This is a genomic window from Gammaproteobacteria bacterium (assembly GCA_019748175.1).
Classification (GTDB): domain Bacteria; phylum Pseudomonadota; class Gammaproteobacteria; order JAIEPX01; family JAIEPX01; genus JAIEPX01.
This window is the reverse complement of the sequence record JAIEPX010000004.1, coordinates 1-115,343: the sequence shown is the minus strand read 5'-3', so window position 1 is coordinate 115,343 and position 115,343 is coordinate 1. Positions and strand designations below refer to the sequence as shown.

100 protein-coding genes and 1 rRNA gene (1 of these 101 running past the window's edge) are annotated in these 115,343 nt (G+C 38.5%); 54 read left to right on the top strand and 47 right to left on the bottom strand.

The genetic code is table 11. The features are described from left to right. The 3 genes from K2X50_02535 to K2X50_02525 all read right to left on the bottom strand — a co-directional run. Positions 1-883 carry the start of a tetratricopeptide repeat protein gene (locus tag K2X50_02535; protein MBX9586113.1) on the bottom strand. The gene continues 1,706 nt to the left of window position 1, outside the view, so the window shows 883 of its 2,589 coding nt (coding positions 1-883); the start codon lies at positions 881-883; the stop codon falls past the left edge of the window. 97 nt (positions 884-980) lie between these two features. Beyond that, positions 981-2,186, bottom strand: a complete 1,206-nt coding sequence (locus K2X50_02530; GenBank protein MBX9586112.1) for a hypothetical protein — start codon at positions 2,184-2,186, stop codon at positions 981-983. A 221-nt stretch (positions 2,187-2,407) separates the two neighbouring features. After that, complete coding sequence (locus K2X50_02525) at positions 2,408-2,968, bottom strand: XRE family transcriptional regulator (protein MBX9586111.1); 561 nt, start codon at positions 2,966-2,968, stop codon at positions 2,408-2,410. Positions 2,969-3,104: 136 nt separating this feature from the next. Here K2X50_02525 and K2X50_02520 point away from each other — a divergent pair, with 136 nt between their 5' ends. Continuing rightward, entirely contained in the window at positions 3,105-3,743 is a 639-nt protein-coding gene (locus K2X50_02520) for an alanyl-tRNA editing protein (protein ID MBX9586110.1), read from the top strand. 83 nt (positions 3,744-3,826) lie between these two features. Here the strand turns inward: K2X50_02520 and K2X50_02515 are convergent, their stop codons facing one another. The 9 genes from K2X50_02515 to K2X50_02475 form a co-directional block, all read right to left on the bottom strand. Beyond that, entirely contained in the window at positions 3,827-4,126 is a 300-nt protein-coding gene (locus K2X50_02515) for a GIY-YIG nuclease family protein (protein MBX9586109.1), read from the bottom strand. 420 nt (positions 4,127-4,546) lie between these two features. Then, on the bottom strand, positions 4,547-5,932 hold the full coding sequence (locus K2X50_02510; GenBank protein MBX9586108.1) for an ATP-binding protein: 1,386 nt from the start codon (positions 5,930-5,932) through the stop codon (positions 4,547-4,549). 298 nt (positions 5,933-6,230) lie between these two features. Beyond that, positions 6,231-7,781 (bottom strand): hypothetical protein, encoded by a 1,551-nt coding sequence (locus K2X50_02505; GenBank protein ID MBX9586107.1) that lies wholly within the window; start codon positions 7,779-7,781, stop codon positions 6,231-6,233. Positions 7,782-7,854: 73 nt separating this feature from the next. Next, positions 7,855-8,889, bottom strand: coding sequence for a hypothetical protein (locus tag K2X50_02500; GenBank protein ID MBX9586106.1), 1,035 nt, complete (start codon positions 8,887-8,889; stop codon positions 7,855-7,857). A gap of 27 nt (positions 8,890-8,916) precedes the next feature. Continuing rightward, positions 8,917-9,585, bottom strand: a complete 669-nt coding sequence (locus K2X50_02495) for an SCO family protein (GenBank protein ID MBX9586105.1) — start codon at positions 9,583-9,585, stop codon at positions 8,917-8,919. Positions 9,586-9,595: 10 nt separating this feature from the next. Beyond that, on the bottom strand, positions 9,596-10,459 hold the full coding sequence (cyoE, locus tag K2X50_02490; GenBank protein ID MBX9586104.1) for a heme o synthase: 864 nt from the start codon (positions 10,457-10,459) through the stop codon (positions 9,596-9,598). Further along, positions 10,437-11,435: a COX15/CtaA family protein gene (locus K2X50_02485; protein ID MBX9586103.1), complete on the bottom strand. Its 999-nt coding sequence runs from the start codon at positions 11,433-11,435 to the stop codon at positions 10,437-10,439. Before K2X50_02485 ends, cyoE begins: the two co-directional genes overlap by 23 nt. A 46-nt stretch (positions 11,436-11,481) precedes the next feature. Next, the gene (locus K2X50_02480) at positions 11,482-12,060 is read right to left on the bottom strand and encodes an SCO family protein (GenBank protein MBX9586102.1); all 579 of its coding nucleotides are present in this window, start codon (positions 12,058-12,060) and stop codon (positions 11,482-11,484) included. Positions 12,061-12,068: 8 nt separating this feature from the next. Further along, positions 12,069-12,899: an SURF1 family protein gene (locus tag K2X50_02475; protein ID MBX9586101.1), complete on the bottom strand. Its 831-nt coding sequence runs from the start codon at positions 12,897-12,899 to the stop codon at positions 12,069-12,071. Between the two features lie 112 nt (positions 12,900-13,011). On the opposite strand from K2X50_02475, the gene K2X50_02470 reads away from it, so the two are divergent. Beyond that, the gene (locus K2X50_02470; GenBank protein MBX9586100.1) at positions 13,012-13,212 is read left to right on the top strand and encodes a DUF2909 domain-containing protein; all 201 of its coding nucleotides are present in this window, start codon (positions 13,012-13,014) and stop codon (positions 13,210-13,212) included. Between the two features lie 380 nt (positions 13,213-13,592). Continuing rightward, entirely contained in the window at positions 13,593-14,285 is a 693-nt protein-coding gene (locus tag K2X50_02465; protein ID MBX9586099.1) for a hypothetical protein, read from the top strand. 78 nt (positions 14,286-14,363) lie between these two features. Here K2X50_02465 and K2X50_02460 read toward each other — a convergent pair whose 3' ends face one another. Further along, the gene (locus tag K2X50_02460) at positions 14,364-15,509 is read right to left on the bottom strand and encodes a multifunctional CCA tRNA nucleotidyl transferase/2'3'-cyclic phosphodiesterase/2'nucleotidase/phosphatase (protein MBX9586098.1); all 1,146 of its coding nucleotides are present in this window, start codon (positions 15,507-15,509) and stop codon (positions 14,364-14,366) included. Between the two features lie 126 nt (positions 15,510-15,635). Between K2X50_02460 and asd the strand changes: the two genes are divergently transcribed. The 3 genes from asd to K2X50_02445 all read left to right on the top strand — a co-directional run bounded on the left by asd (position 15,636) and on the right by K2X50_02445 (position 19,342). Next, entirely contained in the window at positions 15,636-16,490 is an 855-nt protein-coding gene (asd, locus tag K2X50_02455) for an archaetidylserine decarboxylase (GenBank protein ID MBX9586097.1), read from the top strand. A gap of 47 nt (positions 16,491-16,537) precedes the next feature. Then, on the top strand, positions 16,538-17,962 hold the full coding sequence (locus tag K2X50_02450) for an amino acid permease (protein ID MBX9586096.1): 1,425 nt from the start codon (positions 16,538-16,540) through the stop codon (positions 17,960-17,962). A 66-nt stretch (positions 17,963-18,028) separates the two neighbouring features. Beyond that, a complete protein-coding gene (locus K2X50_02445) occupies positions 18,029-19,342 on the top strand; it encodes an MFS transporter (protein MBX9586095.1) in 1,314 nt (437 codons plus the stop codon). Positions 19,343-19,480: 138 nt separating this feature from the next. Here K2X50_02445 and K2X50_02440 read toward each other — a convergent pair whose 3' ends face one another. Next, positions 19,481-20,344, bottom strand: a complete 864-nt coding sequence (locus K2X50_02440) for a LysR family transcriptional regulator (GenBank protein ID MBX9586094.1) — start codon at positions 20,342-20,344, stop codon at positions 19,481-19,483. A 91-nt stretch (positions 20,345-20,435) separates the two neighbouring features. Between K2X50_02440 and K2X50_02435 the strand changes: the two genes are divergently transcribed. Beyond that, the gene (locus K2X50_02435; GenBank protein ID MBX9586093.1) at positions 20,436-21,320 is read left to right on the top strand and encodes an arginase family protein; all 885 of its coding nucleotides are present in this window, start codon (positions 20,436-20,438) and stop codon (positions 21,318-21,320) included. A 79-nt stretch (positions 21,321-21,399) separates the two neighbouring features. On the opposite strand, the gene thpR is transcribed toward K2X50_02435, so the two are convergent. Genes thpR through efp form a run of 3 tightly spaced genes read right to left on the bottom strand, consistent with a single transcriptional unit; the run spans position 21,400 to position 23,542 of the window. Continuing rightward, complete coding sequence (gene thpR / locus K2X50_02430) at positions 21,400-21,957, bottom strand: RNA 2',3'-cyclic phosphodiesterase (GenBank protein MBX9586092.1); 558 nt, start codon at positions 21,955-21,957, stop codon at positions 21,400-21,402. A 16-nt stretch (positions 21,958-21,973) separates the two neighbouring features. Continuing rightward, positions 21,974-22,960, bottom strand: a complete 987-nt coding sequence (epmA, locus tag K2X50_02425) for an elongation factor P--(R)-beta-lysine ligase (protein ID MBX9586091.1) — start codon at positions 22,958-22,960, stop codon at positions 21,974-21,976. A gap of 12 nt (positions 22,961-22,972) precedes the next feature. Further along, positions 22,973-23,542 (bottom strand): elongation factor P, encoded by a 570-nt coding sequence (efp, locus tag K2X50_02420; protein MBX9586090.1) that lies wholly within the window; start codon positions 23,540-23,542, stop codon positions 22,973-22,975. Positions 23,543-23,784: 242 nt separating this feature from the next. Here efp and epmB point away from each other — a divergent pair, with 242 nt between their 5' ends. Next, positions 23,785-24,807: an EF-P beta-lysylation protein EpmB gene (gene epmB / locus K2X50_02415; GenBank protein MBX9586089.1), complete on the top strand. Its 1,023-nt coding sequence runs from the start codon at positions 23,785-23,787 to the stop codon at positions 24,805-24,807. Between the two features lie 70 nt (positions 24,808-24,877). Here the strand turns inward: epmB and K2X50_02410 are convergent, their stop codons facing one another. Together K2X50_02410 and K2X50_02405 are read right to left on the bottom strand one after the other, a co-directional pair. Continuing rightward, positions 24,878-25,861, bottom strand: coding sequence for a LuxR C-terminal-related transcriptional regulator (locus K2X50_02410; GenBank protein ID MBX9586088.1), 984 nt, complete (start codon positions 25,859-25,861; stop codon positions 24,878-24,880). A gap of 126 nt (positions 25,862-25,987) precedes the next feature. Next, on the bottom strand, positions 25,988-26,809 hold the full coding sequence (locus K2X50_02405) for a helix-turn-helix transcriptional regulator (GenBank protein MBX9586087.1): 822 nt from the start codon (positions 26,807-26,809) through the stop codon (positions 25,988-25,990). A gap of 176 nt (positions 26,810-26,985) precedes the next feature. Between K2X50_02405 and K2X50_02400 the strand changes: the two genes are divergently transcribed. Continuing rightward, positions 26,986-27,183, top strand: a complete 198-nt coding sequence (locus tag K2X50_02400) for a helix-turn-helix transcriptional regulator (GenBank protein ID MBX9586086.1) — start codon at positions 26,986-26,988, stop codon at positions 27,181-27,183. 220 nt (positions 27,184-27,403) lie between these two features. On the opposite strand, the gene K2X50_02395 is transcribed toward K2X50_02400, so the two are convergent. Further along, positions 27,404-28,240 carry an iron-containing redox enzyme family protein gene (locus K2X50_02395; GenBank protein ID MBX9586085.1) on the bottom strand — a complete coding sequence of 279 codons (837 nt, stop codon included), beginning with the start codon at positions 28,238-28,240 and terminating at the stop codon, positions 27,404-27,406. A 198-nt stretch (positions 28,241-28,438) separates the two neighbouring features. Between K2X50_02395 and K2X50_02390 the strand changes: the two genes are divergently transcribed. Next, positions 28,439-29,407, top strand: a complete 969-nt coding sequence (locus K2X50_02390; protein ID MBX9586084.1) for a hypothetical protein — start codon at positions 28,439-28,441, stop codon at positions 29,405-29,407. Between the two features lie 105 nt (positions 29,408-29,512). On the opposite strand, the gene K2X50_02385 is transcribed toward K2X50_02390, so the two are convergent. Then, complete coding sequence (locus K2X50_02385; GenBank protein ID MBX9586083.1) at positions 29,513-30,430, bottom strand: DMT family transporter; 918 nt, start codon at positions 30,428-30,430, stop codon at positions 29,513-29,515. Between the two features lie 279 nt (positions 30,431-30,709). On the opposite strand from K2X50_02385, the gene K2X50_02380 reads away from it, so the two are divergent. The 4 genes from K2X50_02380 (at position 30,710) to K2X50_02365 (ending at position 41,216) form a co-directional block, all read left to right on the top strand. Further along, positions 30,710-31,429 carry a helix-turn-helix transcriptional regulator gene (locus K2X50_02380; GenBank protein MBX9586082.1) on the top strand — a complete coding sequence of 240 codons (720 nt, stop codon included), beginning with the start codon at positions 30,710-30,712 and terminating at the stop codon, positions 31,427-31,429. 30 nt (positions 31,430-31,459) lie between these two features. Then, a complete protein-coding gene (locus K2X50_02375) occupies positions 31,460-36,973 on the top strand; it encodes a pentapeptide repeat-containing protein (protein MBX9586081.1) in 5,514 nt (1,837 codons plus the stop codon). A gap of 183 nt (positions 36,974-37,156) precedes the next feature. Continuing rightward, a complete protein-coding gene (locus K2X50_02370; GenBank protein ID MBX9586080.1) occupies positions 37,157-40,996 on the top strand; it encodes a DEAD/DEAH box helicase family protein in 3,840 nt (1,279 codons plus the stop codon). Between the two features lie 61 nt (positions 40,997-41,057). After that, on the top strand, positions 41,058-41,216 hold the full coding sequence (locus K2X50_02365) for a hypothetical protein (GenBank protein ID MBX9586079.1): 159 nt from the start codon (positions 41,058-41,060) through the stop codon (positions 41,214-41,216). Positions 41,217-41,492: 276 nt separating this feature from the next. Here K2X50_02365 and K2X50_02360 read toward each other — a convergent pair whose 3' ends face one another. The 4 genes from K2X50_02360 to K2X50_02345 all read right to left on the bottom strand — a co-directional run bounded on the left by K2X50_02360 (position 41,493) and on the right by K2X50_02345 (position 45,679). Beyond that, positions 41,493-42,437: an SPFH/Band 7/PHB domain protein gene (locus tag K2X50_02360; GenBank protein ID MBX9586078.1), complete on the bottom strand. Its 945-nt coding sequence runs from the start codon at positions 42,435-42,437 to the stop codon at positions 41,493-41,495. Positions 42,438-42,447: 10 nt separating this feature from the next. Then, positions 42,448-42,900 carry an NfeD family protein gene (locus K2X50_02355; GenBank protein ID MBX9586077.1) on the bottom strand — a complete coding sequence of 151 codons (453 nt, stop codon included), beginning with the start codon at positions 42,898-42,900 and terminating at the stop codon, positions 42,448-42,450. A gap of 314 nt (positions 42,901-43,214) precedes the next feature. Next, positions 43,215-44,816: a hypothetical protein gene (locus K2X50_02350; GenBank protein MBX9586076.1), complete on the bottom strand. Its 1,602-nt coding sequence runs from the start codon at positions 44,814-44,816 to the stop codon at positions 43,215-43,217. 215 nt (positions 44,817-45,031) lie between these two features. After that, a complete protein-coding gene (locus K2X50_02345) occupies positions 45,032-45,679 on the bottom strand; it encodes an OmpA family protein (protein ID MBX9586075.1) in 648 nt (215 codons plus the stop codon). 174 nt (positions 45,680-45,853) lie between these two features. Here K2X50_02345 and K2X50_02340 point away from each other — a divergent pair, with 174 nt between their 5' ends. Next, positions 45,854-46,573, top strand: a complete 720-nt coding sequence (locus K2X50_02340) for a L,D-transpeptidase family protein (GenBank protein ID MBX9586074.1) — start codon at positions 45,854-45,856, stop codon at positions 46,571-46,573. Between the two features lie 28 nt (positions 46,574-46,601). On the opposite strand, the gene K2X50_02335 is transcribed toward K2X50_02340, so the two are convergent. Genes K2X50_02335 through parC form a run of 3 tightly spaced genes read right to left on the bottom strand, consistent with a single transcriptional unit; the run spans position 46,602 to position 50,592 of the window. Beyond that, the gene (locus K2X50_02335) at positions 46,602-47,816 is read right to left on the bottom strand and encodes a tyrosine transporter (protein MBX9586073.1); all 1,215 of its coding nucleotides are present in this window, start codon (positions 47,814-47,816) and stop codon (positions 46,602-46,604) included. Further along, positions 47,803-48,327, bottom strand: coding sequence for a PH domain-containing protein (locus K2X50_02330; GenBank protein MBX9586072.1), 525 nt, complete (start codon positions 48,325-48,327; stop codon positions 47,803-47,805). Before K2X50_02330 ends, K2X50_02335 begins: the two co-directional genes overlap by 14 nt. A 9-nt stretch (positions 48,328-48,336) precedes the next feature. Then, positions 48,337-50,592: a DNA topoisomerase IV subunit A gene (parC, locus tag K2X50_02325; GenBank protein ID MBX9586071.1), complete on the bottom strand. Its 2,256-nt coding sequence runs from the start codon at positions 50,590-50,592 to the stop codon at positions 48,337-48,339. A 156-nt stretch (positions 50,593-50,748) separates the two neighbouring features. Here parC and K2X50_02320 point away from each other — a divergent pair, with 156 nt between their 5' ends. Both K2X50_02320 and coq7 read left to right on the top strand, forming a co-directional pair. Beyond that, the gene (locus K2X50_02320; protein ID MBX9586070.1) at positions 50,749-51,861 is read left to right on the top strand and encodes a patatin-like phospholipase family protein; all 1,113 of its coding nucleotides are present in this window, start codon (positions 50,749-50,751) and stop codon (positions 51,859-51,861) included. Between the two features lie 49 nt (positions 51,862-51,910). Continuing rightward, a complete protein-coding gene (coq7, locus tag K2X50_02315; GenBank protein ID MBX9586069.1) occupies positions 51,911-52,558 on the top strand; it encodes a 2-polyprenyl-3-methyl-6-methoxy-1,4-benzoquinone monooxygenase in 648 nt (215 codons plus the stop codon). Here the strand turns inward: coq7 and rpe are convergent, their stop codons facing one another. Then, the gene (gene rpe / locus K2X50_02310) at positions 52,559-53,233 is read right to left on the bottom strand and encodes a ribulose-phosphate 3-epimerase (protein ID MBX9586068.1); all 675 of its coding nucleotides are present in this window, start codon (positions 53,231-53,233) and stop codon (positions 52,559-52,561) included. Next, positions 53,233-54,078: a co-chaperone DjlA gene (gene djlA, locus K2X50_02305; protein ID MBX9586067.1), complete on the bottom strand. Its 846-nt coding sequence runs from the start codon at positions 54,076-54,078 to the stop codon at positions 53,233-53,235. Before djlA ends, rpe begins: the two co-directional genes overlap by 1 nt. Before the next feature lie 183 nt (positions 54,079-54,261). Between djlA and gshA the strand changes: the two genes are divergently transcribed. Continuing rightward, positions 54,262-55,542 (top strand): glutamate--cysteine ligase, encoded by a 1,281-nt coding sequence (gene gshA / locus K2X50_02300; GenBank protein MBX9586066.1) that lies wholly within the window; start codon positions 54,262-54,264, stop codon positions 55,540-55,542. After that, positions 55,532-56,479: a glutathione synthase gene (gene gshB, locus K2X50_02295; protein MBX9586065.1), complete on the top strand. Its 948-nt coding sequence runs from the start codon at positions 55,532-55,534 to the stop codon at positions 56,477-56,479. Before gshA ends, gshB begins: the two co-directional genes overlap by 11 nt. Here the strand turns inward: gshB and K2X50_02290 are convergent. Together K2X50_02290 and K2X50_02285 are read right to left on the bottom strand one after the other, a co-directional pair. After that, the gene (locus K2X50_02290) at positions 56,430-57,068 is read right to left on the bottom strand and encodes a DUF3298 and DUF4163 domain-containing protein (protein MBX9586064.1); all 639 of its coding nucleotides are present in this window, start codon (positions 57,066-57,068) and stop codon (positions 56,430-56,432) included. The two genes, gshB and K2X50_02290, sit on opposite strands and share 50 nt — an antisense overlap. Before the next feature lie 118 nt (positions 57,069-57,186). After that, a complete protein-coding gene (locus tag K2X50_02285) occupies positions 57,187-58,575 on the bottom strand; it encodes an aldehyde dehydrogenase family protein (protein MBX9586063.1) in 1,389 nt (462 codons plus the stop codon). A 129-nt stretch (positions 58,576-58,704) separates the two neighbouring features. On the opposite strand from K2X50_02285, the gene K2X50_02280 reads away from it, so the two are divergent. The 4 genes from K2X50_02280 (at position 58,705) to K2X50_02265 (ending at position 60,817) form a co-directional block, all read left to right on the top strand. Then, positions 58,705-59,163 (top strand): EVE domain-containing protein, encoded by a 459-nt coding sequence (locus K2X50_02280; protein ID MBX9586062.1) that lies wholly within the window; start codon positions 58,705-58,707, stop codon positions 59,161-59,163. A gap of 196 nt (positions 59,164-59,359) precedes the next feature. Then, positions 59,360-59,599: a helix-turn-helix domain-containing protein gene (locus K2X50_02275; protein MBX9586061.1), complete on the top strand. Its 240-nt coding sequence runs from the start codon at positions 59,360-59,362 to the stop codon at positions 59,597-59,599. After that, positions 59,586-59,894 carry a HipA N-terminal domain-containing protein gene (locus K2X50_02270; protein MBX9586060.1) on the top strand — a complete coding sequence of 103 codons (309 nt, stop codon included), beginning with the start codon at positions 59,586-59,588 and terminating at the stop codon, positions 59,892-59,894. The genes K2X50_02275 and K2X50_02270 overlap by 14 nt, the downstream gene beginning before the upstream one ends. Continuing rightward, positions 59,891-60,817, top strand: a complete 927-nt coding sequence (locus K2X50_02265) for a HipA domain-containing protein (GenBank protein ID MBX9586059.1) — start codon at positions 59,891-59,893, stop codon at positions 60,815-60,817. Before K2X50_02270 ends, K2X50_02265 begins: the two co-directional genes overlap by 4 nt. Positions 60,818-60,846: 29 nt before the next feature. On the opposite strand, the gene K2X50_02260 is transcribed toward K2X50_02265, so the two are convergent. After that, positions 60,847-62,142, bottom strand: a complete 1,296-nt coding sequence (locus tag K2X50_02260) for an MFS transporter (protein MBX9586058.1) — start codon at positions 62,140-62,142, stop codon at positions 60,847-60,849. A 156-nt stretch (positions 62,143-62,298) separates the two neighbouring features. Here K2X50_02260 and K2X50_02255 point away from each other — a divergent pair, with 156 nt between their 5' ends. After that, positions 62,299-63,201 (top strand): hypothetical protein, encoded by a 903-nt coding sequence (locus K2X50_02255; GenBank protein ID MBX9586057.1) that lies wholly within the window; start codon positions 62,299-62,301, stop codon positions 63,199-63,201. 45 nt (positions 63,202-63,246) lie between these two features. Then, on the top strand, positions 63,247-63,699 hold the full coding sequence (locus K2X50_02250) for a hypothetical protein (protein MBX9586056.1): 453 nt from the start codon (positions 63,247-63,249) through the stop codon (positions 63,697-63,699). Positions 63,700-63,815: 116 nt separating this feature from the next. Here K2X50_02250 and K2X50_02245 read toward each other — a convergent pair whose 3' ends face one another. Further along, positions 63,816-64,577, bottom strand: a complete 762-nt coding sequence (locus K2X50_02245) for a class I SAM-dependent methyltransferase (protein ID MBX9586055.1) — start codon at positions 64,575-64,577, stop codon at positions 63,816-63,818. A gap of 206 nt (positions 64,578-64,783) precedes the next feature. On the opposite strand from K2X50_02245, the gene parE reads away from it, so the two are divergent. The 13 genes from parE (at position 64,784) to K2X50_02180 (ending at position 77,860) form a co-directional block, all read left to right on the top strand. Continuing rightward, entirely contained in the window at positions 64,784-66,673 is a 1,890-nt protein-coding gene (gene parE / locus K2X50_02240) for a DNA topoisomerase IV subunit B (GenBank protein MBX9586054.1), read from the top strand. Between the two features lie 66 nt (positions 66,674-66,739). Next, a complete protein-coding gene (locus tag K2X50_02235; GenBank protein ID MBX9586053.1) occupies positions 66,740-67,156 on the top strand; it encodes a hypothetical protein in 417 nt (138 codons plus the stop codon). Next, entirely contained in the window at positions 67,156-69,768 is a 2,613-nt protein-coding gene (gspD, locus tag K2X50_02230; protein MBX9586052.1) for a type II secretion system secretin GspD, read from the top strand. The genes K2X50_02235 and gspD overlap by 1 nt, the downstream gene beginning before the upstream one ends. 214 nt (positions 69,769-69,982) lie before the next feature. Beyond that, positions 69,983-70,750, top strand: coding sequence for a hypothetical protein (locus K2X50_02225; GenBank protein MBX9586051.1), 768 nt, complete (start codon positions 69,983-69,985; stop codon positions 70,748-70,750). Beyond that, positions 70,750-72,252 carry a type II secretion system ATPase GspE gene (gspE, locus tag K2X50_02220; protein ID MBX9586050.1) on the top strand — a complete coding sequence of 501 codons (1,503 nt, stop codon included), beginning with the start codon at positions 70,750-70,752 and terminating at the stop codon, positions 72,250-72,252. Before K2X50_02225 ends, gspE begins: the two co-directional genes overlap by 1 nt. Positions 72,253-72,283: 31 nt before the next feature. Continuing rightward, the gene (gene gspF / locus K2X50_02215) at positions 72,284-73,501 is read left to right on the top strand and encodes a type II secretion system inner membrane protein GspF (protein ID MBX9586049.1); all 1,218 of its coding nucleotides are present in this window, start codon (positions 72,284-72,286) and stop codon (positions 73,499-73,501) included. 16 nt (positions 73,502-73,517) lie between these two features. Continuing rightward, entirely contained in the window at positions 73,518-73,952 is a 435-nt protein-coding gene (gene gspG, locus K2X50_02210) for a type II secretion system major pseudopilin GspG (GenBank protein MBX9586048.1), read from the top strand. A 1-nt stretch (position 73,953) separates the two neighbouring features. Then, a complete protein-coding gene (locus K2X50_02205; GenBank protein ID MBX9586047.1) occupies positions 73,954-74,457 on the top strand; it encodes a GspH/FimT family pseudopilin in 504 nt (167 codons plus the stop codon). Beyond that, positions 74,454-74,822, top strand: coding sequence for a type II secretion system minor pseudopilin GspI (gspI, locus tag K2X50_02200; protein ID MBX9586046.1), 369 nt, complete (start codon positions 74,454-74,456; stop codon positions 74,820-74,822). Before K2X50_02205 ends, gspI begins: the two co-directional genes overlap by 4 nt. Continuing rightward, complete coding sequence (gspJ, locus tag K2X50_02195; GenBank protein ID MBX9586045.1) at positions 74,812-75,414, top strand: type II secretion system minor pseudopilin GspJ; 603 nt, start codon at positions 74,812-74,814, stop codon at positions 75,412-75,414. Before gspI ends, gspJ begins: the two co-directional genes overlap by 11 nt. After that, positions 75,401-76,174, top strand: a complete 774-nt coding sequence (locus tag K2X50_02190; GenBank protein MBX9586044.1) for a general secretion pathway protein GspK — start codon at positions 75,401-75,403, stop codon at positions 76,172-76,174. Before gspJ ends, K2X50_02190 begins: the two co-directional genes overlap by 14 nt. A 12-nt stretch (positions 76,175-76,186) precedes the next feature. After that, positions 76,187-77,392, top strand: coding sequence for a hypothetical protein (locus K2X50_02185; protein MBX9586043.1), 1,206 nt, complete (start codon positions 76,187-76,189; stop codon positions 77,390-77,392). Positions 77,393-77,395: 3 nt separating this feature from the next. Next, complete coding sequence (locus K2X50_02180; protein ID MBX9586042.1) at positions 77,396-77,860, top strand: type II secretion system protein M; 465 nt, start codon at positions 77,396-77,398, stop codon at positions 77,858-77,860. Positions 77,861-77,868: 8 nt separating this feature from the next. On the opposite strand, the gene K2X50_02175 is transcribed toward K2X50_02180, so the two are convergent. Next, positions 77,869-80,241, bottom strand: a complete 2,373-nt coding sequence (locus tag K2X50_02175; protein MBX9586041.1) for an ankyrin repeat domain-containing protein — start codon at positions 80,239-80,241, stop codon at positions 77,869-77,871. Between the two features lie 205 nt (positions 80,242-80,446). On the opposite strand from K2X50_02175, the gene hemL reads away from it, so the two are divergent. Then, the gene (gene hemL / locus K2X50_02170) at positions 80,447-81,742 is read left to right on the top strand and encodes a glutamate-1-semialdehyde 2,1-aminomutase (GenBank protein ID MBX9586040.1); all 1,296 of its coding nucleotides are present in this window, start codon (positions 80,447-80,449) and stop codon (positions 81,740-81,742) included. Here the strand turns inward: hemL and K2X50_02165 are convergent, their stop codons facing one another. Then, the gene (locus tag K2X50_02165) at positions 81,743-81,994 is read right to left on the bottom strand and encodes a hypothetical protein (GenBank protein ID MBX9586039.1); all 252 of its coding nucleotides are present in this window, start codon (positions 81,992-81,994) and stop codon (positions 81,743-81,745) included. A 29-nt stretch (positions 81,995-82,023) separates the two neighbouring features. On the opposite strand from K2X50_02165, the gene waaA reads away from it, so the two are divergent. The 3 genes from waaA to K2X50_02150 all read left to right on the top strand — a co-directional run bounded on the left by waaA (position 82,024) and on the right by K2X50_02150 (position 85,629). Next, a complete protein-coding gene (gene waaA, locus K2X50_02160) occupies positions 82,024-83,331 on the top strand; it encodes a lipid IV(A) 3-deoxy-D-manno-octulosonic acid transferase (protein MBX9586038.1) in 1,308 nt (435 codons plus the stop codon). Between the two features lie 180 nt (positions 83,332-83,511). Continuing rightward, positions 83,512-84,837: an AAA family ATPase gene (locus tag K2X50_02155; GenBank protein ID MBX9586037.1), complete on the top strand. Its 1,326-nt coding sequence runs from the start codon at positions 83,512-83,514 to the stop codon at positions 84,835-84,837. 279 nt (positions 84,838-85,116) lie between these two features. Further along, complete coding sequence (locus K2X50_02150; protein MBX9586036.1) at positions 85,117-85,629, top strand: F-box protein; 513 nt, start codon at positions 85,117-85,119, stop codon at positions 85,627-85,629. Positions 85,630-85,792: 163 nt separating this feature from the next. Here the strand turns inward: K2X50_02150 and K2X50_02145 are convergent, their stop codons facing one another. Both K2X50_02145 and K2X50_02140 read right to left on the bottom strand, forming a co-directional pair. Further along, positions 85,793-87,322: a TolC family outer membrane protein gene (locus K2X50_02145; GenBank protein ID MBX9586035.1), complete on the bottom strand. Its 1,530-nt coding sequence runs from the start codon at positions 87,320-87,322 to the stop codon at positions 85,793-85,795. Between the two features lie 32 nt (positions 87,323-87,354). Next, positions 87,355-88,026 (bottom strand): protein-L-isoaspartate O-methyltransferase, encoded by a 672-nt coding sequence (locus K2X50_02140; GenBank protein MBX9586034.1) that lies wholly within the window; start codon positions 88,024-88,026, stop codon positions 87,355-87,357. Between the two features lie 173 nt (positions 88,027-88,199). Here K2X50_02140 and K2X50_02135 point away from each other — a divergent pair, with 173 nt between their 5' ends. Continuing rightward, positions 88,200-88,823, top strand: a complete 624-nt coding sequence (locus tag K2X50_02135; protein ID MBX9586033.1) for an NUDIX domain-containing protein — start codon at positions 88,200-88,202, stop codon at positions 88,821-88,823. Further along, on the top strand, positions 88,820-88,987 hold the full coding sequence (locus K2X50_02130) for a rubredoxin (GenBank protein ID MBX9586032.1): 168 nt from the start codon (positions 88,820-88,822) through the stop codon (positions 88,985-88,987). Before K2X50_02135 ends, K2X50_02130 begins: the two co-directional genes overlap by 4 nt. A 5-nt stretch (positions 88,988-88,992) precedes the next feature. Here K2X50_02130 and hemJ read toward each other — a convergent pair whose 3' ends face one another. After that, positions 88,993-89,415: a protoporphyrinogen oxidase HemJ gene (gene hemJ, locus K2X50_02125; protein ID MBX9586031.1), complete on the bottom strand. Its 423-nt coding sequence runs from the start codon at positions 89,413-89,415 to the stop codon at positions 88,993-88,995. Positions 89,416-89,443: 28 nt separating this feature from the next. After that, the gene (gene phrB / locus K2X50_02120) at positions 89,444-90,874 is read right to left on the bottom strand and encodes a deoxyribodipyrimidine photo-lyase (protein ID MBX9586030.1); all 1,431 of its coding nucleotides are present in this window, start codon (positions 90,872-90,874) and stop codon (positions 89,444-89,446) included. A gap of 172 nt (positions 90,875-91,046) precedes the next feature. Here phrB and erpA point away from each other — a divergent pair, with 172 nt between their 5' ends. Together erpA and K2X50_02110 are read left to right on the top strand one after the other, a co-directional pair. After that, on the top strand, positions 91,047-91,472 hold the full coding sequence (gene erpA / locus K2X50_02115) for an iron-sulfur cluster insertion protein ErpA (GenBank protein MBX9586029.1): 426 nt from the start codon (positions 91,047-91,049) through the stop codon (positions 91,470-91,472). Positions 91,473-91,567: 95 nt separating this feature from the next. Continuing rightward, positions 91,568-95,806 (top strand): hypothetical protein, encoded by a 4,239-nt coding sequence (locus tag K2X50_02110; GenBank protein ID MBX9586028.1) that lies wholly within the window; start codon positions 91,568-91,570, stop codon positions 95,804-95,806. Between the two features lie 30 nt (positions 95,807-95,836). Here the strand turns inward: K2X50_02110 and K2X50_02105 are convergent, their stop codons facing one another. Both K2X50_02105 and K2X50_02100 read right to left on the bottom strand, forming a co-directional pair. Beyond that, complete coding sequence (locus tag K2X50_02105) at positions 95,837-96,007, bottom strand: hypothetical protein (protein ID MBX9586027.1); 171 nt, start codon at positions 96,005-96,007, stop codon at positions 95,837-95,839. Positions 96,008-96,189: 182 nt separating this feature from the next. Continuing rightward, entirely contained in the window at positions 96,190-97,551 is a 1,362-nt protein-coding gene (locus K2X50_02100; GenBank protein MBX9586026.1) for a peptidoglycan DD-metalloendopeptidase family protein, read from the bottom strand. A 295-nt stretch (positions 97,552-97,846) separates the two neighbouring features. Here K2X50_02100 and tyrS point away from each other — a divergent pair, with 295 nt between their 5' ends. After that, positions 97,847-99,034, top strand: coding sequence for a tyrosine--tRNA ligase (gene tyrS / locus K2X50_02095; GenBank protein MBX9586025.1), 1,188 nt, complete (start codon positions 97,847-97,849; stop codon positions 99,032-99,034). 82 nt (positions 99,035-99,116) lie between these two features. Here the strand turns inward: tyrS and K2X50_02090 are convergent, their stop codons facing one another. Beyond that, positions 99,117-100,466, bottom strand: a complete 1,350-nt coding sequence (locus tag K2X50_02090; protein ID MBX9586024.1) for a putative DNA binding domain-containing protein — start codon at positions 100,464-100,466, stop codon at positions 99,117-99,119. A 252-nt stretch (positions 100,467-100,718) separates the two neighbouring features. Here K2X50_02090 and K2X50_02085 point away from each other — a divergent pair, with 252 nt between their 5' ends. Then, positions 100,719-100,862: a hypothetical protein gene (locus tag K2X50_02085; GenBank protein MBX9586023.1), complete on the top strand. Its 144-nt coding sequence runs from the start codon at positions 100,719-100,721 to the stop codon at positions 100,860-100,862. Between the two features lie 3 nt (positions 100,863-100,865). Then, entirely contained in the window at positions 100,866-101,180 is a 315-nt protein-coding gene (locus tag K2X50_02080; protein MBX9586022.1) for a putative addiction module antidote protein, read from the top strand. A gap of 159 nt (positions 101,181-101,339) precedes the next feature. Here K2X50_02080 and K2X50_02075 read toward each other — a convergent pair whose 3' ends face one another. Further along, the gene (locus tag K2X50_02075) at positions 101,340-104,942 is read right to left on the bottom strand and encodes a DEAD/DEAH box helicase (protein MBX9586021.1); all 3,603 of its coding nucleotides are present in this window, start codon (positions 104,940-104,942) and stop codon (positions 101,340-101,342) included. A gap of 435 nt (positions 104,943-105,377) precedes the next feature. Further along, complete coding sequence (locus tag K2X50_02070; GenBank protein MBX9586020.1) at positions 105,378-106,583, bottom strand: DUF2974 domain-containing protein; 1,206 nt, start codon at positions 106,581-106,583, stop codon at positions 105,378-105,380. Between the two features lie 140 nt (positions 106,584-106,723). Here K2X50_02070 and K2X50_02065 point away from each other — a divergent pair, with 140 nt between their 5' ends. The 3 genes from K2X50_02065 to K2X50_02055 are packed head-to-tail and all read left to right on the top strand — an operon-like array spanning position 106,724 to position 108,019. Beyond that, a complete protein-coding gene (locus K2X50_02065; protein ID MBX9586019.1) occupies positions 106,724-107,179 on the top strand; it encodes a winged helix DNA-binding protein in 456 nt (151 codons plus the stop codon). Further along, entirely contained in the window at positions 107,172-107,660 is a 489-nt protein-coding gene (locus K2X50_02060) for a GNAT family N-acetyltransferase (GenBank protein MBX9586018.1), read from the top strand. Before K2X50_02065 ends, K2X50_02060 begins: the two co-directional genes overlap by 8 nt. After that, positions 107,660-108,019: a cupin domain-containing protein gene (locus K2X50_02055; protein MBX9586017.1), complete on the top strand. Its 360-nt coding sequence runs from the start codon at positions 107,660-107,662 to the stop codon at positions 108,017-108,019. Before K2X50_02060 ends, K2X50_02055 begins: the two co-directional genes overlap by 1 nt. Before the next feature lie 12 nt (positions 108,020-108,031). On the opposite strand, the gene K2X50_02050 is transcribed toward K2X50_02055, so the two are convergent. Continuing rightward, a complete protein-coding gene (locus K2X50_02050) occupies positions 108,032-109,177 on the bottom strand; it encodes a hypothetical protein (GenBank protein ID MBX9586016.1) in 1,146 nt (381 codons plus the stop codon). A gap of 411 nt (positions 109,178-109,588) precedes the next feature. On the opposite strand from K2X50_02050, the gene K2X50_02045 reads away from it, so the two are divergent. Beyond that, positions 109,589-113,773, top strand: coding sequence for a hypothetical protein (locus K2X50_02045; GenBank protein ID MBX9586015.1), 4,185 nt, complete (start codon positions 109,589-109,591; stop codon positions 113,771-113,773). A 35-nt stretch (positions 113,774-113,808) separates the two neighbouring features. Here K2X50_02045 and K2X50_02040 read toward each other — a convergent pair whose 3' ends face one another. Beyond that, a complete protein-coding gene (locus K2X50_02040; protein MBX9586014.1) occupies positions 113,809-114,501 on the bottom strand; it encodes a hypothetical protein in 693 nt (230 codons plus the stop codon). Between the two features lie 480 nt (positions 114,502-114,981). Here K2X50_02040 and K2X50_02035 point away from each other — a divergent pair. After that, a 16S ribosomal RNA gene (locus K2X50_02035) occupies positions 114,982-115,343 on the top strand; the annotation flags it as partial.

The window sequence follows — 115,343 nt, the reverse complement described above, 5'->3', positions numbered from 1 at the left end:
GCCAATCTACGATAGATTTTAATTTTTCAGCTATTTGATCTGCAGCTTGCTGCTGTTCGTGATGTTCATCTTGTAAAATAGCATCTGTATCAACCCATTCGCCGTCAAAATGTTTTAATGCTAATCGCAACTTACGTATATCTCTCTGTAAGGTGCTAAGTTCTTGCAAGTGTTCTGCGTTATCGAGCATTTGTTTTAGGATTTCTAATGTGCTTAGTGGACGCTCCAGTTTTGCATCCAGCTTAACCTGATTAAACAGAACACGCATTTTATTATAATATGCATCTACCCATGAAGCATTTTTCTCACCTAGTGAATTGGGTAAATTCATAACTTGGTCACATGTTTCCGCGGCTCTTTGATATAGAGCATATGCACCTGCAAGGTCAGTGTTTTTAACCTCATGAGCTTTGCCATTGTATGCTGCACTTAGGTTTTGATAGATTTGCCATTTTTCTAAGTTATCGATTGAAATAACCGCAATGTTATGTTCTTTCTCATAGGCTCTTTTTGCATCTTCGTCGCTGGCACATGCCTTTAATGCTCTTTCGTAGAATAAAATCGCTTCATCATAATTATTTTGAAAATAGCTTATATATCCGATATTAAATAAACAAATTGGATTGGGGTGCGTACTATTCTTAGCGGAAGTTATGAACAGTTGTTTAGCTAGATCATAATTCCCAAATTTGAGTTGTATTACGCCGCACTCAAAATTAAAGCGTGGATGGTGAGGATTATAATTCAAGATAGATTGGCAAAAGCTTAATGCGCTTGTGAAATCTCCAGCGCTGAGCATCTGCTGTAGTAATTCAATATAGCGTTGTTCTAATTCTTTTTCTGTTGGTTCCTGCTCTTGATCATTATATGGTGGACGTTTCATAAAATTTTCCTTCTATGACTAGTGATGTTTACTTATATTTGACGCTTATATGTTACTGGTCATTCGATATGGTAGAGGGCACAGGGGTTAGCGATAATTACATCCTGAGCTCACCCTCACCATCATTATGTTCTAGAGGCTGGTTGTCTGCTTGCTGAGCTATTAATTGCTGTAGCTTTTCTGGGTGAAGAAATCCAAATAATGTCGGCACTTTGTGATCCAGGTAAAATTTGTTTAAGAACTGCTCAATAAATCGAGAGAACCCACGATCTGGTCTTAAAGTCGACTCTGTTAAGATTCTCGAAATTGAAGCAGCTAGTCTTCCGCCATCTGTTTGCTGGGCTTCTACGATATTTAGAAATCTATTTTCAGCAAGTGGCCATACGTCAGCTGTTACAGGATGAGTATCAAAATAATTTCGATCACCTAAAATTCCACGCAATCTATCTTGGTCATGTGTTCTCAACGTTCCTAATAGCAACACAGCTGCATTTGAGAGTGTATCACGATTAACACAGCCAATTGGCACACCCTGAAAAGAAATCATCAGCGATACTTCTGGCTTGTAGGTATAGCGATTAATGTCACGATAGTGTGTAATTTGCAAAACTTGTCCGAAATGTGGATTAGTAACATTTACGATATTCGGAGAAGTCAGTAGTAAGAAAATATTATTTTGAATATTGGGTGAAAAATCTTGTCTGCCATGAAAATACCTTGCAACATCATTCCCTGCGCCCGGTGAGTCATAACAAACCGCATAATGTTGATTACCAAATTCAACCGATGAAACGCCAGCACAATAGCTTGATATATATCCTCCTAAAGAGAAACCTGCATGGATGATACGTGCTGGCGCTCCACCAAATTTGCGAGTGAATTCTTCGATGGCACGTCTGGTAAATTGTCTGGCTTGCTCAAATAATGGGGTTGGAGTACTTTGCAAAGCCATAAGCAAAGCAGCAGTAAGATTGCCATTTTCATTAAATTGAAGACCGCGATGAGAAATGATTAATTGCCCAATATTCCTATTGAAAAAAGCACAGCCGCCGTACCCTGTATCCGCATCATATGCGAGAGGGAAGATATCATCTGGCTGAGTTGATCTTCGAAATGCTTGCCAGCCACTGTCAGTTAACTTTCTGATGATATCATTAGTGATTTTTCTTTCTTTCCCATCTAGAATATCAACATTCAAATCAAGTTCGCGGGTCATATAATGTATACAATTTAAAAAGGTTAGATCAGTAATGCCGAGCTGTCTGCGAGATTCTTCAATATTAGCTTCTTGTTGCTGTTGCATCATCAATACTCCATTAAAGACTATTCAGCATTGTATGTTCTCATATAACATTATGTCAACTAATGACGACTCTTTTTCGGCTACTTCATTATCGAATAACTTTTTGATCATCCTTTCTATTTGAAATTAAAAAATAAACTAAACTAATCTAATCTAAATAAATCACTAGAATTAATAAAACTTTCATAGCTCAATATACGACCCCTTTGCGGCCTTATTTGTTATAGCGTATAATGAATAATATTATGAAAACGAGCTGTTGAATTAGTGTTATTCTTATAGCCATGAGTTTTATGTGCATCGAAGCGAAGACCGTCGCCTTCACGCAATACTTTCCAGGTTCGGTTCAACAAGACTTGCATGGTTCCCTCTACAACAATCACATGTTCTATAACACCGGGTTTATGAGGGGATGACAGTAATTCAGCATGAGGTTGTAATTCGATTACAAAGATTTCGCATCGCAGCTGCTCATCAAATGGGAAGAGCGGCGTGATGCGAATTTTTTTATCAGCGGGTTCGAGAGGCTGAATTTTATCAGAACGCCGTATGGGATAATTTGTTTTTTTCGACAGATCGTCAATGAACGGTGAGAAAGATGTTTGAAAGCCACTCGCAATTTTCCAAAGCGTCGCAATAGTAGGGCTGGATTCTTCCCGCTCGATTTGACCCAGCATGGCTTTGCTGACGCCTGTTTCTTGAGCGGTTTTATCTAAACTCCAGCCGTGTTCACGGCGTAAAGCCTTTAAAGTCATCGCGATGCGCTTATTTATGCTCTTCAATTGATCCACCTTAAAAAAAGCTTGTGCGTTTTAGCGCACAGTGGTACTGTCTTGATTATGCGCTATAACGCACGAAATGTGAAGTCTTATTTTCAGAGTACGGCGGTATAGTTATTTCGATACGAGGTGCAACAATATGACAAAAAAAATATTTTGGGAAGATCCTTACCAGACAGAATTAGTCACAACTGTGCGAACGATTGCTGGTAATCAAATTAGTGTCGCAGAGACCATTTTCTATGCATTTTCAGGCGGGCAAGAAAGTGACCACGGTACCATTGGTGGTTATGCTGTGCTAGAAGCCAAAAAAGTGGGCAAAGAAATTTTTTATAGAATCTCCGAAAATCACAGTTTAAAAGTGCGCGATGCGGTGACGATTCAGATTGACTGGCCTCGTCGCTATAAGTTAATGCGCCTGCATTTCGCTGCTGAAATAGTCCTTGAATTAGTTTGTCAGCAATTCCCCGATGTTGTAAAAGTAGGCGCGCATATCGCCGAAGAAAAATCGCGCATCGATTTTGAGTGGAGCGAAAATATGACCCCTTTCATTGCTAAATTACAACAAGAGGCGCAATTAATCATCGATGCTAACCAAGAAATAATAAGCGCATTCAGCGACGAAGCCAATGAAATGAGATATTGGAAAATCAAGGAATTTTCCGAAGTGCCGTGTGGAGGAACACATATTAAGCGCACTGGTGAAATGGGAGCTATTCGATTAAAACGAGTGAACCCAGGTAAAGGTCGTGAGCGAATTGAGATATATGTTTCATAATGTGGTTAGATTATATACAAAGAACAGAGATCTAGTGATGTTTACATCAACATAGTGTCTGTCGTAGGTTCGGGCTTAGATTTTCACCTGACTATTTCCACCCGCGGATCAGGCGAGAGGCTTTCTGGATTAGCAATGTACTTTTCTTTTTCAGCGCGCGGCAACTTTTTAATCATTCTTTCTATTTTCATTGAGAATGATTTATCACCATTGATTTTCCAGCATTGAGCAATCTTCAGAGGTTTGAAGCTGCGTGTGTATTTACATCTGCCAGTTCCGTCAAGGTGCGATTGATAGCGTTTGTTGATATCGTTTGTGTAACCTGTGTAGTAGGTGTCGTTTTCGCAATGTAAAATATATACCCAGTAGCATTGACCGGTCATTCACTTTCTCCCTGTATTGAAAGGATACATATATAAGCGAGTATCCTCTCATTTCATACTCATTTGCAAGTAGACGGTATGCGTTTTAAACCCGTCGAATTCGAAGAGTTTAGAATATTGACCAGGTTCCTTTCCTGGGGTATTTTTACGTAAGCATTTTTATCAGCAGAAATGGAATCGCTACTGGAATGAAAAATATCATAAATATGATGCCTATAAAAAAATCGATATCAAGTACCGATGCTAAAGAGCATAGCAGTATTAATTTGTAGTACTTGATTCCGCTAATTTTTAAAAAATATCCGCTGTAATATGGCTGCTCATTATTATGGCCTTGCCCAGACTTATGTATTGCATAAGAAGATTGAGGATTCGAAAAATATCAATAAAGAACTAATATAATATGGGTTCATACATTACCTATGCCTTCAATATTTTATAAGCCAGCTTTGCCAAGTACCACGGCAAGGGGTATGAGGTTAAGTGATTGATTTTGAGGGTTTCACGCTGTTTAGCAAGGATGATGCCATTGGGATATTTTTGTACTTGTTTTAGGTCTTTTGCGCGAAGTTGTTGAGTCCACTTTACTTCGATTGGCCAGAATTTGTTGTCTTTAATATAAGCGATATCAACTTCGCCTTCGGCTTTGATATAGTAGGTTGGATACCAGCGACGTATTTGGCTGGTGACACAAGCTTCGACGAGGTAGGAAACAATTATTGGGTCTTGAATGGCTGGAATTATTTGTTGTTTAAAAGGATTTGCGGTTGGTGTTAACCACGCTCGGATCGCGTGAAAAATAAAGGGGTCAGTAAAAATTAATTTTTTTGCTTTTTTAGGTGCTGGCAGAAGTTTGTCTTCTATAAGAGCTTGTTGAATGTAAATAGCATCCATAGACATGAGTAAATGAGCGTATGCAGCAACAGTGGAGTGATGTTCTATCGCGAAATCTTTTGCGAGCGCTGCCCAAGAAACTTGACTATTGAGTCTATTTCTCATGGCAGTAAAAAATTCGCGACAATATTGATCACTTTTTCCACGTTTGATGATGTCACCACGGATCCAATCGGAATAAACATCCAGAAGGGCTTTGTCGATGTGCTCAGATTCAGCATAATTATTTATTGCTGTTAAATATCCACCGTGGATGAGATAATTATTGAAGGCTTTATATATTTTTTCCATTACAATTTCGTTGGGCGTATCGGTATTTAAAACTTCATCAAGATTTTCGACGACTTTTGTTAAATCTAGGACTTCATAAAAAGAAAGTGGGTAGAGTTGATAATCAACTTGATCTGATCGGCCCCGCCTGCCTGGAAATCTCATTCTGGCTTCTTGAATAATGACGGTATCAGAGCCAGTGAGAATCAGCATGACATTTTCGAGTAGTCCCGCATCCGCGAGAAATTTAATACCCATGTCCCAATTAATGATGTAAGTCACTTCATCTATGATGATGTATTTTATTTGATCGGAGGGCATTTTGCTCAGGTAATCCTGAAGTTGTTGAATCAATGAGAGATGATCAACAATGACTTCACCAGTGAAGTATGCAATTGATTTAGGATTTATCCCCTCTACCAGCAATTTATGCATCCATTGCTTAGCAAGAGTCGTTTTACCTATTTGTCGTCCACCTGTGATTGTATAGATGCCGGGAGTATTTTTGGGTAATTCATCTAATAGTTTGGGTTGGTATGCATAGATCTGTTTTTCAAGCATCCGCCAATGTGGATCTCGCTGCTCGAAGGCTTTGAGACCGTCTAAATGACTATTGTGTACTAAGAATTGAGGATTATTCATGTTGATAGATTAGCACTCAAACTAAATTTAGTCAATGGCATTATCCAAATTTGGAAAATATGATTATCTAAATTTGGATAATGCCATTGACTAAATTCTGAAAAACGGCTGTGTTGCTTTTCCTGTAAGGGTTTCAGGATGTTAGAGTTGGAGGAAATAAGGTGGTGCATAGGTTGAATTGAATGGCTAGGATTCGCAGAAATGACTGATGTCATTCCTGCGAAGGCAGCTAGGAAGAGGCGGGGAAAGACAAAAACAAAAGGGCTTAAAAGCCGGGTTAGGCCATAGGCTACATAGATTAGATAGAAATTGTGGGAGTTAGATACCTTAAGTTTTCTTCGCAGAACTGTTGGATGAGGTTTTTGAAACGATTTCGATCGCGATTGGGTGTGGAATCAGCAGTTTCGATGTAGTGAAGGATTTCTTTGAGGTGAGGTTCGGAGAATTGGCCGTGGTAGATTTTTGTCATCACGAAATCGGCGAGTTCGGCATTGGGTCGTTCGTTGTAGCAAGAGAGGACGGAAAATTTGAGTTGTTGGATCAGAAAGGAATGCCAGATAGCTTGACTGATATTATTGTTGTGGACGAGGCGTTCCAGGTTTTTGAGGTTGGCAGTTGTGAGTTCGTAAATTGGATAGTGCCCTAGGCTTGTGAGGGAATATTCTTTGCTTTCATTGGGTGTGGGTGATTGTAAAATGCCTTCGAGCATAGAACAAAGTGGTGTCGTCAAAATCTCTGTCATCAATGGCGTGGCTTTTGTAAGAAAAGATTTCGCGATGTGTTGTTGAACAGATTCATGTATGAGTGTGGAGATTTTTTTTGCTTTGGCGCGAGCTTCTCTTTGGTAATACACATCAGAGATACAACCTGTTGTGGAACAACTTATATACGGGCTCCTTGGAAGTTTGAAATAGATACTGTTGGGTATCACCTCAACCACAACACGGTTGTCATCAAATTGCTTTACGGTAAATAGTAGTCTACCAGTGGGACAAAACTCTTCATTTTCCACTGTTATCAAATCTGCTGGAGCATATTCTTGCACTACAAGTAGATTGCTTATGCGTTTAATGAGGTAGTCAAATCCTGCAATGAATTTTTGATCCGTTAATAGAGCTTCAGGAATCTCATTATGATTTTTATGTTTGATTGCAGATAATAAAGCAATCAAGTGAATACCTCTGACAACGAGGACGCCATCACCACCACTCGCATCAGTAGGTTTGATGACATAAAATTTTTCAAGATTAATATTCAACGTTGCAGGGTTATGATTTCCAAGGTCGATAATAAAATCTTGAGGTAATGCTTTTGTTGAAACTTGTTTTTGGAATTGAGATAACCAAAATTTATCACCCTTGCATGCAATAAAACTATCAGAGGCTTGTAATATAATGGATGGATTATTTTCTGGTTTTCCCCGTAGCCTTTCTATAGTTTCTTGATCAGAATATTCGTGTTTTGCAAATCTACATGACTCTAATTTAACGACATTAAGAGCAATTGTAGAGGCATTCCATGAAGAAAATTCGAATGCGCTGTAGTGTTTATTGGGGCCTAGGCTTGGACCTAAAATATCGTCGTCTACCATATTGGATCGCTTCAGGCCTCGACGTTCTGTGAGTGTTTGGGGCATGGCAGAAACATATACGCGAGGACAATCATAGGATTGCAAATCATTATCAACATATTGATAAATTAAGTCGCGAAGAGAAAATTTGTTATCGCTGTAATCGCCGTAAAATTCAGAATAAAAGCCATCGCCGATTTCTAACAGAGTGAGTTCGCCATGATGCCAACGAAAATCCGCGCAATATACACCATATTTGATCAGTCTATCTTTTTTCATAATAAGCTCACGCCAGTAATTCTTTCGACATTATCTCAGAAATGGCGTTTTTTTTCAATAGTGTACGAAATGATTATTTAAGAATAGTTGTGATGCCTGCTGCTAATTCTTTTGCGGGTGATTCTAATTCGGGTCGGAGTTTCCCATTTAAATATAATGAAGAATCGCAGGTATAGAGTTTTTTATATTCGTTGATGATGTCCATGGATTTTTTAGGATCGATTTTTGAGTCTAGAATTAAATGACGTCTTGCAATACAGAACATATAGCGTGAAAAAGCATCGCAGAAGTTCCATCCATTGTAATCTTCGCTTGCAGCTTCGCCAATAGTTTCAAGTGGGGTCGGATGAAATGGAATGCGGAAACTTTCGTGTTGAAATTGGCAGAAAGGTTGGTCACTGATGAGCAAAACAGTATCTTTCTGTTGGTACATTTTTGCGGTTTGTGCAGAAGCATCGTCAACATCGGCACGCACAGCATCAGGTTTTTTCTGTGCATTGTGAAAATCGATTGTGATTTTATCAAAACAGTCAGGATATTCTTGTTTCATCTGAGCAAGAACAATTTTCGCCATTTCGAATTCGGTGTTTGCGCTTTGTTGTTTTGCTGGCTCGAAATCAGCGAGTACACGTTCACCTACGGATATCAATAAATGTTCAACGCCAACAATTATTTTTGATCGAATTAATCGAACAAGAAATAGTAATCGTTTTTCGAGTCGAAATTGAAATCCGCCTTGAACAATGACTCTAGGGTAATGTTGAAGTTTTGGAAGTATTTCATCTAGCATTCCTAGTGTGCGAGCACATTCTTTTAGTGCAACAAGATCGAGTGAATCAGGATCTTTAACATCGGTTCTTTCTAATTTTACGGGGCGTATAAATGTGCTCTGTAGATAGGCTGTGAGAATAAGAAACTGATGTGTATGTTCAGTAATTTCAGGAAATAAGGGTTGTTTTGTTTTATCTAAAACGCCCCCGACTATGACTTCTCGGCATTGATAAAGCGCCAATAACTGTAACGCTTTTTCAACGTGTAAAGGTGAAAAGTCTAATCCTACGCCTTTGAAAATCAGCGCAAACGATTCATTAGTTCTGTCCGCCCACATTTTAAACCTTTTTAATGCATCAATATTTTAAATCTGTTTGGAAAAACGCGCTTCTATAGTTTCAATGTTATTTGCAAGACCTTCAGCAGTGTGTGGTGAAGAGAAAAGTGCGAGCAGTTTTCCTTCGGGATTCACTAAAAGAAGTGTGCCACTGTGATCTATTTGATAGGCCATAGGGTCGTTAGCATTTGGTTTTTGGACTTTCATATACAGAATATTGAGCGCTGCTGTGAGTTTTTTGATTTCATCTTGAGAGCCAGTTGCGCCAACGAAATTTTTATTGAAGCTAGCAATATATTTTTGAATAACAGGAGGAGTATCGCGTTCTGGATCAACAGAAATAAATACAATTTGTGGAAGCAGTACATTTTTCTTTTTTTCTAATTGTTGGTAGGTATCGTTGAGAACGGCAAGTGTGGTGGGGCAAAGTTGTGGGCATTGTGTAAATCCGAAAAATAATAAACTCCAATGTCCTCTTAAATCACTGTTGGTGAATGGTTTTTCTTGAGCGCTAACAAGATGAAAAGGTGAGATGTCATGAGGAACAGGAAAAATAGTGCCATTTTCGATATCAAATGGAGATTGGTGAATACCGCTTTGGTTGTTTCGCACCCACATTCCCAATAATAGTGAGATGACGGCAAAAGCGATGGCAGCGAGGATGATATTGCGGTTTCGGATCACTTGAGTTGTCATGGTCACACTCCTATAAATAATGGTCTATTAATAGCACAATAAACAGTAACATTAAATAGAATATTGAATAATAAAAGGTTTTCATTGCAATCACGCGATCGTGGGTTCGGTATAATAGGACCACCCAATACAGAAAAACGGCATTTAATAAGATGCTGGTGATTAAGTAGAATATTCCGCTCATGCCAATGGCGTAGGGCAGTAATGAGCATGCGATCATTAAAAAGGTGTAGAGTAGTGTACATAATAAGGTGAAAGGAATTCCGTGTGTGACGGGCAACATGGGAATTTCTGCTTTTTTATATTCGTCATAACGTGCGACGGCAAGCGCCCAAAAATGCGGAGGTGTCCACGTAAAAATAATTAATACCAGAAGCAGACTGGCATAATCTACATGCCCAGTGACGGCAGTCCAGCCGAGCAACGGAGGCGTGGCGCCTGCTAATCCACCGATCACAATATTTTGTGGGGTCGCGCGTTTTAAAAATACCGTATAAATAAGAGCGTATCCAATCAGTGTGGCAAATGTTAGCCATGCCGTGAGCGCGTTTACAAATATAAATAGCACGGACATTCCGAGTAATCCGAGAATCGTTGCAAAAATAATGGCTCGAGTGGGTGTGGTTTTCCCGCTGGGTAATGGACGATTTTGAGTGCGGCCCATTTTTGCATCAATATGACGATCGATAAGTTGGTTGATCACGGCTGCGGAACTTGCTGTTAATCCAATACCTAATGTGCCATAAAATAAAGGTTGCCATGGTATCCAGGGTGCAGCAAGCAGCATTCCAACGACAGCTGTTAATAAAATTAATGAGACAACGCGAGGCTTCGTAAGTTCTATATAGGAATTAATTGACGCTAAGCGTGTCACGTTGTTGCCCTCGAAAAAGTAAATGAGCCAGTGTCACCAGCGATAAAAGTAAAATTAAAGCAACGCCATTATGTGCAACTGCAACAGGTAATAATAGTTTTGTGTCGATATTGGCTACGCCTAATAAAAATTGCACTGTAAGAATAATTAATATTCCCCAACCTGCAGTTCGTAATTCTGGACGTTGTCGTGAGCGTAACAAAATGATGGCTAATAATGTGATATATGTTGCTGTGATAATCGCGCCGTATCGATGCATCATTTGTAATGTGACGCGCGCTGTGGTGCCCAAAATTCCACCTTGATAATTCGCGCCAATCGGACTAGTGAAATTAAATGCAGTGGCGAAATCCATTTTCGGAAAAAAACTGCCTTGGCAGAATGGAAAATCGGGGCAAATAATGGAAGCATAATTTGCGCTCGTCCATGCGCCGAGAAAAATTTGTGTTGCGACAATAATAATTCCAATAATTGCAGCAGGTTTTAACCACGAGTTCGGTGTTTTGTGTCGTCGTTTAGTTTTCAAGCTCAGCGTCAACCACCATAAAAAAGTCGCGATGGTCATTCCACCTAATAAGTGTCCCATCACAACTTGTGGCAATAATTGCCATGTGACAGTCCACATACCGAGCATCGCTTGAAAAATCACCATGCCAACTAAAAAAAGAGGAACTGCGATGGGAACATCTCGATCACGACGTTTACGAATTAAGGAGCTCACTGCTAGTGTAAAAATCAACAATCCTAATGTACCTGCGAAATAGCGATGGATCATTTCTGGCCAGGCTTTTTCCGGCTCTACTTTGAGTTTTGGAAATGCTTGTTCAGCTTTTGCAACGTCTTGCGTTGTTTGTGGAACTGTCAATTGCCCGTAACAGCCCGGCCAATCTGGGCAGCCGAGTCCGGCATCTTTTAATCGAGTATAAGCTCCTAGCATCACAACATTCACTGCAAACACAGTAGCGATCAGGGCCATAAACCAAAATCGATGTGCAGGTTGAGATTTATTCATGATTACCCCCTTATCCAATTTGCGAAACTTTCAATAATTTTGTCAAATCCTTAAAAATGTACGAAGGATTTGCGGAAGGTTTATAGCGCATCATAATATTACCAAGAGGATCACTAAAATAAATGGCGCCTTCTTCTGAACTAAGACGTTGTGCTTGAGATTTTTCAATTACCCATTGTTTGGTCAGAGAGTAATCGTGCTGTAATAATGTCTCTAAATGTGCATCGGTTTTATTGCCATTTACTGTAATGACGACCTGACGAAGTCGCGTATGGTCTTTTCCCGTTGCTTTGGCAATTTGTCGTATGTTGTAAAGACTGGTTTCGCAGGCTTTATTACAAGAGTTTGGGTTGAGTGTCAGTAAAATCCATTTTCCCAAAATATCTTTGTCGGCAAGTTCGTGATTTGAAATATCTTTTAGCGACAATTGTTTAATGGGTATGGTGGGTTGTATTAATTGCCCGTAATTGGTGGTTTTACCTTCGAGGGGTGCGCCATACCAATATAATAGCCCAGCAAGAATCAACGGGATTGTGAAAGTTAATATTAAGCTAACGATGACAAAATTATTGCGTTTTTCGGCGATCATACTTTTCCTCACTTCTGGAGTTTCCCGCCTTCGCGGTTAATGTTCAATACGAGGAAAATTACCATTAAAAGGGTAGCAAATGCAAACCATTGCAGGGCGTAAGCCCTATGTTTTTCGGGCGGAAGGCCCTGCGGCTGCCAATCTCGAACGAACCCATCGGCTTGATCGGGGTCTAATAAGAGTATAATGGGTTGCAGTGGCTGCCCCAACGCGTTCGATAATTCGTCAATCTTGATGACTTGCATCACTTTGGGCCAAGTGGTTTTACCGATGAAATTGTCGCCTAAATGAAATGTACGTACTGGAGCGGCACTTATCCGTCCGCCTAATGTCACCGGTTTTGTTGATAATTGTAATTGAGTGTGTGGAAGTTGTTTGGTGACCCAGCCGCGATTCACCAATAGAATTTGTTGTGAGTCGGTAATAAAAGGCGTGAGTACATAATAGCCCACCTGATGTTCATGGAATTGATTATCTTGTAAAAATTGCTTATCAACAATGTAATGGCCGTGAATGCTTAATGGGAAATAGCGAAAGCCCTCCAGGTCTTTTACAGCTTGATCCAGGGCAAGTGGCGGTTGCCCTTGTTGATTGGTGTAATGGTCTAGCAGTTGCTGTTTATACTCTGCGCGGTGCCATTGCCAAAAACCCAGCAAAATCAGTATAGGTAGCAAAATCAGCGTGGCTAGCGTTGGCCAAAGCGTTGGTTTGAAGGTCAATTTTTGTCTAGCGCTGACAGCTTTCATGGGGTTCCAGAAGGGTGATTCAATTAAGGCATTTAAGCACTCAAAAACAAGGTTTTCAATGGAAATTTGTGGCTTACATCCTGAATATTGCATAAACCCAGATTTTGCTATTGAAATCTACTACCAGGCTCTAATGCACTTCATAAATTCGTATGATACACTTCAAACTCACTGACAATCTGCTCTTCTAAGGAAAAAAATTATCATGAAATATCTAATATTAGCTTTAATGTTAATGGTGCTTTATTTCTTAGGAAGTGCAAGTTTCTATATGTTAAGAAGACGTGATTCTGAAAAAATGGCTAGAGCATTAACATGGCGTATCGGGCTTTCAGTCTTAATTTTCGCTTTATTGCTTATTGCGGCAATGGTGGGTTGGTGGGAGCCTCATTCGATTTTACAGTGATATTAACTTAAAATTACCTTAGGGCCTTATAGGAATGTTGAAATAGAGGGGCTTTTGGCATGTTTTCCTAGCAAATTCTGCTTTATCACCCCTTATCAAACGAGTTCCTAATGAATCCAGAGCAAGAACTCTAGTTAAATCGTGATATTATCCTTCCATTTTATATAAAATCTGATACAATATGGGCACTGAAGATTAAGACCTACCATGTTTTAGTAGATGTTAAGTCTTTCTTCATGCGGTGTTCGGGGGATAGGCAGGGTGGGCCTATAGAAGTAGACAGAAGAATGTGTCAGAATTCCCTTAAATGCTTTATTTTTTTGTGAAAACATGCTAAAATGCCGGCATGTTAATTGAACTTAATCAGGACAGGTGGATATATGCCAAAATTAATTGATAGAATTCAAGACCTCAAAGACTCAAAGTCCGGCCCAGAAATGCGGGGGCAGCGGCTTAAAAGCTTACGTATGATGACGGGTTTATCGCGTAAGGCTTTTGAAGAGCAGTATCATATCAGTGCAAGTACTATCCAATCTTGGGAAGACGCTAAAGCTGGTGGTCTGACCGAAAAAGGCGCTCGACGAGTTATTGCCGTATTCAAAGAAGAAGGTATTCGTTGTGGCGTTGATTGGTTGCTCTACGGTATTGGTACTCCTCCTCAATTATCAAACAAATTATTTGATACAGGCAATGAACGGCTTGAGCCGATCGAAGTTCCGACTGAAGATCGCGCGATTGTTAATGAATTGCTCGTTTTCCGTCAAAACAACCCAGACGCGGTCGAATACATCATTATTGATGATGGTATGGCGCCTGCGTTCGCAGTAGGCGACTACGTTGCTGGTAAACGTCGTTCGTCTCTCCATCTGGATTCAGTGATCGGTAAAAACTGTATCGTTGAGACTCGTGATAACGAAATTCTTTTCCGTCGAGTCAAAGCAGGCAGCAAGCCTGGTACTTATACACTGACTTGTGTTAACCCAGATACATCTGTACGTGAAATTACACTGTACGATCGTGAATTGGTTAGTGCAGCTCCAGTAATTTGGCATCGTAAGAAAGACTTTTCTTAATTCTAGATATTGCTAATTAAAGACGGCTGGTAGCGAAAGTTACCGGCCGTTTTTTTGTGTGAGAGCAATCTAATATTACTATCTTGTACCTATTCCAGCAGATCCAGTTGCTGTTCCCTGTTGAAGTTTTTCGACGCGAGCCCCGTGGATTGCTTTTCCAATTTCTTCGCCTTTAAGGCCTTTGTCGATGAATTGTTTTGAATCAATAACATTGGTTAGTTCAAAAGCGTCTTGGATAATTTGTGTGGAATTTATTGGCGAAATCTCTGCGGGTAAAAATTTCAAGATCTGACAAAAATCAGAAAATCGTTCCGGTCGTCGATAGGCGTCGATTTTTTCAAGGAAATTAATGACAGATTCTGCGTTTTGGAAATCTAAACTAATGTAATTGCTAAGATTGGAAGAAACAAGAATGGCTAATTCGCTAAAACGACTGGGTGGCTTTAATCGTTGACAAAAAGAAGTAATTTCGTATTTATCAAGTCCCAAAGCAAGAGAACCAAAGCGTATGAGATCATTTGGGTTTCTATCAGTTAATGCGCGGCGCAGATAATCGAGACTCTTTGATGTTGCAAGTGATCCTTTTGAAATAATTTCAGGAAATAGTTTTTTGAGTGCTCCGCAATCGTTTAATACTTCAAAAAATCGAAGGGGGTTTTCTTCAGATAATGCACGTGAGAATTCTTTCCAAACTCTTTCAGCGACAAGTGCGTCAACTTCACCTGTTTCGACCATTTTTTTCATCAAATCATTGGTTTCGGGAAAAACGGTGTAATCAGGAAATCGCGAAGCAAATCGCGCAACACGTAAAATGCGAACTGGATCTTCTGAAAAAGCGGAGGAAATATGTCGCAGAATTTTCTTTTTAAGATCGAGTTGTCCGTGATAAGGGTCGATGATGGCATTTGAAGAATCACCCACTTCTTGAGCCATTGCATTTATGGTTAAATCACGTCTTATTAAATCTTCTTCGAGTGTCACGGAAGGATCGGCATTGCATTCAAATCCCGTATAGCCCTTGCCTGTTTTTCGTTCTGTGCGGGCGAGAGCATATTCTTCGTTGGTTTCAGGGTGTAAAAAGACTGGGAAATCTTTGCCGACTTGTCGAAATCCGAGATCTAACATTTCTTTTGGAGTAGCGCTTACAGCAACGTAATCACGTTCAGTGACTTCGCGTCCTAAAAGTTTGTCACGTACTGCACCACCGACTAGATAGATTTTCACAGGACCCTCATATGTTGCGATAATGTTGTCATTAAAAGTGAGGTGGGGTCAAGTCTAGCTTTGATATTGCACTGGTTCTCTATATCTAGCATCATATAGTAAGATATTCTTAAAAAAGGTCGGTTCATGTTCATCCAGTTTAAAACATTAGCTTATTATATGTTGCCCCATCATGCGCTTTCGCGTTTGGCGGGAGTGATCAGCCGTTCAGAAGTGGGCTGGTTTAAACGTCTATTGGTGAATTGGTTTATTAAAAAGTACGGGGTTGATATGAGCTTGGCGGTTGAGCCCAATCCCGATGTTTATCGCTCCTTTAATCAGTTTTTTACTCGAGCCATTCATTCAGAACGACGGCCGATCTGTCACGATCGCAACGCGATTGCAAGTCCTGCTGATGGTGTGATCAGCCAAATGGGCGCCCTTCGCGAGGGCCAATTGTTGCAGGCTAAGGGCATAGAGTATTCTCTGTCAGAATTGCTAGGGGGTGATGATTCTCAAGCGCAATCACTGTTGGGCGGGGAATTTATGACCGTTTATTTGTCGCCGAAGGATTATCATCGAGTCCATATTCCTTTTGAAGGCCAGTTAGAAAAAATGGTTTATGTTCCCGGTCGTTTGTTTTCAGTGAATGCTTTTTCCTCAGAGAATATTCCTAATTTATTTACGCGCAATGAGCGTGTGGTGTGTTGGTTTAAGACAGAGTGTGGTCCGATGGTTGTGGTGTTGGTGGGGGCGATGCTGGTAGCGAGTATTCATACAGTATGGGCGGGAAAAGTGGCTCCGGCTACGGTATCGGGTGTTGTGACAAAACAATTTTTAGAGAAAAAGATTCAATTGAATAAAGGTGATGAGCTGGGGCATTTTGAGTTAGGTTCCACGGTGATTGTTGTATTTCCTCGGGGAGTTGCGCAGTGGAATGATGAGTTAAAGGCAGGTAGTGCAGTGCAGATGGGGCAGCAGATTGGACTTGCTTCATTTTAAGCGTTTTTCATGTTAGTGTCTGAGTATCACTTGTTTAAAGGATTTTTATGTCCGGATTAAAGTCAAAATCGGGTAAAACGCTCGGCATTTTTTCACTGATGATGATTAATATTATCGCTGTGGATAGTTTAAGGTCGTTGCCATTCAGTGCCGCCTATGGTTTTTCGTTGGTGTTTTATTACATGCTCGCAACAGTCGTTTTTTTTGTTCCAGTCAGTTTAGTGTCTGCAGAACTAGCCACAGCAATGCCAAATAAAGGCGGAATTTATGTGTGGGTACGAGAAGCATTTGGTGAGCTGTGGGGATTTGTAGTGATCTGGTTACAGTGGGTTTACAATGTGGTTTGGTATCCCACCATTTTGTCGTTTATCGCTGCCACTGTCGCTTATTTAATCGATCCATCCTTAGCTGAAAGTAAAGTTTTTATGCTGCTTTGTGTGCTCGGTATTTTTTGGGGTGCAACATTACTGAATTGTTTTGGTATGCAACTTTCCAGTTTTATTAGTACTGTGGGTGCGTTGCTTGGTACGTTGTTACCGATGTTATTCATTATAGGTTTAGGGATTATGTGGATTGTGCAGGGAAAACCTATGCAAGTGCAATTTTCGATGGTAAATTTTTGGCCTTCGTTCCATGATCCAAATACGCTCTCATTTTTGTTGGCATTAATTTTTGGTCTCGTTGGCATGGAAATGTCAGCAGTTCATGCGGATGAAGTTGAAAGACCTGGTCATGCTTATCCTCGAGCCATTTTATATTCAACAATTATTATAATATTGAGTTTAGTGTTTTCTTCATTGGCGATTTCAGCTGTAGTGCCTAATCATGACTTATCGGTAGTGACAGGTTTATTGCAAGCCTATCATATTTTTTTAGTGGCCTTTCATATGGAATGGGCTGAATCGATTGTTGCGATTTTAATTATTATTGGTGGCATAGGTGGAGTTGCAACGTGGATTATTGGACCCACTAAAGGTTTATTAGTCGCTGCTCAAGATGGAAGTGCGCCTGCATTTTTAGCGCGAACAACGCGTAAAGGTGTTCCGATAAATATTTTAATGGTGCAAGCGATAATTTTTACTGCGTTGTGTTCGGTATTTTTGTTAATGCCAACAGTGAGTAGTTCTTATTGGGTTTTGACTGCGATGACAGCGCAGTTAGCTATGATTGTTTATATTGCTCTTTTTGCAGCGGCAATTTGGTTGCGCTATAAAAAACCTCACATAGCTCGTCCATACAAAATCCCATTGGGCATGTTTGGAATTTGGATAACGTCTTCTTTAGGGCTCATTTCGTGTCTTGTCGCCATTGGTTTAGGGTTTCTTCCTCCTACCCAGTTGATGGTAGGTAACGTGGTAATTTATGAATCGATTTTAGTGGTTGGAATTTCTATCTTAACGCTTCCCCCATTGATTATTTATCTTTGGGCACGTATCAAAAAGAAGAGAAAACATCGCATTGAGTTGGGTTGAGATTCATGATATTATCCCATAATAGTATGAATTTTTCAGACAACTAAAGTATCGGGCGGTATTAATATGTCAAACTATGCAAATCAACAATCTTCTTCGCGTTTACCACGTCGACTATTACCTTGGATGATTTGGGGAATTGGAACAGCGTTTGTGCTTTTTCAATTTTTGCTCCAACTTTCTTCTGGTGTTCTTGTTGAGCGATTAATGCACGATTTTTCGATGACGGCTTTAAGTGCCGGAATTATGTCAGGCGCCTACTATTATATTTATGTTTTATTACAAACTCCCGCTGGAATGCTGATCGATCGTTTTGGCGCTAGAATTTTGTTAACGGTTGGCGGATTTGTCAGTGCTGCTGGGTGCGCATTATTTGCTATGAGTGATCAGATTTGGATGGCTGATGTGGCGCGTATAATGATGGGCGGAGGTTCGTCTTTTGCTTATGTAGGTACCTTGTATTTAATTAGTAATTGGTTCCCGTCTCGTTATTTTAGCTTGATGTTAGGGTTGAGTGATTTTGTTGCAACTATCGCTACAATTATTGCGAATGTTTATGTTGCAAAATTAATCGAGCAAATGAGTTGGCGAGTGAGCATGGTGGGCGCTGCCATCATCGCAGGATCGATTGCTGTATTTTCGTGGATAATTATTCGAAATCGTCCACAAGAAGATCTAGCTCCTCCAAAACAATCAGCGAAACAATTTTGGCATCACGCTGTGAGTGTTTTCACAAATCCATATTTATGGCTCAATGGAATTTTCATTGGTGTGGTATTTGCAATTGTTTCTGTTTTTAGTGGGATGTGGGGAATTCCTTTTATTAGTCTTGTGCGAAATATTCAAACTTCACAAGCCACTCTCGTTGTTTCGATGATTTTTGTTGGGTTAGCATTCGGCTGTCCTGTGATTGGGATGATTTATCCACTAGTACGCGATTATTTGCGCGCGGTGTATGTGTCAGCCGCATTAGTATTAGGCATATTATTGACATGGTTAATTTATTGGCCACCCACTTCTTTAGTGTTGTATGGCGGAATTATGGCTGTAATGGGGGTTTTTAGTTGTGTTTATGTATTGAGTTTTACTTATGTAAAAGAATCTGTCGCTCCCGATGTTCAGACCACAGCGATTGGTTTTACCAACGCTTTGTGTGTGGGTACGGTGCCTCTTTTCCAACCTTTAGTCGGGTATCTTTTACATGTTTCTGCAAACTGGCGTCATAGTGGTGCAGCTTTAGAAGTATATGATGCAGTTGATTATCAATGGGCACTTTCAGTATTACCTTTGTCATTATTAATTGCCGCTGTGTTAGGGTGGTTTATTTTTTCTAAGAAAGCATCTGAAGAAGAGAGCACTGCTACGTTGACTGCAAACTAAGAAACGAAGGGAGAAGGCTGGTAAACTGGTTTTAATTCCAGACTTGCCCTTATAGTTTTTGTTTTCGATTCAAGGCATTAAACTTTGCAGAAAGATTGGGGTCAATTCCTTGCTAAATGCAATCCAGGGTTAGGTCTATTAATCAATAGCATTAATTAATGCAGCGAAGTATTTCGGAGGCTCTGGTCGTGAATACCACGCTAAAGTGAGGTCATGCTTGAAAGTTTTTTTCTTGTTCAGCAATATTAACTGTCTCGACATGACATAAGGTCGTGCAAATTCTTCGGTAAGGATTCCGTAGCCTAATCCAGCAATAAATAATTCTGCAATGCTCTCTGTATTATTGACAAAATGCCTATCTGGTTGAATGTTATCGAGCAATGAAAATTCTTTTAAATAAGCAAAGGTCATTGGATCATCGGCATCAAAATCAATTATTCTTTCATTCTCAATAATGTCTTTCAAAGTTCTCCCGCCCCATTGAGAGCTACATAGTAATACATAACTTTCTGGCAATAGTGTTTTGTGCTCCATCTCAGAGGTCACTAATTCTGGTCTCAATATTACTAAATCAATTTCGCCTGATTTTAGGCGCTTACTGATATCATTCGAATCATCAATAATGAAGGAGAGCAGTAAATGAGGGAATGCTTTCATGACTGATTCGCACCTAGGAATTATACGCGAACGCATTATGCTGGTTGGGCCAGCTATCTTAACTCTTATGGTCGACTCTTTTCCCGCACCTTGAATCGTAGCAAGGGCAGCTCCACCCATTTCAACAACTCGTTGGCAATACCTATGAAGTACTTCTCCCTCAGGAGTTAGAAGCATGCCACGTCGACTGCGGACAAAAAGCGTTGTTTTCATCTTTTGCTCTAACAGCCTTATTCGCTGGGTTATCGCTGTTTGTGTTAAGTGCAATAATGCAGCTGCACCATGGACTGTGCCTTCGCTAACAACGGCTTCAAAGGCCCGCAATTGAGGTTCAAGTAAAACCATAAAAATTGATCACTTAATGAAAATAATGAATTATACTGATGTTTCTGCGTATCTTACAATACCACTGTCATTTAACAAAAAGGACATGGAAATGAAAACCCTGTTTAGCTATGCTACCTGTAAAAAACGAGCTCATGCGCGATGTGAAATCTTTGGGGCAAACACCCAATGCGCAGGAACAGCGCCAACATTCTCCTTAGCACAAGATCGTGAGATATTTTCTGCCGATTTTATTCGTGAGGTTGATAATCGGCTTTATTCTTTTCCTGAAAATTTTAAATCAGGTGAGCACTTGTGGGACTCTGGAAATTTAAACTTTAACGAGCGCAGCATTGTAGCCGAGACAGAATTAGTATCCTCTCGGTTTGAGGCCTTATTTCAAGAAGAAAAAGTGCCTATTTGTTTAGGTGGTGATCATGTCATCAAATATTCCGCTCTTAAGGCATTAGATACTACTATTCCGGGAGAATATGGCGTAGTGTATCTTGATGCACATCCCGATTGCGAAGCTCAAAAAATACTGACTTACAGCTCGATATTGCATCATGGTTTTTTGATGCCAAATTTAAAGCCGCGTCAGATCATGCTTACAGGTATTAGGCAATTTACAGAAAATGAAGCCAAGGCATTGAAAGTCTATCAATCTGAGATCGGCGTAATAATGGGAAGTGAATTTGCCTCTACGTCTATGGATAATGTTCTCGATAAAATTATCAAACAATTCTCTGGGTTAAAATATCTTTATTTTTCAATTGACCTGGATGGATTAAACCCATCTTGCGCTCCGGCTGTTGAAAGCCCTTACCCCGGTGGTCCCAGCCTAAATCAAATTATTTATTTAATTCAACATTTGAAAAAAAATTTCACTTATATTGGGATGGATATCAGTGAGTTTATTCCGGAATTAGACAAGAATAATATTACTGCTTTATCTGCTGCTCGCATTATGAAGGAGTTTTATAGTGTGGTTGTTTGAAGAGAATCGGAGTGGAAGTGATCAATATGCAAACTCAGAACGAAAGGATTACGTCTACTATTTACATCTAGTCGCAATGTTAGAGCTGAATCACATTATTTAATTGAAATGTTTTTAATGTGGTATAATCGCTTCCCGATTCGGTCGGTTCGCTTTTAAAAAGGACAACACGATTCGCGATATCGTCAATTGTCTTGATGTGATTGAAAGTAAAATCTTCGGTATGAGTAGTTTCCCTAAATCGACCTAATGTAATGTGAGCTACAAAAGGACGTTTCTCTAATTTAATTCCTTCTGAAGAGAGAGTTTGGTTTAGCGTTCTCACAAGATTGGCAAGTTCTAAATTTAGATGAACAGCAAGTGCTATTATATGAGGCCTTTTTGCTGGGAATAAGATCAATTTGCGAGTGGAAATTGTGATGGCTTGGCAGGTTTTTAATTGTTCTTGAAGTAATGAATTTATTGTATTGAGTTGCACTTCATCGATGTTTTCTAGAAATCGTATTGTGATATGTAAATGATCAGGCGATGTCCAGCGAATATCTTTAAATTGGTATTCATTTTTTAGATTTTTAATAGTATTCAGGCAGTGCTCTTGAATTAATGGTGGTAATGTAAGAGCATAAAAAACACGCATGGTTAATCCTTCAAAATTATACTCTATCAAAAGAAAAAGAAATTACTTCATTAATGTGGTTGGCATTTGTGGCTAACATAATCAGGCGATCGACGCCTAATGCAACGCCCGCACATTCAGGCATGCCATGAGCTAAAGCAGCGAGTAAATTTTCATCGATGGGTAATTCCGGTAGGTGCATTTTTTTTCGTTGGCTATTGTCGGCATTGATTCTATGACGTTGTTCTTTGTCGTCTGTTAATTCATGATACCCATTAGCCATTTCTATGCCCTGAATATACACTTCAAAACGTTCTCCAACGGGATGTCCGTCTTCATTTCGAATTTTTGCCAGTGCTGCTTGTGAGCCGGGAAAATTATAAATGAAATGGGGTTGTGTCATGCCAAGTTGAGGTTCGATCAGGTGGCTCATTAATAATTGCAACCAAGTATCGTGATCGTCTCCAAGATTGGGTACGTTGATGTTGTTGTTTTGTGCCGCATTTTGTAATTCAGAAAGAGATGCTGTGAAAGGATCGATGTTTAAAAATTGACGAAATAGATCGCGATAGGTTACTCGTATTGCTTTTTCGCTATTCAAAATTCGTAGAAATAATTCATCCATTTCATCCATCAATTGATGGTGATTAAATCCGATTCTATACCATTCAAGCATGGTGAATTCTAAATTATGATAACGCCCACTTTCATCGCCACGAAATACTTTAGCAAGAGAATAAATAGAACCGATTCCACTGGCCAACAGTCTTTTCATCGGAAATTCAGGAGATGTTTGTAAAAAACCGATTTCATGATTATCGAGAGGGACTCGTATGCTCGATAGATGAGGATCGGTAGCGGTGACTCGGCAAAGCATAGGAGTGTCCACTTCTAAAACATTACGTTCAGAAAAAAATGCACGTAGTTCTGCAATAATTTTTGCTCTTGCACGTAATTGTGAAATAGACGCAGTGGGGCGCCAGGTTTGTTGATAATCAACCGGTGGGTTTATTGTTGAGTGCATATACTTATTAAATTATTCTTTCGCACGAGAAACGTAAGTTCCGGTGCGAGTGTCAATTTTTAAAACATCACCAATATTAATGAATAATGGAACTCGGATAACCGCGCCGGTTTCTAGTGTTGCGGCCTTATTTCCACCGCTCACGGTATCACCTCGAACACCAGGATCTGTGTCGGTGACAGCGAGATTCACAAAATTGGGTGGCGCCACGTTTAAAGGAACGCCGTTCCACATGGTGATAATGCAAGAATCTTGTTCTTTGAGCCATTGTGCTGCATCGCCTACTGCTGACACAGGGATTTCATGTTGTTCGTAGGTTGCTGGCGACATAAAATGAAGGCGATCTCCATCAGAATATAGGAACTGCATATCCATTTCGACAACATCTGCTGTTTCAAGGGTGTCCCCCGATTTGAAGGTTTTTTCGAGGACACGGCCCGTTTTTAAATTACGCATTCTGACTCGGTTGAAGGCTTGCCCTTTACCGGGTTTTACAAATTCATTTTCAATGATGCTGTACGGATCGCTCTCGAGGATTACCTTGAGGCCCGACTTAAAATCATTTGTGCTGACCATTCCCATGTTGATTCGCCTTATTAAACAGACTATATTTGACCTGGATATTGTATAAACAATCTACTGCGAAGCACAATAATCCTGAGTCTCCAGAAGATTTCAGAAAATTTGTTTGGTCACATAGTGTCAACTATGCTATCGGCACAAATTTTCTAAAATCTTCCGGATCTTCAGTGCTCTTGAGCTTCTCGCTACGATTGATTTATACAATATCCAGGTAACCTTGCTAAAATAACAGAGCAGTAAGTATGAATCAACAGCGATTAGTGAAAAAGCCAACGCCAGACTGGCAGCAAAGTTTGGTTGATGTCATTACAAATCCCAAAATTTTACTGGAATTACTTCATCTTAAGCCCGAGCAAGTGGGTTTGTGTTCGTCCAATAGTTTGTCATTTCCTCTGCGTGTCCCTCGCGAATATGTGGCACGAATGCGAATGGGTGATCCTCGAGATCCATTATTACTCCAAATTTTGCCTACAAAACAAGAATTATTAGCCATGCCAGGCTATAGTCATGATCCGTTACAAGAGCAACAAGCTAATAAACTACCAGGATTGATTCATAAATATCGCGGACGAGTTTTATTGACGGTTACAGGTGCTTGCGCAATCAACTGTCGCTATTGTTTTAGGCAAAATTTTTCATATGAAGAAAATAATCCGGGACGTGCAGGTTGGCAAAAAATTGTTGATTATGTTGCTGCTGATCCTAGCATCAATGAAATAATTTTTAGTGGTGGTGATCCGTTAATCGCGAAAGATAATTTGCTTGCTCAAATTATTCAGCAATTTTCAGTTTTGCCACAAATTAAACGTTTAAGACTTCATACGCGTTTACCCATTGTAATCCCTCATCGAGTCTCGCAAGAATTTACGGCTATGTTATTAGAATCCGGATTGCAAATAATTGTTGTGGTTCATGCGAATCATCCGAATGAAATTGATAATTCGGTTGAAGAGTCGCTGCAAATGATGCGTAAAGCAGGGATCACTGTCCTTAATCAAGCGGTGCTTTTGAAAAATATCAATGATGATGCGCAGGTATTGGCAGAGCTGAGCGAAAAACTATTTTCTAGTGGCTGCCTACCATACTATTTACATACACTTGATAAAGTCGTGGGTAGTGCGCATTTTGATGTAGAGATTTCTCGCGCTCGTGAAATTCACTGGCAGCTTTCACAGCTATTGCCAGGTTATTTAGTGCCAAAATTAGTTAAAGAGGTGCCTGGCGTTTTAAGTAAAGTACCCGTCGATTTATTGGTTGAAAACTAAAATTTGATCAATAGTGAAATATTAGACGATTCCTACAGCCAGGCTTAATAGGCATATTATGCCAGCTGTATTAGGGTGCTGTATTATCTGTAGCTGTAACTAAATAATAGTTCAAAACATTTTGAGGGAATCCGTCAGCTATTAGTAATTTTAAAGCATCTCTTTTGGATAGGCAATTTAATTTATCCTTTATAACCTCAAAATATTTTTCAATCGTTCGAAAAGAAAGTCCTAGTAACTTAGCAGATTCTTTTGCAGTGTATCCAGAATGGAATAAGGCTAAACACTCAATCTCTCTTCTAGATATTTTTATTTTTCGCCCCTTAATAATATATTGCTGTGTTTTCATCTCTGCTATGGCTAAGTTTTTTAAATCATAGTGTGATGGATATTCTTGATGAATAGTCTTTTCAAGGTGCTTATTATTTGATGAAAATTTGATTTGCTTTTTAGCGTAGAAACTTAAAATTGTCTCCGCTCGCTCTTCGAAATAGAGAATGAATGCGTCGAATAATTCCATATTATTTATATAAAAAGACTTCAAGTGTTCATTAGAAGAATCGCCAGAGAATGTGAATATCTCACGGTAATTTGTGAGGTATCTTATCATGCTTAAGCGATTCTTCTCATCGATTTGTTTGTATGTGGAGGACGTTCTATTATTTTTGAGATACTGAATTTCTGAATTTGATACGTTATTTTCCTCATATGAATGATGAACTTGAAAATATTCGTCATACCAGGATGGGTTATTTGTCAAGAGAATTTCTCTTCCGGTATCATAATATCGAGAATATGTGAGAGTCTCGATACCAAAATTTTTGAGTGGCTGTATAATTACACTAATTTCACCTCTCATGTTATAGGGTATTTCTAACTGATTCAGCGCCGCAGATTTAGTTGAATCATCCCTCAATTGCCTATGTCGGAAACGAAAAAAAGTCATGGTCAGCATCTTGTCATTAAGAAGTATTGCTGATTCATTATATGCTGAAAAATCCTTATCGTGATAAGCGGAATATTCATCATCAGTGAATTTTTGACTCTCAAACATGTTAAATGTCACCTATTCAGTATTCAATGGTCAGTACGGTAACTCGTAAAAAGAAAACCGTATATACTGTATAAATACTGTATAATAGAAATGACAGGTTTTTAAGAGATAGTTTTTTTAGTAAAGTCACGCCTTTTCGTAATAAATAAAAGAGGCTTTAGATATCAGCTCTTTTTTGTTTGAACATTTGAATTTATTTTTTAAATTTTCCAGATGAAACTCAACAGTGCGATGTGAAATTTTTAATATTTTAGCGCATTCTTTGGAGCTCATAGATTGTAAGCTTAGCTTTAAGCAATCCCATTCTCTGGGTGTAATGGTATTTATTTCGGTGAGATTGTGTTTTTGAAGAAAGATATTCTGTTGCTTTTGTGTGATGTCTTTTGGTTCAAAGTTTGATTTGCTGAGAAATTCATTAGGGAGATTGTAAAGATTAATAGGAGTGGATTCGATGCTTTTATTTATTATATGTATAGCTTCATTTTGGAAATAGGAAGTAAAAATCTTCAGTGCCTCTAAGTGATTGAGATAATAATTTATGATGCAACCCTTATTTTTATTGGTCGCGAATAAATAATGATGAGCACCTAATTTATTTGTTTCTTGAAGAAGTAAAATATTGTCGTGATTTAGTTCATTCATAAATGGTGCAGCAAGAAATCTAATTGGAGAATCAATCATGCTTGAATGACAGTAAGATATTCGATTCTGAGTATTTTTGGGCTCAATCAAAACTGGATCAGCGCGGTAAAGCATCTTATTGAAATAAAACTCAAGGTATTTAACTTCTGTGCCAGTTGCGAATATCTGTCCATTGTGACCTACTAAGGTGTAAAGAAAGTATTCTAGATCAAATAGGCGTTTAATAGATGCTGTAATCTTTTTAATCTTGCTTTCATAATATCCATATTGAGAAATAAACTCATCAACATTTGTGTCTGTAAGCATCCTGGCTACTCCAGTAGTCCTTTTGGTTCGATCGGTAATTGTACCCCCATCAAGAGCGAGTGTCTAGATAACAACGATATCTAAGGTGCGTATCTTATCCTAGTAGTACTACCAGTTTCATTGGTTAGTACAGATGCTACATTAAATTCAACTCAATATTAGCACATAAGGGAATTATGAATATTAAACTTTCAAAACGTGAGCGGGAATGTATCGCTTATATGATGTTAGGGATGAGTGCAAAGCAAATTGGTAAATGCTTGCGGTTATCCCCAAGAACTGTGGAGTATTATATATATAATATTAAAGTAAAATATAAGTGTCGAACTAAAACTGAGGTGATTGTTAAAACATTTAATTCGCAATTTTGTTAAGTGCATGAATTATATCTTAGAAAAGCAGCACTATAATTCTGGTTAGATGTAATTTAGAAATCAAGATTCGCTGAGAGTGATAATTGTAATTATTTCTCTAAAAGTAGACTGAATATTTTTGTATGATATGCACTAAAACGGATACGCCGCATGTCATCCAAGGTACCGATAGACTTAACTTTGATATATCAGATATCTCTTAATTAAACGATAACAGTTATTATTCTTTATAGAAAAAACGAGTTTCATCATGAATATTACAGTTTGATGAAATTTGCAGTTCTAGTCCTTTCCACATTTCTCCCTGGTAAGTGTGAAAAAGACCAACACCTTTGATAACATCCATGAAATCTGTTTCATTTTTACAAACATTCGCAGCGCATTTTAACATATCTGAACCATGTTTATGCTCAATCCCATCTAGGTGACAGTTGAAATAATTAAAACACATAATTTGATGTTCTTCATTTAATGTAGTGATAAATGGGGCGAGGATTTCTTTGAGCGCGTACAACATTGTTGGAGCTGTGTTTTCATGAGCCAAAACCACGCCTAGCTTTGTTCTGTACCCAGTATCGGATTGATACATCGAAGTCATTTTATTAGCATATAACAGTGTGGATTGTGTGATGTATTGTGATTTTCGAAGTGAGCCGATTTCGAGTGTATCTACGTTAAAAAATTCCGATGATAGAGTGTTAAATAAATTTAACATATATATTACGTGTGACTTTTCACTATTACCCTCGCCGGTTTCTTCAAATAGATTTTGACCTAATAAGGATGCGGTTAGGAAGTCATGTTCTTTTAAAGCTTGATTTAACATTAAAGCGAGATTAGCAGCAGTATGTATTGTTCTAAAGCAGTAGTTGTCCCTTAATATGATGAATTCTTCTTTCGATTTTTTATCGGGTATATGATTCCTTAAACTGCTAAGATTTTTGAGATTGCTATTATGATGCAGATAGAAGGTTATCGTTGCTTCTAGGCGCTCGTGATATGGAATGAAGGTCGTCTTATCGAAAAGAGACCATTTAGTGAATAGCGATTTTTTCATGCATTCTCCATAAGTAAAAGTTTAAAGTAATATTTTGTCCAGTCAATAATGTAAATTCAAAGATAGCTTCATATTATTGCGCTAGTTATTTTAGATTGTACTGAAAATAAATCTATCGTATTCAATACGTAAGACTTATTTGGAGTAACTATTATATGATGTAAGGACTAGTTGGTGAATTACAAACGGAGATAATTTATGAAAAGATCCATGTTAGATTCATATGGGAAATATTTTGAGACAGGTATATATTCTGAAAGATATAATGATGATGTATCAATGAGGGCTTATCACGCCGTGAGAAGGCTCATTTATAACACATTAGGTACTGTCCAATCATTAACTGGTACGCTAGTCACAACTAATAATTTAGTGTTAAAAATCGTAGATTATGGTTGCGGTAATGGCAGATATTTTCACATGCTAAAATCAATTGCAAATTCTCTGAAAAACATGTCAATTACTTTAGAGGTAACAGGGGTGGATCCCATAATTGAAGGTCTATCCGCTTATAAACGAAAATTGTTGAGATGCGGATTTCTTGAGTCAGGGGATGTTTTGTTGCATTCAGAAGTGGGCTCTGTTCAAGAGTTATCTGTGATGGAAAATCAAAATCTTAATATGCGGGTGAGATTAATAAAAAACAGTATTAGCAGTGATCTTAAGGTTGAAGCTAGAATTATAGGCAAACAACATTGTGGCTTGTGTATGTTTGGAGTGTTGTCACATATTGAGGCGCGAAAACGAAGGCAAGATGCCATGTGTATGCTTTGTACGATTGTTGAGGGCAGTACTCTTTATTCTCTTCCTAATGCTGCAAGATGCTTTATAGAAGAACAAAAATTCTTTGGTTCAAGAGATATTGTATACTCGAGAAATGAAGAAATATCATTGCCATACCATCTATATACGAAGGATGAAATTGAGGCTGATATACGATCTTTTCATGGATTTAGCGCCAGTGGCATTTGTTCTGCTAGTGTATTTGATGAAACTATGATCATGAGTAATACATTGGTTAACATGTTAGATTTTTTTATTTCTGAGCATATGCCATTTTTCTGTGTGGAATACTTTAGTAAGTACTTCTTATTTGAAGTTGCTCGGATAGCGGAAGATAATGTTATGCTAGAGTGTGAAGAGACTAGCTGTGATTATTCAAAATGAATCTATTTCGCTATAGCTACCACAACCACTATGGCAATAGAGATAGCCTTATAAATTCTATCTTTTATGGAGTGAAATAATTTCACAGGTGGAGATATTTACTTATCACTGAAAATCGACTTTATTAACAGTAAACTTTGGCTCAACAGAAATAATCACCAGTCCTAAGAGAATAAATATACTGGCGAAAATGAAACTTTGTGTTAGGCTACCATGAAAAACAATAGTCGATAAAGCGATTCCAATTACAGGAACTCCTAAAAAACCGATGGAAGTTGATACCACTGGTAATCGTCTTGTCACTGTAATAGAAGCGAAATATCCAAAAGCACATGCAAATATAGCATTATATAACAATGAACTGATTAAAGCTGTATTCCAAATAACAGAAGGATGCGGCTCTATAATTAATGCAAATATAAGCGTTATGAAGCTTCCTAGGAGAAGTTGCCACGGCAATAATTCTAAAGGTTGACTAATCCATTTGCCAAATCGTGTATGAAGAATGACAATTGTCCATAGTATTGCAGCAGATATTATGCATCCATTTCCTATCAATACATTCTTATCTGTCCAATTGAAACTAGCGGGCTTAAATAGTAAAACGAACCCGAAGAGGCCAAAAATTAAGCCGATCAGCTTAATAGAACTGATTTTTTCTTTAAATAGAAAATACGCGATTGGTGTTGCCCAAAAAGGTGATGTATAGAGCAATAATGCAGATCTGGCTGTATCAACGTAGCTTAATCCGAGTGCTATTAGTGGAAGGGCTATGCCAAGCTCAAGTATCCCAATGCTTAAAATAATAGGTAAATCTTGCCTCTTAGGTAAACACAATTTTTTTTTGCAATAGAGTACTGTAAAGACAATGATACAGCCAAGAAGCGTTCGGGCCAATGTGTACCAAAAAGAAGGCATGTAAGCCAAACCAATTTTAGATATGGGCCAAGATAAGGCCCACACTAATATGAGTGCAGCAAATAATAAATAAGTAGTTACAAAATATCTATCTGGCTTTTCCACACAATTCTGCCTGTGAAATCTAACACGAATAGTATATGATATTCTGTGTCGAAACAAATAATATAGCTTAGATTTGGTTGTAAATATAATATAAATTAAACTATGTTGTTGGAGATCGATGTATATAGATGCTAAATAAGCATTATTCTGTCAGCCATAATACTCCATTTAATTGATTTCATGCCTTTGATCTTACGTATTTTCTACACCTTTAAGATCTATTCTTATGAGTGTACACTTCACAGTTTTATAAAGGTAAACAGCATGTCGGAGGAGAATATGGATTATTTTGAGAGACCAAGGATAGTGTCTGCCCTACAAGCATTTGATAGTATGCCACATGCAGTATGGTGGAAAGATGATGATTTAGTCTTTAGGCTAATGAATCACCAAACGGCAAATACTTTAGGGTATAAAGGGTCTCAAGCGTCTTTCGAGGGAATTACTGATGATAAATTGCCATGCAGAGCATCTGAATTAGCCCATGAGTTTGAGGTGCAAGATACTTATGTGATAAGAACAGGGAAACAGCTTTCAGATGTTTGTTTCTGTGAATATGCGAATAATAGTTGGAAAGTGTTATTGGGCAATAAACATCCCCTCTTTGATGAAAATAATAAGATAGTTGGTATGAGTGGTATTTCCATCGATATTACATCATGTAAAGTAATGCGATCAGCATTATTGCTATTATCTGATGATGACAAGCTGATTGGACGAAAACTTAATAGTTTGAACCAGTTCACGTATATGCTGAAAGAAACATATGATGATTTCGGGTTAAATTTACGCGAGTCTGAGATCTTGTTTTTATTAATCAGAGGAAAATCTGCGAAAGAGATCGGGCGAAAAGTTGATTTAAGCTTTAGAACTGTTGAGAAATACTTGGAACAAATAAAGGTTAAGTTAAATTGCTCCAGTAAATCTGAGTTGGTAGAGAAAGCTATTAGCCTTGGCGCAGGTAGCATCATTCCAAAATCTATAATAGGTGAATCCTAGACTCTTTACAAATAAACACAGGAAGTTTTGATGAATAAAAAAGAATTTGCAGAATCCTTAATTGAGGCAGTACCTAGATCAAATAGCCAACAAAAAGAACTAATAGACAGAAAATATGCCACTTTTTCAGATTCGAAGAGTGTTGCTATTATATTAAACGAAAATGTTAGAAATATTACTTTTTTTATTAGTATGGGTAAAATCGTTAATGAAGATGGTAATATACGCTTTGAAGGATCCTATTATCATGGAGGAGTCTATCTAGAATCCCATATTAATATTTTTACACAGATGATAGAAGATGATCTGGATTTGCTTGAAAAGCTTTCAGATGAAAATGTTGATTGTAGTCAGATATGCAGGGAATGGAATTTTGAAGTAGTAATAACCGATGCATTGCAAGAATATAATTATTGGAAGGAGCAGTGGGAAATAAAGCATGGGTGCAAGGAAAAGTGGTCAGATTTTGATGATATATTGCTTGCTGAGGATAGCACAAATAAACTTGGTTCTCTGAAAGAACGGCAGGACCTCAGAAAAAAAATTGTAGAATCTGCGAAAAAGACATGGGGAGAAGATGGGATAAATCATGAGAAATTCAAGAAACTTAGCATGCTCAATGACACTGCCAAGGGGAAAATAAAAGTCAATCTAAAGTACACATTTTGGTCTGATGATATAATTGAAAAATTAAAGAAATCTGAAGATTTCAATGATAAATTAAAATATCTACGAGAATGTTTTATTCGAGGTGCTCATGAAGTGCACGTTGAATTAGAAAATAAAAGAAAAGAGTTGCCTGATTTAATTGAAGAGCTAAAGTTAGCAGAAGAAGAGCTTGTTGGAATCGAAGATATGGTAAAGTTTTCGAAATCAGAAAAAAAAACAGAAGAAAGTAAAAAATTATCTAAAAAAGTGAAGGCCTCAAAGAAAAATGTAGAAAATGCAAAAAGAATATTGGAAGGGTGTAAAAAAAGAACTCGTATAATTGAAGACACAATAAACCAAAAGGAAAAACTTACAATTTTTGATATGAGATATATTTTTGAAGAAGCGATTATATTTTATCTAAATTTTAACGATCCAAAGAAAAAGATATTGCACAGTTATCCAGGTATAATAAAAAAAGCATTTGGTGAAGCGCTAGTGTTGTTAGCAAGTAATGATGAAAATGTATTGAGAGCTTGTGCAATTGATGTTGAACATATCAGCGCTGTTCGTTTGGAAGAATTGAGGGTGGGTCGGTATAAAAATGGGCACATACTCGGCTTTATGTATGCAAGTGTCTTAGAGGGAAAATCTGATCTGCGAATTGAAAAAAGAAAAGAATTGTTACAGAAATATTACATTGGTAAAGGCATAATTACGTATAAAAAAACCGATACAAATACAATGACACTATATAAGGCATTTTGTCAGCATGAGCTATCACAGTTCTATGGCAAACGAAAGTTTCAATGTGATTATCGTATACCATTGAGGGGTAAGCAATCATCTACTGGTGATACCGTATTACTGCTTGATAATATCATTATCCCATTTCTCGAAGCAGATAAACAAAATGGAGCCTGCCTCATGGTGCTTGGGAAATCAGGTACTGGTAAATCGTCATTTGCAGAGACCTTAGGTGCAAAAGTCTGGTCAAGAAATTGGAACCATCAAGCAAATAAAACATGGATTCCTCTGAAAATTGATTTGAAGTCTTTGCCTATACAGTTAAAAAAGAAAGAAGTTCAGATTTCAGATCACAATAGTGATCATTTTGAAGATATCATCAAAGAATATCTTCGCAATAATTTAAAGATAGAAGAATCTGAAATATCAGATCAATTGGTGTTAAAGTTGCCACTATTGCTCATTTTAGATGGATATGATGACGTGAAGGAATTAATACCTAATTTCTATGAGAAATTTGGAATAAATCGATACAAAAATGTGCGTATAATTGCAACATGTGTTGATGAGTTCTACTTGCAAAATATAGAAATTAACTTATCTGCGAAGTATTTCTGTAATTTTCCGTCAGTTGAAGATGTTGACCTGGCTGAAATATCACTAGATGCAGAGTTAGATGGATATTTTGACGCCTTAAAAAAATTTGATGATGAGATGAAGGAGCTAAATTCAGAGTATAAAGAAGTAATAAAGAAAACGAAAGGAGAATTTAGAGCGGTTATAAAACCTCATTCTCCAATCTATGGCTTAGCTTCGAATCTCCTAATTTTAGAGATTTTGGTAGAAAATATTTCATTTTTTAAATATGATGATAATACTGGGGAATTTACGATAGTTGATTTTTTTAATACTTTATTCCAAAATACCGGTGAAAAATATCATCTAATTAACCTCAAGAAGTTCTTAGAAGCTTTAGTGCAAGTAATGGTGACTTCAGAATCTAACTTTCGATTAAACGAAAAGCAGATAAAAAAAATACAAGATGATTTCAGTGATGAATATTTATATAAAAATTCATTTATTAAATATCTTGGTTCAGGTGTTGGAAAATATTTAGAATTTCATCATGGTTTAGTCAGAGACTATATTTTGTCGGTAAAGGTTTTAGATGATGTTCGTAGGTTAAAAATTCCTCCAAATGAATATGGAGTATCTATAGATAAGTCGATAATTTCGCAGATGAAAATCAAAGACTATTTTAGCATACTCCAGATGCTAGGTGAGCAGATCAATGATTCGCATAAAGAAAAATTAATAGAAATCGTGAATTATGTTAGAAGGCTAGAGAAACCAAGGTCTAAGACTTGGTGCGTTGCTTCGTCAAATGCGATGAGTATCTTAGTATGTTCTCATTATAATTTCAGTGGTATGGATTTGTCTAAAGTTGAAGCTGAAGATTCAGTGCTGAATGGGATGGCGGCTAATTCTGCTGTATTGGCTTATGCAAATTTCACAGGAGCAAGCTTGGTTGGTGCTTATTGCGATGGTACAAATTTTGAACGTTCGGATTTTACTAATGCAAATTTATCAAGAATATGGTTGAGAGGGGCAAGCTTAAAGAGATGTAAAATATCCAATCCACGTTATGATAAAAACATATTTAAGCATTATCGGGCTAGTATTCAAGATATTAATTTTGGTCAATTACCCTTCATATATTGCTCCGATATTGTTGAAACCGTGGCTCTAGAATCTTCTTCATCTGTGCACCCCCAAATTGTGGACTACATAATTAATTATAAACACGATATTGTAGCTATGATTACTGAAAATACGGTTATTATTTGGCGCTTATTTACGGGTGAATGTGATAGAATTTTAAGTGCTGATAGAACGACATTTACCAGTATAGCTTACAGTGAAGGTTCTAGAAAGATAGTGCTTGGGACTACGAACAAAGGTATTTGTTGGGTAGATCCATTAGAACCAGTGCTTAAGTATTATTCTTCCCAACAAGGCAGTGTTGAAGATGTAAGTATTAGCGAGGAAGGAAGTTCAATCGCTGCCGCTTACTCGAATGGCTCTATTTTGTTAATTGATCCAAATGCGGAAGAAATAAAACTTTTGTATTTATTCAAGCCTGGGATTAAGCACAGGATAGCTATCAATTCCAGTGGCCGTAAAGTGGTTGCCAGTGATAGGAATGTCTTGTGGGTGTTTGATATAGAGAATGGGATTATCCTCAACATTGTACTAAGTCTAGGTAATATCAATGATTTGAGCATTGCCAAAGATGCAAATATAATTCTTGTAAGTAGTGACACTGGTGTTTACATATGTGATTTAGTAAAGCGTGAGTTTTTTTCTATCAGTACAGCGCCAGTTTTATCTGCCAGTATCAGCTCAGATGGTTCAACAGTAGCGTGGTCAGACGGGAACGAAATAAGTGTTATTAACACTTCCACTGGTGAAGCAATTGCAGTCATAAAAAATCCGACAACTGTCTCAAATATTCAATTAAGTGGGAATGGAGACGTTATATCTGCACAATCAACTAAATTAGGTGATCCCTTGTTATTTTGGCATCCCGCTAGACACCGATATCATCCTAAACAGGAAAGTGAATCTTTATTAAAGTACTGTGCACTTACACTTGATATGAACACCTTGGTCAGTCTTTATGGTAATGGTAAGATAAAGCTCATGAATCTAAAAAATCGAAAAGGGTTGATAATGCAAGGGCCCCATACAGTAGTAGATTCTGCTTTTTTCTTGTATGGTAAAAACTATATTTCAATTTTAGTAGGTGGATATTCAGAGAAGCAAGGCTATTCTGTATTCTTCTATGATCTACTTGAATACAATACTAAACTTTTAGACGTCTTTGAGACAAAAGTTATTTCAATTAGTTCCGGTATTGACGTTATTGCTATCGGTTGTGCGGATAAGAAAATTTATATCTATCGTGGTGACTCAAAGATAATATTGGAAGACTGCGATATATACCATCCACAAGCTCTAGCTCTTAAGTCAAATGGGACAGAACTTGCATATGCTGCGTCACCGCATGACACCGTTAGATCTACATTCAGTTGTGATGTTTCTGTTATGAGTTTTGATGATAAATCGGTTAAGGAACTAATACACCACTCGGGTTATACAGAACAAGTTGTATACAGTTTAGACGGCTCTGTAATGGCAGCGATGGATAATATGGGGGGTGTTGAGATTTTAATATTTCAGAATAAAAAAGTTGTAAAAACGGTGATACATAAAGATAGTGGTTTTTTAAATGATCGTAGAATTGATCTTAGCGAAAAAGGTGATTTACTTTTAATCTCTAATAATCAATTCAAATATGTTATAGTATATTTCGTGAAACTAGAAGAATTAACGTTTTGTGAATTTTTACAATTTGATGACTATATAAAATATATAAAATTCACTCCCATCGGTTTTAATTTTATCATTGGGTTTAGCTCCGGTGAGATTCAATTATGGGGGGTCATTAATTCTCGTTGGACTTTGCAATATTCTTCTAAAAAGTACAATTCCGTCTTAATGTTGGATAATGCTGATATATCTTATGCGAAAATTTCTTCTTTAAATCGTAGAATATTATGCCAACAGGGGGCATATGATATCAATGAAGTTGTGGTAAGTAGGTTTGTTTTCTATCAAGAAGGTGAAGATGAGCTGCGTAATATGCGCAGGTTAGCAATTGACGAGGCGAGAAAAGCAAGGCAGGTAAGCGATTGTAAAATGAGCCGAGTAAGGCGCGATGTTCAGGGGAGGTACAGCCCTATTGAGCTAATTCAGAATTGTATAGAAAATACTTCTTTATCGAAATATCCTTTCAGCAAGGATATTAGAATTGCAAATCAAACATCTGGATGTAGTACAAATACTTTACGAGAATATCACCGCCAGTGTGATCATCGTGCAATAAAATTATTAGCTGCATCTCGTGGTAGTCAGCAGTTGGGGATACTGAAAAAAATGAGTTACGAAAATTCATCGAGATTAAATAGTTTAATATCTGAAGAATCGTTGAATGATTCATCAGAAAAAAATTCAGAGGAAGAACCACTTATCTCTCCTAGTCCCCACAAAGAGGAGTTGGCAAAATTAAATTATCTTTTTCATTAGCGCCGGAAAGAGTAATATTTAAAATATAATCATTAGGTCTAGCATAAAACAACCCGAAATAACCAGCTTTTTACTAAAACAACTGGCATTAAATTTTTCCAAGAATATAGTATTCTCTACCATTATTCCAATTAAATAAAAACACTACCTTCTGATCTCCTTTAACAAACTTGGAGATCAGAAATGGAAGAGAGAATAGATTTAATTAGTGTTTCAACATTAGAAACGATGCCTGCTCGTCAAGAAATCGAACTGATTTTGGATAAGATTACTCGATCAAATCGTGAATATAATCACTGCATACATCCTGATAACAGCGAGACGACTTTGTCAGTAGTGTCAATAACTAAAAAAATATTGGAAGAAGATATTGATTATTCTTTGGTTTTAAAATCAGAAACTAAAAAAGTTGACTTTTTGAATAACTTAAGAACTTTGTCAGATGATATTATGTTGGGTAAAAAGGAGAATAAATCTTCGGATCGGTTGTCATGTAATCCATTTAAATTTTACCCAGGAATAAATAGCATATTTGACTTGAAAAGATTATTAATTAATATTTTAGAGAAGTGCTCAGATAAAAATGAAATGATTCAAAATGAAGATAAGTTTAATAAAGAGCTCAGGGTTATTGTGCGATCTTCATTAAGTAGCATCGAGGTTTATTACAATGCCATTAGTAGTGTAGGTTCATATATCTTATTGTTAAAGACCAAAATTGAAAAGTTTTCAAGTTCATTTTGTAGTAATGGTGATATAGAGTCACTTTCAGAATATTTTATTTTTGGTTTTTCTAAAATAATTACTAAAGAAAATAATAATGTTGTTTCTATTTTAAATTTTATTAAACTATGGTGCGATAATTTAAGCTTGTTTAACGCGGAGCAGGTATCTTGCCAGTCAAAATTGTTTGTCAATAAAATATTTGATTATAAACAACAAAATAAGATATTAGGTAATACTATATTGGAACTAGTTTTAAAGGATTTAATTGTTAAATCATCAACGCAAAGTAATTCATTAATCGCTCTAAGGAATATAGTTTCTCATAATGACACTAAGCATTATATTGGAAATACAAAATTCTTGGACCCATTATTAATTGAATCTATTAATAAATGGTTGCGAGTGTCTGATGGTCATCAGCATTATATGCTTTTTGCTGCATTATTGCGTGATGCAGTTCTGTATGATGGGCAAAGATTAACGAATATATTGAGTGATATTTCTTTCGGATCCTTTAAGTCGACTAATTTTGCAAGAGCTTTATTTAAAGTTTTTGTTATGAATGATGATTATGTTGATGGTTGTCAAGTGATGACCAGTATGACTAATCCGTGGGCTCAAGAGCTCGAGCAGCATCGTATAAAAATATTTCTACACGCAATAATAGATAGTTTTCAAGCAAGTGAATTTCAATCTGAAGTGGTAGTGCAAGGGTATGAGGATTCAACAGCTAAAGCTTTAGATGGTTTTTTAGTGCAGTATTATTCTGAGAATTCAAAGAAGAGCACAGGTATTGTATCAAAAATTATTGAAAAAGAAGGCGCGCCATTTTATGAAAACTCTCCTGCTGTATGTCAGTTTCTGTCGCTCCCTTTTTTAACCTTATTACGCTGTCCGTATAGCAATACAGATAAAATATCCTTGGCTCGCTTTTTTATGTATTTTGGAAAAGATAGCCGAGAAGATGCTCAAAAAGTATTTTGCAGAAATATAATTGATAGCCTGAAGAAAGGATTATTTAGGCAGTCAAAACTCTATAAATTCACTACAAAACTTGAACAACTATATTTATATTTTTATGATAATGAATTATATAAAAATGAATACCGCGCTATATATGATATTTTTATTAATCAATTAATAGTCGCTACTCGTTTTTCCAGAGATCGGAACATAGAAAATATGATTGATATGGTAGAAACAATGGTAGGCCATATCATTGGTGTAGATAAGGATTGGTTTAGCACAATATTTTCATTCCAAAACAAAAGACTAGGTGAATATGAGTCAGGGCTTTCTGCTGTTTCTGTGACGATAAAAGAAATTACCAGTGATCGTAATCCTTTAAAATGGGATACTAAAGATTTTGTCGATAGAATGTTTTTTCTTTATAGTTATGCAAAGCATCCCCTCGAAGAATATCAGAAGTGGTTGCAAGACAATAATCCTCATTTGCCGACTTCATTGAAAGATTATAATCGCGAAGAACTTTTTTATCGAGCATTTGAACATCAACGAAAACTTTTTGGTTATGATTATCTATCACGCATGGGGTATAAATGTCTACAAAATAGTCAATTGGCCGCTATTTTCGCCGCTACCGCTGATATAAATGCCAATAAACACTTTTTTGCCAAGGTAGGCACTGGCCAAGGTAAATCACTTATTATAGCCTTGATTGCATTACACTACGCAAAGAAATATAACCGTAAGGTTCATATCCTCACGGTCTATGATCATCTTGCGAAGCGTGATTTTGAACGATTTAAACCATTGTATGAATATTGTGGTGTCAAAGCAGAATGTATAGATAATGATGACGCTGTTTTGTCTGATCAAGCTCAAATTGTGTATGGAAATTTACATACATTCTTCGGTGCTCTTTATAATAAGGTAAATAGACGAGTCAATAATGAACAGCAGGAGAATGACTCGTTTGATTATTTTGATCAAGATATTGTTATTCTCGATGAATTTGATTCAATTTTATTCGATGCCGATAAAATAGGAAACTCAGTCTATGATTTTAGTCAGATTCTTGAATTACCAAAACTATCGGAGGTCGTGTTAAGGGATACACATGAATTGAGAGGTCAGCTCTCTTCTGAATCACAGGCTTTTAGAGCGATGATGGTGAATCTAACTAAGTACAAGCTTGATTCGCTGTATACAAACTGGCACTCGAATAGTGGGTGGCATCCCGGAAGTGAGGGATATGATAAATGGGGAGTTCTTCAACGATGGATTGGAAGCCCGCTCTATGAAATGAGTCAAGGTCATTTTTATACTCGGAGCATGTTTTTGAATACTCTAACCTATCTTCTGGGTTACTTCAGAATCATAGGATTTTCAGGCAGCATTGATTTACAAAGTATGACTCGACTAGAAAAGAATTTGAATTGTGGAAAAGGAGTTGTGTACTACGATATGCCTTCATTTTTCGGCCCGTATATGCTCAGAAATAAATGCATTTCTAAAAATGGATCATTACCAGCAAGGGTATGGCTTGATAAGGTTGCGCAAGATGTCATTAATGCTCTAGATGCTAATCAACCGGTATTAGTGTTTGCCGATATCAATCAAAAAGACACGGAATGGAAGGAAATGCACACTCTTTTATCCAGTATAGCACAGAGAAATGGTTGTGAATTCCAAGTCATTGACTCAGAATCTAAAGTTAATAGTGCTACATTGTCACGTGCAGGTTTGCAGAGGACGATAACGTTGGCATCCCACGTGGCAGGTAGAGGCGCAGATTTTGTTGTACAGCCGGAGGTCATTAGGCAGTGTCAAGATGGCAGGCGTGGATTACACGTTTGTATTACCTACGCACCAATGAATGATGATCATTTAGATGAGCTAACATTCGTGCAAATGATAGGGCGGACAGCTCGTATGAATAACCCGGGCACGCATTCTATCATTACAACACATTCTTTAGATATTGATCATACTCATGAGCTTATCAAAGTGACAGAAGCACAAAGTAAGTATACCAAGTTAATGGAAGCTATTTACAAAAAACTTAGCACAGCACGCTATCAAAAAGCACATTTTCAGAAGTGGATATTTTTAAATACTTTTATTAGTTCTTCCAAAATTTGGCCGCAAGTTTTTAGAGATAGAAACTTACAAACACCGGAAGAACAGGCAGACTTTATTCTTGCTAAAGTCATGCAAGTTAAAGTGAAAAAACAGGCAAAGACTAATGGTGGGCCTGGATATTTTGATAAAAAAGCTTCTAAAAAAGACAAACAAGAGTGTTATACCTCTAATTCGAATGTTTTTAGAAAGTAGCAATTAAGCACCGAGCGAGGTGCGAAAGTTCTTCGCTCGGATTAACGAATTTAGGATGTATGTGATATTTAATAAGGATTTTAATCGATATAATCAAGCAGTGCTTTTGAGAAATATCAATGATGATGCGCAGCTATTGCCAGGTTATTTAGTGCCAAAATTAGTTAAAGAGGTGCCTGGCGTTTTAAGTAAAGTACCAATTGATTTAGAAATGGCATAAACAACAACCATTAAGTTGGGACATTGTGTGAGCAAAGCGTACATATCTCTTACCCGATAGATGCTGCAAAAAATGACCTGAACCATTGGTGGTTCCTTCTATTGCTGGGTCAGGATATGTCCTTGACCCCATGATTATTTCTCGCAGAGCAAAGTTCTGAATACAGGATTCTGTAAATAGTCAGTTAGAAGGCTGACAATCTGATCGTAGTCTTCTCACTAACTGGGTATCTCATCGAATGTTTTTTCCAGAGCCCGAGACTCTAAAAACTGTCCGTTAGTTTTCAGGGTGCTTATTTGTATTCATTGTAGTAAAAATTTTCCCTATGGAAGACACAACGCCTGCCACATCGGACAAATTAGCCGGGATGATCATAGCATTGTTTTGTTGCGCGAGCTTGCCAAATTCGTTTAAATAACTTTCAGCAATACGTAAGTTTACAGCGTCGGAACCTCCCTTATCATTAATTGCATTTGCAATTTCACGTATACCCTTCGCTGTTGCCATCGCCACTCGCTCGATTTCTTGAGCACGACCTTCAGCTTCATTGATACGTTTCATACGTTCGCCTTCTGAGCGAGCGATAGCTTCTTGTTTATCGCCTTCAGCGCGATTAATTTTTGCTTGCTTTTCGCCCTCTGATTCTGCGATAAGCGCACGTTTTTCGCGCTCAGCTCGCATTTGCTTTTCCATTGCATCTTTAATGCTTGAGGGTGGTAAAATATTTTTAATCTCATGTCGTGTGACTTTCAGTCCCCATGGCTCTGATGCTTTATCAACGGCAGTGACTATTTCAAAATTAATTTTTTCTCGCTCTTCAAATGTGCGATCTAATTCGATCTTACCTATTTTACTGCGCATAGTAGTTTGTGCAAGTTGTGTTGAAGCAAATACATAATCCATGATGCCGTATGTGGCTTTGACTGGGTCTTGAATTTGCATATATAAAATACCATCAACCTCAACGGTAATATTATCTTTAGTTATACAAGATTGTGGTGGTACTTCGATTACCATTTCCTTCAAAGAATGAACATGAGCAACGCGATCAAAAAATGGAATAATAATATGAAAACCTGGCTCCAGCGTTGCATGATACTTTCCTAGTCTCTCAATAATCAGCACTGTTTTTTGTGGAACAATTCGCGCAGAGCGCATAACCACAATAAATACAAAAAAAGTAATGCCTAATAAAATAATTGTGCTTATATTAAAATCCATGCTTTTCTCCTCAAGGTAATTTAACTTTAAGCGTCAGATTGTTGTGTGAAATAACTTTGACAATAGACCCTTTTTTGATTGTGTCAGATGCTGTGGCTTTCCATGCAGTTCCAAATAATTCAACTTTGCCAAATGCATGTGCTTCGATATCCTCAAGAACAACCGCATTGCTACCAATAACAGTATCAATCTCATGCGTATCATCTTCGCGTAACAAAACACGAGGGTGACAAATGCGCTTAGCTGTCTTGCGAAAAAGCACTAGAGAGAGTATGGAGACACTGATAAAAATGGCAAGCTGCGCATCTAAATTGGGAACAAAACCCATTAATCCTAATAAAGAAACCACCCAAGCTCCAATACCAAAAAATACCATAATAAAATTAGGTGTTACTAGCTCAGTTAGAAGTAATAATAAACCTAGCAAAAACCAGACTAAAATGGGAGATATATTTTCAAACATACGATATCCTTGCATAATTTTAGCGTGATCAGGATACATGAATGCTGAGTAATTGTAAATAGCATACTCTTATGCATATTTGTCACCCTTCTTGTTTTACCACTATTACAAATATATACGGATTTCAAATGCACTTTTTTCAATATCAGAGACTTTTTCTTCCATTATCTTTACCGACCTAAATACCTCACCCCTGAATCCATACAAATCCTCATTTTCTGAATCAATTTTTATTTAGAAATTTTATAAACAACAACCATTAAAATAGGGAATGAGTAATCAAAAAATACATAATTCTTAACAGGGAGATGTTGCTAAAAACCACCTGAGCCATTGGTGGTTCTTGCTATAACAGGCTCAGAATCGCTACTTGATTCGCTATCTTCTCGAATAACACCTAATACTTCGAGCATTTTAAGTTGTTGTTGAGAATCTAATCTTTTATTAAGAGGGAGACTATCGAGTTGCACAGACTCTTCGCTAGTAGCTTTTTGTTTGGCGCTGGCTGAAATTGTATCCATATGGGGTTGCGCATCACTGAATGAACGTAGTCTGACGACTCGGGTAGGTGGTTCTTTCTCTTTAGATTTTCCGGAAGCAAATAGTGGAATATTTCCGCTTGATCTTAAACTGGGTAATTTAGGTATTTGAGCAGTGCTGGAATGTAATGAGCTGGTAGAAAGATTTTTTTTATCTTGAGGACCAGAAGATAATAGACGCTCCAAAATTTTTTGATAATGTTCATCTTTTGTTCTCGAAGATGTGTGTCCCATGAAAATTACACGTTGTATTCCTATTTTTTTGCAGATTATTTCATCTTCGCTAATAAGTTGTAGTAAATGTTTGTCCAAAGCAGAAGGTTGATAGTTTCCAAAAAAATTTTTCGATATTTTTTGAAAGTGAGCAATATATTGGCTCCAAATGGCTTGAAATGAATCTTCAGTCACTTTAATTTGAGTCAGCAGATTTAAAGCCTGTTCAGATTCTGTCTTGTAAAAAATATTACCTAATGTTTTCACCTTTTTTAAGCTTTCCATAGCAGCTAAAGTATCCACTGCAATATAGGTCAACCGTGCTTCTACAGAGACTTCTTCAGCATTTATTGTGGTGTTGTCTGGAAATGTATGAGTTTTTTGAGAAAATTCACCATCGACTGTGTAGACTGGCAATTTCGCAGAATTGCATTGATTTACAGCTTGGTTATTTTCTTTCATGTCATCGAAAACGTAAATTGCAGACATCCATGTTAGCAGGTGAGAAATAAATTGCATAAACATGATCCCTTTGCAGGTAGGGATTTCTTTTAATAGTGACATTGCATCAATGGCGTGTTTGCAGGCATTGCCACGGAGTTGAAGCTCTCTTATTTTGTCTGGGTTTGAAAGATTGCAAGGTAGAGTAGCTTCTTTAAAAGCAATGCCTATATTGGGGTATTCATTGCTATCCATATGTTCCATAATTTCTGGAAAATTTTTGATTATTCCTTGTAATAAATCAATATTTTTTTGACGCCCTGCTGTCAATACGACGCCTGCTCTATATGTGGCTTCTTCAAATTCTCGTAGAATCTTGGAATCAAAATTCCAAAAGAAATCAAGAGGAGTGATGACGCCATGAACAGTAAACCCCATTTCTTCTAGAAATTTTATTGCTTTAAGTCGATCTTCAAGGGAGCTTTTTGATAATGTCATGTCTGTAAATAAATAAACATCTCGAATGCCATTCGCTTTAAGTTTATTTAACAGATCAATGTTATATTTGATTTCTGTTTTAATTTCACCAGTTTCGTCGGTTTCATTTTCACCTTTGTCATTTTTGACATAGGCTGTATAGGCGAGTGTATGATCCATGTCGAGTAAGGCTGCTGGTCTCATACGACCATGGCCGATATTTACATCAACTTCTGCAATTTTCATTTTTACCTCTTTACTTATTTGATCATGTTTTATTAGTTCGATTCAACATATTGTATTTATGAGGAGAGCTTAACACATTTGAATATAGAGATGAAGCTCAAAAGTCTGTTTTTATAGTCTTTTTCATTGATAGCGAGGGGGTATTATAGGAGATAGTAGGGTAAGAAAGCAGAAGATTTTTCTTACCCTTTTCCAAATTTCTTACAATAAACACGTTAAATCGCGTGCAGAGTCACTTCAACTCGACGATTTTGCGCTTGGCCATCCTGTGTGTTATTGCTTGCGATGGCGTAGCGTTTGCCAAAGCCAACCGGTGTGATCCGATTTGGGTTAACGCCATGTGAACCAAGATAATCAGCAACATTACTTGCGCGATCTTCAGAGAGAATCTGATTGTGGTTGTCACTCCCTGTGCTAGACGTAAAGCCAGCGACTTTTATAGTGGTATTTCGAAACTCACGCATCACTTTCGCAACTGAGTTTAAAGTAGGATAAAAGTGTGGATCTATTTTTGCGCTGTCGTTTGCGAAGGTAATGTCGCTAGGCATGATGAGACGAATATCGTTACCATCGCGTTCAACACGTACACCAGTCCGTGCTAAGTGTCTGCGTAAAAGCGCTTCTTGTCGATCCATATCATTACCAATCGCGCCACCAGCTAAAGCTCCAACGCTGGCTCCGATTAGAGCGCCTTGTGAGTGGCCTAAGGCGGAACCAATGAGTGCGCCGCTTGCGGCTCCAATGCCAACACCCACCGTCGCTTTTGAGACTCGTGGTTCATCTGTGTAAGGGTCTAAAGTCATACATCCGACCAAGGTGGAAGAAACAAGAAGGGTTGCAATCGTCAAACGAAATAATTTCATGGCTTTTCTCTCTTTAGTTTGAAGGGCAGTTAACTTTCCACGGTTTAGCTGTGCGTTAACAAACAAGATCATAGCAAAACTTATGTTGAGGTGAAATAGGGGCTGTCACTATTGAGTTTAAGGGAATCGATATGTAATAATCCGAGCCTAAATAATGAACACAAGGAGAGTAGTATGAAACTAAAATGTAAAATTATAGTGATGAGCCTATTAGCCACTTTGATCAGTGGTTGTTCGACTCAACAATCTCAGTATAGTCCTGGACAATACAATAACGTAATGCGTAAAAAAGTTAATCGCTTTGATAAGATGGTTAAAAAAGAGTTTGAACCTAAGTTTATAGAAGCGCATGTTGATTATCCTCCAAAAAAAATGGCGTTGTTGATTTTTAAAAATGAACGAATGATGGAATTATGGGCACAAAATCCTAATCAACCGTGGAAATTAATCGAGAATGTTCATGTGCTCGCAGCGAGTGGTGGTCCCGGACCTAAATTACGCGAAGGCGATCGTCAGGTCCCTGAAGGTGTTTATCATATTTCTGCCTTAAACCCCTTTAGTAAATATGATGTTTCTATGCGCATCGATTATCCGAATTCTTTTGATTTAGCACGTGCTTATAATGATGGCCGACGATCTTTAGGCGGTGATATTTATATTCATGGTGGACATTTTTCAATAGGTTGTATAGCTGTGGGCAATCGTCTTGCCGAAGAATTATTTGCGATGGTATATCACGTAGGATTGAAAAATGTCACTGTGGTGATCGCGCCTAATGATTTACGGCACGCTCCACCTGTTGTGGGTGATGTGCACCCGTCATGGTTGATGGTATTGGATAGTCATATTAAACAGGAATTACAGGCTTTTTCATCGAATTCAGTATACTCATAGCATCAGATAAAAAAACTAATTAGAGATATTAAGTGTGTTGCAATATAGAAGTGGCTATTTGAGCAACAATAACGCAAAGTGAAAATAATATTGCCATCAGCAGTCCAATCTTTCCGCCAGGTGTTGTTAGTGCACTTTTTTTTGTCTTCACATAACGACCACGCATGACCATTGTCACGGGAAGTAGTATGAGGAGAATTGCCACAAATATACCGCCGTAACCCAATGCTGAGATAAAAGCATGTGAAGAAGTGAGAGTAAAAATATAGGGTGGTGTGAAAGCAACGATTGCGATGAGGAGACGATGAAACGTGCTGCGAGTTAGATGTAATCCATCAGCAATAAAATCAAATAAGCTGAGGGAGACGCCGATGAAAGATGTTGAGATAACAAAAAATACCAAAGCGCTAGAAAGTGATCCAATAAGATGATTGTTGAGTATTTTTTCTAGTGCTTTCGTGCAACCAATTTCAGGACTGCTGGTGTGTAGAATGGAGGTTAAGCTCAGTTCTCCATTCAACGGAATGATTCCAAGGATAACTAATTCCCATAATATATAAACGATGAGCGGAATAAAGCTTCCAATGAGAATGGCTTTTACGAGCATTTTGACATCGCTGTTAAGATACAAACGTAAACTAGGTATGATAATTTGATATCCGAAAGCGGTCACTAATACGGGTAGCGCTAACCACATGCCAATAAAATTCGTATGGTACAGTTGTTCTATGTGAATATTGGGAACCGAAATGCCTAAAAGTCCAAAATAACTTATGACAAAACCGAGTATTAAAAAGCGATTTAAATAATCGATTAATTTTGTACCAAGAGTGACAACAATACCGAAAATAGAAACTAAAAATAAAGTAGTTCCCCAAGAGGGCAGTGCGAAGCCAACCACTTTTTCACTAGAAGTCGTGATGAGTGAGTTCATGCCTGATAAATAAGCGGCCATCAAACAATAAAGCAAAAATAAATAAGCAAGGCTAGCAATAATCTCACCACTTTTTCCAAGCGTTTCTTTTGTCATTGAAATAATGTTAGCGCCTGGTGGTAGCCATAAATTGGCTTCGAGCATTAAAAAAGCCGCGTAAGTGGTGATGGCCCAGCAGAGGATGAATAGAGTGATTGCGGCTAAGAAACCAAATTGTGCCGTAATTACTGGGAGGGCGAGCATACCTGCGCCGATTGAAGTTCCTGCAATAAGTAAAATGGCGCCAAATAATTTATTAGTTCCCGTCATTGTTGTTTCTGCTTTTTAGTTCCGCTTGTTCTTGTGCAATGAGATGAAATTTCAGAGGAGAAGGCATATTACGGAAAGCATCTCGACTGCCACCAGTACCTGCAATAATGATCGTTCCATAATCTAAAAGTCGCCCAGATACAGATTGAACAACTTGAATGCTTTCAATTCTTGGCAATAAAATTTCGAGTGTTGCGCGTTGAATAAAACCGACTTTTACAATGACGCGCTTATTTGTAATGCCGTATTCAGATGTGCGATATTGAATATAAGCTACCACTCCGTTGACAGTTGCTCCGCATAATGCAATAAAAGCAAAAATCAGATAAAAAGGACGGTTGCTGAAAAGAGCCATTTTTCCAAATTGAAAATCGGGCAATATTAATAGTGACAACAGCATCACAACAACCCAAATGATGGTCGGAGTAAAAATAATCCAGTGAGGATGAGTTCGGTACACAACGGTTTCGCCAGGTAGTAATGATTGGTCAATATAACTGAAGTCTAGCATTGTATCTCCTCACCCATTCGTTGATTCTGCAAAATCGATCTTACGGAATCCACGAGGTAACATATTGCCTCTACGTCCTCGTTCGCCTTGATAATACGCTAAATCGGCAGGTTTTATTGTTAAATGTCTTTTTCCAGAGTGAAGTGTGAGGCTTGATTTTTCGTTGAGTATTGCAACGGCAACTAAATATTCTTCACGATTTGCTACGCGTGCAGACGGAATATTCATAATTTTATTTCCTTTGCCGCGAGGAAGTTTTGGTAATTCTGCAATAGGGAATAATAACATTCTGCCTTCATTACTAATCGCTGCTAAATATTGTGTTTCTAAATCAGTGACAAGTTGAGGAGCGAGGGCTTTTGCACCTTTTGGCAAAGCGAGAAGTGCTTTGCCGGCTCGATTTTTACTAATGAGATTTTCAAGTTCAGTGATAAATCCATAGCCTGCATCGGAGACGATAAGATAGATTTGATTCATTTCACCGGTGAGAATAGCTTCGAAAGTTGCGCCAGGCTCTGGTTTTAATCGTCCTGTTAGTGGTTCGCCTTGGCCTCGTGCAGAAGGTAAATTATGTCCTGGCAAACTATAGCTGCGACCCGTCGAGTCAAGAAATATCACGGGCAATGTCGATCGTCCATACACTTGTGCTTTAAATTGATCGCCTGCTTTGTAATTTAATTGTTTGCCATCAATCTCATGGCCTTTACCTGCTCTAATCCAACCTTGTGCAGACATAATAATGGTAATAGGTTCAGCAGAAATCATTTGATCTTCACGAATGGCTAGAGCTTCTGCGCGTTGTACAATAGCCGAGCGTCTTTCATCGCCGTATTTAATGGCATCCGCTTCGATTTCTTTACGAATGAGTGTTTTGAGTCGACGAGTAGAGCCCAATATTTTTTCAAGTTCATCGCGTTCTTTACTTAATTCATCTTGCTCACCACGAATCGCAATTTCTTCTAATTTTGCTAAGTGACGTAATTTTAATTCGAGTATAGCTTCGGCTTGTTCGTCTGTTAACTTAAATCGGCTCATCAAGACAGCTTTGGGTTTGTCCTCGGTTCGAATAATTGCAATGACTTCATCAATGTTTAAAAATGCAATTAACAAACCATCTAAAATATGCAAGCGGGCAAGTACTTTATCGAGTCGGTGTTGTAAACGTCGGCGTACTGTTTCTTGTCGGAATTCTAGCCACTCAGTTAAAATTGTGATCAATCCTTTGACTTGTGGTTTTCCATCGATGCCGATCATATTTAAGTTGACGCGGAAATTTTTCTCTAAATCAGTTGTTGCAAAGAGATGCGCCATTAATTCGTCAGTGTCAATACGATTGGAGCGAGGTGAAATAACAAGACGCACAGGATCTTTGTGATCAGATTCATCGCGTAAATCGTCGACCATGGGTAATTTTTTATTCTGCATTTGAGCAGCAATCTGTTCAATAATTTTAGCGGGCGATGTTTGGTGAGGTAATGCTGTGATGACAATATCACCCTCTTCCAATTGATAAACAGCGCGTTGTTTTATTGAACCTGTTCCTTCGCGATACATGTTTAAAATTTCGGAGCGTGGTGTAATAATTTCTGCGCCTGTAGGGTAATCAGGGCCTTGAATAATTTCGCAAATTTCTTTTAGAGAAGCAGAAGGATTGTCTAGTAATGTTACACAAGCTTGAGCGACTTCGCGAAGATTATGTGGAGGAACGTCAGTGGCCATGCCAACTGCAATACCTGTCCCGCCATTTAAGAGAATATTAGGTAAACGTGCGGGCAGTAATGCGGGTTCATCGAGAGTGCCGTCAAAATTCGGTACCCAATCAACAGTGCCATGCCCGAGTTCACTTAATAGGACTTCGGCGTAAGGCGATAATCGCGCTTCAGTATAACGCATAGCAGCAAAAGATTTTGGATCATCAGAAGAACCCCAGTTTCCTTGGCCATCAACTAAAGGGTAACGATAGGAGAAATCTTGTGCCATTAACACCATGGCTTCATAACAGGCGCTGTCACCGTGGGGATGAAATTTACCAAGGACGTCACCCACAGTACGTGCAGATTTTTTGTATTTTGCAGTCGCTTTTAATCCTAGCTCAGACATCGCATAGACGATTCGTCGTTGAACAGGTTTTAGCCCATCGCAAATATTGGGTAGGGCACGATCAAGAATCACATACATTGAATAATCAAGGTATGCTTTTTCAGTGAACGTACGTAGAGGCACTTGTTCAAAAGTGCTTTCAAACCCGTTAGTCTGTTTCGTCATTGTCTCTATGAACTCAAAAAATGTTAAATCGAGAAGCTAGTGCCATTATAACCACATGCTTCATATTGTCTATGAGAAAAAGATTGCTGTGAAGACTACTAATGGTAAAATCAGACAGTATTAATACGGGTTGTGCTTGTCAAAGGGAGGTAAAGTGTGAATAAAGCGATCTTTTTATCAGGAGGAGGTGCGCGAGGAGCCTACCAAGCCGGTGTTCTCAAATGTATTTGCGACATTCTGGGCGGGGGACAATTTCCTGCATCTATATTAAGCACTGTAAGCGCGGGTGCTATTAATGGTGCTCATCTTGCTGCTTATGCGGATGATTTTAGAGTAGGCACCAACCACATGATCAAATTATGGGGCTCTTTGACTTCAGAGCAAATTTTCCGCGCGGGTAATTTATCGTTGGCAAAATCTGTAATGCGAAATTTTGCAAGTATGGCCTTTCATCTGAATTTGTCTGGTGGTCAACATTTATTAGATACTGACCCCTTGCGTGTGTTGCTAAACGAACATATTGATTTTGATCGCATTAAAAAAAATATCGATCAAGGAATTCTAGCGGCATTTGAAGTGGCTACGACGTGTTATGATAGTTCGCAGACAATCTCATTTGTTCATTCACAAGATCCTGCGCTTGGATGGAGAAAAATTCGGCACTATTCTCAACAAGCGGTGATTACTGCTGAACATATTATGGCTTCATCCGCATTTCCTATGTTTTTTCCCGCTGAAAAAATTGACAATATGCACTATGGTGATGGGGGATTACGACATTCATCACCGCTCCGAGCATCAATTAAATTAGGTGCTGAAGCCATATTAATTATAGGTACACGAAAAACGCCCGAAATTGACGCGCTGAATAGCCTTCAATCGATTACAGATGTAAATTTTTCGAAAATTCTTGGTATGATGTTCAATGCTTTTTTAGATAATCTAGATCGAGATTTGGAGCATATGAATACTATTAATTACAATTATCAATTGATGGATTCCGAAACACGCGGCAAATCGGCTTGGCGTGAATTAAAAATTCTCTATCTTACCCCCTCAATTGATTTGGCGCGTATCGCTACTCAAAAAGAAGTCGTAATGCCTTTTTTACTGCGTTATCTTATGAATTCATTTGGAGAAAAAGAACAAAGTGGTGACTTTTTAAGCTTTTTATTGTTTGAAGCAGCTTATACTGAAGATTTAATTGAAATAGGCTACAATGATACGATGCAGAAAAAAGATGAAGTGGAAAAGTTTTTTTCTTTATGATGATGTAATGAGGTGGCAAAACATCCAAAATTCTCAACCGGGAGATGCTATGAACAATAATCGATCGTCGCGAAATTTTTTGGATTCATTGATCGTCCAAATGGATCTTGGATTGCGTACATTATTCGCAAATCCCGTCGCTCATCGTCTAAATCCTGCTGAAAATGAACCACAAACAAAACTTTCGGAGAGTGAATCAAAACATAGTGCAGGTTTAATGCGAATTAATCATGTGGGTGAAGTGTGTGCACAAGCTTTGTATGCTGGCCAAGCGCTCACAGGACGTCAAGAAGAAGTACGTCAAAAAATGCGTGAAGCGGCAGATGAAGAAGTAGATCATTTAGCATGGTGTGCAGAACGAATTCATGAGTTAGATAGTCATACAAGTTATTTAAATCCTCTTTGGTTTGCCGGGTCTTTTGCGCTGGGTGTTACCGCTGGAATCATTGGTGATCGCTGGAGTTTAGGTTTTGTTGCTGAAACTGAAAATCAAGTGGTTGGACATTTAGATTCTCATTTAGAAAAACTTCCTTCTAGTGACCGGAAAAGTAGAGCAATTGTGTCTCAAATGCGAAAAGATGAAGCAAAACATGCTGCTGCAGCATCAGCGGCAGGCGGAAAAGATTTGCCTTCACCAATCAAATTTGCAATGACTGCAATGTCAAAAGTCATGACATCTGTTGCATATTGGGTTTAATCAGTGATGGCTGTGTTTTAATGCAGAGTAAAAACGTGCGATAGTTTCTGTATAATCTTTGCTACCGAAAATTGCTGAGCCCGCAACAAAAGTGTCGGCGCCTGCGGCGGCAATTTTTCCAATATTATCAGCCTTAATTCCACCGTCTACTTCTAATCGAATCGCTCTCCCACTGTTTTGAATAATTTTTTTTACTCTGTTGATTTTCTCATAAGAAGATTCAATAAATGTTTGTCCGCCAAAACCTGGGTTAACAGACATGATGAGTATTAGATCAATTTTATCAAGTACAAATTCTAAATAATCTAAAGGGGTCGCTGGATTCAATGCAAGTCCGGCAGCACATCCTAATTCATGAATTAAACTAAGTGAACGATCAAGATGTTCAGTTGCTTCAGGATGAATTGAAATCGAAGATGCGCCCGCTTTTGCAAAATCGGTAATAATACGATCAACAGGTTTAACCATTAAATGCACATCAATGGGGGCTTGAACGCCATATTTTCGCAATGATTCACAAACAATAGGTCCAACAGTGAGATTGGGGACATAATGATTATCCATTACATCGAAATGAATCCAATCTGCTCCCGCTGATAACACGTTATCTACTTCTTCGCCGAGTTTGGCGAAATTCGCTGAAAGAATTGAAGCCGCAATTTTGAAGTCAGGCATTATTTAATCCCCCTTTGTTTGGCAATAGTATCATAAGCTTTCTTAATTTCAGCAGTTTTTTTGTTGGCAAGTTTAATCATCTCTTCAGGTAGTCCTTTTGCTACGAGTTTGTCAGGATGATTCGCGCTGATTTTTTTTCGATAGGCTTTTTTCACTTCAGCATCTGTAGCTTTTGAAGTAACTCCCAGTATTTTATAAGGATCTTCAAGAATTGGGCTTGTATAACGAGGACGTTGTGGGCCCGCTCCAGCACCTGCTTTTTGATTATAGGTATATTCCTGATAGTGTCGATGATGGCGCTGATGGAAAATGAAAAAATCCATTGAGTTTAATCCTAATTCTCTACAAATATGTTCTAGAGCGTCGCGTTTTTGGGGGCTGATAAACCCTTCAACTGCTGCGGCTTGAAACTGTATGTCAACAAACATACGCAGGACATCTAATTGACCTTGGCAGGCTTGAAGTAGCTTATCGAGGGTTACCTCAAGGTTGAAGCGGTGCTCCTTGCCTCGAGTGAAAAATTCAATGGCTTCGCGTTTTAATGTTGAGCTTAGATTCATGTTGCGCATAATTATGCGAGCGGCCTGAATTTCGCCTTCACCAACTCGACCACTGGCTTTAGCAATGTGTCCCATGACGAGGAATGTTGACTCGAAGAAAGCTCGCTGTGCTGCAGCGCGACTAAAAGATTCTCCTGTAGTCTGATACTTTTGATGAGGCGCACTCCAATATCCGGACGCCGATAAGTCAAAATATTGGCCTATAAGAAGACCAAAGATGGCGCCCATCGGCCCGCCTAACATCCAGCCCGCAATGAAACCTAATAATTTACCTAGATAATGCATAATCCTAACTATATCAGTAGTGGCGTGGTTTTCACAGGAGGGGGTCAAGTCTTGAATTATGAATTTAAGCTCACCCAATAATGTTAATGGGTGAGCTTAAATTCATAATTCAAGACTTGACCCCCTATTATCTGCTACTATTGTTACTTTGAGTAAGTAGGGAGAAAGAGGGTGACTCATAAAATCGAAGTACCTCATTTAAAAACCTCGTTGACAGGCCCTTTGTTGAAATTAGAACAGGATCTGCTGAATCATCAGGTGGGTATTGAAACCTGGTTACGAGCTCAATGGCGATTAACTCCGCCCCCGTTCTATAGTTCAGTTGATCTACGAAACGCAGGTTACAAATTAGCGCCAGTGGATACGAATTTATTTCCAGCGGGATTCAATAATCTTAATCCAGAATTTATACCTTTAGCGATTCAAGCGGTGCAAAATGCTGCAGAAAAACTCTGCCCTGAAACAGTTGACTTTTTAATTATTCCGGAAAGCCATACGCGCAATATTTTTTACCTGGAAAGTTTGGCAACGTTACAAGAAATCATTACTAAAGCAGGTTTTGCTGTACGTATCGGTTCTCTTTCGAAAGATCTCGAGCAATCCACTAAAATCGATTTGCCCTCAGGGCGTCAAATAGTTTTAGAGCGGGCTATTCGTAGAGAAAACAAAATTGGAGTAGAGGATTATTTTCCGTGTTGTGTAATACTTAATAATGATTTATCAACAGGTGTCCCACCTATTTTTGAAAATCTAGATCAACTTGTGATGCCACCTGCAGAACTAGGTTGGGCGAAACGATTAAAATCAGCTCATTTTCAACATTTTGCGAATGTAACGAGTGAATTCGCGCGTGAATTAAATTTAGATCCTTGGCTTATTTCTCCACTATTTCGATATTGTGGAGAAATAAATTTTATGACGCGTGAAGGTGAAGAATGTTTAGTGCGTAATGCAACAACGTTGTTTAATGCTGTGAAGGTGAAATATCAAGAGTATAATATTCAAGATGATCCGTTTCTTGTTGTAAAAGCGGATTCAGGCACATACGGTATGGCAGTGATGATGATCAAAGACCCACAAGAATTGACGCAGTTAAATCGGAAGCAAAGAACAAAAATGGCTGCTCTTAAAGGTGGGCAATCCGTGTCACGTGTGATTATTCAAGAAGGCGTTTATACTTTTGAAACAGTAGGGGAAAAAGAATCGGTGGCTGAACCCGTCGTATATATGATCGGAAATCATGTGATCGGAGGTTTCTATCGTGTCCATGCAGACCGTGGTATAGACGAAAATCTTAATGCGCCAGGAATGAATTTTGAACCATTGGCCTTTGCTGAAGCCTGTATCGATCCATGCGGTAGCAATCACGAAAGTACCAATCGTTTTTACAGTTATGGTGTGATCGCACGATTGGCTGCGTTAGCAGCAGCTCGTGAAATGAAGGAACTACAACATGAGCATTAAATTAGCGGTCGTGATGGATCCCATTACTTCAATTAATCCGCCTAAAGACACAACCTTTGCGATAATGTTGGAAGCGCAGCGTCGTAATTGGGAAGTTCATGTAATGGAGCAAAAAGATTTATTTTTAAAAGATGGGGTTGTAAGCTCACGTTGTGATCAAGTAAAACTGTATGATAATTCAGAACATTGGTTTGACATTATCGATGAGAAATTTCAAGAGTTAAAATATTTTGATATTATTTTAATGCGAAAAGATCCTCCATTTAATACAGAATATGTTTATACAACCTATTTGCTAGAGTTGGCTGAAAAATCAGGCGTGAAAGTTTTTAATAAACCTCAGAGCCTTCGAGATGCCAATGAAAAATTATTTATTGCTTGGTTTCCTCAATGTACACCCCCAACGTTGGTCACTCGTAATGCGAATCAATTAAAAGACTTTATTGATGAGCATAAAGATGTTGTACTAAAACCTCTTGATGGTATGGGCGGAGGTTCAATATTCAGGCTAACTCAACACGATGTTAATAAGATGGTTGTAATTGAAACGCTCACTAAAAATGAAACTTCTTATATAATGGCCCAGAAATTTATCCCCGAAATTTCGCAAGGTGACAAACGCATCATTATGATTAACGGTGAGCCTATATCATACGCTTTAGCCAGAATTCCAAAAGCTGGTGAAATTCGTGGTAATTTAGCTGCTGGAGGTACAGGTGTTGGAGTTGAACTGACCGAACGTGATCACTGGATTTGTTCGCAGGTCGGACCCACGCTTCGCGAAAAAAAATTACTTCTCGTAGGCCTCGATGTTATCGGTGACTATTTAACTGAAATAAACGTTACCAGCCCAACATGCGTTCGTGAGCTCGAAAAAATCTACGGCATCAATATTTGCGCAGACTTTCTCGATGCGGTGACGCCAAATATTGGCTAAAAACTGCGAGTGGAACAGGAATGCGAAATTCACCGAGTACATAAGGCCAGATTTCACCTGTGCCATAAAGTAATTCGATGCCGTTAATCGTGGCATGTCCCTTGGCATGAGTAAGCGTGTAATTTTTTAAGAATTTGGGGTCAGATGCTATTTCCTGTTTGGTTTGTTCTACCAAATCGGGACTTGGTTTTTCGCCGGTACGTTGTGTATAAATTTTTATCCAAGACTTCTGAGCTGATTCAGCGATTGCTTTGAGTGCAAGGTCAACTTTGTCTTTTCTAAATAATTCAGTGATTGGAATGTCTCGGTTATTTATCTTATCCCAAACAATTGTTTGAAAATAGGTATCAGGATGAGCGCCACCTTGGTATTCATAAGTAATGCCTGAAATGCTAATTACAGATTTGTTTTCAAATGTAATTTGCCATTTTGTCTCTAATGAAAGAGGTGGAAAATATCCAGAGTGCCTCGTTTTTTCTTCGTCAGCATTTTTTTTGGTTTCATCCGCTGCAGATTTGAATCGATTGAGCACATTATCTTTCAGCGGATCAATAGACATGATGGCCTTAGGTACATCAAGACTAAGCATATAGAATCTATTTTTTTCAACTTTATGATATGTGTCCGAGCTATAGACTACGTTGTTAAAAGGGTACAATAAAAGCAGTATTAAAAGATATCTCATGATCATATTAAACCTCTCTAATTTATTCGGCTATTACTTTCACTTGCGTGAGTTCTTGAAATCCAAATTTTCCATGCTCACGTCCAACGCCAGAAGCTTTGTAACCACCGAAGGGATTGCATGGTCGCCAGTGACTTCCAAAATTAATGTCTACACATCCTGCTTCGATTTGGGCAGCGACGCGTCTTGCTCGTTTGGAATCAGAAGTGAAAATAAGACTACTGAGTCCAAAGATTGTATCGTTTGCTAAAGCGATCGCTTCTTCTTCTGTTGAAAAAGTGACAATTGGTAATACAGGGCCAAACGTCTCTTCTTTCCAAACTCGCATTGTTGGTTTGATATCAGAAAGTAGAGTGGGTAAATAATAGGCTCCTTCATGATTCTCGGGTCTTTTTCCGCCACATACTATTTTTGCCCCTAATGCTACAGCATCCTTAATTTGAGATTCTAATAATTGTAATTGTCGCTCTGCGGCGAGAGGACCCAATTGTGTGTTGGGATCTAGCGGATCACCAATTTTCACGGTGCTCAAATAATTAACCAGCCTATCTAGCACATCTTGAAAAATAGAATCATGAACAATTAATCGTTTTGCAGCGCTACAAATTTGGCCGCAATTTTCAAATCGTTGGGAATAAACTCGAGAAATGACACGATCAAAATCTAGAATTTTTGCGTCTTCAAAAATGATGGCGGGGTCAGACCCTCCCATTTCGAGGACACTTTTAATTCCTTTTTTGGCTGCAATTTCAAATAATTCTTTCCCTGTGTGTGAGCTGCCAGTGAACCAAATTAAATCAATATTTTGTTCAATAAGTGAATGGCCGACGCTACCGTCACCATATACTTCAGAAAATACTCCATCAGGTAATTGCAATTCGTCCATCATTTCTTCGATGAGTTTACCAATTAACGGGCATTCTTCCGAATGTTTAAATACTACAGGATTTCCAGCAATTAAATTTGGAATAACGCCCCAAATAAAATTACTTAATGGATAGTTCCAGGGTACTATGCACGCAGTCACGCCAATAGGCTCATAAATAATTTGATGAAATGCTGATTGATCCTTTGATTTTTCACTCACTGTAATTTCATTTTCCAAATAGCCGGGTGCATCATCTACAAATGCTTGTAGATAATCGAGCGTAAATTCCATATCTTCGATGCTTTGAGAAATTGGCTTGCCTATTTCTAGAGAAGTGAGTTCAGAGATTTCATGCGATCTTTTTTCTATCGTATTGTGCAGTGGTCGCAATAATTCAGCGCGTTTTTTTGCGCCCAATGTTTTCCATGGTTTTTTAGCGGCATGTGCAAGTTGAACTTTTTCAGCAATATCTTGCGCCGATGATACATTGACTTCTCCGATGACAGAGTAGTCTGCGGGATTTAATGATTTTAACGTAGTCATTATAAGCGTCCATTCAAATGGCAAAAATCGTAGTATAAGCGGATCATAATGCTGAATACCAGTATGAATTGTTCGGGCATAGAAATTATGGTATGTTCAATTTGTCTTAGAATACTAGGAGAGCTAACAATGAAATACTGGTTATTCAAATCCGAGCCATCTTGTTTTAGTGTTGATGATTTAGCTAAACGCCCCAATCAAATCACTGGTTGGGATGGTGTGCGAAATTATCAAGCCCGTAATATGATGCGTGATGATATGAAAGAGGGCGACCAAGGATTTTTTTATCATTCCAGTTGCGATGAACCGGGAATTGTTGGTCTGGTACAGATTGTAAAATCATTTTATCCCGACGATACTCAGTTCGATCCTGATTCAGATCATTTTGATCCAAAAAGTTCTCCTGCTGATCCTCGTTGGGGTATGGTCGATGTTAAGTTATTAAAAAAATTTGATCGTGTTTTAACACTAGGCGAACTTCGTGATCATCCTCATTTATCTTCAATGGTCATTCTTCGCAAAGGTAATCGATTATCAGTGACACCCATTGCATCAGAAGAGTACCGAGTCATTTGCAGTATTACATAATGGTGCTATTCTGCAAATATTACCGTGATAACAGTAATATTGTTTGGTTTGTATCATTGGCGGCGACAAAAATAAGGCAAACATGGCAATATTGCTGTTATCGCGGTAAAAATATCAAGTTTGCTTATTTAGACATTGACAATATTATGCAAACAGGCTAAAGTTACCGCTAAGACAGTAATTTTGGATAGAATGGATGAGTGACTTTATTACAGCAATTGCAAAAACGGTACAGTTTGATCGAAAGCAAGCAGGTTTAAGCCAAAAGCAATTGGCCGACTACGCTGGGGTTGGCAAAACAGTGGTTTTTGATATTGAGCACGCTAAATCGACTGTACGACTACAATCGCTATTAAAAGTTCTTCATGTGCTAAATATTAAATTACTGATAAAAACGCCACTGAGTTATACGGAGACAGAGCATGAGACAGGCTAAAGTATTTAATCATGATATTCAGGCTGGCGTTCTGACAGAAACTGATGAGAAGATGTATATATTTGAATATATCCAGAATTATAATGGCCCGCCCATCTCACTGACAATGCCATTAGTGCATAAACGTTATGAGTATAAAAAATTCCCTCCTTTTTTTGACGGTGTTTTACCAGAAGGTGTAATGTTATTGGCGTTACTTAAAGCGGAGAAAATTGATAGTGGAGATTATTTTAGTCAATTAGTAAGAGTAGGCAATGATCTGGTCGGATCTGTGACGGTCAAGGAAATCAAATGAGAATTTGTCCTATAACCTACGAATCGATTCGAGACGATCGCCGCTATTCTGAACGTGGATTGAATCTGTTGTCACCTAAATTGAAAAATCTTTCCTTGATACAACTAACAGCTGACGAATTACGTAAAGAAGCCATCAAACGTGCTAATAAAATGTCTATTCAAGGTGTTCAGCCGAAATTAAGCGCCATTTTGAGCATCAAAAATGAATCTTTTAAGATTGTCGATTCATTTGGTAAATATATATTGAAACCTGAGCATCAACTTTATTCCGAAGTTCCACAGAATGAAGATTTAACAATGAGGTTAGCAGCCTGCATTGGTATTGAAGTACCTCTCCATGGCTTACTGTATGGAGTAGATGGCTCATTTACATATTTCATTAAAAGATTTGACCGATTGAGTCAAGTGAAAAAATTGTCCGTCGAAGATTTTTCACAACTTTCTGAACACACGCGATCAACTAAATACGATTCTTCCATGGAAAAAGTGGTTTCAATAGTCGATCAATTTACAACGTTTCCACTGATTGAAAAAGTTAAGTTATTTACACGTACAGTTTTTAATTTTTTAATTGGAAATGAAGATATGCATTTAAAAAATTTTTCACTTATTACGAGAAATAATAAAGTTGGGCTTTCCCCTGCCTATGATTTCTTAAGCTCAAGTATAATATTGTCTGGCAAAGAAGAACTTGCGCTTCCGCTCAACGGAAAAAAGAGCAACATCAGGAGAAAAGATATCATTGATTACTTTGGAAAAGATCGAATGGGGCTGAATGAAAAAATTGTTGAATCTGAGCTAGCAAAGATCAAAGCCCAATTACCCGAATGGAATAGATTAATTGACATCAGTTTTTTGAGTGCAGATATGAAGCAAAAGTATCTTGATCTCCTAAGTGATAGAGTAGTCCGTCTCTTTTGATCTAATGCATGGATGTATCATCACCCTTTCTAATTATTATTCGCAGTTGACTGTTCTAAAGATGAAATTTTCCATAATTGACTAGAGCTAGCACGGTTAATAGACCAAAAAGATCCGATGCCGATAAATATTAACCAAAGAGAAGCTGCGGCGAAAGAACCTGTTGCATGATAAAGAGCATTTTCGATGGGGGCTGTGAGGCCTCCGAGAATTGTCATGCCAAGTGTAAATCCGAGTGAGCTACCACGATATCGAAATTCGGGTGGAAAAATATTTTTCAGAAATGCATTCGAGGGTCCAAGAATAATATCATTAATAGTGACAAAAATAATGGAACTAAAAATTAGCCAGAAAAAAGAGTGTTGGTCAATTAATAGAAGTAGTGGATAAGAAAATATTATCAATGAAGCTGCCCCAAAAAGCATGACTTTTCTAGCTGAAAAGTAGTCAGCTAATTTTCCGGTAATTAAAATGATGATGACACCTACTGCAATCATCAAAGTTTGTAGCCACATTAATTGATGAGCAGTCATAAACCCTTTTGTCATGAGTACAGGATTTACAAATGTAAGTACTGTGGTGAAAGGAATCGTAATAAATCCACCGATAAACGCACCGGCAATAATTTGGCGCGGATACAGTTGTATTAATTTTCTTAATGAATGCTCTTTGTTATTGGCGGGTTTAAATTGAGGTGATTCGTGTAGTTTTTTTCGATAAAGAACGCCAAAAACACCAATGAGACCCCCAACATAAAATGCGATGCGCCAACTCCAGCTGGGCATAAAATCCATAGTGAGTAATACGCCGAATAATGACGCAAATATTGAACCTGAAGTCATTATTGCAGCGAGTGCGCTTCCAGAAAATCCTTCACGCGTAGGTTTGGAATGTTCAACGACATAAATTCCTGCGCCATTATATTCCCCGCCAAAACAAGCAATTTGAAAAAATTTAGTGATGACAATAATGACAATAGCCCAAATGCCAATGCTTTGGTAAGTAGGCGTGATACCAATAATAAAAGTAGTGACGGCAATTCCATACATGGAGAGTAGTAATGCGCGAGGTCGACCAATCATATCGCCTATATGTCCAAAGATAGCTCCTCCAAGTGGACGCCCCAGCATAGAAATCATAAGGATATAATATCCGTTGCTTAAGGCTTCATAAGCATCCTTTCCAGGAAAAAATTGAGTGGCAATCAACGGAAGAAAAATGGCAAATAAAGCATAATCGTAATATTCGATCATGGTACCGATTGCGGCGCCTATAAAAGATTGTGTTCGTAATGTTGTTGCCATATTTTTACTATAAAAAAACATGGAGTTATTGTCAAACGTTATTTTTGGGTATAATTATAAATTGGATATTAGTTTTGCTAACTAAGCATGTGGCTCGCCTCTTCAAATTAATGGCGGTCGTTGGACGATATCAATACAGGGAGCTATAATATAATTAGAAGTAAGTTGGAGAACTGTATGCGAAGAATCATTAATGAAAGAAATCGACTTTTTCAGTTTAATTTGCTGTCTAGACCGTTGCATTCTTCTGTTTGGGATTTGCCGCGCAAGATGGGAAGGGTAATCAAGTTAGGCCCCGATAAAAAAGATCATGAAACCCAACAAGAATATCAAATAAGATCATTGCGGGAAGTTAAGCTGATAAAAGAGCTGGGAGATAAAAATAATGAAGTCACATTAATAATTCGTGGCACTGTTATTAGTGCTGAACCAGCTATTCAAAGGGAAATAGTAGAATTGTTTACTCAAAAAGAACCTCTGAAAACAATACCACAAAGAATTGCAAAAGAACTGATCCCTGGACATATTTCATTATATTATAATGCTACATTTATTAGCCATCTAAATTCCAAATTTAAAGATAGAGATGCCGCATTGTTGACTGATGTAAAGAAAGGCATAACTGATGGGCACAATACATCCTTTTATGCTGTACAGTTGAATACGCAAATGATTAAAAATTTTGAAATAAATGTAATGGAATCGGATATTATGCCTTATAACTTAAAGCCGTCTAATATTACTGATAATTGTTCTAGTGCCATTGCAAAAAAAATTACCCCTGCATCCCCTCTAGAGGTTATGAATATTAATCCTATTGCGGCGATGAGGCAAATGTTGGTTGTTCTCGCAGAAGAAAATGGCTTCCATTCAGATGATTCTTATGCTAAAATCGTAACTGTGTTGCGTGCTAGTGGCCTGACGCGAAACCTAGGTGATACTGCTCGAGACGAACATGACTACAAAACCACGAAGAAATCAGTTGTGCACGGAGAGGATTCATTAGATAAGCCTGCTGAGAGGGAAGCTCATAACGAAGACAGCGGGCATGGTATTGATACACCGAGACCAAAGAATTAGTTAGGGCTATTTAGTCTTTTGAGTTTGTTTAGAGGAGATTATTTTATGAAGAAGTTTCATCGCGGATTCTCACTCGCTGTTCCTAATGTATTGACGCACACCGATCATACGCGCCTATGGGTCGAAAAGTCACAGAAATTGACACTCGAGTTTATTTTGAGTTCATTAGAAGCGTTACAAAAAAATCTATCTGATGCCCGAATTTATTTTAAACCAGAAGATACACGGTACGGGCTTGCTAAAAGCTGTTATGAAGATGTCTATCTGATTGTGGAATCATTATATAACGACGAAAATACTCGTACGAGTTTAACTAAAAAAGATGCCAAAATTGTTTCCCAAGCTTACGCTGAATATGCTGATTTTATTCGACAAACAGCTCCTGCGAAAGATTATTCTTTAGTTAGGGAATGTGTTGCTAAAGCAATTGCGCTCGACCCTACCAACCGCTTGGCAGAAATGACGAGTGATGACATTAAGGTTAATTTTCATATGTAATTAAATCAAGCCATTCCAATTAAGAATTACAGAAGCAAGAAATAAGAATTTTTACGCCAAGGATGACAGCATTTTTATGTAACTTTTATTGTCTTAATTTATAATAAATTTTTTTCTTAAGAAATATAAACATCGAATCGACTGCTTTCTCCAAAGTATTCCAAATCGGGCTTGCGTTCATTCAAATGTGGAGCGTGTCTCGGTCTTTTAACTACGACACGTTTTTTTGATATTTCACAAGCTTTTTCGAGTAATAATCCCGCATCAATATCTTCGCCGACGATTTCCCGTAAGACACGCATTTCTTTTTTCACTAGCGCGGATTTTGTTCGATGTGGGAACATAGGGTCGATATAAATGACATCGGGACATTCTTTTTCTGAAAGCGATTTTAAATAGCTCAGGCTATCCGTAACCATTAATTGTAATGTTAAACTTGTAAAAAAAACATCATCTCTTGCACGATTCATGGCGTTTTGAACGAGTGCAGCAATAATAAGTGATCGTTCAATCATTGTGACAGAACAGCCTAAACAAGCTAGCACAAAAGCATCTTGTCCCAACCCAGCAGTGAGATCTAAAACGGAGGGGCATTTTAATGATTTTAATCCGACGGCTTTAGCGATCAATTGACTTCTTCCACCGCCATATTTGCGACGATGAGCATATTTCCCACTGATGAAATCCACCCAGATCGGGCCCGGTGCTTTTGGGCCTATGAGTTGGAGTGATAAAGTATCTAAATTAAAAATTAATACGGCGGTGTAATATTCTTTTTCTGTAGACTCAATGAGAGGAATATTTAAACGTTGGCTCAAAGTAAATGCTTCTTCTAAAAGGCTTTGGTCTGGTCTAATGATTGCGATATTGGGTTTCATAATCAACGTTTAGGATTGAAGTATAGAGGAAGGTATTATTACCCATACTCATTCATTTGCCAACGTGTTTGATTAGAGATACGAGCGGGAACGCTCGGCCGGAGATACTCTTCAGGGTCGAGGTTGTTGGACGTTCTTAGTGATTCAGGCTATCAGTACTTGTTCTCAGTTGCTTTATTCCAATGAATACAGTAACTTCAGCGGTCATGACTACTCAATATACTTCCGAAGCCATAGAGGTTTTAACAGGCCTTGACCCAGTGCGTAAGCGCCCTGGGATGTACACTAACACCCTAAATCCTAATCATCTTGGGCAAGAAGCATTAGACAATAGTGTCGATGAGGCCATCGCTGGCCACGCCTCTCGCGTCGAAGTTGTGCTACATAATGATGGTTCATTAGAAGTGATTGATGATGGTCGAGGTATGCCGGTCGATATTCATCCACAACACAAAATCTCCGGTGTGGAACTCATTCTCACGCGTTTACATGCGGGCGCAAAATTTTCTGCAAAAAACTATAAATTTTCTGGTGGATTGCACGGGGTTGGAATTTCTGTAGTGAATGCTTTATCGACGCGTTTACAAGTTCAGGTTAAAAATAATGGCCAAGTTTACCAAATGGATTTTAATGGTGGTGAACCAGCTTCTAAATTGAGAGTGGTAGACACGTGTGGTAAACGTGAAACAGGAACCAGCGTACGTTTTTGGCCCGATGCACAATATTTTGATACGGTTAAATTTCAAGTCACACAATTAATGCATAATATGCGTGCAAAAGCTGTGTTGTGTTCTGGATTGCGCGTTGTTTTCACTGATCATCTGGGTGATCGATCTACAGAGTGGTGTTATCAAGAAGGTTTGAGTGATTATCTCAATTCTTGTTTAGAAGAGGCCATTCGAATTCCTGACGAATTATTTAAAGCGAGTTTTGCGAGTGAATCTGAAACGGTGGATTGGGTTGTAACTTGGCTGCCCGAAGGTGGGCCCGTTATCGGAGAAAGTTATGTTAATTTAATTCCAACGACGCAAGGTGGTACTCACGTCAACGGATTTCGTACAGGATTGTTGGATGCGATGCGTGATTTTTGTGAATTGCACAAATTACTTCCGCGCGGTGTGAAAATTGTTCCCGAAGATATTTGGGAAAATATTGCCTACGTTTTATCTGTTAAAATGCAAGACCCCCAATTTGCTGGACAAACAAAAGAGCGTTTGTCGTCTAGACAATGCGCAACATTTGTTGCTGGGGTCGTTAAAGATTCTTTTAGTTTATGGCTAAATCAACATGTTGCATTGGGTGAAGCTCTCGCTCAAGTATTTATTTCTAATGCACAACGTCGCACACGAAATAGTAAAATAGTTGTACGCAAACGAGTAACAGCAGGGCCTGCGTTACCTGGAAAATTGGCAGATTGTGTTAGTCAAGAACCTGAGCGTTGTGAGCTTTTCTTGGTAGAAGGCGATTCTGCAGGTGGATCAGCAAAACAAGCTCGTGATCGTGATACGCAAGCGATAATGCCGTTGAGAGGAAAAATTCTTAACACATGGGAATTAGATTCGGATCAGGTTTTAGCGTCTCAAGAAGTCCATGATATTGCAGTCGCCATGGGAATTGATCCTGGCACAGATAATCTTGAGGGATTACGTTATCATAAAATTTGTATTTTGGCCGATGCCGATTCCGATGGTTTGCATATTGCAACTTTATTATGCGCGCTTTTCCTGAGGCATTTTCTGGCGTTAGTTAAAGCAGGGCATGTTTATGTAGCAATGCCCCCATTATATAGAATTGATGTGGGCAAAGAAGTATTTTACGCGCTCGATGAACAAGAAAAACAGGGCATATTAGATCGTATTTCCGCTGAAAATAAAAAAGGTAAAGTTGAAATCCAACGATTTAAAGGATTAGGTGAAATGAATCCTCCGCAATTGCGTGAAACCACCATGGCAGTAGACACGCGTCGATTAGTGCAACTCAGCGTTGATGATTCTACTGAAACGACAGAATTGATGGATATGCTGTTAGCTAAAAAACGTGCCTCCGATCGAAAAACTTGGTTAGAAGAAAAAGGCAATTTAGCTGAGGCTCAATAGGGCGCTCTTTACTTCTAAGGCCTCATAGAGTACATTATGCGATCAATTAAGTCACAAGGAGTGTGAATGTTATTCAGGCGCAAGGTCGCAATTCTTTCTGCATGGTTTGCATGCAGCTTATTGCTCAGTTCTTGTTCTACTCCCTATCTAACGGTCAGTGCCGAAAATGATTTTAGGCATGGCTATTATGCTCGCGCCTTTGAAAAACTCTGGATGCCGGCACATAGTGGCAATCCTCGCGCTCAGTATGCGCTGGGCTATCTTTATTATTATGGTTTGGGCATTGTTCGTGACGAAGATTTGGCGCGAGTATGGTTTAGGCATGCCGCAGAATGTCATTATCCTCCGGCAGTTGTCGCGTATAAACGATTGACCAACCCTGAATATACTCAATATGTAGCTATTCAAACGCCTGTACGAAAACCGCAGTATAAGACTTTTAAATTTTATGGTGACAATAGCAGCCCAAGGAAGTCTAGATAATGAATTTTAAATATAGGCTTCGTCAATGCATTTCTTTATCGCTAGCAGTATTCTTAGGAGCTTGGTCTGGTTCGACATTGGGTATTCCTCAGGGTGTTGGACGTATGATGCCAGCACAAATTTATGGTCCTGCTAGTCCTGTTGCACCAGCGCAAGTTAACCAATCAATGCCAACTCCTCCAGCGCAAACGCAAGACTTTTCACAAAGCCAAGAGTCTGATTCTGTAGGAGAAATTCCTGAAGACACAGCAACTCAAGATCAAACTGTTTCTGTGAGTCAACAAGATCTTTTAAAGCAGGCTCAACAATCTTCTCAGAATGAAGCAGCGAATAAGAATCCCAGCACCGCAAATTTTCAGCACGAAAACAAAAATGGTTCCAAAAAAGAATTATGGAATTTAAAAGATGTGGATATTCGAACGTTGATCAACGAAGTTTCATTGATCACCAGAAAAGATTTTATTGTGGCGCCTGATGTCGATGCAAAAGTCACATTTATCGCAAAACAATCTTTATCACCCGATGAATTATATCAAGCATTTTTAGCAGTTTTACGCACATATGGTTATGTGGCAATCCCTGAAGGAAAAGTGATCAAAATTGTTTCTGATAAAACACCTAACCGATTGAGCGGACCATTAACATTACATAATATGCGTGAGCATGGGAGTGAAATGGTTGTTACTACGATTCGCGTTAAAAATTATCCTGTTAATGACTTGATTAGAGTAATTCAGCCTTTAATGCCGAAATATAGTTTTATTGATGTGTATCGCCCAAGTAATTCTTTAATTATTGCAGATCATGCAGATAACATTAAAAAAATACAAGAGTTGGTGGCAAGTCTTGATACGCCTCCACAAGATCAATTAGATGTGATTCATCTAAAGAAGGCTTCTGCTAGTGATTTGGTTGTTAATTTATCAAAACTTTTTGTGACTGCCTCTAATTCATCCAATGCACGAGTAGGATTGCAATTAGCTGCAGATGATCACACCAACAGTATTTTGATGTACGGAGGCACGAGTGATCAGCGTTTAGCTGTTAAAGCTGCGGCAGCAAAACTAGATCTGGATTATTCAACCAGCCGGGATAATATGGAGGTATTCTATTTACGCTATATTCCTGCTGAAACAGTTGCCACGGTATTACAAGGTGTTATTGATAATTATTTGGCGAATTTACCCAAACAAGAAAAGCTACAAGCGGGTGGAGCTTCAGCATCTACTCAAGGTGCTTCACAAAATTACACGCCGACACCGCGATCAACAACTGGATTATTTAATATCGCTAATCCTGCGGCGAATTATTCATCATCGAGCGGAGGGGGCGGGAGTGGTGGTTCCACATTTGGTGAAAGTATTCAAAGTGGAAAAACATTTGTTGCTCCTCGAAGCGGAAGTTTGGGGCCTAATCTTCAATGGGAAGAATCTACGAATTCAGTCATTGTAACAGGACCTACAGATCTCATAAATAAATGTAGAAAAGTTGTTTCAAAATTGGATATTCGATTACCGCAGGTTTTAATTGAAGTGGTTATCGCAGAAGTAGATTTAAATGCAGAAAAAGATTTAGGTGTTGAATGGAGTACGGCAGGAACTATTCTTGCTTCTACTCGTTTTGGTGGTGCTGCTACCCCAACATCAATGAAAGATGCTACTGGTAAATTTCCTGCTGCTGCAGCGATTGGCACCTTAGGAAATGGATTAACACTAGGATTTTTAAGTAACAACAATTTGCAAGCGGTGGTTCGTGCAATACATTCTGATTCTCGTTCCAATATAATGGCGACGCCGAATCTAATTACTTTAGATAACCAAGAAGCAACTATCAAAGTCGGTACAAAGGTATCGTTTGCAACATCGCAAATTAACAATAACCCTACGGGTGGAAATCCTTTAACGACATTTGATCGAGAAGATGTTGGATTAATTTTAGTACTTAAACCTCAAATTACGCCGAATGGTGAGGTGAAGTTGTTAATCCAGCAAGAACTTTCTAGTATTTTACCGGATACTGGTGTTGCTGGAAATCCAAATACTTCTGAACGATTTATTACCACAACAGTAATGGCGAAAAATGGTCAAACATTAGTGCTCGGTGGATTATTGCAAAATCAGGTAAACAATGTGCGTCAAAAAGTACCTGTGTTAGGTGATATACCTATTTTGGGTGCATTATTTCGAAGTGATCAACGTACAATGAATAAAACAAATCTAATGATATTTATGCGTCCTGTAGTGTTAATGGATGATCGCAGTGTAGATAAAGTCACTGGCGGTAAATACGAATATTTACGTCAGCAACAGCTGCGTGCAGATTATATTCCGTCCGATCCTATTGTTTCACCTGTTGCTCCACAGCAACGAGAGCAGCATTTTATCAGACCAGGCAATGCTGAAAATAGTGTACGTTCAGAGGGAGCACAGCGAGTAATTAAACATAGCAATGAAGAAACTGTTGCTCGTCCTCGAAGAATAGTCGCAGAAAGAGAAGTCAAAAAGACTTCAAAATCTGAATCTAATAATACTCTCGATCTTTATTTGCCTCGGCCAAAATTATTGCCAACGAAACCGCAGGGTAAAGGAAAGGTTCTGCCAGAGCCATTTTGATGGTAACAATTGAGTTGAAGGTGTCAGATCTAAGATTAATGCATTCTACACAGGCAGCTATAGGATTGTGATGAGAGATTTACAATGCATTAATCTTAGATCTGACACCTTCAATGCCCCCTTTCCCTGGTATCAATGCCCCCATCACCCGACTTCGTCCTCTTTATGCTATAATTGGCAATGAGACGAAGTATTAAATTTATAGAGAATTTTTATGAGTTTTATGGATTTTTCAACACGGATTAGGGCATATTTCCGGCAATCTGAAGGCCAGATTTGGCTGTTGGGAATTGTAATACTCGGAATCATCATCATTATTAGCGCAGGATATCTTTTGTACAATACTGTGGGTGTAGTTACTTTCTCCGGATCACAGTCTCAAGAAATTTCTGCGCAACAATCGCAACCCGAAGTTTCTTCAATCAATCAAATATCGCAAACCCCATTATTTGGTCCTTCACACCAAGCAACTGTTTCTAGAGTCAACACAAATTTAGAATTGTTGGGAATTATGCTCGAAACAGATCCTAAAAAATCGAGGGCTATCATTGCGAGTTTGGGTAGAGGACCTAAAATTTATCGCATTGATCAAGAATTAGCCGATGGTGGAAAATTATATAGAGTCTACGAAAATAAAGTTGAATTAAAACGCAATGGTCAAATTGAATCGCTTTTTTTAAAATGGGATAAAAGAAGATCTGCTTCAGAAGCACAGCGACCATCAATTTCACCTTCTCAACAAAGTCCATCTTTTCAGCAAAATACATCAGACGATGATACAGACGAACCTGTTGGCGCGTCTGCAATAGATGTTGGTGGTGAACAACCTCAACAAATTCAAACTCCACAAGAGTGGCAAGAGCGAATTAAAGAAATACGAGAAAAATACCAGCAACAATTTAGTAATCCAAATAATGGAAATCCAAGTGGACCACCCATATTTCCAACGGGACCCAAGGGGCGTATTAGAGGCGGAATGTAATGTATCAGGAAGTGATTATGTCGTTAAAGAAAGAGTCAATGCCCTTAATTAATTATCGCTTTGCTAAGCGACACGGTGTTCTTATTATCAATTCTGATACAGAAAATCCAAAAGTAATTTATCGTTCTAAAATACGTCCTAACGCTTTAATTGAGATTCGACGTTTTTTACGTCGACCATTTAATCTTGAGAGAGTGAGTGATAAAGAATTCAATAGTATGCTCGCAAAATCCTACGAAACAAAAACAGGTATGGCGAGTCAAATGGCTGAAGGGCTAGAAGAAGAATTGGGATTGCAGCAGTTATTAAAAACATTACCAAAAACAGCTGATTTACTTGAAAGTGAAGATGATGCGCCTATTATTCGCTTGATCAATGCTATGCTAACAGAATCAATTAAATTACTTGCTTCAGATATTCACATAGAGCCTTTCGAAGATAAATTAATTGTACGAGTTCGGGTGGACGGGATTTTACGCGAAATGCTCGAATTACCTACCGCCATTGCTGCAATCGTGATTTCACGGTTAAAAGTGATGGCAAAATTGGATATCGCCGAAAAACGATTGCCTCAAGATGGACGAATCACATTACGTTTAGCAGGAAGACCTGTTGATGTGCGAGTTTCTACAATTCCTGCGAGCCACGGAGAGCGCATGGTATTACGATTGCTCGATAAAAAATCTGATACATTGCAATTAACTGAATTAGGAATGCCGCCTGATTTATTACCCGTTATGCGCCATTTAATTAGCATACCACACGGTATTATTTTGGTGACAGGTCCAACAGGATCGGGAAAAACAACGACACTTTACGCTGTACTAACTGAACTGAATAATCCTGATCGCAATATATTAACAGTAGAAGATCCTATAGAATATGATTTGCTTGGCATAGGTCAAATGCAAGTGAATACAAAAATCGAAATGTCATTTGCAAAAGGATTGCGTGCTATATTACGACAAGATCCTGACATTGTGATGGTGGGAGAAATTCGTGATTTAGAAACAGCCTCGATTGCAGTGCAAGCAAGTTTAACAGGACATTTAGTTTTATCTACTTTACATACCAATACTGCAATTGGTGCAGTGACTCGATTACGTGATATGGGTGTAGAATCATTTTTACTTTCGTCATCTTTGATAGGCATTGTTGCGCAACGTTTAGTGAGAGTTCTCTGTAAACTTTGTCGAAGATCCTATCCTGCAACTCATAAAGAGTGTGAGCTCTTAAAAGTTGATTTTAATCATCCACCTTTATTGCATGAGGCTGTTGGATGTGAATTTTGCAATCTAACTGGATTTTCAGGGCGTGCAGGAATTTATGAGATCATTGAGGTCGATGAAAAATTACGAACACAAATTCATGAAGATTGTAGTGAACAAGAAATGATAAAATATATTCGTACTCGTTCGCCGAGTATACGACAAGATGGTTGTGATCGAGTGCTTGCAGGTGATACCACTTTAAATGAAGTCATCAGAGTAACGAGTGGTTGATTGAAAATGTTGCACACATGGAGTAGTGTCATTGGCTGTTTTTAAATATATAGCAACGGATAAGGATGGTCGAACGACTAAAGGTGTGCTTGAGGGCGATTCAGCAACTCAGATTAGGCAGCGCTTGCGTGATTTAGGAAAAATTCCCCTTGAAGTTGAGTTATCTCACGAAAAAAAAACGCCAAAAGGTCATTTTAATTTCGTAATTAAGCAAAAAATTTCTGCACCTGCTTTGGCGATGCTGACTTTTCAATTTGCGACTTTAATTAATGCTGGTTTGCCTATAGAAGAAGCGTTACTCAATCTTGCAGAACAAAGTGAAAAAAATTACATCAAAGGGATTCTCCTGGGCGTACATGCTAAAATTGTGGAGGGGCATTCTATCGCCACAGCATTAGGTGAGTATCCCAGAACATTTTCTGGATTATATCGTGCGAGTGTTGCAGCAGGTGAACGTTCGGGTCAGTTAGGTAATGTGCTACAGCGACTCGCTGATTATTTAGAACGCCAACAAGCTGTACAAGCGAAAATTCAAAATGCACTTGTCTACCCTGCAGTATTAACATTAGTTTCAATATCAGTTGTTACGTTTCTGTTGGCTTATGTTGTGCCAAAAATTGTTAATGTGTTTGTGAACACTAATCAAGCTCTTCCGACAGTGACGCTAGTATTGTTGGCAGTAAGTTCCTTTGTGAATTCATACGGATGGATTATTGGAATAGCGATCATTGTATTTATCATAGTCATGAAACGTCTCTTGCGGCAGGATGAATTCAAAGCTAAGGTTCAATTATTCCTCTTAAAAATACCCGTGTTTGGTCATACTTTGCGGGAAATTAATACCGCACGTTTTGCAAGAACATTTGGAATATTGTTTGCAGCATCTGTTCCCGTTTTAGAAGCCATGCAAGCAGCCAACAGTGTTGTGAAATTGTTGCCAATGCGTAAAGCAATTGACGCAGCAATTAACAGAGTTCGCGAAGGTGAACAAATAAATCGCGCTTTACAAGACACTGGATATTTTTCATTGCTGACAGTGCGGCTTGTGGGTGCTGGTGAGATGACGGGTAAGCTGGAAGCAATGTTGGAAAAAAGTGCTGATTATCAAGAGCGTGTTGTCGCACAAAAAATTGATATCGCATTAGCTTTATTTGAACCTGGTATGATTTTAGTTATGGGTATGATTGTTTTATTTATCGTATTGGCGATAATGTTGCCGATTTTTGAAATCAATCAATTTATTGGATGAAAAAAGGAGATTTTTAATGATTTTTCAAAAAAGTAAATCAAAGGGTTTTACGTTAATTGAAGTAATGGTTGTAGTGGTTATTTTGGGTATTTTAGCCGCATTTATTGTTCCAAAAATTATTGGTCGCCCCGATGAAGCTAAAGTTGCAAAAGTTAAAAGCGATGTTCGGACGTTGCAGACGGCTTTAGATTTATATCGACTTGATAATGGTGCTTACCCTACCACTGAGCAAGGATTAGAAGCGTTAATCAAAAAGCCAACAAGCGACCCTATTCCTGCAGCATGGCGAACTGGTGGGTATATTCAAAGACTCAGTGATGACCCTTGGGGAAGACCTTATCATTATCTTAATCCAGGTGAGCATTTAGAAATTGATATTTTTTCTTACGGTGCAGAAGGCAAGCCGGGTGGTCAAGGAATCAATGCAGAGATCGGGAACTGGAGTGACTAGCTTGCAGCGTCAGAATCGACAGACTGGTTTTACACTAGTAGAAATAATTGTTGTCATCACAATTATCGCTATTATTACTAGTTTTCTTATTTTGCGTACCGGAACCGTTCGATTCGAAAGAAAAGTCACTGTGTTTGCAGAGCAATTACAATTTTTTATTCAAGTTTGTCAGCAACAAGCGATTTTACAGCCGGCTGTAATTGGAATAGTTATTCAGACAGATGCTTATCAAGCCTATTATTTTTCAAATGAACGAGAACTTCGGTGGCGACCATTGGCTGAACACGATAGTTTTTGGCAATCCCGGTCAGTTCCAAATGACATTTTTTTGCGAGTTACCTCATCAGCGCCCATGAATGCAAGTATGGTTACGCCTCAAGTCGTCATTCAGTCAAGTGGTGATTTTACACCTTTTACAATAGATGTAGGCTATTCTGGAGAAGCTGCACACTATAGGCTAGTGGGAAGTGAGGCAGGAGAACTATCACTTCAGGTGTTAAAATGAAAATGAATTTTCATAATCAGAGAGGATTTACTTTAGTCGAAGTATTGATTGCTCTTCTGATTGTGAGTATTGCCTTTAGTGCTATTCTTTTTTCAGTTAATCAAAATGTTCGGACGCAGATAAGACTAGAAGAAAAAATCGCCGCAATGTGGGTTACAGAAGATGTTATTTCGCGAGCACAACTAGGATTATTGAAGGCTAACAACGGTGTCCAAGCAAGTTTAAATAAAGAGTGGGGTTGGCAGCTTCGTACTAAAGCAACCCAAAATGCTTATGTGCAAGAAATTGAAGTTACCATTCTAGATCCACAAAAAAATACGATATCAGTTTCAACAGGATACATAGGTACAAGTCATGCGCAATAATCCCCAAAAAAATGGCTTTACATTAATAGAAATTATTATTGCCATGGCAATTTTTGCAGTAATTATGATTATCGTGATGAGTGGTCTGAATATGGTGATGCGTGCCCAAGAACAAGTCAGTATTCGTGCAAAACGGTTAGGTGAATTGCAAATGGCCATGGCTGTTTTAATCGGTGATTTATCTCAAATAGTGCCACGCCCGATTCGTGATAATAATGGTGAATTAATAAAAGCCGTACTTGTCGATATGACAAATCCAGTGAGATTAGAGCTTACATCCGGTGGAATGATTAATCCGAATGATCAATATCAACGCAGCAGTTTGCAGCGAGTTGGTTATGGTTTAGAACAAAATACCTTGATGCGATACGGTTGGCCTGTACTAGATAGAGTCAGTAATACATCCATGGGAAAGCGCCGATTGCTCGAAGGCGTAACGCAATTTAAAGTTGAATATGTGAATGGACGTGGTGAATTTATTAATGATGATGACGATGCAATCGCACTATTTATTGATATCGATCTTGGAAAAGAAGGGCATTTAACACGTTATTTTGGATTGCCAGGAGGGCTAATCAATGCGGCCCATTAATAAACAGTCTGGATCAGCGATAGTTGCTGTGCTGCTTATTGTTGCTATTATTACTATTATTTCAGTAGGTTTAATGGTGCAACAACGCATTGATATTCGTCGAACTCAACAAATTCAGACCGCAACACAGACGTATCGCTATTCACAAGCTGTTTTATTTTGGGCGGTAGGAGTTATAAAAGAGTCAGAAAAACCTGCTGTCAGTGAAAGTACCGATTTATGGGAACGAAATTTTCCAGAAACAACAATTGCAAATAATCGTGGACATGCGAATGGGCATTTAGAACGACTTGATCAGCGCACGAATATTAATGCATTATCTGACGCATCAGCACAAGATGCCTTCGTGAAATTTCTAAGTACTCGTGTTCCTGAGCTCTCCGACTCTGAAATCAGAAGTCTCATTGGTAATGTGAATGATTGGGTTGGACAAGCAATAACAAAAAATGATCAATATTATTCTACTCTAGTTCCTCCTTATGGCGTAGCTCACACACCGATGGTGAGTCCTACCGAACTCAGGTTGATTACTGGAGTTGATGCCGCTGTATATCAAAAATTAATTCCATATATCATTACTTTACCTACGAGCGGTGATGCGAAATCAGCAGCGGGCTCAACCAATGGCGATTATTACTTATTACAAGCCGAGGTAACGCTGGATGATCAGACGTTGCGCGTGTATAGTATACTTCATCAGGAGGGTGCTCCTCCTAATGCTAATGTGACCATATTATGGTCTACCCAAGGGAGCTGGTAAAAGGGATTTAGAATGAGTCGTTTAATCATACATATTCTCGGTACCAATGGAGATCTTCGATGGTTTATCGAAGGTGAAGAAGTGTCTGCTTCAACTTCATCTGCAAAATCGCTGTCTGAAAAATCATGGTCTAACTTTAAAGGTGAGGTCATTGTTTTTGTTCCTACTATAGATGTTTATCTCACTGAAGCTAAATTGCCTCGATTATCGAATGCTAAATTACGCAAAGCGATTCCTTATGCTGTTGAAGATGAAATCACCGAGGATTTAAAAAATTGTCATTTCGCGACATTTCGCGTTGATGGTGCAGGATTTACGCCAATTGGTGTGATAAATAAAGAGTGTATGAGTGCTTGGTTGCAATTAATTCCGAATTCTTTGAAATCCAAAATCAGCATTATGACTCCAGAAGTGTTGGCAATGCCCTGGACCACCAATACTTGGTCTATTGCAGAAATAGGTGATTTTGCATGGGTAAGGACTGGACAAAATACCGGGTTTTCGATAGAGAAAAATAATCTCATGGATTTATTAATTCAATACCAACAAGAGAATCATCAAATTGAAGCCATTAATTTATTCACAGTACCAGGAAGTAATTTAGACTGCGAATTGATTGATCATTTAAAATTAACAGTAGTTACTAAAATTCAAAACGAACCATGGATTGTATTTTTACACAAAAATTTACACCAAAATTCAGTGCTCAATTTATTACAGGGTGAGTATCAATCTAATTATACATCCTCTAGTACAGTCCGCCTACAGAAAATCTTTTTTACAATGGTGGCGGGTTGGTTAATTGTATTTTGTCTATTTGGCTTTATTAAATACACGATATTAAATTTCCAGGCACATCGATTAAATAGCGAGTTGGCTACTATTTATCATGAGATTTATCCAGGTGAAGCAGCCACGCAAAGTTCAAAGCAACGAGTTGAATCAGCGCTTGCTGCTGTGAAAAAAGCAAAACAACAAGGCGTCTTTATACGTTTAGTGGCAGTTGCGTCACCTGTTTTGATTAATACGCATGGACTTACTATACAAAGTGCTAGTTATAACAATTCACAGCTTGAAGTAAAGCTTGAGGCAACTGATTTCCAATTGCTAGATAAAGTAGCTGCGGATTTAAGAGCAAAAGGTATTTTTGCAGAGCAGACTCATCAAGCTAAATCGGGAAATGTTATCCAATCAACATTAGTGATGAAAGAAAGGTAAGTAATGGAAAAATTATCGGAACGTGATCGCCTTGCGCTGATAATCGGTGGAATTATCGGCGGTTTGTTGCTCTATTATTTTCTTATTCTGAGCCCACTACAGGATAAAAACGATAAGCTCGCTGAGAGTAATGCTCAAACACGTGAGCTTGTTGATTGGATGAGAAATGCCAAGCCCCAATTAATCCATCTACGTGAACAGACTAAAAATAAAGCAAGCACTAATGTTTCATTGCTTTCCGCTATCGAACAGTCAGTAAAGCGTAATCGATTAGATGCTGCAGCGGGTGATATAAAACAACTTGAAACCAATAGAGTTCAAGTTTCTTTCGCTCAAGTTGAATTTGTTGCTTTCATGCGATGGATAGAAGATGTGCAATCCACTACTGCCTGCAAAATTGAAAAAGTGTCCATTCAAAAAACCGACAAATCGGGTGTTGTGCACATTGATATTACTCTAGAGCGTTAGTATCTAAATTACATTTTTGGGCCTCGATTACCATCAGCTTCCGGGGCCTCTTCCATTGGTTCTATTTTATCTACGACAGCCATCTTAGGTTTTATGACTCTGATTACTATATCATCATCAGGTTCAACTGTTCGCCCTCGTTTCGTAACTACCTCAGTTTGTTTTTCTTGAGGCTCTTCTCTCTCTTCTATCGCCATTAATTGTTGATCTAATGCCGTTAAATAATTTTCTACTTCTTTATAAGCTGCAATTCTTGCTTCTAATTTTTCACATTCTTCAAGCAGCTTCATAGTGTTTTCTCCGCGATATTCTGGGCTGTTTTTTTTCTCTAGAAGTTCTTTTTCAGATTTATCTCGAATTTTTTTTGCTTTCATTAGTGGTGTTTCACCGTTAATGCTGAGAGTGGAGTGGCTCAATCCCTTATCGAGTAAAAACTTTAGACCGATGAGGTTGCCCCCAATTGCAGCGGCGTGAACGGGGCTTAAACCATGTTTATCCAAAACGCCATATAAGGGAACGCTGTGTCTTTCTAGGCATATGAATATTTCTATGCTGTTGCTTCCACCTGCCGCATAAAACCACCCATTTCTATTTGTGTCACTGCACGCATCTTTTTTGACGCCTTGTTGAATTAAAAAATCAACCATGTCTGGTAATCCGCTTCTGCATGCTAGGTGCAATGGTAGCATTCCTTGATCACTACTTTTTATTTCAAGGCTCATACCAAAATCTTTCAATACTAATATTGTTTTTTTTGCTGATTTAAAAACCGCATGATGCATTACCGTCATTTTTTTAGAGCATGCTGTGTCTAATGACATTTTTCTAACTTTAACTAAATGCACAACGAGTTCTGCATGATCACCGCGAGCCGCATGAAATAAACAATTTCGCCTATGATTATCGAATAGATCTTCTCTACCGCCATTATTATTAAATAGCCATTCCATTGTTTCTTTATGGCCCCCCAAAGCTGCCCAATGAATTGGCATCATGCCGTCGTCATCTTTAGCTTTAAAATCAACGCCTGGCAGTTTCTGAAATGCTTCTAGCGCGGTAGTTTTACCATGTTGTGCAGCAACGTGCTCAGGTCTCAGGCCCGCGTTATTCTTTTTGTTAGTTCCAACGCCATAACGGGATAACAAAATCACTTTCTCTGCATCACCTTCTTCGGCCGCTTCGTGCATCAGTGTGCACCCGAGATTATTTGTCCGATCTAATTTAATGCCAAGCTCAGCTAAACGAGCAAGTATTTTAGTAGCTTTCGCACGTACAGCATATTCAATTACTGTATCCCCTTTGTTATCTTGCCAACTTAAAAGGGTTGTCTGTAATTCAGCAATTACTGCCTTATCTAATATTGAAGGGTCAACTTTTTTTGCGAGTGAATTTAAAAGTTTTTTACGTTTGTCACTAATAAGATAATTAAAGACCTCAAGAGAATCATGTTGTGTTGCAATATGAATTGGGATTCGTCCTGTAGTATCTTTAACATCGACAAATAATCCTTTTTTACTCCCTAAAAATTTCATCATGGCCACATTGTTATTTTCAGCAACAATGTGCATTGCGTTCATACCATTTGAATCTTGGGTAGCGTATGAATCACCTGACAAGACTAGTCTGTCAACCAAATCAATCTCGCCGATCTCTACAGCAAGAAGGTAAGCGTTTCTTCCTCGATTATCCACATCTTGAGTTGAGGCTTTTTTTGTTAACAACAAAGCGACGATTTCCTGCTGCCGCCACAATACTGCACAATGTAGAGGTGTTCTACCTTCATAATTTCTACAGTTAACCTCTGCCCCCGACACAAGCAAATGTTCAACCATTTGTTTTTTACCTCGCATTACAGCAACATGAATGCAAAAGTCACCTTCACCAGAAACCGCTGTAATTGCTTGTTGTTGATTATTTAAGACATCTACTGTTGCGCAGCTACCACTCCCAGCGGCGTGATGAATTGGTAAGAGACGACGACCATGTTTGTCTTGAAGAGTTGCATCCATTTTTTTCTGAATAACTAGATACTTAACGAATTGAGACAGGCCTTTGATTGCTGCATAATGCAGAAATGACATTTCCACTTTTTTATCACTGATAATAACAGAAGCATTTAAATCAAGCGGTTTGCTACCTTCGGGTGGTTCAATTTCTATTAGCGCTTTAAACCGTTCAAATTTTCCGAAGTGAATTGCCCATTCTAGAGGTAACCTACCTTTAATAATGCAATTTAAATCAGCACCAGCATTAACTGCCGCAATCACACCTTCCACATCATCGCCATTTTTTTCTATCGCTTCATACAGTGCGGTATTTTTATTGTGAGCTATTACCGAAGCGATGAACTCAGGTGGATATTGTGTTTTTTTCGTCTTCATTACATGAACCTCACTAATCGTCTTTTGATGAAATCATCAGAGTATTTTATCCCCATTTACCCTTGTTGTCAGTAAATTGCCTTATATGAAACCGCGAGATTTCGCTGAGTTTAGCCGTTGAGTGACAGCGTCTTATCCTATATAATGACCTCATCCGCATTTAAACAGAGTATTATACAGCCAGCTAACAACCATCGGAAATATCATGAAGCACACTCTATCAGCCGCCTTAATCGAACGAGCCAGTCAAGTTATACCGGGCGGAGTGAACTCTCCAGTTCGGTCATTCAACGGTGTGGGTGGTACGCCCCCCTTTATCAAACGAGCTGAAAAAGCCTACCTTATTGATGAAGATGCCAATCGCTATATCGACTATGTTTTGTCTTGGGGACCGATGATTCTCGGCCATGCGCATCCAGAAGTGGTGGCAGCAACTCAAGCGGCAATTGCCAATGGTTTGAGTTATGGGGCTGCGACTGCGATCGAAGTGGAAATGGCTGAGCTCCTCAATAAATTAATACCTTCTTTAGAATTAGTTCGATTGGTGAATTCAGGCACAGAAGCGACGATGACAGCGATTCGTCTAGCTCGCGGTTTTACCCAAAAAAATAAAATTATCAAATTTGCAGGCTGTTATCATGGTCATGCCGATTCTCTTTTGGTGAATGCGGGTTCAGGTGGCCTCACTTTTGGAATACCCAGTTCAGCCGGGGTTCCTCATGACTTTGTGAAACACACCCTCACGGCGAATTTTAATGATTTGGCTTCAGTAGAAGCGTGGTTTGAAGAATATCCCGAAGATATTGCTGCGATTATTGTTGAGCCTGTCGCTGCGAATATGAATTGCGTATTACCTCAACCAGATTTTTTGCCTAGACTGCGCAAATTATGTGATGACCATAGAAGCTTGCTCATCTTTGATGAAGTGATTACTGGTTTTCGTGTTGCTTTAGGAGGTGCGCAAGAATATTTTAATGTTAAACCTGATCTCACTACATTCGGAAAAATTATTGGTGGTGGTATGCCCGTGGGTGCATTTGGTGGACGGGCCGATATTATGTCTTGTCTTTCTCCATTAGGGCCTGTATATCAAGCCGGGACATTATCGGGGAATCCGATTGCGGTAACTGCCGGTTTAGTGAATTTAAAAATAATCAGTCAACCGGATTTTTACACAGAATTAAATACTAAATGTCAGCGACTTACTCAGGGAATTAATGCTGCAGCACGATCTGCAGGAATTCCGGTGGTGATAAATCAAATTGGTGGTTTATTCGGAATATTTTTTACTGATAATACTATTTTAAATGTGAATGATGTAAAAAATTGTGACGTCAATGCCTATAATGCATTTTTTCATCAGATGCTTCAATCAGGAATATATTTAGCGCCTTCAGCGTTTGAGGCTGGTTTTATGTCGATTGCGCATACCAATGCAGATATTGATTATACAATTCAAGCTGCTGAAAAAGCATTTAAGCAAATTAGAATTCCAGCGTAATTATTCTTTTTGTTTCATTTGCGAACGAATATCCGTGAGTGTTTCATTCATCGTGAAAAATACGATAAACATTTCTAAGAGAAGACGAAGAGCGAGCGGTCCAAATAAGATAATTGCTATTCCCATACCTATCGCAGGCACTGCAAAAATGTCGTAAATACCTACACCAATGATGACAAACGAACCAATGATGAATCCCACTCGAATTAGCCATGGGGCTAACATGCGCCTAAATGCAAAAAAATCATTCATTTTCTTTACCTCCCTGGTATGATGTGAAGATGAGAACGCTTTATACCCTGCTATTTTACATTGCGCTACCCTTTATCCTCATCAGGCTTTGGTGGCGAGGCCGCCATTCGCCTGGCTATCGTCAAAGAGTCCTTGAGCGATTAGGTTATTATAGCACAGAAAAGATCGGTCCCAATACGCTTTGGCTGCATGCAGTTTCGTACGGAGAGGCCGTTGCTGCCGAACCTCTGATTGTCGCTTTACTGAAGCAATATCCAGACAGACCCCTTTTGGTGACCACCATGACGGCCACAGGTGCTGCCAGAGTGGAGCAACGATTTGCAGGGCAAGTCGTTCACCAGCATGTTCCTTATGATTATCCTGGCGCAGTCAAACGATTTTTTGAACACAACCAACCTAGCATAGCAATTATTATGGAAACAGAATTGTGGCCTAATTTGATTAAAAGTTGTGTGCGATATCATGTACCTGTCATCGTAGCGAATGCTCGCTTATCGGAAAAATCCTTCAGGGGATATCGTAAGATGTTGATGATCACACGTTCGATGATGAAGCGCATTAATGTGATCGCAGCACAATCTCAATCCGATGGACAGCGATTTGAAAAATTAGGTGCGACACCTGAACAAGTAAAAGTTGTTGGAAATCTAAAATTTGATATGGTGCCTCGACCGGATTTATGGGAAGCAGGATTAGAATGGCGTGGGGAGCTTGGTAATCGTCCCGTGTGGATTGCAGCGAGCACTCATCCTGGTGAGGAAGAACAAGTATTAGAAGCGCATCGAATAATTCTTGCTCAGCATCCTAATGCGCTTTTGCTCTTAGTTCCCAGACATCCAGAGCGTTTTGATAGAGTGGCAGAATTGTGTAAGGCCTCAAACTTTTCTACAGAACGCTTAACCGAAAATAATTTCCCTTCCTCAACAACTCAAATTTTTCTTGTCGATGCGATGGGTATGTTGCCGAAATTTTACAGAGCTGCTGATGTGGCCTATGTTGGTGGAAGTTTGGTTCCCATTGGTGGTCATAATATTATTGAAGCCGCTTCCGCAAAATCCGCCATTTTATTTGGTCCTCACATGCATAATTTTACAGCGATCGCTGAGCAATTTTATCAGGCAAAAGCGTGTGAGAAAGTTGAAGATTCAAAGTCATTGGCTCAAAAAGTGCTTAAATTATTAGAAAATCCTGCTCATCGACAAGCCTTGATTCAAGCGGCTGATCAAATAGTCATAGAAAATACCGGCGCGCTTGAAAAAACAGTGCGAGAGATTTCTCTACTCCTCACTCAGCAACACCCCGCTCATGTTGCCAATCCTGCGCATGAGATCACATAGAACGCTCTCTCAAGAATATCCATGCTATCCTAGATAATGAGTTCATTGGGGATTGCCCCAGATTATAGCCATCATTGGCTACAATAACCTTGTTTTTTAGCCAAACATTGGCTGAAATAGCCTTGTATTTTGGCCAAACATTGGCTATAATAACACCATTAAATAGCCAATGTGGTGCTTATGAAAAGATCTCTTATGACGGAATTGAAACAGTGGAAGAAGTCTAATCCACATTTCCCCTTATTGTTGCGAGGAGCCCGACAAGTAGGTAAAACCTATGTAGTCAGGGATTTCGCTCGTGAGCAGTTCAAGGGGCTTGTTGAGATCAATTTTGAAAAAGAGTCTCGATTTAAAGCATGCTTTGATACACTCGATCCAAAGACGATAATAAGCTCAATAAGTCTAATGAAGCAACAAGACGTGCAATTAGGCGAAACGCTATTATTTCTCGATGAAATTCAGGAGTGTCCAAATGCGATTATGGCGTTAAGGTATTTCAAAGAGGAGATGCCTGATTTACATGTTATTGGGGCGGGTTCGTTACTTGAATTTGCTATCAATAGTGAATCGATTTCAATGCCAGTTGGAAGAGTGCAGTATATCTATCTTAAGCCTCTCTCGTTTTTGGAGTTTTTACAGGCAACTGGAAATCAGCGTTATATCGAATTTATTAGAAATACTACAGTGAAAAGCACGATTGCTGAGGTTATTCATAATGATCTTATGCGATTAATTAGAGAGTATATGATTATTGGTGGAATGCCGATGGTGGTAGATAGTTATGTTAAAAATAAGGACCTTTTAACTTGCCAGCGTTATCAGACACTCATTTTAGATACATACCGTGATGATTTTGCAAAATATGCGAGCAAAACTAAGCATGTCTATCTTGAAAAAGTTTTTGAAAAAACTCCGGGATTAGTAGGGCAACAGATTAAATACAGCACAATAGATCCTGAATCACGTTCTAGAGACATTAAGTCAGCTATAGAAAAATTAAATCACGCTGGAATTATTTTCCCCTGTTACTCAAGCTTAGCTTCTGGGTTGCCCCTTAATACCTACATTAATGAAAGAAAATTCAAATTAATTTTCTTAGATGTTGGTTTGGTAAATAGATTAACCCGATTAGAAATAGAGCTTCTTTTTAAAAATGACATTTTGTTGCTAAATAGAGGATCAATCGCTGAACAATTTGTGGGGCAAGAATTGATGGCATACCAAGACTGCTATGAAAAAGCTCAGGTATTTTATTGGAGTCGTGAACAGAAAAGCAGCAACGCAGAAGTGGATTTCTTGGTCAATTTTGGCTCACAAATCGTTCCCATTGAAGTTAAATCAGGATCAACAGGGCGACTAAAGTCGTTACATATTTTCTTGGATGAAAAAAAATATCCCTTAGGTGTTAGAGTTTCAGAGAAACCCCTAAATATTCACGATAACATTTTATCAATACCATTTTATTTAATTAGTGAGCTGGAGAGATTAATTCAGCAAGTAAAATAAGTTAATGTTTTGTGTGGTAATTTTTTTACTTGATATTGATTATGAATTAAAAAATGATCCAATAGATGGTGTCATAATACAATTGCAATCACCTTAATAAAGTAGTCTGTCCAAAAATGATTGCATAATAATAGATCAGATAAATCGCCGAATGCGCGAGAGCTATGCTCTGTCATTTATCACTGAAGGTCTGCGTAACATGAGTGTTACTACCTATTTGAAATCTTATTCTATCAATTAGACTGAATGCTTTTCATCTTTAGTTGTATGGAGAGTTATATGAAAGAATCACTTATTTTAGTAAACGATAATGATGCTATATCTGGTATTCCTGAATCTGAAAATGATTTCGATAAAGCTAGATTAGATCCAGGGCAGTTCTTGCTAAGAGATATAATGATAGAGATTTTCAAGTATCTATCAATGAAAGACCTAAGCAGTATTAGCTTAGTGTGTAAAACATGGCTTAGAATTTCAAGTGATGATCGAATCTGGTCAAGTGTAGTTTCAATGGAAAATCGAAAATTAAAGCAACATGAATTTGACGGTATTTTAAAAGAAGGAAAAGATGTTAGAGGTAAATATATTTTGTCGAAAATGCACATGAAAAAATCGTCGTTTGAAAATTTTCATAAATGGACTTCAGTCCCTTTCGTTAGTTTTATTCCTTCGTTTCCAAAGTCTGTTATCACGCCGTCTCAAGAAAGTATAGACGAGGGTAATAAAAGAATTGAGGCTTATAAAAAAGAAATTGAGGAAATGGAGTTAAGTCTAAATTTATCGATAAAGTAATTTAATTGTAGGCCGCAATAATTGTTTAGATTGCTAAAATTATTTTGGCAATCTCTCCACGGGTATCAACTTGACTTCTAGTGAGATAGAAAAAACGAGCCAAGCCATAATAAGCGCTACTTGACATCAGTATCATTTTCATCAATTGTGTATATTGAATACATTAAGAGTGTGATTTTTTCTTTTTCTTGGTTGTCTTTTTTGAATGATGTTTTGTGGTGGCTGCTGAAAAAGGAATAATCTTTTCCGCTTCATATTGAGAGGCATGAATATCAAGTTGAGTCGGAATATTATGTCTTGGGATTTCGGTGTGAATAATATCTTTTTCAGTAATTATTTCTGTGCGTTTACGCATCAAACGATTGAGTGTAATAATATCTTGAGGCGATAATGTGCCGGCGGTTTTTTTCAATAATAGAGTTTGTAATAAATAATTATATTGTTCTGTGACAGTGAGACGTTGAATATTGAATAAATTGGATTGCGCATTGAGCACATCGACCATGGTTCGAGTTCCCACATCATAAGCTGCTAGCGTTGCATCGTACGCACTTTGAGATGAAATGATGGCTTGTTTATCGGCTCGAACTTGGCTGATTTCGGAAATCACGCCTAAATAAGCGTTACGCGTTTGTGCCACTACGCTTCGATGGGTTGCCTCTTCTAGTGAAAGCGCTTGTTGATATTGACAACGAGCTTGATCTGTTGATGCTAGCACTGCTCCTCCTGAGGAAACTGGCAGTGTTCCAGAGACTGAAACATTCGCTACTTTTGTTCTTAACGAGCCATCGCCATTATAGTGATTATCAAATGTTTCGGTGAAATTACTGGATGCATTAACGACAGGAAAGTGGCCTGCGAATTGAAACTTAATATTTTCTTTCGCAGCTTCAGAGCCATATCGCGCTGCGAGAAACGTATAATTTTGCTTTTCTGCAGTGGTCACCCATTGTTCGATGTTCGATGGATCAGGTGATATCAAAGGAATATTTTCTTCGATGCCGCAAAGAATACGATAATATTTTCCTGTAATTTGACGTAATTCTTCAATACGATTTGAGTATTGATATTTTGATGCAATTTCACGTGCAACCACAGCATCGAATCGCGCTTGGGCTTCATAAACCGCAGTGATCGGAATAAGCCCAACTTGATAGCGATCTTTATTTTGATCTAGTTCGTGTTTGATCGCGTTTTTTTCGGCTTGTGTAAAATGTAAATCTTGGCTTGCCGTTAATACTGAAAAATAAGCGGTTGAAGTGCGTATCATTAATTCTTGCGCAGCCGCAGATAAGTTGGCAGCCGCTTGTTTAACTTGTGCTCGTGCAGTGCTCAGACTTGCCCAATTACCATAATTAAAAATACTTTGCGTAGCTGATAATGTAAAGTTTGTATTATTATCGTAAAAAGGCTGCTGAGAAAACCCTGCCGCCGTCGCTGCAGCCGCATTTCCAAAGTCACTGTCTTGACGACTACGAGTAGCGCTACTCGATAAAGCAATATGAGGTAAAAAATTCGATATATTTAAGGGAATGTTTTGTCTTATCGCTTGAAATTCGGCCTGCGCTGCTTTGAAAGTCGGATCGTTCGAGTATGCATCTTCAAATACTTCTGATAAATCTGCTGCAAAACAAGATAGCGGCAGCATCATTACGCCACACAGTAGCAGACTTCTATAAAAATCTTTACGCATTTTTCTCTTCCTTGTCTATTTAGAGCGATGCTCTAAAAAATAAATCGAGTTGATTCTTTAACATGTGGCAAGCGAGGCCGAACGGTTTCAAATAAATGCGTTTCTTGCCAAACCCCACCTTTCTCATGATGAAATACTGTTGCTTGCATTGCAGGTGCTTCACCTACAACCGAATACAAACGTCCATTAACATTTAATGCATTTTTTATTTCGCCAGGTATCGTTGGTACTGATCCTGTTAAAACTATCACATCAAATGGGCCATCCCCTTGCCAACCTGAATTAATATCTCCTTGAATATAGGAAATGTTGGTTAAACCCAATTGCGCAATATTTTTTTGAGCGGCTGTCAGTAATTCTTGATACGTTTCAACAAGAAAAACGTGTGATGCTTGTTTGGCAAATAATGCGGCTAAGTATCCACCGATTGCGCCTATTTGTAAGACTTTTTCGTTTGGCCGAACGTTGCAAGCCTGAAGTACGTGACCTTCTTCTTTGGGGGGCATCATCAGCTGCCCGTGGCCCACAGGAATTTCAGTGTCAGCAAAAGCCAAATTTTTGTATTCTTCGGTAACAAACAACTCGCGGTGCACTTGTGTGCATAAATCTAGCGTGCGTTCATCGAAGACGTTCCAGGTGCGTAATTGTTGGCTGATCATGTTAATTCTAGCTTGATCGGGGTTCATGCATTTTGCCTCGTTCATTGGATTATCAAGCCGCCTATTGTACCTCGATATATCGCGTAATTGGAAGGAGAGGGAGGGCAGTAATTATACCTGGGCTCATATATGAACTCAGATAGAGGAGGATAAAGGCTTGACCCCATGACATAATTACCGAGATAATGGCAGACATAATCCTTTCTTATGGAAACTAGATGAACGAGATCACTTCTTTTACAGTAAACGATGTAGAGCTTCTTAAGGAAGAAAACGTTTTTGACGGTTTTTTTAAGATAAAACGCCTGAGCCTCAAGCATAAATTATTTGCCGGCGGCTGGAGCGAAACAATGCAACGGGAATTATTTTCACGACGTCCTGTGGGGGCGGTGTTGCCTTACGATCCGGTTCGCGATGAAGTTGTGCTCATTCAGCAATTTCGAGTAGGGGCGATGGCGCAGCAAAATCCGTGGTTGATTGAGTTGGTTGCCGGCATTACAGAGCCGGATGAATCCGTTGAAGCAATGATCCACAGAGAGGCGCAAGAAGAAGCGGGTATTGAATTCCTCGAGCTTGTGAAGCTCTATCAATATTGGGTAAGTCCTGGGGGAAGCTGTGAAAATCTCACACTTTATTGTGGTAGAGTAGATGCTTCGCTAGCAGGCGGAATTCATGGCTTAGCAGAAGAACATGAAGATATTAAAGTGATCACCATGCCTGCACAGCAAGCGATAGATGCGATTAACACAGGCCTCATTAACAATGCTGCGACGATTATTGCTTTGCAATGGCTCGCCTTAAACAAAAACACTATTTTCCAAACTCAGGAAGCGAAAGTATGAATCGATATATGTGCTTATTGTGTGGATATATTTACGACGAAGAAGTGGGTTGGCCCACAGATGGTATTGCGCCAGGAACTCGTTGGGAAGATGTTCCTGACGATTGGCTATGTCCCGATTGTGGTGCGAGCAAAATCGATTTTGAAATGGTTGCGATGGCCTGACCCTATCAAAAAGGCTTAACGATCACCAATATTCCAATGCCAACTAATAAAACAACCGGCGCTTCATTAAACCAGCGATAAAATACATGCCCATGTTGATTTCGATCTTGTTGGAATGCTTTTAAAAAACGATAGCAATAAAAGTGGTAAATAAATAAAGCTAAAACAAGCGCCAATTTTGCGTGAAACCATCCTTGAGAAAAATACCAGTGTGGATTCAAGAAAACCAACCAAAATCCTAATGCTGTTGCGATGATCGCGCTAGGAGTCATAATGCCGCGATACAATTTTCGTTCCATAATTTTGAATCGCTCAATACTAATTTTATCTTCTGCCATTGCGTGATAAACAAATAATCGAGGTAAATAAAAAATCCCCGCAAACCAATTTACCACAAACACAAAATGAAAGGCTTTAATCCATAGCATTGTTTGAAACTCCCAATTGACTCTTTTTTCAGCTTAACCCTAAATTCTTGAATTCTGCAATGACTTTTTTACGCATCATATCATAATTGACTATCGGTTTCGGATAATTTATCGAGCCCGGTGGTGTGCCTCTGTCGTACGGATTATGAATTTTTTTATTATCGAGTTGAGCAAGTTCCGGACAATATTGTCGGATAAAATCTCCAGTAGCATCAAATCGCTCACTCTGTGTTGTGGGATTAAAGATTCTAAAATAGGGCACTGCATCCGTGCCGGTTGATGCACTCCATTGCCAACCACCATTATTTGAAGCGAGGTCACCATCTATTAAATGCTGCATGAAATATTTTTCACCCATTCGCCAATCCAGAAATAACGTTTTACTCAAAAACATTGCAACCACCATTCGCAAACGATTGTGCATCCAGCCCGTTTGATTTAATTGACGCATGGCGGCATCAACGAGTGGGAACCCCGTGTTTCCTTCACACCAATTTCGAAAATCATTTTCATCATATCGCCAAGGTAGTTTATCGGTATTTTTTTTGAAAGGCTTGTAGCGACAAATTTCTGGATGAAAGAACATAATATGTCGATAAAATTCACGCCAAATAATTTCCGATAACCAAGTTGCTGCTCCTGTGTGTTGTTGGATTTTATCGAGATCGGAAAGATTTAAGCTTTCTAAAATGGCTTTTACGCACTGGCTAGGTGATAAAATACCCTGTGCTAAATATGGCGATAATCGACTCGTCCCTTCTATACTTGGAAAATCACGATGTTCATCATATTTTTTTAGATGATCCTGACAAAAATCTTGCAAGCATTTTTGTGCGGCTTTTTCGCCGGCGGGCCAGGAGTCAAGATTTAATGTGCACTCAAAATCTTTTAAAGCAGTAGGAACAGGATCTGGAGAGATGTTTAATTTTAACAATTTTTTTACGAGAGGATGAGGTTTCCATGCCTCTGTTTCTGAAACATGTTTCAACCAGACTTTTTTAAACGGTGTAAAAATTTGCATTGGCCTATTTTGTTGGCTCAGTACTGTCCCAGGAGGCATGATGAGTTGATCATCATAATCTTCGATCGCAATTTTTTCGCCTAATTTTTTTTCAACCATTTGATCACGGCGCATTTCATCAAACTCGTACTGCTTGTTATAAAAAAGCGTTTGAATTTTGAGGTCTTCACAGAGGGTTGTTAATATTTTGGGGCAGTCAGAAAAATAATCGCACTGTCGAATCAATAAGGGAATGCCTAATTTTTGGCATTTTTCAGATAAGCAAATCAAATTGTTTAATATAAATTGTATTTTGATAGACGCAGCATCATGACGTTGCCAGGTTTTGGGGGTGAGAATATACACCGCAAATAATACCTCGCATTTCTGCAGTGCCGCATTCAGTGCTGTATTGTCTGCAACCCGTAAATCTGCCCTAAACCAGTGGAGCCCACGCATATTTTTTCCTTAAAAAGGAAAATTCTAACAGGTGCCGGAGAGAAATTCGACTTATGACCAATATAATTGAGATTTATAGTAAATAATGGTACAATCTTACCCTAATTTGGGGTTGTCTTGAGATGGCCCGAGGAAATGACGTTTAGACCAACAACGAGTGAGATCGCCAGCCATGTCAACAGTCACAGAATCCCAGGCTACTAAACTGGAACAGCCAGTGTCTATTCGATTTACGGATAGCGCTGCCGACAAAGTTTACGAACTGATCGAAGGAGAAGGGAATTTAGCCCTTAACCTACGGGTCTTTATCAGTGGGGGTGGTTGTTCGGGCTTTCAATACGGCTTCGCTTTCGAAGAAAAAGTGGCTGACGATGATACCGTTATCGAGAAGGCTGTATCGCGAGATAATCTCCCAGAAGCTAAGGTAAAACTGCTGGTTGATCCTCATAGCTTTCAATATTTGGTAGGAGCTGAGATCGATTATAAAAACGATATCGACGGGCAGCGCTTTGTTATACGAAACCCCAATGCCAAAACCACCTGTGGGTGCGGATCGTCGTTTTCACCTGCTGAGTCTCAGAATGAAGACCAAGATTAATTTTAGTTAAAAGACCCAAGAAACAAGTGATAATCATTGACTAATAGTGTTTGGCATAGTAGGCTGTATCAATATAATTTTATAGAGGTGTTCCAATGCAAAGTGATAAAAAAGCAGAATTAGAAGCAAAAGTGGCAAACCGTCAAGCAGATATTCAAAAATTCGATCAAGGTTTTCTTTCAACTACACAAGCGACTGATGAGCAATCTCTGTTAAAAGTGAAAACAGCTTTTATAATTGCTTTCAAATGGCTCTACATTGCCATCATGGACAAATACCGTAATGAGTATGAGAATGCAAAAGGATCTGCCAGAAAGCGGTTGTTAAATCCTGATTCATTGAATACAAATGAGCGTACTTTAGTTCACAAACTCAACACAATACAATTTAAAGATTCACTTCAAGATTCTTATCAAGACTTTGATTCTCGCTATATTGGAGAAACATTTTCTCTGGTCGAGAAATTTTTGGCTGAAGATAATCTTGAAAAAGATCCGCGAAATCAAGAGCTTTCATGTTTAACGACTGCGCTAGATAAGGTATATTTTATTGAGATTAGTGGTGTTTGTCATTCTCTTCAAGAAAAGCAACGCAATATTTCTGAGTTGTTCTTGCAAAGCGCTAGAGGAAACCATCCTTTAGTTAAAGAGACATTAAAGAGAAATTTCGTCGCTTTGCTAGAGTTGATCGATAAAACTCACGCATTGTCACAAAAAACAAAAGCTCCGCTGAATCAAGAAAAACAACAATATCAAAATGCTAATCTTGTTCTTGCGCTACCTGAGAATTTATTTAATCAAACAGAAATCAAAGAATTTTTAGCATTGCTAGATAATGTGAAACAACTTACTTTATCAAATCTCTCGACGTCTAATCAGGAGCAACAGGCACAATCACAAATTCCTGTGTCAAGATATAATTTTGCACTGCATTACTGCGATGCCGCTACATTAATAGAAGTTTTCAATGAGCTGCAAATTCTTAAACAACCTTGTATTAACGAGCGATTTCTTGTGTTCAGAGACTTCAATGCAAAAATTACCGAGTTTTCTGATCTAGTGATGAGATCTCTTGATGAGATTCGATCTAAATTGAAAACATGTGATGATAAAAGTTTGTATACCCTTTACGCCGATTTAACTTATTGGCGTTGGGCTGTTGAGTTTCTAATAAATTATAATTTAGGCGAGACTACATTTTCACAAAATATGAATTCCGCTTCTACTATAGTGAAAGATGTCATTGGGGCTATTGCTGCTCGTGTTGAGAAGCCACTTAAAGCGATTAATGAAGATCTTAAACGCCTTTCTTCTAACCCAGTCACTGCTGATTTAGTTAAGAAAAGTTTCGAGCTCAATTCAAAGCAGTTAGAGTTATTAACTGCTATGAGCACAGCCAACATTAAAGAACAAGCTATTATTGATTTAGTGTCAAGATATTTTCAATTATATCATGCTGCATTAGCGGTTATGGTGGTGGCTCGTATCCAAGCATTAGATACCATGTATGAAGAATTATACAAGAGCTTTGAGAATACACAGAGCGCAGATGCTCTCCGACAATTATTGATACAAAATAAAAGAATTTTCGATCAAGAATGTGAGATCCACTCGGCATTAACGGCGCTTTGCAATGTTCATAATTTTCAAGCTTTAGAAAGTTACAATGATAAAGTTGACAAAATGAAGCGATGCCGTCAAGAAATAGAATATAAAATAGAGGATATAGCGCGTAGTACAGCTAGAAATAATCTGCAGGGTGTCATCGGTCTGCTTAAACAAATGATCGATGGTCAAAATATCGTAGTGCATGATTTTACGCGAAGTTTCAATTTGCTTTACATAAAAGTTGAGCAATACCATGCTGTTGAAGCGTCTGTACAGGAACAGAAAGTGCCTGATCTTTTTGATGGATTTATTGCTTCACTTTTACCTGAGAATTTTTATCAAGTTGAATCACTAAAAAATCCAGCGGTTCAACCAATCTCTCACTTACAATATCAAACGATTAAGAGAGTAATTGAGGCTGTAAAAGGTTCGAGTTACGCACAGCGCGATGTTGTGAAAAGAAACATCGATGCTTTCAATACCGCTGAAGCGGAGTTAAAAGCGCATATTGCACAATTTAGGCAACGATTAACGGAGACTGGAAAAGCAATTCAAGCGTGTAAAACGGAAAATTACCCAGATGCCCTAAAACAATTAATGGAAGATAATCAGTATATCGTTGAGAACTTTTTAGGCGCTGATCCGACTGACAAAGAAGTCAATGTTACTCATTTCTTGCGCGAATTGATGAAGGGTGAATTAGAACTACATATAAGAAACGCTCAAGCTTTAGTTAAGAAAAAAGAGGCTTTCGAAAAAGCGTATGATGCTCAAATCCAAGCCGAAGCTGATAAAATTATCCAAGTAGTAGGAGCTGCGACACTTGAGAAAGAACTGGATGATCAAGCGATCAGCCAGCATTTTCTAAAAATCAATCTATTATGGGAAAAATGTGCGAAGGAAGGTCTAGTTGCGCCGACACAGGGATTTATTAGTAAGTTTGAAGTGATTCAGGACCTCATAGATCGAAGCCTTGTGCCTAGAAAACAAAGTTTACAAACTCTTCTACAAGGAAAACCCGAAAGCATTGATGAGCAATTCATTGAAAAGATGCAGCAGAAATTGGCAGCTGAAAAATCTCATTTAGAAAAGTTAGTGCTTGTTTGTAGTCAATTTCCTGAATCAATATGCAATTTAGAACGATTAGGTGTCTGTTTGCAGGAATATCGAGAAGCGATTTCTACATTCGAAACAGAAGTGATTGACCTCGAATTCAAACGAGTATTTACACAAAAAATCCTTGATCTCGAAAAACAAGATCGTGAAAGTTTAATTGCGCTCGATGATATTCAAAAACAAGCTCTTATTCACACTTTAGAGTCGATGAATCAAATTATTGTGCTTCGAAAAAATACTCATTCTCTTGAGGGGGATCCGCTAGTTGAGAGAGCAATGAAAATTCTTCGGACAATGAACGAGTTCCTGGATCATTATTATCAAGAGTGCTCAACAAAGGCATTGGATTGGCTGAGGTCGGTTCCTAAGAATATTGATGATATGCGCGCCATCGCTGTAAAATTTACCCAACGAGTCGATTACCTTGTCGATTTACACAAAAAAGTAAGTGATTTGGCTCAGACATTTGGTATTGGAATGTGGGAAAATAAACTTACGGCAAAAACCTTGGGCGATTACCTCGGTTTACAAACAGAACCTGAAATGTTGTATCAAGGTAATCTAAATCTCATTGCGCTTGAAAAGTGGGAAATGATCAATCAAATTTTTGCAGATTGCCAAAATTATACGTATACCGCTCGATTGTGGACAACGCCTACCGGTATTAATGAGTTGTTGAGTTTGAAAAAAAGATGGAACCAATTAGGTAATCAACAATTAACCAATCTGGATTATTATTTTGCTCGAGTGAAAAAAATAATCGGCGATCGATTAGAAGAGAATCAAAACAACGAAACTGAGAAACGAACAACTGAAACTCATAATTTTTATAGTGAGTGTCTTGGGAATATGGCTAAGTTACAGACAAAGCAAAAAAACCAATGGATTGCTGTGATAAAAGCTGCTTTGGATCTCAATAACTTTGCCCAAGCACAATCTGCTCTAGTTAAGCTGCGACCCGCTCAAGAAGAGTTGGTTTCATATTGGGTTAATCTAACCGCTGCAATCTTCCAAAAAGTATGTACGGTAGATATGGCAGATCAAGAGAGTGACAAGCATATTTTCGATGCGCTACGTGCAGCAAAACGCGAGCTACTTGAGCGGCCTTTGGTAGATCAAATTAAATTTTATGATGATTTGTTGGTGAAAGTTAATGCGCAACAAAGCTATGATGCTACTCGAATAAAACAAATTCTGATTTTAGCAAGAACATTTGAGGATGCACATGATCCAGACCGTGAAGATCATGCGTGGTTTGGTCGAGCAACGGGCGTTGATGAAATTGTTAATGAGATGCCTTCTCCTGTCAATTTCTTAAGTGAATTGTCTGCAAAAAGTAGTACTACAGGAACAGTTTGGCAATGGGTTGATCAACTTATTCAGCAGTTGGTAGGAATTGTCTCTAGCAGACTCGTTTTGACAAAAGAACAATCCTCTCGACATGAAGAAACGCAGAAATTTTATGTTGATACGAATAATGTTTGTGCGGCGTATTTCCCTAGTTCAACTAAAATATATGTAGAAACTCATTCTAAAAAGAAAAATTCAGCTTCTGAAAAGCATGATGTGGAATTAGATCGGGTTGAGGTTCGTCAGCAGGTTGTTCATTAATTTTGGTTTGATCCTGAACCAGGGTATGAGCTACTTGTTATTGTGCTTCACTGTCGATTGTTTGCGCAATTGCGAGGCAATGGTGCTCCACAACATGCGTAAGATAATGTAAGCCAAAGGCGCAACAATAATCACCATTAATACTACGGCAAGAAAGCAGAGCATGATTGAGTAGCAGGGTGTCATTGTTAGTAAAGACATAGTAGCCTCGGATTCTAAGTTTCCCATCTTGCAACTATCCGTCCAGCCTGGACAAAATCTGAACGTTTTGCCATTCCAGCACAGGTGGGGAATAGTCACCCTATCTATCAAGTATAGCCTATTTTTCGATGAAAAGTATGGAAGGGAACTGGGGGCAGGCCCCTAAGTTTATTCGGGTTGATTTACGCGTTCAAATCGTCTTTTTTGTGGCCTGCTGAAGCATACTCAACTTGTTGATGAGTTTGCATATGGGCCATCATGCGACTTACATGGGCACGAAATTGATTTCGATAAGCGTAAGGCACCGGGCTACCTATAGGCAGTTTGACGGTCAAAGGATCACGATGAATGCCATTCACGAGAAATTCGTAATGCAGATGCGGGCCTGTGGCTAATCCGCTCATGCCAACATAACCAATAACTTGCCCTTGCTGAATGCGTGAACCTACGCGAAGCCCTGTGCCAAAAGCTTTCATATGACCATACAAGGTGCTGTACTGTCGGCCGTGTTGAATAATCATTACATTGCCATAGCCACCTTTACGTCCTTTGAACACAACTAAGCCATTGGCTGTCGCTTTAATGGGTGTGCCACTGGCCGCGGCATAATCAACACCTTGATGGCGACGTAAAGTATGCAAAATCGGATGCCAGCGTCCAAGAGAAAAGGTAGAGCTTATACGCGCAAATTTAACCGGTGTACGAGTAAATTGCTTTTTCATGCTCATACCGTTCGGAGTGTAAAAGTCCACGTGTCCTTTTGGATCCACGAAACGAATGGCTCTGTATGTTCGCCCTTGATTAGTAAATTCAGCAGCGGCGATATGGCCGGTGCCCACTTTTTGGCCGTCCAGGTAACTTTCATCGTAAAGAATGCTGAAGCTGTCACCGGATCGAATATTTTTTGCAAAATCGATATCCCATTGAAAGATCTCTACCAGCTCTTTCAAAACGTGCCCGGCAATTTGCTGCCGTTTGCCCGAGGCTAAGAGAGAATTTTTAATGACTGCATGGGTGTAGGCTTGACGGTGATCGAGCTGTACACTCGTTAGGTTGGAATCAAAACCTTCTACTGCCCGTTTAATGGTCAATTGTGTTGTTAAATTGGGTCTATACATCAATTCATGAACCGCGTGTTGATCATCATAAACGACTTGGATTCGATCGCCCGCGCGAACGTGTGTCAAGATCTTATTGCGAGGATGGGCGGTGATCATGGAATGTAATTCGCCATGATCGATTTTGAGTCGATTGAAAAGGGTGGCAATGGTCTCGCCTTCGCGCAACGTGATGCTCATTTTATTCAGTGGTTTGTTTGATGTGCCTGTTGATTCAGCGCTATCCGGTTGAACGGTTGAAGCGACTTCGAGGGGTACGGGTGTCTCAGTGAGCACAAACTCGTTGTTGTCCACGCGACTAAAAACAACCATTAAAATGAGGAGTGTAAGCACAGAGCCTGCTAAGACGAGTAGCAAGCGAATATGTTGTTGCCACAACGTCCTCATCAAGGCTGAAGAGCTGATTTGTTGCTGTTGACTATTCATAGGTTCCCTTCACAAAAACGTTGTCATCCGCAAAACCAGTGGTATAACATAACCTGATATGGCGTTGAGGTCAATAAAAAATGATCTGGGCCTGTAAGGGTGAAGATCGCGACTTTTCTCCCTTCCAAGGCTGTCCCTAGATATCTCGTCATATAATATTCAGTAGCAACCGCTGGGGAAGTAGTAGACTTACCCACAATCTTCCAGTCTGGAAGATTGCTTTCCTGAAGAGGGTGGTAGATGGGTGAGTTATGAGGGTTATTCTAAAGAGGGTGTCAAAGTGACAAACAATGAAATGATGCAAGAAATCAAACGCGGTACTATCGAAGTCATTGTGGAAACAGAATTGCAGGCGAAGCTTGAAGAGGGACGTCCTCTCCGTATCAAGCTGGGTCTTGACCCTACCGCCCCTGATTTGCATTTGGGCCACACAGTAGTGATTAACAAAATGCGTCAATTTCAGCAATGGGGACACGAGATTCTTTTTTTGATCGGAGATTTCACCGCGATGATCGGAGATCCCAGTGGCAAAAATGCAACCCGTCCACCGCTCACTCGCGAAGAAGTAATCAAAAATGCAGAGACCTACGAAAAACAAATTTTTAAAATTCTTGATCCACAAAAAACACAAGTGATGTTTAATTCTCAATGGATGAAAGATAAACCTGCTGCATTTATGATTGAACTTGCCTCAAAATATACTGTGGCTCGTATGTTGGAGCGCGATGATTTTCACAAACGTTATACTGCAGAACAACCTATTGCCGTTCACGAATTTTTATATCCATTATTACAAGGCTACGATTCTGTTGAAATGAAAGCCGATATCGAATTAGGCGGATCAGATCAAAAATTTAATTTATTGGTCGGTCGTGAACTACAAAAAGCGTACGGACAAAAACCGCAATGCATTATCACTACGCCGTTGCTCGAAGGAACTGATGGCGTGCAGAAAATGTCGAAATCTCTTGGAAATTATATTGGTATCGATGATAAGGCCGATGATATGTTCGGAAAAATTATGTCCATCAACGATGAAATTATGTGGAAATATTTTGAGTTGTTAAGTTTCCGTGATTTGAGCGGAATTAATCGATGGCGAGAAGAAACAAAAAATGGCCTCAATCCGCGTGATATTAAAATTAAATTAGCTGAAGAAATTGTTGAACGTTTTCACGATAAAAATTCGGCCAACCAAGCACATGAAAATTTTACTGCGCGATTTTCTCGTCATGAAATTCCGGAAGATTTGGAAGTGAAAACAGTAAAGGCAAAAGATAATTCAGGTATTTCAATTGTTCACTTGCTCAAAGAAGCCGGATTAGTATCCGGTACGTCAGAAGCTAATCGACTCATTGATCAGGGTGGTGTCAAAATTAACGGAGAAAAAGTTTCGGATAGTTCTCGAATAATTTCTATCGGTGAAACGAATTTATATCAAGTTGGGAAAAGGCGCTTCGCTAAGATTGAAGTGAAAAAATAAATGGCTTCATCACCTGAATGTTCTGATAGTTAGAGACCTCCAGAAGATCCTTAGAGCTGCGAATACCTACAGAAAGTACTCCCTAGGCAATAGAGTATCTCGTGTTTGGATCGTTCGTTGCCTTTCCATGTCGTTTTATGACTCGATGGCCTAGCATTATCTGTAGTCGATTTCTTGCCGTTCTATCACTGACCCCCCAAAATTCTGCGATATCTTTTGCGCTTAACTGTTTCCCATCGGCCAGTAATTTGAGTAGTTGGCTTTCCCAGGTTTTTAGAGTGTTTGGTATGCTCTTGGTTTCAAAGAGAACAACCCTAAAGTGATTATTCATTTCTTCAATAACGGGTTGGCATTCGGGATAGTCCTGATAAGCTTCTAAGATTCTCTGCAATCCCGTACCCAATTGCTCAATGATTTTAACTTCTCTAAAGATTCTTCCTATTAAGCGATTCCGCATACGTGACACGCCCAATAATGCATTCTCCATAGATTGTCCAAAAGCTAAGCCCCCAGGATTAGTAATTTCAATTCTGTTTGAAAAAACAGCTATTTGTATTGATCCACCTTTCATGGCGTAATCAGCATGAACAATCGCATTTACAACCGCTTCACGTATAGCCTCGAGGGGAAATTGATGGACATCAATTCTTCGGGCTCCACCGGTAAACTTGGCACTTAAATTTGTATGCCTATGGATGAAAGCGATTGCTTCATCAACAGCATCAGTTAGTGGAGATGCAATGTCTTTTTGATCAACGATATCGCTACGCCCTATGCCTGCGAAGCAAACGCAGCGTAATAGAGAATCTGGTAACCATTTCAACCTATCATAACCAAACAGTAATATCCCGCCATAAGTGGCATACATTTTCTCAGCATGTGGTGCGATAATGCCTAGTGATTGGTAATGTTTTTTGTCCAGTTTTTTATATGATTTCTTTAGTACATTTCTTATTTGAGTGGTATTCAACTCTTCGAGTTTTGCAGTCACGCAGGCCATTTCGTCAAAGCTGATATTTTTTGCGAGACGTTGTAAATAAGATATTGTTTCTGAGTCAGCTAATCGATTAGTTGAGCCTAGCCTAATAAACACTCCTTTATGAAGCCCTGAGTTTTTAAGATAATATGGCCCTGTAAGGTAGGGTACATTAATCATAATGAGCTCTTTATTGTTATAACTGACAATATCAATGTCTGGAATCATCATCGGCTTAATAGATTCGGTGATAAGGCTTGCAAGCCTTTCTTCTTCTTGGAGTATGTTGTTGATGCCAACAACACTGTGATCTTTATCTTTAACCCCAATAATTATTTTACCCCCGGCAGTATTTGCAAAAGCAATCACTGTTTTGATAATTCGATCGGCTGATGTGGCATTTTCCTTGAACTCAAGAACTTTACTTTCTGGCTGGGACAGTAGATCTGTGAGCATTCGATTCTCTCCAATTGGCTCGTGTAAAGGTTGGAATATATCATCTTGAGGTTGGAAAGTAAAATCTTCCAACCTCTTAAGTTGGAAGGTTCTGGCTTCCTACCTTGTAGGTTGGAAGTTATCTGTGGGTGCTCAATTTACCATGAAAACATTCAAAAGCAAATCAAGCTACCGATAAGTGGCAGTATGGGCTACTAAATAGCCTAAAGATTCTTGCTTGACAAAGTGTATCCTATGGGATACAATTGTAGTGTGAAGATTATAACAACAAAGGAAGTAGAATGTTATGTCACTGAATCCGGTGAAATGCCTTTTATTGCCAGTGGTGATAAATCTAGCCAGAAGAAGGATATTAAGCGAGCTATTGCGTACTGGAAAGATTATTTGACGAGGTGAATTATGGTAAAGAGTAAAAGTTATCAAGATTATTTGATTGAATCTCTAAAAGATCCAATTGATGCAGCAGGCTATTTGAATGCAGCATTAGAAGGTGGTGATATCCAAGTGTTTCTTTTAGCCTTACAGAATGTAATTAAGGCGCGCGGCGGAGTAACTGAGGTTGCAAAAAAAGCAAAGAAAAGCCGTACAAGTTTGTATAAATCACTTAGTGAGACGGGTAATCCATACTTGAAAAATACAAATGATATTTTGTTGGTACTCGGTATGCATTTAACGGTAATGGCAAATAAAAAACTAACTCGTCGAGTTGCGTAAATTTTGTTGGAAAGAACATAGAGCGCATACGCAATGACAGGACTAAATCGATATTTGTTACCGATTTATCCGAAGATCTGATATTCAGTCTATCTTAGAAAAAAAGAATATGTCCTATATTGTTTGGCTAACTTTAGTTCTCTATGCAGGCTTGTATTCTCAGCGAGATTTCTTTAGATGTATAAGTTTACCAACCCTATGATTATCTGGAAGCGAAAAAAATAAAGCGCTATAGTCAATGCTCTGCCCAAACCATCTTCGAGTAATTATTTTTAATGCTAATTTCTTATTGTCTGGAGAAGAGACAGCATTTACTATTTTTGAATTTTTCGGATATTGAAGTCCTGTAATGCATTGCATGATAGAATCCCATAATTCAGGATTATCAGTTAGATTATTAACTCCGTCTAGAAGGTCACATAATATCTCAGACATCCCTCTATGGTTAATGAACCTGAAGTGCATAGTTAATCCTGTCAATTTGCAAATTCTCAAATCATCAATATGATAGTGAAGCCCACTCCAAAAACAAACTTTTGTTTCTTCTAACGTGCAAAATTTACCACTAGATGATCGAATGGCTTCTTGTTCTAATATGTGTGCTCCACATAAGCTGCTTAGTACAAAAAACTTTTTTAATGCAAGTCTGCCGGATACTGCCGACTTCTCAAGTTCAGAAGGTAATACGTTCTTCCCAGAAACTGAACACGTTTCAAGTAATCCGGGCATGACTACCTTGCCTGATAATTCAGATTTTTCACCCTCTGTCGCATGCAATGGTTGATTTGTTATAGCGCAGATAATAAATTCAGACTTATGACCATTTTTACCAGACACAGCCGATGACATTTGCTCGTCAACACGATAATTCTTTCCAGAGAATTGACTTATTGCAAGCTCATTGAGTAGAGCCTCTGTCAAAGTGAAAGCACATTTTCCGAAATATTCTGGTTCTGCATGCTTGCCGCACAAGGCTGAAGTTCTTATATTTTCAGTTGCGACATATTTACCTGTAATGTCCGATTTTACTGCTTCATCTATAATTATTTTTCTTCCTGAAACTGCGCATGTTACAAAATATTCTGGAAGAGCATATCTATTACATACCTCTGATCTAAACAATAAGTCTTTAACTACTTGTTTCCCGGTTATCACACACTTCTCCAAGCAATCAACTGGGACGGCTTTCGCGCTGACTTCACAAATTTTAAACACCGGCTGTTCTGTTATTTCATAATCAGGTGAAAACAATGTGATATAGCTTAGATAACTCTCATTCTTACCTAGTGAATAACGTACAGCTATTTTTATTTGTCGTTTCAATATTCCTTGGAGACCAACAAGCTCAATATTTATTCTTGTCGTTAAATCATCTATAAGTTTTACTTTTTTGTTTTTATTGTCACCGGAAAATTTGAGCTCTTCTTCAAGTCGTTCGGAATAGAACCTACAAAACTCAGAAATAGAATCATCCGACATAGCTTTAGATATTAAATGGTTTTTTGAAATTCTAATTTCATTGGGATTAGATATAGTTTGATTAATAGGTTTAATATCATCTAACTCATAAGTGTCCTCTGAGTCGGATGCCTTGCAATCAACCGAGACCAATTTTTCATAGCTGTCATATGCAACAGTAACTCGGATTCTTAACAGCGCCTCACCAATATATCTTCTTTTCAAATCTACTATTGATAGAGCCTTATATTTTCCGCCAAATTTATTTACCCAATCTTGACACGCCTCTTCAGTTCGCTGTTTAAGTGCTATATCTGAATCATGAATTAAATACAGTCCTTTCTCTGTTACTTTACTCACTAATCCCTCGAATTTAATCGTTTCAGACGAATATTCATTTAGCAAATAATTATTGATGTCTTTTAAATCTTTATTTTCAAATCTTAATAGCGCTTCCTTAATAAATATCGATAAATTCATTGAATGCGTAGATTGCTCTAATCGTGGAAATCGAGGGCCTTGATAAGTAAAGTCAATGGGGTCGCTCAATATTTTGTTGATATATTCTTCGTTTTTCGCTAGACGTTCCTTGGCATCAATTATATTCTTTTCTTCCATGGCTACTGCTTTCTCTACATTTCTTCCTTCTAAAGATGCTAGAACAAGCTCTTTAATTTTTTGCTCAATTGTGCTATGATCATTTCCGTTATTTATACCAAGTGGTTGTAAAAGTGATTCAATGTCTCCAATTGCAGTACAGGCCATTTGTATTTTTTCCATTAGTCGACCAACAATTATTTCCTCAAAGGTATCTTTAAGAATGATATTCATGACTGTGACTTTGGAGTGTTTTGATGATAACCTCTGCAAGCGTCCAATTCGTTGCTCAACTATCATCGGATTCCATGGCAAATCATAGTTAACTAGAACGTTAGCCACTTGCAAATTCAATCCTTCTGAGCCGGCCTCTGTTGATATTATGATATGCATAGTTACATTTGAATTGTTAAATTCTTTTATTACTGATTGGTTTCTTTCGGCAGAATCACCATTGATAATGCCACATATATGACCATTAGATAAAAGATGTTCGTGAATTATAGCTTGTGTTTCTCGTCGGCAAGTAAAAATAACAACTCGCCATTCCTGGGGCGTCTCTATCATTAGTTCGTTTATTAGTGAATCAAGTCCTTGCAATTTTGCTGACAAATTAATTTCAGCAACTATAGACCTTATTTCAATTGCAAACTCATTCTCAACACTTCCCTTTTCTGCCATATTTTCTAATTCTTTTGCAAGTGCGTGGGGACTGCTTACGTATGCCTGTAATAATGAATATTGAAAAAAGCTATTTAATTTTGTTATTTTGTGTATTAAATGATCGAATAATGCTATTTCATTCGGGAATCTGTCAACCTTAATTAGTTTTACGATTCGTTCAGGAAAAAATAAATTCACTTGATTTTTTCTTGTTCTTGACATATATCCATATACCAGTGAGCGGAATTCTTCCAGTTTGTCAGGTTTTAACTTTCTAGCCTTATTTGGATCATCTAAAATATAATCAAGAGAAAATCTATCTTCGCTACCAAATGGATTTTCTATGCCACGAGCAGAGGTTAATAATTCTATCAAAGAATAAATATCCCATAAGCGATTTTGAATCGGGGTAGCTGTTAGCATAAGGACATATTTAAAGACGCGATTCTCAAGAGCTTGATGAAATACTCGTGCTACTAAGGGAGATTCAGGGACGCCATAAAGATTACGTAGCTTATGGGCTTCATCAAGTACTAACATCTCGAATCCAATTTTTTCGAGATCTGTAAAATGTATCCTTGATGAGTTATATGTCGTTAAAATAACTTGCAATCCATTTTCTTTATTTATTTTTGAAATTTTCGAACCTATCACTATTTGAGCAGGAATACCAAATTTACATTTTAATTCTTCCTTCCATTGATGTAAAAGTATTTTAGGGGCAACGATTAGTATTTTTGAAATTCGCTTTCGTGAAATTAGTTCACTTATTATTAATCCAGCCGAAATTGTTTTCCCCAGGCCAACATCATCAGCAATTAGCGTTACTGGAAGACGTCTACAAAAATTGATGAGGTTGTTAATTTGATGTTCATAGGGATCAAAATTTCCGATCCAATGCGGAGTTGATTTGATATCATTGCTGTCTTTTATTATAATCGGCTCTGCAAGGTTCCATTCAAGTGCGGCAACATACAAATTATAATCTGAACGGCTATCGGCACGTTGAAGAGTTTTAGTTAAAAATGTAGTAGATGATTCCATATATATGACTTCCGATTAAACCATCTAGTACAATTATAGCGTATTTCCCGGAGGCTTGCCGGTGGGCTGTTCCGTGGAATAAACTAGGTTAGCAAAGTCTAATGTATTAGTAGTAGAACGACTAAAATTTGGTCCTTTAGCTTAATTACAAGTATAGTATTGTCGTCGTATCTTGGGTTGTTAGCACTTTTAGAAAATAGCCACCTTTGATAATTTAATTTCTCGTTAATAATGCTGTTTTTTAATGGTTAAGCACTTTGTTGAGTAGTTGAAATTAAAAGAATAAAGGCTAAACAGTTAACAAAAAAATTAGATGTAATTATTATCATTATTAGGAATGATTTCTAATATTAGATAGCATTTTCGATGTAATTATTAGCTAAAAAGCTTTACGATTTTCTATAAGTACTAACAACTCAAGACGCGACGCCATTTTCATAAAGGGGGTCCAGAGTCTGTTCTCATTTCTTTATCGTCATATTCACGATGAGTCTGCAGACGAGGGCTGGCAGGACTAAAAAATGTTGAGCCTACCTTATGAGTTGAGATGCAAAAGCTTTCTTGGTCTTCATCTTGATGATGATGCACTGTGGCAATTGGCAATTGATAATTGAGCACATTGAAGTCCTCATGACCGCTGCGAGTCAGGATTTCTTTTGATAATGATAAGATCATAGAAGTTATCCCTAACCAATCGTCTACTAGTTTCTTAGATGTGGCATCATCCGCTTTGTTATCACTTCTGCCAAAACTCAGAGTAGCTACGGGCCAAGCGCGCACTTTTTTGAAGGCAAAGGAAGGGTTACAAGCAAGTGTGGATCTTAAATCATCTTGATTGTGTGAAAAATTCATCGTTCCCATGATCAGCATTCGCAAAGCGTTCACGCCAGTCTCTTCTGGAGAGTGTATATCTAGGCTTGCGGCTTTATCAGTAACCAAGAGTTGAAGTTCGGGCATTAAATAGAGATTTTTATCTTGAAAGGCAGTGATTTGTCTAACAACGCCATAATGAGGCGTTATTGTATTCACAATATTGGGAGCTGTGAGATAGTTGGTGGTGTTTGAGCGGTTATCGGAAAAACCTTTTGCTTTGATGGTTTTTTTTGCACCAGGAGCATCAAAACAAATAACTTTATTATGTCTTTGCTTTTCATGATGACACTGTGCGCCAGTAATTTGCGCGAGAAATCCACCTAAAGAAAAACCAGTATGAGTTAATTCATATTCATGGCTATCGGCAAATTCGCAGGCAATTTTCGAGAAGAAAAGTGCAGGATCGACAATTTTTGGAATTTTATTTGCGCCGATACTGAAGCCGTCAGCAAGATTTTCCGGAGAAGTCAGCTGTAATCCTCGGTGGACTAATATGACTTTTTTCAGCGCATCACAAACTAAGATAAGACCCCGATAATTTTCTTCAAGACCGATTGCAGGCAGATCGTTTTGGGCCCAGTGAGAAGCATGATGTAGCTTCCATGTGTGGCCGGTGAGGTCTTTTAAATCAAATTCTTCATTGGGATTTGGGGTGTCTGGTAATCCGCGAGTCACTAATTGGATCGCTTGTAATAAAAGCCATTCACTTATTGGTGTTGCATGTGTGGTTTCTGGGGTGTTGGTAGTCTTATCTGTTTTAGCTAGCATTTTTTTTGATTCCTGTTGGGCTTGAATGGGCTAATCATATCAAATTCCAGGAATATTGTCGATGAACGGGACTTCTGTGTCGCGACGCCATTTCCGAACAAGACCTTGACAATTTAGTTGCATCATGCAACTATATGCCTATGAGTGATTTAATACAACATATTTTGAAGGTTAGAGAGTCATCGCGGCGAATCGTGCGAGAACTTGGATTGCTCGGAAACGAATCGCCTTATGACCTGCCATTATCGTTTCGGCACGTTTTGATCGAACTCGATTTGAGGGTGCAGCTCACCCAATTGGAGCTGACGGAACTTTTAATTCTGGATAAATCGACGGTAAGTAGAATGGTTAAGAAGCTGATAAATTACAAACTTGTCGCTGCGACGATTGATAAATTAGATAAGCGATACAAATTGCTTACTTTAACGGCTGCGGGTAAGAAGGTAGTCAATGGTATTCACCAGTCAGCTATTGTGAATGTCCGAAGAGCTTTAAAAACAGTATCAATTCATGATCGAGAACAAATAGAAAGAGGACTTCGATTGTATGCCATGGCACTTGAAAATGCGCGTTTAGGAGTAGCAACTCATGAATGAATTCACTGTCCGCCAATATGATGCTCAATACAATAAGGGATGTATCGATCTGATCCTGGGTATTCAAATCGAAGAATTCGGCATACCCATTACGTTGGCGGATCAACCTGATTTGGAAACGATAGAAGATTTCTATCAACGTGATAACGGAAATTTTTGGATTGCATTGAAGGGCGAGGAAGTCATCGGCACTATTGCGCTAGTTGATATAAGCAATAGGCAAGTCGCGTTGCGAAAAATGTTCGTCGCTAAACCATTCAGAGGCAAGGATGTGGGTGTTGCGCATGCGCTATTAGATGCCGCCATTACTTGGTGCCGCCAGAAGCAACTGCGTAACATTTTTCTTGGCACAACAGCGTCTTATCTTGCTGCTCATCGTTTCTATGAAAATAACAAGTTCATACAGATTGATAAGTCACAACTGCCAAAAGAATTTCCAGCGATGAGCGTAGATTCTAAATTTTATCGGAGAGCGCTATGATCAAGAAAGTTAATTTGAGCGAAAAATTTACTTTGGTCAATGAATATTGGTCGCCAAAAATCGTTGGTGAATTAAATGACTCCCAAATTAAAGTCGCTAAATTTAAAGGTGAATTCACATGGCACCATCACGAAAATGAAGATGAACTTTTTCTCGTTGTGAAGGGAAAGCTTTTAATGAAACTTCGCGATCAAGATATTGAAGTTAATGAGGGCGAATTTGTTATTGTCCCAAAAGGTATCGAGCACATGCCCGTAGCCGATGATGATGCGCATATTGTATTAATAGAGCCTAAAACAACATTGAATACTGGCAATGTCACAAATGATCGCACAAAAAGTAATCTTGAGTCGATTTAGAAAGCAATTAACTTACGGCTTCCACCAGTCTTGTGGAAATACGCCCATATGATGCCCCGTCCAATCGGGAAAAATACCTTTATAGGCTACTCCCGAAGATCCGGTTTTTAACACAATACTTTCTGCTGGGATAATCGTGTAATTATCGGTTTCGGCAGATCCGGAGAGTAATCCTTGTTTGCTCCAAAAATCCAAACCATCGAGCAAAAGAAATCCATTATTCGTTGCATTAACCGCAATAGCGACACTATTAAACTTATGAACTGTTTCATAGTCCGCTGAGTTTTGCAGTTTTATCTTATAAGGGTAATCGACTATGGAAAAACTGCCATTTGAATCCAGGCCCGATAATTGCCAATATCCTGGGTACCCATCATATTCTTGCGTTGCGCGCACCATAACTTCAACTCCGGAAGCTGGATTTTGCAGCGCGATACCATAACCTTGGTTACCCATCTGTTTTTTAATCTTAACGATGGCACTATCACCCTCTTTAAAAATAGCTTGCTTACCGCGTGGTTTAAATAGCGAGGTGGGCAATCTAAAGTGGAAAGAGCGATCAAAATGCAATGTTGTTTCGCCAAAAGAATTTGTGATCCTTTGGAGGCGTTGAGTGGCGGGAGACCATTGATCAATTGAGCCTTGTTCTACAAAAGGATACGCGTAGTTACTTGTTCGCTCATTGTAAATCAGCCAGGTAATGCCATGAGTCGATTCATAAGCTCTGAAACGGAGGGAATCACCCGCTTTCCAATCTTCTAGATTGATGCCTGGATCTGGAAGCAACAAGCCGTGTGAGCCTGTTCGCAGCCAAGTGACCTTCTCATTGGTATGAGGCCATGTAAAGCCAATATCTTCGATACGTGATCCTTCCCAGGTTAAAGGAGATTTAATGTACTCCATCAATATAAGAAATGAATTGCCTCGGCTCCTATTAATAACAACCGGTGATCGCTTTTCTATCCAGCCGGCCCCAGGCGGGTTGTTGTGTGTTACCCACTCCAAAGCAGTCAGTACCACTGTCTCAACCTCATCGCCCACTTGCCAATTTTCAGCCGAAGTTTCTGCAGGACCTACAGCACTGGGGTCTTTTAGCTTTCCTGGATCTCCCGGTCTAGCTTTGAGAGTGGCTCCATTCGAGAGGACGTATACGTGCATAGGCCCAAAGCCAAAGTTAATATTGGGGTAGCTGTGTGTGATCTGGAATGCAAAGCTCGTGCTAGATGCCGCTATAATAATAATGACAAAAAGGGACTTCAAAAGTGTTCTCATAACCAGCCTCGCTTTAATTATAATGAAAAAATTGATTTTATTAATTCTAATTAGCAATGTTAACAAAATTTGTATATTTCGTCAATGTGGAGAAGGAATGTTGGCGTCACGTTTTGTCAGTGATTTATTAGGCTCATGATAGAGAGGGTCATACTAAGCTGAGTGCCTGAGAGCAAATAGCCAACCGTGTAGAGTGACAACCTAATCTTGACAGCCAAGTAAACATCTATATTATTTTCTCCGATAACACAGGGATGCTATCAGTGATAGCCATGAGGACTAATACGGGAGCGTAAAATGGAAGAGCGTTTAGAAGGTGAGGAGAGATTTCAATTACCTGCTACTGAGGTATTATTTGTGCTTATCAGTGAAGCTAAGAATAAGCACGGAGAAGATTTAAAGTCTTATACAAAAAAAATAACTCAAATGATCCAAGATGATGATGCAGACATTAATGCAGTCAAGGATATTGTAAACGGACTTACTACTACAGCATTAGAAATAGCCAAAGATAATACAGAGCTATTTACTTTTCTTCACGAAAAATGCGGAGCCGTGCGCTGTCAGCAACCAAGCATGATTCCACCGACACTGCTTGAAATTTTAACAGATCTAGATCTTAGTGATGCAGCCATGTTAACGGATGTAGATTTCCAGGCTGTTAAACGGCATTGCTCCTTTTTAAAGAGACTTAATCTGTCGGGTTGTTCTTTAATTACCCATAGAGCTTTTCATAGTTTTCCTGATCCACCGCGTATTCCAGTCACAGAAATTATCTTAAGAATGGAAGATTTGGAGCGATACGGCTATTTATATGAAATAACTTTCGAAGATATTAATTGGGTGCGGGAGAGAAGATATGAACTTAGGCCTGACAGATCACTGAAAAGTTTAGTAGCACAGGCTGTGTTGAATACTCCTAATTTTTCTCGTGTCAACGTTACCTGCTCAAATATAGTATTAAATACACACACTCTTGCTAATGGTGGGTATAGAGGTATCTCAAAATTAAAAAGACATTTGAAAAAAACTCGGTTGGATGATAACACAGAAGTTCTAGATGAGGGGCCAAATTTATCGAGCTCGATGGCTAATTTGAATGTATCTTCATCTAGTTCAGAGACTGAAGATGATCTAATAGAAACGAAAGAGATAACAGAATTTCTACATCGACATCCCAATGTTCAAGTTGCGATTATTGATGGTAAGGGATTTGAGGACGCGCAGATCGATATGGTCAAGGCGTCTTGTGAGTTAATCAGGCAGCTAAAAAATTCAAAAACAATAAAAGAAATAGCGATAAGCAATTTGCCACTAACTGAAGAGATGTTGGAGTTGCTCAATGATCTGGTACAGTCTAGTGTTTCTATCCAGATGCTGCGCATGAAATTGGGTATGCCTGAAGATGAAGATACTAAATTGGCTATTCGGTATCTGACGCGTATGGTAAAAGGTAAACGAGTCATTTCAATAATATTAGAGAATGCAGAAGAAGGATTGAGTTACCGATCGGATTCAGGAGCTTTTAAAGAAAAAATTGAGAGTATGCTAAACGCTGATGATAAAACATTACGTGTTTATGAGTTCTGTGACTTCGGTTATCAGTTGTGCAGAAATACGAAAGCGCCTGAGGATCTAGTGAGAAAATACGGTGTCGACGCAGATGACCTCGTTAGTCAGTCTGACAAGGCTTTAGAAGATCTAGATAAAAAAAGAGAACAACTTGAACAAAATCCGTTGGCAATAAAATTATCAAAGCTAATTGATGAAAAGCGACTGGGAATTTCTACTTATCAAACAAGTATCATTCGAACACTTAGCATGTTCCCTAATTATACACAATATACTTGGGATGATGATGCAGTCGTTCTAGACGCGCTTGATAAAAAGAAGAATGATTATTGGAAGGAATATCAGCGTTGTAAGCTATTTTTAGCCGAAAAACCTATTGGAGTATCTCAGGAAGATGAAGTCATCGTCAGAGAGCGGGTTCCAGCGATAGAGCAGACCTATTTCGAGGTGCTGGAAAGTATGCAGCGCTTCGATGTGATTTGTCGACATAGAAATTTAAAATTATTTTATCATTATCTCAGAACTGATCTAATGATTTTATTGCAGATCTGCGGGTTAGTAGTATTGGATTCGAAAAATAAAGACTTACTCAAGACATACCCAGAATTTTCCTTTTTAGATAGCTGCGATGTATTTATTGATTTCGTTCGGGGTAACGATACATCGATAGATCTTAATTTGGTTTTGGATTCAAGATTATGTAGAAGAGCAAGCAGTATTTTCGAATTAGTGGCGAGAGGAGTGGCGTTTGATAATGAGACTATTAGAGCTGTGCTTTCAAGAGATGAGCTTGGCGTGCGTCAATTTGCGTATGAAACTGTAACGGAGCTGCTGAATCTTATCATTACCAAAAAAGCGCTGCCATTTCGAACAGTTGAGCAAACAGCGCATACCTTAGTGGCTTTAAAAATATTAGGCATTGAACAGGCATTAAAAGAATATGATGCTCTGAAAAAGAAAGATAAAGGTAAAGAAGAGGGAGATGATTCTGCTGTAAAACTTGCATTTCTAGTTAAAAAGATCCAAGAATTAGATCAGAAAGCAAATACCATAATCACTACAACCGATGAGATTAATAAAACAACAAAAGAAAGTAGAGCGCAGATTAGTCAAGTATTGAGCAACACAGTGGATATTCTCCGTTATGAACAGCAGGTTCAAGAGCAATTAAAAATTCTACCACGAATGGCTGAGGTATTTGAATCCTTTCAAAGAATTGTTCTCGAAAAATTCGCTGAACAAGCTGAGATTGCTGGAGAAATTAGAGCGTTGCAAATAGAGCAACGTGAAGCTTTTGACGAATATCGTGTTCAGTTTGATGATTTCTCAAAAACATCCTTGCAACTCACAGCAGAAATTAAAGCCAGTATTGAAACTGTTATTACGACTTTAGCAGATGCCCCTCAACAAGCTGATTATTACTTCAAAGGAACCAGTCAAGTTGTCTCTTTCTGCAAAGAAATGTATATCTTTGGTGCCGAACAAATCGAAAGCCATGCCAATGTCGCCAAGGGTAATGAAGTGCCGGGTGAAAATGTGCTGACTGCTACACTAAAATTCGCGGGTAATATGGCAGATAATATTCCTTTGCCCGCTGTTCCTTTTGTTGTCAAAGCCTTATGTCAAATTGCAACCGGAATCTATAATTCGCATCGCAGAGGTGTTTCTACTAATATTAATAATATTCACATGGATGAATTATTATTTAATTTAGTTAGAGCGACCGCAGAATGTTATATTGATACTATCGAGGAGTTAGCAGATTACGATAGTATCAAAGCATTGGCACGTACCGCATTTATTCTAATTATCAAATACATGACCAATAAAGACGTATTAAAAGAACTGCAAAGTATTTATGATGCAAATAAAAACACGGAAGATAATGATGTTGTGCCACGAGTGAATATTTTATTGAGAGGGCTAATCATAGAATCCAGATTATCAGGTCTCTATGGTACAAAAATCAATTTTAAAAACCTGGCTGTGGCACGTAAGGATAAAGCGAGCAAATGGTTCAAGGATAGAATATTAGACATTTTTGGCGCTGTTAGTGGTAAGGATTTAGCTGATAAAGCCACTGAATCGTTAAAAGATACTGGCATTAAGTTTGATTCGGAGAATTTGGGTGTTGTTGCTTCAGCGAGTATTAAGGCTTTAACGGTAGCCACCACTGCTTGTGTCTTAAAATTACCCACAGCCGAGGATGCTCTGCAAAGACCCAGAACAATAATTGTTTTGGAAAAAGAAAGCTTTCTTAGATCATTCACGAAACCAGAGCGTGGCGGTTTAAAAAAGACTTATTTAAAATATCTTGATTTTTATCATCCCTGTTTTGTCAATCAATCGGTGGGTGAAATGTTGGTGCGAGTAATTCCGGATACAAGCCTTCAAAGAAAAGAACCGCTCGATGATGTGGCTAGGCACGCGGGTCACATTGCGGCTTTCACGAAAGAACTGCAGGCAGATGCATCTCAAGAATTAAGGACAGATTTAAAAGCCAAGTTTTTGGAATTAATAATTCAATCCCAGGATACCGTTCTTATTGGTGATAATTTCAGACTGGAATATGAGCAGTCTATCTGTCATTCAGCAGTCAGCAGTCTTAAATGCTTGCGACCACAAATAATGGTTACTGCTGTTAAAGGTTGTATTGTATTTATTGATGTAAGAAATGAAGCGCTAAAAACCCTTGCTTTACGGTTTGTAAAACGCTTATCCGACGCATCGGTGTCTAATCATGAGCGAACTGAGCGAGACGCCGTTTCTGTAAGAGCGCTTAAATCGCGAGGCCATCTGAGTGAATTGCAAAGGCTGAAACCACTTGCAGGAGTGAAAATAACACATGCATTGGTCGAACAAGCTAAAGAGGAGCAACATGGATCAGGATTAGATAAGATGAATTTGTGAGTCAAACGAATATGGCGTCGTACGACGCCATTTCCTCACTCTATGATATAAAAAGCCAGTTTATGCTCTTCATTTTTGACTTTTCCATCATCTTGTAATGTAGGCCAGCTCATCGTAATTTCGACGTTCATGTTTTTAATTTTTCTACCAAGTTCTTTCCAAGGTTCTAGAGGAATATAAGGATTGGGTTTTAGCGGATGATTTTTCGTTTCGACAATTTCGTCGTAACAAATTTGTGAGTAGCCCATGCTCTTAGCTAGTTCTAAGGTTTTATCAAACATTTTCTTAGCGACACTTGAGTTTTTTCTTTCATCTTTTGACATCATAAATGTTGTTACGTAAAGAATTTTTTCTGTATTAAAGCCATTTTTTTTAATTTTCGCTAAGGCTTCATCTGGAGAATATTTATGATCTTTGAAATAGACGGAATCTAGAGGATTTGCTTGCAGGGACCCAATTAATTTCCCGTCTTTTTTTGCTAATAAAACAAAAGCCTTAGGGTCCTTTTCAAAAATGATATTATAATCAGTTTCTTTATGATTGATGTACAGGTAAGGATATTCTTGTATATTTTTATAAATAAAACTATCCAGAATCGGACGGATTGCTTTAACTTGGTTGTTTCTGTAAATTTCAATTGTCGGTGAAGCCAGACAATTTGCTGGCATAATTAAAAAAGCAGAAATAAGTAACAGACAAAATCGTTTGTAATAATTCATGATAAACATGTTCAACTTCCTTCCTAGATTGTTGAAGATAGAATCTAAACGCTAGGCTAGGTGTCCGTAAACAAATAGTCAAGCTCATAAGGAGTGAGGTTAGAGCTTATCAAGTGTTAGATAGAGCCCTCCGACTCCCTAATATGGAGTTCTACCTTATATAGCATGGATAAAAAACCGGCCGCATCACGGCTGAAAACCAGGTAGAATGGGGCTTCCGGAGGGTTTTTAGCCTTACAGAAAAAACTTTGAAAATAATTTGATTAAAGTGTTGACATCCTTCCCTTAGTCAGTAGAATAGCCGGTCTGCCTCGTAATAAAGGCAGCTGTTCTTTAACAATATAGAGTACATTCAGTAATTTGTGTGGGCACTTGTGTAGATGGTTTGCTTGGCAAATACATCGATACAAGATGACCGTTAAATTTCTTTTAATTTTTCGTCAGAAGTATCGAGCTAGAACCGCAGTCTTTTTAGACTGCAAATGATCAAAACTGAAGAGTTTGATCCTGGCTCAGATTGAACGCTGGCGGCATGCTTAACACATGCAAGTCGAACGGCAGCGCGAGGAAGCTTGCTTCCTTGGCGGCGAGTGGCGGACGGGTGAGTAATGCATAGGAATCTGCCTTAAAGTGGGGGATAACCCGGGGAAACCCGGGCTAATACCGCATAATCTCTACGGAGCAAAGCTGGGGACCTTCGGGCCTGGCGCTATAAGATGAGCCTATGTCGGATTAGCTAGTTGGTAGGGTAAAGGCCTACCAAGGCAACGATCCGTAGCTGGTCTGAGAGGATGGCCAGCCACACTGGGACTGAGACACGGCCCAGACTCCTACGGGAGGCAGCAGTGGGG

Coding starts and splice junctions, on each gene's coding strand:
- K2X50_02530 (MBX9586112.1), bottom strand. CDS start 2,186: ATGCAACAGCAACAAGAAGCTAATATTGAAGAATCTCGCAGACAGCTC.
- K2X50_02520 (MBX9586110.1), top strand. CDS start 3,105: ATGACAAAAAAAATATTTTGGGAAGATCCTTACCAGACAGAATTAGTC.
- K2X50_02515 (MBX9586109.1), bottom strand. CDS start 4,126: ATGACCGGTCAATGCTACTGGGTATATATTTTACATTGCGAAAACGAC.
- K2X50_02510 (MBX9586108.1), bottom strand. CDS start 5,932: ATGAATAATCCTCAATTCTTAGTACACAATAGTCATTTAGACGGTCTC.
- K2X50_02505 (MBX9586107.1), bottom strand. CDS start 7,781: ATGAAAAAAGATAGACTGATCAAATATGGTGTATATTGCGCGGATTTT.
- K2X50_02500 (MBX9586106.1), bottom strand. CDS start 8,889: ATGTGGGCGGACAGAACTAATGAATCGTTTGCGCTGATTTTCAAAGGC.
- K2X50_02495 (MBX9586105.1), bottom strand. CDS start 9,585: ATGACAACTCAAGTGATCCGAAACCGCAATATCATCCTCGCTGCCATC.
- K2X50_02485 (MBX9586103.1), bottom strand. CDS start 11,435: ATGGCCCTGATCGCTACTGTGTTTGCAGTGAATGTTGTGATGCTAGGA.
- K2X50_02480 (MBX9586102.1), bottom strand. CDS start 12,060: ATGATCGCCGAAAAACGCAATAATTTTGTCATCGTTAGCTTAATATTA.
- K2X50_02475 (MBX9586101.1), bottom strand. CDS start 12,899: ATGCAATATTCAGGATGTAAGCCACAAATTTCCATTGAAAACCTTGTT.
- K2X50_02470 (MBX9586100.1), top strand. CDS start 13,012: ATGAAATATCTAATATTAGCTTTAATGTTAATGGTGCTTTATTTCTTA.
- K2X50_02465 (MBX9586099.1), top strand. CDS start 13,593: ATGCCAAAATTAATTGATAGAATTCAAGACCTCAAAGACTCAAAGTCC.
- asd (MBX9586097.1), top strand. CDS start 15,636: ATGTTCATCCAGTTTAAAACATTAGCTTATTATATGTTGCCCCATCAT.
- K2X50_02450 (MBX9586096.1), top strand. CDS start 16,538: ATGTCCGGATTAAAGTCAAAATCGGGTAAAACGCTCGGCATTTTTTCA.
- K2X50_02445 (MBX9586095.1), top strand. CDS start 18,029: ATGTCAAACTATGCAAATCAACAATCTTCTTCGCGTTTACCACGTCGA.
- K2X50_02440 (MBX9586094.1), bottom strand. CDS start 20,344: ATGGTTTTACTTGAACCTCAATTGCGGGCCTTTGAAGCCGTTGTTAGC.
- K2X50_02435 (MBX9586093.1), top strand. CDS start 20,436: ATGAAAACCCTGTTTAGCTATGCTACCTGTAAAAAACGAGCTCATGCG.
- thpR (MBX9586092.1), bottom strand. CDS start 21,957: ATGCGTGTTTTTTATGCTCTTACATTACCACCATTAATTCAAGAGCAC.
- epmA (MBX9586091.1), bottom strand. CDS start 22,960: ATGCACTCAACAATAAACCCACCGGTTGATTATCAACAAACCTGGCGC.
- efp (MBX9586090.1), bottom strand. CDS start 23,542: ATGGGAATGGTCAGCACAAATGATTTTAAGTCGGGCCTCAAGGTAATC.
- epmB (MBX9586089.1), top strand. CDS start 23,785: ATGAATCAACAGCGATTAGTGAAAAAGCCAACGCCAGACTGGCAGCAA.
- K2X50_02410 (MBX9586088.1), bottom strand. CDS start 25,861: ATGTTTGAGAGTCAAAAATTCACTGATGATGAATATTCCGCTTATCAC.
- K2X50_02405 (MBX9586087.1), bottom strand. CDS start 26,809: ATGCTTACAGACACAAATGTTGATGAGTTTATTTCTCAATATGGATAT.
- K2X50_02400 (MBX9586086.1), top strand. CDS start 26,986: ATGAATATTAAACTTTCAAAACGTGAGCGGGAATGTATCGCTTATATG.
- K2X50_02395 (MBX9586085.1), bottom strand. CDS start 28,240: ATGAAAAAATCGCTATTCACTAAATGGTCTCTTTTCGATAAGACGACC.
- K2X50_02390 (MBX9586084.1), top strand. CDS start 28,439: ATGAAAAGATCCATGTTAGATTCATATGGGAAATATTTTGAGACAGGT.
- K2X50_02380 (MBX9586082.1), top strand. CDS start 30,710: ATGGATTATTTTGAGAGACCAAGGATAGTGTCTGCCCTACAAGCATTT.
- K2X50_02375 (MBX9586081.1), top strand. CDS start 31,460: ATGAATAAAAAAGAATTTGCAGAATCCTTAATTGAGGCAGTACCTAGA.
- K2X50_02370 (MBX9586080.1), top strand. CDS start 37,157: ATGGAAGAGAGAATAGATTTAATTAGTGTTTCAACATTAGAAACGATG.
- K2X50_02360 (MBX9586078.1), bottom strand. CDS start 42,437: ATGGATTTTAATATAAGCACAATTATTTTATTAGGCATTACTTTTTTT.
- K2X50_02355 (MBX9586077.1), bottom strand. CDS start 42,900: ATGTTTGAAAATATATCTCCCATTTTAGTCTGGTTTTTGCTAGGTTTA.
- K2X50_02350 (MBX9586076.1), bottom strand. CDS start 44,816: ATGAAAATTGCAGAAGTTGATGTAAATATCGGCCATGGTCGTATGAGA.
- K2X50_02345 (MBX9586075.1), bottom strand. CDS start 45,679: ATGAAATTATTTCGTTTGACGATTGCAACCCTTCTTGTTTCTTCCACC.
- K2X50_02340 (MBX9586074.1), top strand. CDS start 45,854: ATGAAACTAAAATGTAAAATTATAGTGATGAGCCTATTAGCCACTTTG.
- K2X50_02335 (MBX9586073.1), bottom strand. CDS start 47,816: ATGACGGGAACTAATAAATTATTTGGCGCCATTTTACTTATTGCAGGA.
- K2X50_02330 (MBX9586072.1), bottom strand. CDS start 48,327: ATGCTAGACTTCAGTTATATTGACCAATCATTACTACCTGGCGAAACC.
- parC (MBX9586071.1), bottom strand. CDS start 50,592: ATGACGAAACAGACTAACGGGTTTGAAAGCACTTTTGAACAAGTGCCT.
- coq7 (MBX9586069.1), top strand. CDS start 51,911: ATGAACAATAATCGATCGTCGCGAAATTTTTTGGATTCATTGATCGTC.
- rpe (MBX9586068.1), bottom strand. CDS start 53,233: ATGCCTGACTTCAAAATTGCGGCTTCAATTCTTTCAGCGAATTTCGCC.
- djlA (MBX9586067.1), bottom strand. CDS start 54,078: ATGCATTATCTAGGTAAATTATTAGGTTTCATTGCGGGCTGGATGTTA.
- gshB (MBX9586065.1), top strand. CDS start 55,532: ATGAGCATTAAATTAGCGGTCGTGATGGATCCCATTACTTCAATTAAT.
- K2X50_02290 (MBX9586064.1), bottom strand. CDS start 57,068: ATGCTTAGTCTTGATGTACCTAAGGCCATCATGTCTATTGATCCGCTG.
- K2X50_02285 (MBX9586063.1), bottom strand. CDS start 58,575: ATGACTACGTTAAAATCATTAAATCCCGCAGACTACTCTGTCATCGGA.
- K2X50_02280 (MBX9586062.1), top strand. CDS start 58,705: ATGAAATACTGGTTATTCAAATCCGAGCCATCTTGTTTTAGTGTTGAT.
- K2X50_02275 (MBX9586061.1), top strand. CDS start 59,360: ATGAGTGACTTTATTACAGCAATTGCAAAAACGGTACAGTTTGATCGA.
- K2X50_02270 (MBX9586060.1), top strand. CDS start 59,586: ATGAGACAGGCTAAAGTATTTAATCATGATATTCAGGCTGGCGTTCTG.
- K2X50_02265 (MBX9586059.1), top strand. CDS start 59,891: ATGAGAATTTGTCCTATAACCTACGAATCGATTCGAGACGATCGCCGC.
- K2X50_02260 (MBX9586058.1), bottom strand. CDS start 62,142: ATGTTTTTTTATAGTAAAAATATGGCAACAACATTACGAACACAATCT.
- K2X50_02255 (MBX9586057.1), top strand. CDS start 62,299: ATGCGAAGAATCATTAATGAAAGAAATCGACTTTTTCAGTTTAATTTG.
- K2X50_02250 (MBX9586056.1), top strand. CDS start 63,247: ATGAAGAAGTTTCATCGCGGATTCTCACTCGCTGTTCCTAATGTATTG.
- K2X50_02245 (MBX9586055.1), bottom strand. CDS start 64,577: ATGAAACCCAATATCGCAATCATTAGACCAGACCAAAGCCTTTTAGAA.
- parE (MBX9586054.1), top strand. CDS start 64,784: ATGACTACTCAATATACTTCCGAAGCCATAGAGGTTTTAACAGGCCTT.
- K2X50_02235 (MBX9586053.1), top strand. CDS start 66,740: ATGTTATTCAGGCGCAAGGTCGCAATTCTTTCTGCATGGTTTGCATGC.
- gspD (MBX9586052.1), top strand. CDS start 67,156: ATGAATTTTAAATATAGGCTTCGTCAATGCATTTCTTTATCGCTAGCA.
- K2X50_02225 (MBX9586051.1), top strand. CDS start 69,983: ATGAGTTTTATGGATTTTTCAACACGGATTAGGGCATATTTCCGGCAA.
- gspE (MBX9586050.1), top strand. CDS start 70,750: ATGTATCAGGAAGTGATTATGTCGTTAAAGAAAGAGTCAATGCCCTTA.
- gspG (MBX9586048.1), top strand. CDS start 73,518: ATGATTTTTCAAAAAAGTAAATCAAAGGGTTTTACGTTAATTGAAGTA.
- gspI (MBX9586046.1), top strand. CDS start 74,454: ATGAAAATGAATTTTCATAATCAGAGAGGATTTACTTTAGTCGAAGTA.
- gspJ (MBX9586045.1), top strand. CDS start 74,812: ATGCGCAATAATCCCCAAAAAAATGGCTTTACATTAATAGAAATTATT.
- K2X50_02190 (MBX9586044.1), top strand. CDS start 75,401: ATGCGGCCCATTAATAAACAGTCTGGATCAGCGATAGTTGCTGTGCTG.
- K2X50_02185 (MBX9586043.1), top strand. CDS start 76,187: ATGAGTCGTTTAATCATACATATTCTCGGTACCAATGGAGATCTTCGA.
- K2X50_02180 (MBX9586042.1), top strand. CDS start 77,396: ATGGAAAAATTATCGGAACGTGATCGCCTTGCGCTGATAATCGGTGGA.
- K2X50_02175 (MBX9586041.1), bottom strand. CDS start 80,241: ATGAAGACGAAAAAAACACAATATCCACCTGAGTTCATCGCTTCGGTA.
- hemL (MBX9586040.1), top strand. CDS start 80,447: ATGAAGCACACTCTATCAGCCGCCTTAATCGAACGAGCCAGTCAAGTT.
- K2X50_02165 (MBX9586039.1), bottom strand. CDS start 81,994: ATGAATGATTTTTTTGCATTTAGGCGCATGTTAGCCCCATGGCTAATT.
- waaA (MBX9586038.1), top strand. CDS start 82,024: ATGAGAACGCTTTATACCCTGCTATTTTACATTGCGCTACCCTTTATC.
- K2X50_02155 (MBX9586037.1), top strand. CDS start 83,512: ATGAAAAGATCTCTTATGACGGAATTGAAACAGTGGAAGAAGTCTAAT.
- K2X50_02150 (MBX9586036.1), top strand. CDS start 85,117: ATGAAAGAATCACTTATTTTAGTAAACGATAATGATGCTATATCTGGT.
- K2X50_02145 (MBX9586035.1), bottom strand. CDS start 87,322: ATGCGTAAAGATTTTTATAGAAGTCTGCTACTGTGTGGCGTAATGATG.
- K2X50_02140 (MBX9586034.1), bottom strand. CDS start 88,026: ATGAACGAGGCAAAATGCATGAACCCCGATCAAGCTAGAATTAACATG.
- K2X50_02135 (MBX9586033.1), top strand. CDS start 88,200: ATGAACGAGATCACTTCTTTTACAGTAAACGATGTAGAGCTTCTTAAG.
- K2X50_02130 (MBX9586032.1), top strand. CDS start 88,820: ATGAATCGATATATGTGCTTATTGTGTGGATATATTTACGACGAAGAA.
- hemJ (MBX9586031.1), bottom strand. CDS start 89,415: ATGCTATGGATTAAAGCCTTTCATTTTGTGTTTGTGGTAAATTGGTTT.
- phrB (MBX9586030.1), bottom strand. CDS start 90,874: ATGCGTGGGCTCCACTGGTTTAGGGCAGATTTACGGGTTGCAGACAAT.
- erpA (MBX9586029.1), top strand. CDS start 91,047: ATGTCAACAGTCACAGAATCCCAGGCTACTAAACTGGAACAGCCAGTG.
- K2X50_02110 (MBX9586028.1), top strand. CDS start 91,568: ATGCAAAGTGATAAAAAAGCAGAATTAGAAGCAAAAGTGGCAAACCGT.
- K2X50_02105 (MBX9586027.1), bottom strand. CDS start 96,007: ATGTCTTTACTAACAATGACACCCTGCTACTCAATCATGCTCTGCTTT.
- K2X50_02100 (MBX9586026.1), bottom strand. CDS start 97,551: ATGAATAGTCAACAGCAACAAATCAGCTCTTCAGCCTTGATGAGGACG.
- tyrS (MBX9586025.1), top strand. CDS start 97,847: ATGATGCAAGAAATCAAACGCGGTACTATCGAAGTCATTGTGGAAACA.
- K2X50_02090 (MBX9586024.1), bottom strand. CDS start 100,466: ATGCTCACAGATCTACTGTCCCAGCCAGAAAGTAAAGTTCTTGAGTTC.
- K2X50_02080 (MBX9586022.1), top strand. CDS start 100,866: ATGGTAAAGAGTAAAAGTTATCAAGATTATTTGATTGAATCTCTAAAA.
- K2X50_02075 (MBX9586021.1), bottom strand. CDS start 104,942: ATGGAATCATCTACTACATTTTTAACTAAAACTCTTCAACGTGCCGAT.
- K2X50_02070 (MBX9586020.1), bottom strand. CDS start 106,583: ATGCTAGCTAAAACAGATAAGACTACCAACACCCCAGAAACCACACAT.
- K2X50_02065 (MBX9586019.1), top strand. CDS start 106,724: ATGAGTGATTTAATACAACATATTTTGAAGGTTAGAGAGTCATCGCGG.
- K2X50_02060 (MBX9586018.1), top strand. CDS start 107,172: ATGAATGAATTCACTGTCCGCCAATATGATGCTCAATACAATAAGGGA.
- K2X50_02050 (MBX9586016.1), bottom strand. CDS start 109,177: ATGCACGTATACGTCCTCTCGAATGGAGCCACTCTCAAAGCTAGACCG.
- K2X50_02045 (MBX9586015.1), top strand. CDS start 109,589: ATGGAAGAGCGTTTAGAAGGTGAGGAGAGATTTCAATTACCTGCTACT.
- K2X50_02040 (MBX9586014.1), bottom strand. CDS start 114,501: ATGTTTATCATGAATTATTACAAACGATTTTGTCTGTTACTTATTTCT.